The organism is Cytobacillus sp. IB215316, from assembly GCF_033963865.1.
Taxonomy (GTDB): Bacteria; Bacillota; Bacilli; order Bacillales; family SM2101; genus Nanhaiella; species Nanhaiella sioensis.
Window position 1 is genome coordinate 1 of the sequence record NZ_JAXBMC010000009.1, and the last position, 115,343, is coordinate 115,343.

99 protein-coding genes, 5 pseudogenes, 2 riboswitches and 2 other annotated features (1 of these 108 running past the window's edge) are annotated in these 115,343 nt (G+C 34.7%); of the genes and pseudogenes, 27 read left to right on the forward strand and 77 right to left on the reverse strand.

Going from position 1 to position 115,343, the window contains the following annotated elements; genetic code table 11:
• Positions 1–80: 80 nt before the first annotated feature.
• Positions 81–2,264: pseudogene (gene secA2, locus SLH48_RS14320) on the forward strand (accessory Sec system translocase SecA2); the annotation flags it as partial.
• 742 nt (positions 2,265–3,006) lie between these two features.
• Here the strand turns inward: secA2 and SLH48_RS14325 are convergent.
• The 3 genes from SLH48_RS14325 to SLH48_RS14335 form a co-directional block, all read right to left on the reverse strand.
• On the reverse strand, positions 3,007–3,150 hold the full coding sequence (locus SLH48_RS14325; protein ID WP_320258741.1) for a hypothetical protein: 144 nt from the start codon (positions 3,148–3,150) through the stop codon (positions 3,007–3,009).
• 188 nt (positions 3,151–3,338) lie between these two features.
• Positions 3,339–3,527, reverse strand: coding sequence for a hypothetical protein (locus tag SLH48_RS14330; RefSeq protein ID WP_320258742.1), 189 nt, complete (start codon positions 3,525–3,527; stop codon positions 3,339–3,341).
• Positions 3,520–4,815: an AimR family lysis-lysogeny pheromone receptor gene (locus SLH48_RS14335; protein ID WP_320258743.1), complete on the reverse strand. Its 1,296-nt coding sequence runs from the start codon at positions 4,813–4,815 to the stop codon at positions 3,520–3,522. The genes SLH48_RS14330 and SLH48_RS14335 overlap by 8 nt, the downstream gene beginning before the upstream one ends.
• A gap of 1,020 nt (positions 4,816–5,835) precedes the next feature.
• Here SLH48_RS14335 and SLH48_RS14340 point away from each other — a divergent pair.
• The gene (locus tag SLH48_RS14340; protein WP_413785429.1) at positions 5,836–6,342 is read left to right on the forward strand and encodes an undecaprenyl-diphosphatase; all 507 of its coding nucleotides are present in this window, start codon (positions 5,836–5,838) and stop codon (positions 6,340–6,342) included.
• Positions 6,343–6,413: 71 nt separating this feature from the next.
• Here SLH48_RS14340 and SLH48_RS14345 read toward each other — a convergent pair whose 3' ends face one another.
• From SLH48_RS14345 to SLH48_RS14370, 6 genes are all read right to left on the reverse strand, one after another.
• On the reverse strand, positions 6,414–7,334 hold the full coding sequence (locus SLH48_RS14345) for a cation diffusion facilitator family transporter (RefSeq protein WP_320258744.1): 921 nt from the start codon (positions 7,332–7,334) through the stop codon (positions 6,414–6,416).
• A gap of 656 nt (positions 7,335–7,990) precedes the next feature.
• The gene (locus tag SLH48_RS14350; RefSeq protein ID WP_320258745.1) at positions 7,991–8,146 is read right to left on the reverse strand and encodes a YflJ family protein; all 156 of its coding nucleotides are present in this window, start codon (positions 8,144–8,146) and stop codon (positions 7,991–7,993) included.
• A gap of 516 nt (positions 8,147–8,662) precedes the next feature.
• Complete coding sequence (locus tag SLH48_RS14355) at positions 8,663–9,085, reverse strand: universal stress protein (protein WP_320258746.1); 423 nt, start codon at positions 9,083–9,085, stop codon at positions 8,663–8,665.
• A 92-nt stretch (positions 9,086–9,177) separates the two neighbouring features.
• Entirely contained in the window at positions 9,178–9,912 is a 735-nt protein-coding gene (locus SLH48_RS14360) for an amino acid ABC transporter ATP-binding protein (RefSeq protein ID WP_320258747.1), read from the reverse strand.
• A 23-nt stretch (positions 9,913–9,935) separates the two neighbouring features.
• The gene (locus SLH48_RS14365; RefSeq protein WP_214483541.1) at positions 9,936–10,637 is read right to left on the reverse strand and encodes an amino acid ABC transporter permease; all 702 of its coding nucleotides are present in this window, start codon (positions 10,635–10,637) and stop codon (positions 9,936–9,938) included.
• A complete protein-coding gene (locus tag SLH48_RS14370) occupies positions 10,624–11,466 on the reverse strand; it encodes an amino acid ABC transporter substrate-binding protein (RefSeq protein WP_320258748.1) in 843 nt (280 codons plus the stop codon). The genes SLH48_RS14365 and SLH48_RS14370 overlap by 14 nt, the downstream gene beginning before the upstream one ends.
• Before the next feature lie 577 nt (positions 11,467–12,043).
• On the opposite strand from SLH48_RS14370, the gene SLH48_RS14375 reads away from it, so the two are divergent.
• Positions 12,044–12,268, forward strand: a complete 225-nt coding sequence (locus SLH48_RS14375; RefSeq protein WP_214483513.1) for a hypothetical protein — start codon at positions 12,044–12,046, stop codon at positions 12,266–12,268.
• 353 nt (positions 12,269–12,621) lie between these two features.
• On the opposite strand, the gene qoxD is transcribed toward SLH48_RS14375, so the two are convergent.
• From qoxD to qoxA, 4 genes are read right to left on the reverse strand one after another with little or no spacing between them, the layout of a single operon-like run.
• Positions 12,622–12,924, reverse strand: coding sequence for a cytochrome aa3 quinol oxidase subunit IV (gene qoxD, locus SLH48_RS14380; RefSeq protein WP_214483512.1), 303 nt, complete (start codon positions 12,922–12,924; stop codon positions 12,622–12,624).
• Between the two features lie 3 nt (positions 12,925–12,927).
• A complete protein-coding gene (gene qoxC / locus SLH48_RS14385; protein WP_320258749.1) occupies positions 12,928–13,530 on the reverse strand; it encodes a cytochrome aa3 quinol oxidase subunit III in 603 nt (200 codons plus the stop codon).
• The gene (gene qoxB, locus SLH48_RS14390; protein WP_320258750.1) at positions 13,514–15,496 is read right to left on the reverse strand and encodes a cytochrome aa3 quinol oxidase subunit I; all 1,983 of its coding nucleotides are present in this window, start codon (positions 15,494–15,496) and stop codon (positions 13,514–13,516) included. Before qoxB ends, qoxC begins: the two co-directional genes overlap by 17 nt.
• A complete protein-coding gene (qoxA, locus tag SLH48_RS14395) occupies positions 15,486–16,478 on the reverse strand; it encodes a cytochrome aa3 quinol oxidase subunit II (RefSeq protein WP_320258751.1) in 993 nt (330 codons plus the stop codon). Before qoxA ends, qoxB begins: the two co-directional genes overlap by 11 nt.
• Positions 16,479–17,058: 580 nt before the next feature.
• Between qoxA and SLH48_RS14400 the strand changes: the two genes are divergently transcribed.
• On the forward strand, positions 17,059–17,445 hold the full coding sequence (locus SLH48_RS14400) for a globin (RefSeq protein ID WP_214483508.1): 387 nt from the start codon (positions 17,059–17,061) through the stop codon (positions 17,443–17,445).
• A gap of 352 nt (positions 17,446–17,797) precedes the next feature.
• Here SLH48_RS14400 and SLH48_RS14405 read toward each other — a convergent pair whose 3' ends face one another.
• The 22 genes from SLH48_RS14405 to SLH48_RS14510 form a co-directional block, all read right to left on the reverse strand.
• On the reverse strand, positions 17,798–18,934 hold the full coding sequence (locus SLH48_RS14405) for a serine hydrolase (RefSeq protein WP_320258752.1): 1,137 nt from the start codon (positions 18,932–18,934) through the stop codon (positions 17,798–17,800).
• A 168-nt stretch (positions 18,935–19,102) separates the two neighbouring features.
• Positions 19,103–20,044: a phosphotransferase gene (locus SLH48_RS14410; RefSeq protein ID WP_320258753.1), complete on the reverse strand. Its 942-nt coding sequence runs from the start codon at positions 20,042–20,044 to the stop codon at positions 19,103–19,105.
• Positions 20,045–20,059: 15 nt separating this feature from the next.
• Entirely contained in the window at positions 20,060–20,296 is a 237-nt protein-coding gene (locus SLH48_RS14415; RefSeq protein ID WP_320258754.1) for a hypothetical protein, read from the reverse strand.
• A 341-nt stretch (positions 20,297–20,637) separates the two neighbouring features.
• Entirely contained in the window at positions 20,638–22,662 is a 2,025-nt protein-coding gene (locus SLH48_RS14420; RefSeq protein ID WP_320258755.1) for an ABC transporter ATP-binding protein, read from the reverse strand.
• Complete coding sequence (locus SLH48_RS14425) at positions 22,659–24,416, reverse strand: ABC transporter ATP-binding protein (RefSeq protein ID WP_320258756.1); 1,758 nt, start codon at positions 24,414–24,416, stop codon at positions 22,659–22,661. Before SLH48_RS14425 ends, SLH48_RS14420 begins: the two co-directional genes overlap by 4 nt.
• A 574-nt stretch (positions 24,417–24,990) precedes the next feature.
• Positions 24,991–25,647 carry a thiamine phosphate synthase gene (thiE, locus tag SLH48_RS14430; RefSeq protein ID WP_320258757.1) on the reverse strand — a complete coding sequence of 219 codons (657 nt, stop codon included), beginning with the start codon at positions 25,645–25,647 and terminating at the stop codon, positions 24,991–24,993.
• 1 nt (position 25,648) lies between these two features.
• On the reverse strand, positions 25,649–26,452 hold the full coding sequence (gene thiD, locus SLH48_RS14435) for a bifunctional hydroxymethylpyrimidine kinase/phosphomethylpyrimidine kinase (RefSeq protein ID WP_320258758.1): 804 nt from the start codon (positions 26,450–26,452) through the stop codon (positions 25,649–25,651).
• A gap of 262 nt (positions 26,453–26,714) precedes the next feature.
• Entirely contained in the window at positions 26,715–27,734 is a 1,020-nt protein-coding gene (locus SLH48_RS14440) for a thiazole biosynthesis adenylyltransferase ThiF (RefSeq protein WP_320258759.1), read from the reverse strand.
• On the reverse strand, positions 27,731–28,498 hold the full coding sequence (locus SLH48_RS14445; protein WP_214483498.1) for a thiazole synthase: 768 nt from the start codon (positions 28,496–28,498) through the stop codon (positions 27,731–27,733). Before SLH48_RS14445 ends, SLH48_RS14440 begins: the two co-directional genes overlap by 4 nt.
• 1 nt (position 28,499) lies before the next feature.
• Entirely contained in the window at positions 28,500–28,703 is a 204-nt protein-coding gene (thiS, locus tag SLH48_RS14450; RefSeq protein WP_320258760.1) for a sulfur carrier protein ThiS, read from the reverse strand.
• 169 nt (positions 28,704–28,872) lie between these two features.
• Entirely contained in the window at positions 28,873–29,982 is a 1,110-nt protein-coding gene (thiO, locus tag SLH48_RS14455; protein WP_320258761.1) for a glycine oxidase ThiO, read from the reverse strand.
• Positions 29,979–30,596 carry a thiazole tautomerase TenI gene (gene tenI / locus SLH48_RS14460; protein ID WP_320258762.1) on the reverse strand — a complete coding sequence of 206 codons (618 nt, stop codon included), beginning with the start codon at positions 30,594–30,596 and terminating at the stop codon, positions 29,979–29,981. Before tenI ends, thiO begins: the two co-directional genes overlap by 4 nt.
• A 387-nt stretch (positions 30,597–30,983) precedes the next feature.
• Positions 30,984–31,090: riboswitch (TPP riboswitch) on the reverse strand.
• Positions 31,091–31,408: 318 nt separating this feature from the next.
• Entirely contained in the window at positions 31,409–31,723 is a 315-nt protein-coding gene (locus SLH48_RS14465) for a YbjQ family protein (protein ID WP_214483494.1), read from the reverse strand.
• Positions 31,724–32,083: 360 nt separating this feature from the next.
• Positions 32,084–32,410 (reverse strand): helix-turn-helix domain-containing protein, encoded by a 327-nt coding sequence (locus tag SLH48_RS14470; RefSeq protein WP_214483493.1) that lies wholly within the window; start codon positions 32,408–32,410, stop codon positions 32,084–32,086.
• A gap of 206 nt (positions 32,411–32,616) precedes the next feature.
• Positions 32,617–32,736, reverse strand: a complete 120-nt coding sequence (locus tag SLH48_RS14475; RefSeq protein WP_320258763.1) for an anti-repressor SinI family protein — start codon at positions 32,734–32,736, stop codon at positions 32,617–32,619.
• A gap of 179 nt (positions 32,737–32,915) precedes the next feature.
• On the reverse strand, positions 32,916–33,569 hold the full coding sequence (locus SLH48_RS14480) for a class D sortase (protein ID WP_320258764.1): 654 nt from the start codon (positions 33,567–33,569) through the stop codon (positions 32,916–32,918).
• 185 nt (positions 33,570–33,754) lie between these two features.
• Positions 33,755–34,075: a helix-turn-helix transcriptional regulator gene (locus SLH48_RS14485; protein ID WP_320258765.1), complete on the reverse strand. Its 321-nt coding sequence runs from the start codon at positions 34,073–34,075 to the stop codon at positions 33,755–33,757.
• A gap of 55 nt (positions 34,076–34,130) precedes the next feature.
• Complete coding sequence (locus SLH48_RS14490; protein ID WP_320258766.1) at positions 34,131–34,520, reverse strand: hypothetical protein; 390 nt, start codon at positions 34,518–34,520, stop codon at positions 34,131–34,133.
• A 291-nt stretch (positions 34,521–34,811) separates the two neighbouring features.
• Positions 34,812–35,615: a FixH family protein gene (locus tag SLH48_RS14495; protein ID WP_214483488.1), complete on the reverse strand. Its 804-nt coding sequence runs from the start codon at positions 35,613–35,615 to the stop codon at positions 34,812–34,814.
• A 561-nt stretch (positions 35,616–36,176) separates the two neighbouring features.
• A complete protein-coding gene (locus SLH48_RS14500) occupies positions 36,177–37,739 on the reverse strand; it encodes a flotillin family protein (RefSeq protein WP_320258767.1) in 1,563 nt (520 codons plus the stop codon).
• 45 nt (positions 37,740–37,784) lie between these two features.
• Entirely contained in the window at positions 37,785–38,324 is a 540-nt protein-coding gene (locus tag SLH48_RS14505) for an NfeD family protein (protein ID WP_214483486.1), read from the reverse strand.
• 61 nt (positions 38,325–38,385) lie between these two features.
• Positions 38,386–39,198 (reverse strand): class I SAM-dependent methyltransferase, encoded by an 813-nt coding sequence (locus tag SLH48_RS14510; protein WP_320258851.1) that lies wholly within the window; start codon positions 39,196–39,198, stop codon positions 38,386–38,388.
• A gap of 470 nt (positions 39,199–39,668) precedes the next feature.
• On the opposite strand from SLH48_RS14510, the gene SLH48_RS14515 reads away from it, so the two are divergent.
• Complete coding sequence (locus tag SLH48_RS14515) at positions 39,669–40,751, forward strand: AI-2E family transporter (protein ID WP_320208398.1); 1,083 nt, start codon at positions 39,669–39,671, stop codon at positions 40,749–40,751.
• A 114-nt stretch (positions 40,752–40,865) separates the two neighbouring features.
• Here SLH48_RS14515 and SLH48_RS14520 read toward each other — a convergent pair whose 3' ends face one another.
• Complete coding sequence (locus SLH48_RS14520) at positions 40,866–41,795, reverse strand: alpha/beta hydrolase (protein ID WP_320258852.1); 930 nt, start codon at positions 41,793–41,795, stop codon at positions 40,866–40,868.
• Positions 41,796–41,981: 186 nt separating this feature from the next.
• On the opposite strand from SLH48_RS14520, the gene SLH48_RS14525 reads away from it, so the two are divergent.
• Positions 41,982–43,223 carry a PucR family transcriptional regulator gene (locus SLH48_RS14525; protein WP_320258768.1) on the forward strand — a complete coding sequence of 414 codons (1,242 nt, stop codon included), beginning with the start codon at positions 41,982–41,984 and terminating at the stop codon, positions 43,221–43,223.
• A 189-nt stretch (positions 43,224–43,412) separates the two neighbouring features.
• Positions 43,413–44,546 carry an alanine dehydrogenase gene (gene ald / locus SLH48_RS14530; RefSeq protein ID WP_320258769.1) on the forward strand — a complete coding sequence of 378 codons (1,134 nt, stop codon included), beginning with the start codon at positions 43,413–43,415 and terminating at the stop codon, positions 44,544–44,546.
• 370 nt (positions 44,547–44,916) lie between these two features.
• Here the strand turns inward: ald and SLH48_RS14535 are convergent, their stop codons facing one another.
• Positions 44,917–45,804, reverse strand: coding sequence for a LysR family transcriptional regulator (locus SLH48_RS14535; protein WP_320258770.1), 888 nt, complete (start codon positions 45,802–45,804; stop codon positions 44,917–44,919).
• A gap of 120 nt (positions 45,805–45,924) precedes the next feature.
• Between SLH48_RS14535 and aroA the strand changes: the two genes are divergently transcribed.
• Positions 45,925–47,268, forward strand: a complete 1,344-nt coding sequence (gene aroA, locus SLH48_RS14540) for a 3-phosphoshikimate 1-carboxyvinyltransferase (RefSeq protein ID WP_320258771.1) — start codon at positions 45,925–45,927, stop codon at positions 47,266–47,268.
• Between the two features lie 302 nt (positions 47,269–47,570).
• Here aroA and SLH48_RS14545 read toward each other — a convergent pair whose 3' ends face one another.
• Positions 47,571–48,032 (reverse strand): DinB family protein, encoded by a 462-nt coding sequence (locus SLH48_RS14545; protein WP_320258853.1) that lies wholly within the window; start codon positions 48,030–48,032, stop codon positions 47,571–47,573.
• A 129-nt stretch (positions 48,033–48,161) separates the two neighbouring features.
• Here SLH48_RS14545 and SLH48_RS14550 point away from each other — a divergent pair, with 129 nt between their 5' ends.
• A complete protein-coding gene (locus SLH48_RS14550; RefSeq protein ID WP_320258772.1) occupies positions 48,162–48,857 on the forward strand; it encodes a 5'-methylthioadenosine/adenosylhomocysteine nucleosidase in 696 nt (231 codons plus the stop codon).
• A 269-nt stretch (positions 48,858–49,126) separates the two neighbouring features.
• On the opposite strand, the gene SLH48_RS14555 is transcribed toward SLH48_RS14550, so the two are convergent.
• Positions 49,127–50,002, reverse strand: a complete 876-nt coding sequence (locus tag SLH48_RS14555) for an SDR family oxidoreductase (protein ID WP_320258773.1) — start codon at positions 50,000–50,002, stop codon at positions 49,127–49,129.
• Between the two features lie 171 nt (positions 50,003–50,173).
• Here SLH48_RS14555 and SLH48_RS14560 point away from each other — a divergent pair.
• Positions 50,174–50,386, forward strand: a pseudogene (locus SLH48_RS14560) (zinc ribbon domain-containing protein); the annotation flags it as partial.
• 93 nt (positions 50,387–50,479) lie between these two features.
• Here the strand turns inward: SLH48_RS14560 and SLH48_RS14565 are convergent.
• The 8 genes and pseudogenes from SLH48_RS14565 to SLH48_RS14600 form a co-directional block, all read right to left on the reverse strand.
• Positions 50,480–51,388: pseudogene (locus SLH48_RS14565) on the reverse strand (RNA-guided endonuclease TnpB family protein).
• A 699-nt stretch (positions 51,389–52,087) separates the two neighbouring features.
• The gene (gene thiM, locus SLH48_RS14570) at positions 52,088–52,894 is read right to left on the reverse strand and encodes a hydroxyethylthiazole kinase (RefSeq protein ID WP_320258774.1); all 807 of its coding nucleotides are present in this window, start codon (positions 52,892–52,894) and stop codon (positions 52,088–52,090) included.
• Between the two features lie 25 nt (positions 52,895–52,919).
• Positions 52,920–53,720 (reverse strand): energy-coupling factor transporter transmembrane component T, encoded by an 801-nt coding sequence (locus tag SLH48_RS14575; RefSeq protein ID WP_320258775.1) that lies wholly within the window; start codon positions 53,718–53,720, stop codon positions 52,920–52,922.
• An 11-nt stretch (positions 53,721–53,731) separates the two neighbouring features.
• On the reverse strand, positions 53,732–55,201 hold the full coding sequence (locus tag SLH48_RS14580) for an ABC transporter ATP-binding protein (RefSeq protein ID WP_320258776.1): 1,470 nt from the start codon (positions 55,199–55,201) through the stop codon (positions 53,732–53,734).
• 14 nt (positions 55,202–55,215) lie between these two features.
• Complete coding sequence (locus SLH48_RS14585) at positions 55,216–55,797, reverse strand: ECF transporter S component (RefSeq protein WP_214483476.1); 582 nt, start codon at positions 55,795–55,797, stop codon at positions 55,216–55,218.
• A gap of 146 nt (positions 55,798–55,943) precedes the next feature.
• The gene (gene tenA / locus SLH48_RS14590) at positions 55,944–56,627 is read right to left on the reverse strand and encodes a thiaminase II (protein ID WP_214483475.1); all 684 of its coding nucleotides are present in this window, start codon (positions 56,625–56,627) and stop codon (positions 55,944–55,946) included.
• A gap of 252 nt (positions 56,628–56,879) precedes the next feature.
• Positions 56,880–56,986, reverse strand: a riboswitch (TPP riboswitch).
• 107 nt (positions 56,987–57,093) lie between these two features.
• On the reverse strand, positions 57,094–58,380 hold the full coding sequence (locus SLH48_RS14595) for a purine/pyrimidine permease (protein ID WP_320258777.1): 1,287 nt from the start codon (positions 58,378–58,380) through the stop codon (positions 57,094–57,096).
• A 499-nt stretch (positions 58,381–58,879) separates the two neighbouring features.
• On the reverse strand, positions 58,880–59,239 hold the full coding sequence (locus SLH48_RS14600; protein WP_214483473.1) for a hypothetical protein: 360 nt from the start codon (positions 59,237–59,239) through the stop codon (positions 58,880–58,882).
• Positions 59,240–59,496: 257 nt separating this feature from the next.
• Positions 59,497–59,722 (forward strand) — a binding site (T-box leader).
• Between the two features lie 160 nt (positions 59,723–59,882).
• Between SLH48_RS14600 and proS the strand changes: the two genes are divergently transcribed.
• Positions 59,883–61,319, forward strand: coding sequence for a proline--tRNA ligase (gene proS / locus SLH48_RS14605; RefSeq protein ID WP_320258778.1), 1,437 nt, complete (start codon positions 59,883–59,885; stop codon positions 61,317–61,319).
• A 52-nt stretch (positions 61,320–61,371) separates the two neighbouring features.
• Here proS and SLH48_RS14610 read toward each other — a convergent pair whose 3' ends face one another.
• From SLH48_RS14610 to SLH48_RS14625, 4 genes are all read right to left on the reverse strand, one after another.
• On the reverse strand, positions 61,372–61,953 hold the full coding sequence (locus tag SLH48_RS14610; RefSeq protein WP_214483471.1) for a YhcN/YlaJ family sporulation lipoprotein: 582 nt from the start codon (positions 61,951–61,953) through the stop codon (positions 61,372–61,374).
• Positions 61,954–62,052: 99 nt separating this feature from the next.
• Positions 62,053–63,681: a methionine--tRNA ligase gene (gene metG / locus SLH48_RS14615; protein WP_320258779.1), complete on the reverse strand. Its 1,629-nt coding sequence runs from the start codon at positions 63,679–63,681 to the stop codon at positions 62,053–62,055.
• 132 nt (positions 63,682–63,813) lie between these two features.
• Positions 63,814–64,098, reverse strand: a binding site (T-box leader).
• 66 nt (positions 64,099–64,164) lie between these two features.
• Positions 64,165–65,649 carry a methyl-accepting chemotaxis protein gene (locus SLH48_RS14620; RefSeq protein ID WP_320258780.1) on the reverse strand — a complete coding sequence of 495 codons (1,485 nt, stop codon included), beginning with the start codon at positions 65,647–65,649 and terminating at the stop codon, positions 64,165–64,167.
• Between the two features lie 196 nt (positions 65,650–65,845).
• A complete protein-coding gene (locus tag SLH48_RS14625; protein WP_320258781.1) occupies positions 65,846–66,757 on the reverse strand; it encodes a LysR family transcriptional regulator in 912 nt (303 codons plus the stop codon).
• 112 nt (positions 66,758–66,869) lie between these two features.
• On the opposite strand from SLH48_RS14625, the gene SLH48_RS14630 reads away from it, so the two are divergent.
• Positions 66,870–67,964: a citrate synthase/methylcitrate synthase gene (locus tag SLH48_RS14630; protein ID WP_320258782.1), complete on the forward strand. Its 1,095-nt coding sequence runs from the start codon at positions 66,870–66,872 to the stop codon at positions 67,962–67,964.
• A gap of 75 nt (positions 67,965–68,039) precedes the next feature.
• Here SLH48_RS14630 and SLH48_RS14635 read toward each other — a convergent pair whose 3' ends face one another.
• Positions 68,040–69,236 carry a chromate transporter gene (locus tag SLH48_RS14635; RefSeq protein ID WP_320258783.1) on the reverse strand — a complete coding sequence of 399 codons (1,197 nt, stop codon included), beginning with the start codon at positions 69,234–69,236 and terminating at the stop codon, positions 68,040–68,042.
• 691 nt (positions 69,237–69,927) lie between these two features.
• On the opposite strand from SLH48_RS14635, the gene SLH48_RS14640 reads away from it, so the two are divergent.
• Positions 69,928–70,668 (forward strand): hypothetical protein, encoded by a 741-nt coding sequence (locus tag SLH48_RS14640; RefSeq protein WP_320258784.1) that lies wholly within the window; start codon positions 69,928–69,930, stop codon positions 70,666–70,668.
• 73 nt (positions 70,669–70,741) lie between these two features.
• Here SLH48_RS14640 and SLH48_RS14645 read toward each other — a convergent pair whose 3' ends face one another.
• The 5 genes from SLH48_RS14645 to SLH48_RS14665 form a co-directional block, all read right to left on the reverse strand.
• Positions 70,742–73,288: a bifunctional 2',3'-cyclic-nucleotide 2'-phosphodiesterase/3'-nucleotidase gene (locus SLH48_RS14645; protein WP_320258785.1), complete on the reverse strand. Its 2,547-nt coding sequence runs from the start codon at positions 73,286–73,288 to the stop codon at positions 70,742–70,744.
• Between the two features lie 343 nt (positions 73,289–73,631).
• Positions 73,632–73,934, reverse strand: a complete 303-nt coding sequence (locus tag SLH48_RS14650) for a hypothetical protein (protein ID WP_320258786.1) — start codon at positions 73,932–73,934, stop codon at positions 73,632–73,634.
• A 37-nt stretch (positions 73,935–73,971) separates the two neighbouring features.
• Complete coding sequence (locus tag SLH48_RS14655; protein WP_214483546.1) at positions 73,972–74,298, reverse strand: hypothetical protein; 327 nt, start codon at positions 74,296–74,298, stop codon at positions 73,972–73,974.
• 502 nt (positions 74,299–74,800) lie between these two features.
• Positions 74,801–75,031, reverse strand: a complete 231-nt coding sequence (locus tag SLH48_RS14660) for a hypothetical protein (RefSeq protein ID WP_214483548.1) — start codon at positions 75,029–75,031, stop codon at positions 74,801–74,803.
• 40 nt (positions 75,032–75,071) lie between these two features.
• A complete protein-coding gene (locus SLH48_RS14665; RefSeq protein ID WP_214483549.1) occupies positions 75,072–75,308 on the reverse strand; it encodes a hypothetical protein in 237 nt (78 codons plus the stop codon).
• 232 nt (positions 75,309–75,540) lie between these two features.
• Here SLH48_RS14665 and SLH48_RS14670 point away from each other — a divergent pair, with 232 nt between their 5' ends.
• Complete coding sequence (locus tag SLH48_RS14670; protein ID WP_413785430.1) at positions 75,541–78,186, forward strand: calcium-translocating P-type ATPase, PMCA-type; 2,646 nt, start codon at positions 75,541–75,543, stop codon at positions 78,184–78,186.
• A 76-nt stretch (positions 78,187–78,262) separates the two neighbouring features.
• On the opposite strand, the gene SLH48_RS14675 is transcribed toward SLH48_RS14670, so the two are convergent.
• From SLH48_RS14675 to SLH48_RS14695, 5 genes are all read right to left on the reverse strand, one after another.
• Positions 78,263–78,694 carry a hypothetical protein gene (locus SLH48_RS14675; RefSeq protein WP_320258787.1) on the reverse strand — a complete coding sequence of 144 codons (432 nt, stop codon included), beginning with the start codon at positions 78,692–78,694 and terminating at the stop codon, positions 78,263–78,265.
• Positions 78,695–79,000: 306 nt separating this feature from the next.
• The gene (gene narI / locus SLH48_RS14680) at positions 79,001–79,690 is read right to left on the reverse strand and encodes a respiratory nitrate reductase subunit gamma (protein WP_320258788.1); all 690 of its coding nucleotides are present in this window, start codon (positions 79,688–79,690) and stop codon (positions 79,001–79,003) included.
• A 44-nt stretch (positions 79,691–79,734) separates the two neighbouring features.
• Positions 79,735–80,274 (reverse strand): nitrate reductase molybdenum cofactor assembly chaperone, encoded by a 540-nt coding sequence (narJ, locus tag SLH48_RS14685; protein ID WP_320258789.1) that lies wholly within the window; start codon positions 80,272–80,274, stop codon positions 79,735–79,737.
• Positions 80,252–81,796, reverse strand: coding sequence for a nitrate reductase subunit beta (narH, locus tag SLH48_RS14690; RefSeq protein WP_320258790.1), 1,545 nt, complete (start codon positions 81,794–81,796; stop codon positions 80,252–80,254). The genes narJ and narH overlap by 23 nt, the downstream gene beginning before the upstream one ends.
• Positions 81,786–85,469 carry a nitrate reductase subunit alpha gene (locus tag SLH48_RS14695; protein ID WP_320258791.1) on the reverse strand — a complete coding sequence of 1,228 codons (3,684 nt, stop codon included), beginning with the start codon at positions 85,467–85,469 and terminating at the stop codon, positions 81,786–81,788. Before SLH48_RS14695 ends, narH begins: the two co-directional genes overlap by 11 nt.
• Positions 85,470–85,628: 159 nt before the next feature.
• Between SLH48_RS14695 and SLH48_RS14700 the strand changes: the two genes are divergently transcribed.
• From SLH48_RS14700 to SLH48_RS14710, 3 genes are all read left to right on the forward strand, one after another.
• Positions 85,629–86,039 (forward strand): hemerythrin domain-containing protein, encoded by a 411-nt coding sequence (locus SLH48_RS14700; protein ID WP_320258792.1) that lies wholly within the window; start codon positions 85,629–85,631, stop codon positions 86,037–86,039.
• Between the two features lie 423 nt (positions 86,040–86,462).
• Entirely contained in the window at positions 86,463–87,758 is a 1,296-nt protein-coding gene (locus SLH48_RS14705; RefSeq protein ID WP_320258793.1) for an MFS transporter, read from the forward strand.
• Between the two features lie 38 nt (positions 87,759–87,796).
• Entirely contained in the window at positions 87,797–89,245 is a 1,449-nt protein-coding gene (locus SLH48_RS14710; protein ID WP_320258794.1) for an MFS transporter, read from the forward strand.
• 116 nt (positions 89,246–89,361) lie between these two features.
• Here SLH48_RS14710 and SLH48_RS14715 read toward each other — a convergent pair whose 3' ends face one another.
• Positions 89,362–89,589, reverse strand: coding sequence for a hypothetical protein (locus SLH48_RS14715; protein WP_320258795.1), 228 nt, complete (start codon positions 89,587–89,589; stop codon positions 89,362–89,364).
• A gap of 250 nt (positions 89,590–89,839) precedes the next feature.
• Positions 89,840–90,946, reverse strand: a complete 1,107-nt coding sequence (gene msrA, locus SLH48_RS14720; RefSeq protein WP_413785431.1) for a peptide-methionine (S)-S-oxide reductase MsrA — start codon at positions 90,944–90,946, stop codon at positions 89,840–89,842.
• 423 nt (positions 90,947–91,369) lie between these two features.
• Between msrA and SLH48_RS14725 the strand changes: the two genes are divergently transcribed.
• A complete protein-coding gene (locus SLH48_RS14725) occupies positions 91,370–91,825 on the forward strand; it encodes a GNAT family N-acetyltransferase (protein ID WP_320258796.1) in 456 nt (151 codons plus the stop codon).
• Positions 91,826–91,884: 59 nt separating this feature from the next.
• Here the strand turns inward: SLH48_RS14725 and SLH48_RS14730 are convergent, their stop codons facing one another.
• On the reverse strand, positions 91,885–92,583 hold the full coding sequence (locus tag SLH48_RS14730) for an ABC transporter ATP-binding protein (protein WP_320258797.1): 699 nt from the start codon (positions 92,581–92,583) through the stop codon (positions 91,885–91,887).
• Between the two features lie 16 nt (positions 92,584–92,599).
• Complete coding sequence (locus SLH48_RS14735) at positions 92,600–94,039, reverse strand: ABC transporter permease (protein ID WP_320258798.1); 1,440 nt, start codon at positions 94,037–94,039, stop codon at positions 92,600–92,602.
• 372 nt (positions 94,040–94,411) lie between these two features.
• On the opposite strand from SLH48_RS14735, the gene SLH48_RS14740 reads away from it, so the two are divergent.
• Positions 94,412–95,116: a response regulator transcription factor gene (locus SLH48_RS14740; RefSeq protein WP_320258799.1), complete on the forward strand. Its 705-nt coding sequence runs from the start codon at positions 94,412–94,414 to the stop codon at positions 95,114–95,116.
• On the forward strand, positions 95,106–96,551 hold the full coding sequence (locus tag SLH48_RS14745) for a HAMP domain-containing sensor histidine kinase (RefSeq protein ID WP_320258800.1): 1,446 nt from the start codon (positions 95,106–95,108) through the stop codon (positions 96,549–96,551). The genes SLH48_RS14740 and SLH48_RS14745 overlap by 11 nt, the downstream gene beginning before the upstream one ends.
• 100 nt (positions 96,552–96,651) lie before the next feature.
• On the opposite strand, the gene SLH48_RS14750 is transcribed toward SLH48_RS14745, so the two are convergent.
• Positions 96,652–97,125 (reverse strand): DinB family protein, encoded by a 474-nt coding sequence (locus SLH48_RS14750; protein ID WP_320258801.1) that lies wholly within the window; start codon positions 97,123–97,125, stop codon positions 96,652–96,654.
• 699 nt (positions 97,126–97,824) lie between these two features.
• Between SLH48_RS14750 and SLH48_RS14755 the strand changes: the two genes are divergently transcribed.
• Together SLH48_RS14755 and SLH48_RS14760 are read left to right on the forward strand one after the other, a co-directional pair.
• Positions 97,825–99,975, forward strand: coding sequence for a hypothetical protein (locus SLH48_RS14755; RefSeq protein WP_320258802.1), 2,151 nt, complete (start codon positions 97,825–97,827; stop codon positions 99,973–99,975).
• Positions 99,976–100,201: 226 nt separating this feature from the next.
• Positions 100,202–100,423, forward strand: coding sequence for a MazG nucleotide pyrophosphohydrolase domain-containing protein (locus SLH48_RS14760; RefSeq protein ID WP_320258856.1), 222 nt, complete (start codon positions 100,202–100,204; stop codon positions 100,421–100,423).
• Between the two features lie 820 nt (positions 100,424–101,243).
• Here SLH48_RS14760 and SLH48_RS14765 read toward each other — a convergent pair.
• Both SLH48_RS14765 and SLH48_RS14770 read right to left on the reverse strand, forming a co-directional pair.
• A complete protein-coding gene (locus SLH48_RS14765) occupies positions 101,244–102,029 on the reverse strand; it encodes an ABC transporter permease (protein WP_320258857.1) in 786 nt (261 codons plus the stop codon).
• Position 102,030: 1 nt separating this feature from the next.
• Positions 102,031–102,951, reverse strand: a complete 921-nt coding sequence (locus SLH48_RS14770; RefSeq protein ID WP_214483568.1) for an ABC transporter ATP-binding protein — start codon at positions 102,949–102,951, stop codon at positions 102,031–102,033.
• Between the two features lie 132 nt (positions 102,952–103,083).
• Between SLH48_RS14770 and SLH48_RS14775 the strand changes: the two genes are divergently transcribed.
• The gene (locus SLH48_RS14775) at positions 103,084–104,289 is read left to right on the forward strand and encodes a DUF418 domain-containing protein (RefSeq protein ID WP_320258803.1); all 1,206 of its coding nucleotides are present in this window, start codon (positions 103,084–103,086) and stop codon (positions 104,287–104,289) included.
• 146 nt (positions 104,290–104,435) lie between these two features.
• Here SLH48_RS14775 and SLH48_RS14780 read toward each other — a convergent pair.
• Positions 104,436–104,731 (reverse strand): annotated as a pseudogene (locus tag SLH48_RS14780) (ASCH domain-containing protein); the annotation flags it as partial.
• Between the two features lie 157 nt (positions 104,732–104,888).
• Positions 104,889–105,109 (reverse strand): annotated as a pseudogene (locus SLH48_RS14785) (ASCH domain-containing protein); the annotation flags it as partial.
• 343 nt (positions 105,110–105,452) lie between these two features.
• Between SLH48_RS14785 and SLH48_RS14790 the strand changes: the two are divergent.
• The 4 genes from SLH48_RS14790 to SLH48_RS14805 all read left to right on the forward strand — a co-directional run bounded on the left by SLH48_RS14790 (position 105,453) and on the right by SLH48_RS14805 (position 110,391).
• Positions 105,453–106,709, forward strand: a complete 1,257-nt coding sequence (locus SLH48_RS14790) for a hypothetical protein (protein WP_320258804.1) — start codon at positions 105,453–105,455, stop codon at positions 106,707–106,709.
• A gap of 301 nt (positions 106,710–107,010) precedes the next feature.
• Positions 107,011–108,267: a hypothetical protein gene (locus SLH48_RS14795; RefSeq protein WP_320258805.1), complete on the forward strand. Its 1,257-nt coding sequence runs from the start codon at positions 107,011–107,013 to the stop codon at positions 108,265–108,267.
• A 28-nt stretch (positions 108,268–108,295) separates the two neighbouring features.
• The gene (locus tag SLH48_RS14800; protein WP_320258806.1) at positions 108,296–109,000 is read left to right on the forward strand and encodes a response regulator transcription factor; all 705 of its coding nucleotides are present in this window, start codon (positions 108,296–108,298) and stop codon (positions 108,998–109,000) included.
• Entirely contained in the window at positions 108,997–110,391 is a 1,395-nt protein-coding gene (locus SLH48_RS14805; RefSeq protein WP_320258807.1) for a HAMP domain-containing sensor histidine kinase, read from the forward strand. The genes SLH48_RS14800 and SLH48_RS14805 overlap by 4 nt, the downstream gene beginning before the upstream one ends.
• 76 nt (positions 110,392–110,467) lie before the next feature.
• On the opposite strand, the gene napH is transcribed toward SLH48_RS14805, so the two are convergent.
• The 6 genes from napH to napA all read right to left on the reverse strand — a co-directional run.
• Positions 110,468–111,322, reverse strand: coding sequence for a quinol dehydrogenase ferredoxin subunit NapH (gene napH, locus SLH48_RS14810; protein ID WP_320258808.1), 855 nt, complete (start codon positions 111,320–111,322; stop codon positions 110,468–110,470).
• A 180-nt stretch (positions 111,323–111,502) separates the two neighbouring features.
• Positions 111,503–111,718: a twin-arginine translocase TatA/TatE family subunit gene (locus SLH48_RS14815; protein WP_320258809.1), complete on the reverse strand. Its 216-nt coding sequence runs from the start codon at positions 111,716–111,718 to the stop codon at positions 111,503–111,505.
• Between the two features lie 22 nt (positions 111,719–111,740).
• Positions 111,741–112,295, reverse strand: a complete 555-nt coding sequence (locus SLH48_RS14820) for a 4Fe-4S dicluster domain-containing protein (protein WP_214483578.1) — start codon at positions 112,293–112,295, stop codon at positions 111,741–111,743.
• Complete coding sequence (locus SLH48_RS14825; protein WP_214483579.1) at positions 112,292–112,552, reverse strand: chaperone NapD; 261 nt, start codon at positions 112,550–112,552, stop codon at positions 112,292–112,294. The genes SLH48_RS14820 and SLH48_RS14825 overlap by 4 nt, the downstream gene beginning before the upstream one ends.
• Before the next feature lie 250 nt (positions 112,553–112,802).
• The gene (locus SLH48_RS14830; RefSeq protein ID WP_214483580.1) at positions 112,803–113,216 is read right to left on the reverse strand and encodes a nitrate reductase cytochrome c-type subunit; all 414 of its coding nucleotides are present in this window, start codon (positions 113,214–113,216) and stop codon (positions 112,803–112,805) included.
• Between the two features lie 11 nt (positions 113,217–113,227).
• A protein-coding gene (gene napA / locus SLH48_RS14835; RefSeq protein ID WP_320258810.1) for a nitrate reductase catalytic subunit NapA crosses the window boundary here: on the reverse strand, positions 113,228–115,343 show its 3' portion. The gene runs 440 nt beyond the window's last position; the window shows 2,116 of its 2,556 coding nt (coding positions 441–2,556); its start codon lies off the right edge, out of view; it ends in the stop codon at positions 113,228–113,230.

Genomic DNA, 115,343 nt, shown 5'->3' on the forward strand with positions numbered 1-115,343 from the left:
AACCTTTCTAAGTACATTTTAAGTACTTAACGTTTTTGTGTCCATAAAACTATACTAACTCCACATTTCGTTTAGAAACCTGGGATAAAAATCAAATAAAACAACGCTCTTTAACATTAATGCAGCAAGCGAAAAGCGGTACATCTCTTGAAGAATTATTATTTGAAGCCTATGCATTAGTTTACGAAACAGTAAAACGAGAATTGGGGTTCCATCTTTTTGATGAACAGCTTATAGCAGGGATAGCTCTTCATGAAGGAAAAGTTATTGAAATGCAAACTGGAGAGGGTAAAACTGTTGCAGCTGTACTACCTGCTTATTTAAATGCATTGCTGGGAAAAGGCGTGCATATTCTAACCTTTAATGACTATTTAGCAACAAGGGATGCTAAATGGATGGGTGTTATTTATAACTATTTAGGTTTATCAGTTGGTTTTATTAAAGAAGGGATGAATAACAAAGCTAGAAAGGAAGCGTATGATGCTGATGTTACATACTTGACTGCTAAAGAAGCAGGCTTTGATTACTTGAAAGATTCCATTTGTTATGATAACAAATCAATAGTTCATCGCCCTTTTCACTTTGCATTAGTAGATGAAGCAGACTCTATTCTTATTGATGAAGCAAGGGTTCCTCTTGTCATTGCAGACAAGGAATCTAGTTCGCAGGAAGATCCGAAACAGTTCACTGAAATCATAAGAAATTTACAACAAGAGATAGATTATGCAACTGACGAAAATGAACGAAATGTGTATTTAACAGACTTAGGAATAAAAAAAGCAGAGCAATTGTTATCCTGTGATAACTTATATAAGAATGAAAATGCCGATACAATAGCCTCACTCCATTGTGCCCTGCATGCTGAAGTTTTACTAAAAAGAGATGTCCATTACATTATTCGAGATGGTAGGATCGAGTTAATCGATGAACTCACTGGCAGGATTGCAGATAAAAGACATTGGCCGGATGGATTACAAGCTGCTGTAGAAGCTAAGGAAGGTTTGAATATTCAATCAAGTGGAAAAATATTAGGATCAATTACGTTGCACAATTTTATAAATTTATATCCAACTATAAGTGGGATGACTGCAACCGCAAATTCATCCATTAATGAATTTACAGAAATCTATAATTTAGAAGTGATTACGATTCCATCTCATAAAACATGTTTAAGAATGGACTACCCACATAGTGTGTTTACTCACAAGGAAGCGAAACAAAAAGCGTTGGTGGAGAAAATTAAAACAGTTCATTTGACAGGCCGCCCTATTTTAATCGGGACTAGTAGCGTAGAGGAATCTAACAACTTGGCAATTAATTTAAATGCAACGGGTATACAGTGTAATGTGCTCAATGCAAAAAATGATGAGTTGGAAGCGGAAATTATTTCACAAGCAGGAAGGCTAGGGGCAGTTACAGTTTCAACTAATATGGCAGGTCGTGGCGTTGATATTTTGTTAGGTGGAGGCTGTGCTGATGAGTATGAAAAGGTAGTAGGATTAGGTGGGCTATATGTTATTGGAACAAATCTACACGAAAGCAGTCGAATCGACAATCAGCTTCGGGGGAGAGCGGGTAGACAAGGTGATCCTGGTGCTACAAAATTTTTCATTAGTCTAGAAGATGATCTACTTATCCGTTTTGGCATTTCTAAAGTAATACCTCCAAAGTATCGCATATTAAAACAAGATGCACCTTTAACAAGTTCAAAGGTGATTCAAAAAATAGATCATATCCAACGAGTGGTGGATGGGGAAAATTTTGAAATAAGAAAAACATTAAATAAATACTCAGATATTCTTGAACAACAACGTTGTATAATTCTTAAAAAACGTCACGATATTTTATTGGATCGTGCAGGGGGGAATTTATTCTCCTCAAAAGAACCTGATAGATATGAAAGTCTATGTAATCAATTAGGAAAAACGAAAATGCAACAGATTGAAAAACGTATTACGTTGCTCCAAATAGATCTGTGTTGGGCTGAACATTTGGATTTTATTGAATATATTAAGGAGGGAATACATCTCGAAAGTGTAGCTAGAAAAAATCCTTTAGATGAATTTCACACATTGCTCATATCAGCTTTTGATAAGTTGTCCGATAAGATTGAACAGGGCATGATGAACCACTTTCATGCTATTGACCCTAAAAAAGAAATTAATTTGGAGATGAAAATTTTAAAGCACCCTTCGGCAACTTGGACGTATATCGTTAATGATAATTTTGTTACTAGAAAAGACTCTTTATTTAAATTGTTATAAATACAGGAGATACCTCCATTCTATTAGACAATATTAGGTTTAGCTAACACCTTTCCTATGTCGTAAAGTTAAGAAAAAATGTATCTACAACTATAGGGAATGATTTAAGCTTTGTTACTACTGATACCGAACTAGAGCCGCAATAAGCAACCTTATATAGTAATGCTAAGAACTTCAAAAATGATCGATTAAACTAAATTTGTTACAGGTTATAGGAATTTGAAATATCACAGTTAATTCCTTACTAGATAACATAGTCCAGCCGGAGTATTTGATACCAACTAGCAAAATTCTTTATAGAATTACCCACTGTACTTCATTAGCTTAAAATTCTCATAAATTTCTTGCACAAATCTTATTGAAGTCTTATTTGCTCTATACTCGTGATCAGGATCATTAAATTAACAAAGTCTCCTAAATGTTCCTTGAGATACTTTTCAGTTACTTCTCTAATCATTGAGTCTCATTATTTCCATCTCTTTAAATCATCTATAATCTGTTTAATTTGATTCTTTACTTAAAGGTATATAACTCTAATAATTTCTAAGAGTATGTGAATTGATTGAACTCTAACTGACCTGTTTCGGGTAGCTAGGTTGATATTATAATGAAACCTTGTACCTTCATTCTAACTATTTCATTACAGTGAGCCCTGAGTAACTTCATTGCTTGTTCTATAAAATCAGTTTTATTACATGCTCTCTTCAAGTCTAGCTACCTAATTTTAGTCAAAGAATCAATTTTAAATTTTCCATATATCTTTATCCATTATTTCAATCACTTTTTTTGAAATTTCGTCTATTTCACATAAAATTTTTGAATTTTTTTCTTCTTGAACATTATTAATATGAGTGTTTCTTTCTACTTCAGTTTTAGGTTTCTCCATATTATTTATCAACTCCTGTATAGGGTTTGCTCAACATCATGTTAGCTACGCTTATATAAAGTAATTATTAAGATGTAATTTTTTTCTACTCACTTATAGAAAAATGTCCTACTGCCGTTAAAGTACGAAAGACGTTACTCTATAAAGAGTAACGTCTTTCAATCCGAAAATATTAAATTCATAGCTTATCAACCTTCTGGCATTATCTCATCAGCTTTTAATGGTATAACTTTTACCTTTGGTTTATCAATATTGATAATTAGAGAATCTTCTTTAGGTTCATCATTTGTTGCACTTACGTTATGAGTATTTATAGTTAATGCTAAGGAAGCCATTATACAAAAAGTCATCGTAAAAAATAACACTTTCTTAAACATAAAGACTTTTCACCTCCGCGTAGTATAATGCATTAATAGGGTACTTGTCTTGCCCTAGTTCTAGAAGAGCTTCTTTTGGTAACATCCCAAAAAATCTGTCTCCTCCTTGCTTTATATATAACTCTAACGACATCCAGTGATATTTTGCATCGTCAGTAGCAAGACCTCTCAACCAAAGTCGTTGGGCTCTAGTTCCTTCTTTATTGTCAAGTTGATCTAGAATATGTAAAGCTTCTTTTTTCCTAGATTGTTTTATAAGCCAATAAGCCTTGTTTTGTTCGTGTTCTAATTCTTCTATCGTTATGCCCATACTTACATGAATTTTAAGGAATTGAATTTTTTTAATAACTAATAATCCAGCGCTATCCATCCCAATTTGAGTATATAAATCTAATGCTTTTTCAAAATACTCTAATGCTTTTTGAGCATCAATAAATGCCCAAGTCAACCCCAGTGTAACATAGCTATAAGCCCTTGTTTTTAAATTTATAGAGACATCTAAAGGTTTATAAGAAAATTTTCTAGCTTCCTCTAAGTTGCAATTTCTTAAATTTATTGTTTGTTGTAACACATAATACTTAGTTTCTGAGAAAGACTTGTAATGGGAGTCTTCAATACTATTAATTAATTTTTCGACTCCTACTAGCTCTTTCAGCGATTCAGTAAAGTAATGTAAATCATGATATATGTACGCAACAAGTATTCGCTTATAAACTTTACTAACTAAATCACTATCAGGTATCTTATAGTTTGAGGCTTCATTACATAATTCTAGTAGCTTATTTTTTTGTTCTTCATGATTATTTTCAGCGTTTCTAGGATCATTCCAACTTTTCATGCTTTTTTCTAACTCTATTTTTCGCTTGTAATTTATATGAGTTAAGGTGCCATATCGCTTTAAATTCGGATTATTTTGATAGTTTAATGCAATATTTGTTAGTTTCTGAAGTTCCTCAAGGTAGTTGTATTGGTCACAGTACATCATCGCTGACATAATCAATTCTGGTTTTTCATCTATTTCCTTAATAAATTGTAGCATAATCTGTTTTTCATGAAAAGTTCCTGCAAGAGTATCAAAGGCTCGAACACAAGCTAAAACCCAATAAAACTTTGCTACTTTTTTACCATTTAAATACTTATTTAGCCACTTTTCTTCTATTAAATCGTTCTCTTGTTTATCTTTTCCGACTATTTCTCTCATTTTTACTTGTGTTATCTGATGCTTCAACATCAATTCTTTTAATATTTGACCAGACGTTAGTTCACCATTAATCAACGTATTACTCAAAACATTGCACCCTCTCAAGTCAAAAATTTAACAAGCTAACCTTATCCTTTACTGAAAAGATTAGCTTAGCCGTCACTTATATAAGAAATATAAAGCTAACTGTGTTTATAATTAAGTACTTACATTTATTTTAGATCTTCATTCATTAACATATTATTCTTAAGAAAATAATAATTTTGATATATATAATAATTCTAGTACACCATATAATCCATTGAAAATGTCATATTATTCGCTGAGAGACCATTTTATGTCATTAAATGAAGTTATACATGATTTTCCTTTGATTTCCTTAAAGTAGAATTAATATATTTATTTTTCCACTGCAAACCTTACAAACTATGTAAATTCTAGCTTGGATACGATGAAATTTCAGATCGTTTATTACATATTCCACAATTAATTTACCTGCTTCTATAGCATAGCCGGATTTTTTATTTACCTTAATTGGTACATGGGGAATGTTTGAAACTTCCTATTTATTTCAATGTTAAACATTCTATTTTTCCGATGAATTAAAAAACAAACTTTCACAAACCCTTTTTATGCACTATGTTAGCCTAATGATCGTATTCTATAGGGAAGCCGTTTTGTGTATAGTTGGTTGCTTGTTTTAAATTTAAACCACTAGTTGAGTTTCGTTTTGCTGAAATGAGGTACTACAATTGTTAGTTGTAAATTTTTTATACGCAAAAATAAATTACTGAGAAAAAGGTGAATAGTATGTTCAACAGTAACTGGCAGAGTCCAAATTATCAAACATCTCAAAACTATCCATTTAAAAATAATAAATGCTGTGTATATCAAGACAGAAACAACCCTAATGGACCTACATATGGGATTTGTGTTCCCCTATTTGTAAAATGTCATGTAGCTGAAAATGGTTTTGTTAAAGTAGCAGAATATGAGGTGCCATATAATTGTTTTGGCTGTGTAATGTATGGAAGATAAATCTCTTTATTACATGTATATTTCATTAAAGGGAAAAGTAAATATATATGCTTAAAGAGGTGATTTTTTTTGACATACAAATCTTTTAATAGACATCCTTCTTTGCTGGATATACCAATGATTTTCATTTCAAATAACGTGCGTTTTGTATTTATTTTCATACTTGGTGTGCTGTGGTTTCGTGATCATTTCGGCAAAAAAATCGTTATAAATTCAGTTTTATCAGTTGTTATTACTTTAATTACGAACACTTTAATAAAGTTTTTTGTGTATAAGCCTCGACCTTTTATTTATAACCGTGTAGGAATACTCCTACCTTCTAAAAGGGATTCTTCGTTTCCAAGTAAACATACTTTATTAGTATTTACCGTATCAACTTCTATCCTCCTCTATGAACGAGCCCTTGGATGTCTCATGTTAGGTCTTTCAGTGTTAACAGGTATTTCTCGCGTATGGGTTGGTCATCATTATCTTTCTGATGTGATTGGGAGTGCATTTATAGGAAGCCTAACAAGCATGATAGTTGACAAAACTTCTGGAATTTATAAGCGTTTTATGTACAAAAATTGTTATTGAGCCCTATACTTAGCTTATTTTAACAGGAAGATGACTGCTGTAAAAAAGTAATCATCTTCCTTAAGCCATTATTAGTTACAATGTTCTTCTGATGTAGAACACTCTGAATTTAAATGATCAATTTGTATCGTCGTATGGTTAATATGGTACTTATCTTTTAATAATTTTGTTGCTTCATTCAATACTCTCTCATAATAATCACAATCTCCTATTTTAATGTGACAGCTTAAAGACAAAAAGTCGGAGCTTATTGCCCACACATGCAAGTCATGAACATCAATAACATGAGAGATAGACAACAACTGTTCTTTAATATCCCCTACATCAATCCCTGGAGGACTTCCCTCCATTAATATGTGTAAAGAATCTCTCGTTACCCTCCATGCACTTATAATGATGAGAAATGCAACAATAACACTAGCGATCGGATCGGCCAAATTCCAACCAAAGAACATGATAAGTAAGGCAGCTATGATCGCACCAACTGATCCTAACAAATCCCCTAACACATGTAAAAATGCACTTCGAATATTTAGATTGTCACTCGTATCCCCTTTTAAAAGAATAAAGGCTACGATAATATTTACGAGTAATCCAATTGATGAAATTATTAGCATACCTTTACTAATTACATGAGGTGGTGCCAAAAGTCTGTTATATGCCTCCCAAAAAATATAAATAGATATAATAACTAATGTAACTCCGTTTAATAGTGCAGCTAATATTTCAAATCGCCTATATCCAAACGTTTTCTCTAAAGTTGGTTGCTTTTCTCCGAACTTCATTGCCAAAAAGCTTAACCCTAGTGCTGCTGCGTCACTTAACATATGTCCTGCATCTGATAATAGTGCCAAGCTATTTGTTAGCACCCCTCCGATTACTTCAATAATCATATACGTACTAATGATAAAAAAAGATATTTTTAACGTCTTTTTATTTACATTATGAGTGTGACTATGACCGTGATCATGATGAGCATGTGAATGTCCCATGGCGTTACCTCCCAAAAAGTTTGTGTGAGTATTATTCTTTTCTATTAGCTGTTTTATCATTAATTATTGCTTTTCGTACTAAGAGCCAAACACGTACACAACTAGAGTTCGTGGCATCTTTCCTTCTGTACAACATTGACTAACCATGTAAAACCACTTTTTTTGGTACTAATTGGATAAAAATAGCAACAAAGTTTATGAAAAGAGCCTTTCAATTATTACTTCATTACACTTTAGTTTAATATATGATCAATTATTCATATATTAAATATATAATCTTCACTTATAGAAGTCAATGGTTTATTCAACAGCTATAGCGTTTTAAATCATATAGCAAGTATATCTTTTACACACGTATGAGACAAAGTTTCATACCATATATATGAATAAGCTTCTTATTACATTGAAAGGAGTATTCCGTATGCTCGATACGATCGATTGGAAACTTATCTCCTTTGTCTCATATACATTATTCCATGAATACGTCACTTACATTCGAATTCCACAAATCTGTTATTGGGAAAATGCAAAACAAGACGCAATAAGAAAAGAGTAAAAAAAACTCAACCACATCACCAGGTGATGTGGTTTAACATTTTTCACATAACATGTTAATGTTGACAACGTACTGATTACATCTTTACAGATGTGAAATATTATTTATTTTTTGTTTTATTCAATTGATCCAAATACAAGTTACGTAAGGTTGATGTCTTATACAGCTCTAATCTTCTTCTTTCAGTCGGATGGATATTAATCCCCATGTCTTTCAATTGCTTTACGTACCAACCTTTTGAACCAGGATATGCCATACATCATTCCCCTTTCTCCTTATCGCTTGTCCTATATATATGCAACAAGTAACAGGGGCATGACCATCATATTTCTTAATCTAATTTTGTTTCAGTCGTTTTAGACTATCAGTTGTGCAAACTTGCTGCATTGCCTTCTAAGATATAAGTACTTACATCTAACGTTGGTGGCATCTTTTCTCATTTACATTGAAGTCAATTATATAAAATTATTAATAGTTGTTCTAAATTAGTCTCAATAGCTACAGAGTTAACGAAAAGAGCCTTTCAAAAAGATGGAATAAACTCCCGAACTCGCTTAATTGAAAATTATATGTATGAAGGTATTCAAGGTAGATATGCTTAGCTAGTATTCGTTTACACATCACTTGCATGGATTACTTTGTCTTTTTCGCATTGTTTCTTCCTAATAAAATACACGTACACAACTAGAGTATATACCATAACGGTGACTAACTTATGAAAACTGTTCTACTAATTTGGTAACAATAGCAACACAGCTTATAACAAAAACTATTACTTTACAATCATGACTGGACAGTTAGCTCGCTTGGCAACTTTATGGCTCACACTTCCTAATACCATTTCTTGAAATGTATTGAGCCCCCTACTTCCAATAACAACAAGGTCAAACCCACCATTATTCGCATATTTTACAATACTTGGTCCAGGTTCACCGTGAATCATTGTTGTCTTTATTTCCTTATTAATTATTCGATAACATATATCCTTTGTTGCTTGCAATCTTTCATTTCTTGTTGATTCAATATCGTGAGATTCAATGTTTCTTAATGCGTCTGATTTAGCTGTCTCATTGTCAACAATATATAAAATCTCAATTGTTGCTCCAGCAATTTCTTTTGCTAAAAATGCTGCTTTTTCTGCCGCACGTATTGCGTGATCAGAGCCGTCAGAAGCTAGTAGTATTTTTTCAAACAATATATACACAACCCTTCACAAATTGGATATGTTAAGTATATAAGAACAGCTAATAGAATAAAAGAAAATAGAGTAGGTTTTTAGTTCCCACTCTATTGTATAAGGTGTAAAAATTGTTTAGTACGTTCTTCTTTTGGTGTACTGAATATATCTTCAGGTTTGCCAGACTCGATAATCTTGCCGTCATCCATAAAGATGACTTTATCAGCAACCTCTTTTGCAAATCTCATTTCATGAGTAACTACAACCATCGTCATACCTTCGCTAGCTAAATCTTTCATCACCTTAAGGACTTCCTGAACAATTTCTGGGTCCAATGCAGAAGTAGGTTCATCAAAAAGCATAACATTGGGTTCCATCGCAAGTGCTCTCGCAATACCTACTCTTTGTTGCTGCCCGCCAGAGAGTTGAAATGGATAATAATCTATCTTATCAGCTAATCCAACTTTAGTTAGGAGAGATTCGGCTATTTTCCTCACTTTATCCTTCCGAAGCCCTTTTACAATGACAGGACCTTCCATTACATTTTCAAGTGCTGTTTTGTGCGGAAACAAATTATAGTTTTGAAATACCATGCCTGTATTTTTTCTAAAGGAAGCTATTTGCTTTTGCTTCAACTTGTTAGAAAAATCTAAAGTATCCTCAGCTATTGTAATACGACCCTTAGTCGGAGTTTCTAGTACATTTAAACAACGTAAAAGTGTTGTTTTTCCTGATCCTGATGGACCGACGACGACGACAACCTTTCCTTTAGGAATATCTAAATCGATTCCTTTTAACACTTCTAACTGGTCGAATGACTTATATAATCCACTGATTGAAATCATCTATTTTGCCCCTTCTTAATGTTTTATCTCACTACATACCTATCTAGCCTGCGTTCTACTCTGTCTTGAATTAACGAAAGAATAAAACAAATGATCCAATATAATAGTGCAGCTTCAGTGTATAGTAGTAAAAACTCATAGTTTGTTGCAGCAATTTCTTGAGCCTTTCGAAACATTTCGGTTACCAAGATTAACGATGCTAGTGATGTATCTTTTACAAGACTAATAAATGTGTTTGATAATGGTGGAATCGAAACTCTTGTAGCTTGAGGTAAAACAATTCTTGTTAATACTCTAGAGTATGACATACCAATCGAATACCCAGCTTCCCACTGACCTTTAGGAATAGATAATATAGCTGCGCGAATGATTTCTGATGAATATGCACCTACATTCAATGAAAAACCAATAACAGCAGACGGAAATGGGTCAACAATAATTCCAATATTAGGCAAACCGTAAAAGATAATAAATAATTGCACTAAAAGTGGTGTACCTCTTATTATTGAAATGTAAATTCGAGCTACAATTTCCAATACTCTAATATTAGATATCCTCGCTAGAGCAGTAAGGATTGCTAATATAATTCCGAAAAAAAACGACCAAAGTGTTAATGGAATCGTAGAATCCAAAGCTCCCTTCACCAATGGGAGAAGGGAACTTTGAGCGATGTCTACTATTTTTTCTAATCTTTCTGGATTAGTTAAGATATTACTTAAGTACATTTTCACCAAACCATTTCACTGAGATTCTTTCGTATGATCCATCATCAATCATTTCGGCTAAAGCCTCATTTACGGCTTCAACAAGTGTTTCATTACCTTTTCTAAATGTTAGTCCACTTTCGCCAGCGTCTTCAGATGTAGCTACAATTTTGATTGGTGCATCCGGACGTTGCACTTGAAAATCTAGAACTGATAGCTTGTCGTTAATCGTTACATCTACACGTTTAGATGTAATCAGTTCAATTGCTTGGTTAAATCCTTCAACTCCTACAAGTTCTGCCCCATTTTCCTTTGCAATATCAGCATAGTTACTAGTTAAGGATTGAGCTGCTTTCAGCCCAGAAATGTCAGCAAAGCTAGCTACTGCATCGTTATCTTCACTCGTTACTAAAACAGCTGCAGATGTGATATAAGGATCAGAGAAATCATATTTTTCTAAGCGATCCTCTCTAATTCCAACTTGATTTGCAATCATATCAAATCGTTTAGAATTTAAGCCTTCAAACATAGCATCCCATTGTGTTTCTAAAAATTCTGCTTCTACCTCTAATCGCTTAGCAACTTCCTTTGCGATCTCTACATCAAAACCTGTTAATTCACCACTATCATCATGAAAAGTAAATGGAGGGTATGTTCCCTCTGTTCCAATCTTTAATACGCCATCTTCTTTGATTTTTTGTAGAAGATCGGTTGTTTCTTCGTTAGTAGCTTCATTGTTTTCTGTATTTCCACTACCACTCGTTCCTTCATTTTGTTCAGCTGTTCCACATGCAGCTAGAACGAGAGTTAGTCCGAATATGAATGTTAAACCTAATATAAGCTTTTTCATTTTTAATCCCCCAGTAATTTTATCGGATTTTAACAATATGTTAATTAAGTATAGCTAGATTTCACCTTTTGTCAACGGATTTGAATTATACAGACTTTTCGAAACACATATTATTATTTCCATTGTTTAATATTTTTATTTTACAAAGGCTCTTTTCATAAACTTTGTAGCTATTTTTATTAAGAATAGACAGTATGATGAGTTTCATTAGGTCTCATAGGTTTTATATGTAGAAAAGATGCCACGCACGTAAGGTGTAGACGTGCTTATATCTAAGTACGAAAAGCAACAATCGGTGCGAAAACAGCATTTTACAAAAGAACTTTAGACAAAATTTGTTGTTAACTCAAGTGAATTTTGTGGAATTGTTAACGTTAAGTTGCAACGAAAGTAACTAAATGTTTGCAGGTTTTGATTGCCAGCGGAAATACACCATTTATATAACCATACGAGTTGTAAAAATATATAAGTATTATTCCTACCGTTCTTGTTCGTCAATAAACATATGTATTTTATAAAAAAAGTTTGACAATTTTGTGACAAAAGATAGAATATTCTTATAAGGGGATGAAAATATATGAAGAAAAAACCACTTGAGTCACTATTGTTTATGAAAAAAATAACAAGTGTTGGATTAATATTAGGTTGTATTGTTTTTTTATTTAGTTTTTTTGTAAGCGGTATCAAAGGTGATTACGTACTATCAATAGGGCTTAGCATTATGATATCTTCAATGATCCTTTTCGGGTTTGGTCTTAGTTTAAATCTCATGGAAGCAGTAAGTGATCGCAGTACCTCTTAATGATTTTTAATATTCATTTTTAGATAGTAATGAATCGTATAGCCATATACGATGCTCACAAATAATAAAGGGTCAGACCTTACTCTATATCTCGAAAAGCATGCTAGGTAGTAGCAAACCTAGTATACCGATATAGAAAATAAGACAGACCCTTTTCGTTATATTTATAAGGTTAATATTGTTAGAATCTAGTGTCATGAAGACCCGTGCCATTCAGTAATGATGTTGATGAAAGGCTGTTTCTTTTCGTACTAAGAATGATGGATTTCATAGAAAGACCCAACTTACTGTCCATTTCAGTAACAGTAGTAAAAGAGCCTTATGAAAAAGCCTTTAACTAATTTGGCTAGTCATTAATGTGCTGCATGACCTGCTGTCAACACCCAAATAGAGCCTACAACAATAACAACAGCTATAAAAACTCCATAACCAATATTAATAATGTTAGCCTTCCCATCTTCCCCTTCGGTCATATGCATAAACATGAACAATTGTAGCCCTGCTTGAATAACTGCTAAAGAACCGATGATCCACATAATTACATTAAACGATAAGTTCGTTTTAAGAGCTACTCCTGTAGCTATAAAGGTTAGTACGATGGAAGATATGAAACCTAATACGTGCCCAGTAGGAAAACGATTTGTTTTACTTGCCATAAATCACACCATCCCTTTTAAATACACAAATGTGAAAATAAAAATCCAGACGACATCTAAGAAGTGCCAGTACAAGCTAATGATGAATGTTTTTCTAGCAGTAACAGGTGTTAAGCCTCTTCTTAGTAACTGTATAATAATGATCGTTACCCAGCCGATTCCAACCGTTACATGGAGTCCGTGTGTACCTAGGAGCACGAAGAAGCTTGATAAGAAAGCACTCGTTTGCATCGTAGCACCTAAACTAACATAATGGATGAATTCAGTAATCTCCATGTATACGAACCCTACGCCAAGTAATACTGTAATAATAAGCCATGTAAGCAGGCCTTTTAAGTTTTGTCTTCTCATTTCGAAGATGGCCAATCCGCAAGTAAAGCTACTCGTTAATAGCAATAAAGTTTCAATCATGACATCCTTAATTTGAAAAATATCTTCGGGTCCTGGTCCACCTGCTGTACGTCCCCCCAGAACACCGTATACCATAAACAATGTAGCAAACAAAACAATCTCAGCACCTAAGAAAATCCAAAAACCAAAAATATTCATACGGTCTTGCTCTGTTTGATATTCAAGTGGTAAGGAAGTATCAACCTTTGCTGACATGATTGTTCACCTCTTCTGCTTTATTTCTCCAAGATTTTTCATTCTCTTTTATTTCTTTTACAGGTATATGATAACCATCGTTATAATCAAACGAACGAATGATCAGCCCCGCGAAAATACCCACTGCCGCTATTGCTGCAGCAATATGCCATTCAAATACGAGGAAGAATCCTGCTATACCGAAAACAACAGCCATATAAAATGGAAGCCCTGAATTGCTCGGCATATGAATTTCTTCAATCTCATTATCCTTCAGATCTAGTCCTTCTTTGTTCTTCTTCATGTGCCAAAAAACGTCCAATGATTTTACTTCTGGTAGTTTTGCAAAATTATAGTATGGTGCTGGCGAAGCTGTTGCCCATTCTAATGTTCTAGCATCCCACGGATCATTTGAAACATTGCGATCAGCATGGCGTATGCTCCAATAAATGTTATAGCAGAATACAGCAAATCCAATAGCAAGTATGGCTGATCCGATCGCTGAAACTAAGAACAGTGGTGCAAAACCTGATTCTACTGAAAAAGTATATGACCGTCTTACTGCACCATCTAATCCTAATAAAAACATTGGGAAGAAGGTTAAGTTAAAACCAATCACAAATAACCAGAAATGATATTTTCCTAGTCTCTCATTTAGCTTAAAGCCAAAGATTTTAGGCCACCAATAATATAGACCTGCAAATACGGCAAACACGACACCAGGTATTAATACGTAATGGAAATGAGCAACTAAGAACAGGGTATTATGATATTGATAATCTGCTGCTGCCATCGCAAGCATAACGCCAGTTACACCACCGATAACAAAGTTTGGCACAAATGCTAAAGCCCATAACATCGCATTAGTAAATTTAATTCTTCCTTTTCTCATCGTAAATAACCAGTTAAATATCTTTACACCTGTAGGTACAGCAATTAACATCGTGGATATGGAGAAGAACGAATTAACTGCAGCTCCAACACCCATTGTAAAGAAATGATGGACCCATACAAGCATACTTAAAAATGCTATCCCGACAATTGAAAATACCATAGATTTATAGCCAAATAGTGATTTTCTTGAGAAGGTCGCAATTACCTCTGAGAAAATACCAAACGCAGGTAATGCTACAATATACACTTCTGGATGTCCCCATAGCCAGAATAGATTTGCCCATAACATATCTGACCCACCAGCAGACAGTGTAAAGAAGTGAGTACCATACAAACGGTCAAATGTCATTAAGCCAAGCGCGACCGTGAAAATAGGAAATGCAGCAACGATAATGACTGATGTAATGAAAGATGTCCAAGTAAACATTGGCATTTTCATCAATGTCATGCCTTTTGTTCTCATTTTCAGGATCGTGACAATAAAGTTGATACCTGTCATTAATGTACCGATACCCGCAATTTGAAGCGCAATGGCATAATAATTGTTTCCGATACCTGGACTAAACTCCTTACCAGCTAGCGGGAAATACGATGTCCAACCTGCATCAGGTGATCCACCTATGACGAATGATATATTAAATAGCATAGCTCCACTAAAGAATAACCAAAAGCTTAAAGCATTTAATTGTGGAAATGCTACATCTCTCGCACCGATTTGTAGAGGGATGATCACGTTCATTAAACCGATTAAAAACGGCATAGCCATAAACAAAATCATGATCACACCATGAGTTGTAAATATTTCATTATAATGTTGAGCATCTAAAAATTCCATTTCAGGTCTAGATGTTTGGACTTTCATCATAAGACCGTCTATCCCACCACGGAAAAACATTAATACTGCTGATAGGATATACATAATACCTATTTTTTTATGATCGACTGTCGTTAACCATTCAGTCCATAACCAACGCCATTTTTTCAAATAGGTTACAACACCTATAATACCTACCGTTGTGAGTAAAATTGCGATTTGTGACCCTAGAATTAATGGATCACCTGTTATAAAAAACTCATCCCATTTAATGCCCACCGTGATCACCCCCGTTTTCCTCTTCCATGTTCATATCATCATCTTTTTGAGTGTCAGTAGAATCATTTTTATAGTTGTCTTCTTCTGAGAATATCTTTCCTTGATAGCTATGATTCTTATATAATTCAGGATTTGTATACGTTTTAGAGTCTATATCAGCATGGTTAACCCACTCTAAGTGAGTATTAGAATATGTTAATCTACCTAAATGTGTTGGCAAAAGAAGCTCTTCATACTCCTCCTCAGTTAATTTAGGAGCCGTTTCCTGCACTTCCTTTTTCCACTCCTCGTAGTCTTGTGGCGTCTGTGCTAATACTTCAAATTCCATTTTCGCATAACCCCGACCATTGAAGTTCGTATTTCTACCTTCAAAAGAACCAGGATTATCCGCTACAACGAATAAATCTGTTTCCATTTTATTCATTGTGTATATTTGTCCAGCTAAAGCAGGCACCCAAAATGATTGCATCGTTGAAGCTGATGTTAATTTAAAGTGAACTGGTCTATCAGCTGGAATATTTACATAATTAACTGTTTCAATTCCATCTTCTGGATAACTAAAAATCCATTTCCAGTCGGCAGATGTCACATGAATGACAACTGGCTCTTGATCTTCGTAGCCTTCTGGAATTTTTTCAAGGTCATACAGCGTAGTTACCGTAGGAATTGTTAGAGCAACAAGAATAAGGACTGGAATGGCGGTCCAAATAATCTCTAGCAATGTACTACCGTGTTCTTCTGGCGGTTCATAATCCATATTGTCTGGTTTTTCTCGATATTTCCAAACGATATAAGCAAATAAACCGAACACAACAACAACAATTAACAGCATCCATAAAATCGATTGATTAATTAAGTTGGCGATACTTCTTGCTGCAGGTCCCTGTGGATCAAGCACAACCAAATTTGTTTCACAGCCACTTAGAAACAATACTGGGAGAGTTGTTAAAAACAACAAGACAAGTCCCTTGTTAAACTTCATGTTAATTCACCCCAAAAGTTAAGTATACTTACTAAAAATTTCGTGAATATGTTCATTTCTTCACAACCGATTGTTCGGTTTTTCACAAACTTTGCTAATTTATATCAATAAAAAACATTAACACTGTGTAAATAATGATAACATGATTTTATGAACACTTAAGTCTGTAATTGTGACAAAATACGCAAGGAATTTACTGGAGAAACTACATTTAATTTCACCATGATATTTAAAGTCATTTTACCGATTCTAATTTTCCCATCATGCCTATTTTCGCAAATAAAAAATGTACATTTTGGCTTGATATGACTCTTCCTGTAAGAGTGAAATGGATAGTTGCTACTTGATACGAAGCCTTTGTGGCAAAATTCTAACCCTGATTTTTTAGATGAAATTCGTACCGAAAACAACAATCAATGTGAAAACGTTATGATTTATAAAACTCAGCGTTCTTATATAAAATTCATATACTCTGTAGTGATTCATATCACTAAAACACGTATTAACAATTGGTATAGTAATAATGTGAATAAAAAATAACTTACACAATGATGTGTATTGTATAAAGTTGGTGGATTTTATGAACAAAGGTATGCATTCACTATATGAATTAATTGGTGGAGAAAGGGCTGTTCACAGTCTTGTAGATGCATTCTATCCAAAGGTTTATGCAAACAAAGATTTACAACCGCTGTTTAGTGGCGATATAAATGAAATAAAAAGAAAACAACAAATGTTTTTAACACAGTTTTTAGGTGGACCCACTCTATACAGTAATGAATTCGGACCACCTGCTATGCAGCATCGCCATCTCCCATTTGAAATTACTCCTGTCAGAGCTCAAGCTTGGCTGAATTGTATGAAAGAAGCGTTTGAAGAAACTGAGTTAACTGGACATGCTGCTGACATGTTCTACGACCGACTGAAACAAGTGGCTGCAATAATGGTAAATACACATACTGAATAAACTTGAATTTTTGTAAATGAAGTAGCATTTAATCTCCACATGCGAAGAAAAATCTACCTCAAGACACAGACTCAAAGAATGGTGAATAATAAAATTAAGCTGCTACGCAATGTAGCAGCTTAAGAATCCCATATATTAGTCCCAATTAGTAGCCCTAACACCATAAAGCTTGCGATGAATAGTGTCACAGATAATTCTTCCATCATGATCCCCCATTATGTACATTAATCATATTAGTTACGTGCTCATAAAATATTTTACTTCTATTTATAATAAGGTTAGCATGAACTATCATAACAGTTGACAGGGAAATTCAAACGTTTTATGTCAATAATGTGAAAATTATTTGAACCTATTCATGGTTATTTGTTAGTGATTTAATTCTATCTCTAAATTGACTGTCACGTAAAACTGATAATTCGAACTCATTTAAACTACTTGAAAGTTTAATTGATTCATAGGTATTTAATTGATTAAAAAAGATTGCTAGCGCTCTTTGATTCCCATTTTTATCAGTCGCATATAGGGCTTTTGTCAATATGTATAAAGTTGAACCACCTTTTTGCCCTGCATGCTTCAACCATTGTTGATTAGCTGGATTTTCCATTAATCCTTCCATTACAGGATGTAAATGCTCTTGTACTTCAGGTGAAAAATATTCACGACTATTAATCTTCTCCATAATTCGTGCGTAATTATTAGTCGTAGATGTACTAAACCGCTCTGAAAACATTCGATCAAAGTCGCTATCATGCCAAGTTGAAGGATCTGCTTTTTGTTTATAAATGCTCGCATCATCACTTTTAAGTTTTTTATGTATTTGATTAGCTAACTCTTTCCACTCTACTGAAGATAAATCTTTAAGTGTTTCTTTCACTAGTTGGTGCTCTTGTTTGCTTGTTATTTTTCCGTAGTTATTAGCCTTTACTTCGTATGGAATATATAAACTAGATACGAATGGATAGATTTCTTCATGATTATCCAGTCCCAATTTTTTTATTCGCTCATTAATTTGATCTAATCCAAGCCTCATCATTAAAAATTCTGTATTTGCATTTGAACTAAACTGAATCATACCTTTTACAATTTCTTCAAGTCTAACAGTGTCATTTTGTATTAGGTCTAGTTCTTTCATACGCTCTAGCCAAGCGTTGTGAGCACCTCCATCTGTATTGGGAACATAAAATTTTTCTAACACACAAATTTGAACAGTTTCATTTGATGTGACTAAACCTTCAGCTGCTTGTTCCGCATACTCAATTGCGATAATCGTTTTTACTGTACTAGCTAAAGGCATGCTTTGATCAGATCTAATATCCCCTATTACCTCACCATTCTCGATTAAATAAAGTGATGATTTTTCTTTATTTTCCTCCAGGAACTTTAAGACATAATCAGTGCTTGGTGTGTATATCCAGCGCCTTATACCCCAAATAATAACAAGAAATATAATAACTGCTATACCGAGAATTTTAAGAACTAGAGTCATTTCTTCACCACCTTGTAATCTACAAATATTCCATATATATTAAAATAGGAAAAAATAATATATTTCAGTTATGCAATACATGCATCTGCACATAAAAAGGGCTAAACTCAAAGATGCGTTCATAACTACAACGGTTGTAGTCACTCCGCTTTTTGAGTAACCCTCAAATTATAGTGAGTATTTTACTGGATTAAATGCTGTTAAAGAATATATAAACTGCTTTTGTCGCTCTGTTTCATCGTCTTCCATATCAACGATTGCCCACAACGCTTCATCAAAATAAACGAATAACAATACGTCTTGCCATAATATTTTTTCTTCTTCAGTTAATGTAATATATTCAAAATATCCTTTTGTAAATTCAGCCCATTCCTCTTCAGTAAACAACCTGCTAGGTGCGGTTTCTATCTCAGTATGGAATAAAATTAATGCTAATGCTAAGTCTACAATTCTTGGAACAATTCCTCCATTGTCTGGATCAATTAAAACTGGATGATTATCTTTTTCGTAAACTAAATTACTTGCTTTATAATCCCAGCTTGCATTAACCATTGGTAGCGTTTTTTTCTTTAAACGAGAAAAATCACTCGTTAAGAAATCTTCAATACGACCTTTTAATATATTAAACTCTTTTTTCTCTGGACGATTTTTTAATAAGTTAGATGAGATCTCCTGCAAATCATTTGTTACATCATTCGTAAATTCATCATCAAAATTTAGCCAATCAAACCGAGCACATTCAAACGTATCTACTTTATTGTGAATTTGACCTAATAATCTTCCTGCTTCATAGATGTCTTGAAGAGAACCATCATATTTACGACCTTTAATAAAAGGATACATTGTCCAAGTATGGTCTTTATATTGAATGAATGGATTTTCCACCTTGACTGGGGTAACCACTTTTATTCCATTAGAATGTAAGCTCGTAGTCCATTCAACAAGCTTTTGTGCAGTATCCATCGTTCTTCGAGTTCGTTTAATAATAACATCCTGCCCTCGATACTGACATTTATATACAGGAGAATATCTATATATAGAATTAGCAGCTTCCTCTGTCCATTCCACATCCCATAACCTGAACAAGTTTTGTGTTTCTTGAGTATTCACTTATATCACCTTTTCCTAATTTATAGAACGTTCATTACCTCTTTTGAAATTTCCTGTTACCTTAGCAAGAATTAATTGAACTTCATGCTTACTATTGGCTTGTTGAAGTTTAGTAATTATTTTTTCTGCTTCTTTACCTTTTAATGTTTTTACTTGTTTACCCATCCATGTAATAAAAACTGTGTTGTTCTTTGTTACTCGGTAACTAAACATTTCTTCATTTAATCTACCCCGTTTATCAATTTCCGTCATGGTCGTTCACCACCACTTGTCGATTTTGATCTATAAACCTGTTTTGACCGATAAACCTCTCTATTTGACCCATAAATTCATGTTTTTGACCCATAAATGTCTCAGTTTGACCCATAAAACATGTTTTTGAACCATAAATGTCTCAGTTTGACCCATAAAACATGTTTTGACCGATAAACCTCTCTATTTGACCCATAAAACACGTTTTTGAACCATAAATGTCTCAGTTTGACCCATAAATTCACGTTTTTGACCCATAAAACATGTTTTTTAATCGAAAACTCCTCGTACGATGTAAAAAACATGTTTTAGATAGGTCATCCGTTACGTTGAAGTACCGTTTATCCTGCTAAAGACGACTGTTTACCTTGTTGTAACTGGTACATCTGATAGTATTTTCCTCTCATTTGCATGAGATCATCGTGATTACCTTGTTCAACAATTCGTCCTCGATCGAGTACTAAAATTTGATTCGCATTTTTTATCGTCGATAGGCGATGAGCGATAATAAACGTTGTACGTCCTTTTTTCAACACTTCTAACCCGTCCTGAATAATCTTTTCAGTTTCTGTATCAACATTTGCGGTGGCCTCATCAAGAATGAGAACTGCTGGATCAAAAGCAAGTGCACGTGCAAAAGATATTAACTGTCTCTGCCCTGTAGATAACGTACTCCCTTTTTCAATTACCTTCTCGTCATAGCCATTTTGTAAGTTTTTAAGCAATCGATCTGCCCCAACATCTCTTAAAGCTTTTTCTACTTGTTCACGAGTTATCATTGGGTCATTTAAGCTAACGTTAGAAGCTATTGTGCCCGTAAACAAAAATGGATCTTGTAAAACGATTGCCATATGCTGCCTTAACATTTGTACTGGGATAGTATTTATATCTTGACCGTCAATGAGTATTTTGCCTTCTTTCGTATCATAAAAGCGGGACAGAAGATTCATAACTGAACTTTTTCCTGAACCCGTATGACCTACAAGTGCAATCGTATCCCCTTCCTTCGCCTCAAAGGAAATATCATGGAGAACTGTTTCCCCTTCTTTATAGCCGAAAGAAACTTTATCAAATGTAACATTACCTTTATAGCGTGGCATTTTATCCTCACAAACTTCTGTGCCATCTTTGTCAAGAAGCTCAAAAACTCGTTCTGAAGATACTAATGCTTGCTCAAGATTTGCTAATTGGTTTACTAATCCAGTGATCGGTTGGAATAGACGATTCAAATAATCAACAAACGCATATAGCACACCTAGGGATATAGCCGAATTTACTGTTAATGATTGGCCACCAAAATACCAAATCAAAGCAACGAAGGCAATATTACGTAGTACGCCAACTAAATTATGAGATGTTAAAGAATTTAAGCGTAGTAACTTATTTTGATGGTCGAAATAATCTTTATTAATTTCTTCGAATTCTTCTTTTGTTTCAGGTTTTCTTCGGAATGCTTGAATAATAGTCATTCCTTGTATTGATTCATTGATCATTGCATTTATATCACTTAAGCGTGATCGTATGATATGGTTGTATTTTGACGCATACTTTCGATAAAATTTAATCCAAATGACTAGTATTGGAACAAGCACTAAACAAATGAGTGCAAGTTTTACGTCCAATAAAAATAACGCAATATAAATACCAGTAATATAAATAATACTAGTAACGAATGTTGCTAACACGGTTACAAATAGTTCTTTTATCGTTTCAGTATCATTAGTAATCCTTGAAACTATTTTTCCAGCTGGTAAACTGTCGAAATATTTAATTGGCAGTTTTTGAATATGTGTAAATACATCGTTTCTCATTTTCTTAATAATACGATTTGCCGAAGTTTCTAGATAAAATTTTTGCCCATATGTGAATATTGAAGCGACGACAAGCAAAGCAAAGTACACTAAAATTAATTTAAATAAATCGTCTACTTCTGGCATGTAAAAAGATAATAGCTCATCATTTGTTAGTTCGACAGCTGGATAGCTCATCTGTTCATTACTACGGGTAATGATCAATGTGCCGTCATCAAATGTTCTTTCACCCTCAGGAGTCGTAACTGGTTGGTCAACAAACACATAATCTCTACCTACTTGTAAGACGCGAACCTCTTTTCCTTTTACTTCATCGACAGAAAAATGATCCTCCCGTTTGTACCATGTATCTTGATATAATACAGCGTTTTCCCCTTCATCTGTTTCATACCACGGATAACTATCAATTCCTAAAATGTGCTGATCAATCATGCGCTTTGCAATAAATGGACCAGCTAAATCAGCTGCAACAGCAACCATTAGCATGAGTAGTGCAAAGATGATTGTTTTTTTGTATAAAAGAGCATAATTAAATAAGCGTTTTCCTATTGTCATACAACCACCTCCTCTTCAATATGTTCTTCTAGTTGCTGACGGTCATATTGCTCTTTGTACCATCCGTTTTGTTGTAGTAATTCAAAATGGGTACCATCTTCAGTGATTTTTCCATCTTCGAGAACGAGTATTCTGTCAGCATGCTGGACAGCAGACAATCTGTGTGTTGTTATAATTGTAGTTTTGCCAGCTCGTTCTTGCTGGATATTCTCAATAATTTTTGTTTCTGTTTTAGCATCAACTGCTGAAAGAGAATCGTCTAGAATCAGTATTTCTGGATTAACTACGAGCGCTCGAGAGATAGAAATTCGCTGCTTTTGCCCGCCCGACAATGACACTCCTTTTTCTCCTACTAATGTTTCTAGTCCTTCAGGAATAAGAGCTAAATCTTTACGGAAAGCAGCTAAATCAATGGCTTTGTCAATCTCTTTGTCTGTTGCGTCTTTCTTACCAAATATGATATTTTCTTTTACAGTTCTAGAGAACAGCACGTGATCTTGAGGAACGTAACCGAGCCATCCTTGAATTTGCTCTATCGCAATATGCTCAAGTGACACATCAGAAATAGCAATATTTCCAGTACCAAGCGGGTATTCACGTAAAAGTTGTTTTACTAACGTTGTCTTTCCACTTCCTGTTTTACCAACAATCCCTAACGTTTCTCCACGAGATAGATTGAATGATATTCCCTCCAAATTATTAACCTCTGAAGAAGGATATTTAAATGTCACATTGTCAAATGAAATTGCTCCTGGATATTCAAGCGAACGAGGTTGCTTATCGTCCATTACATCTGCTTCATATGAAAGTGTTTCGTTAACACGATCTAGTGACGCATTACCACGTTGCATTACATTCATTAATTCTCCCACTGCAAACATTGGCCATATAAGCATTCCTAAATAAACGTTAAATGAAACGAGCTCACCTAATGTAATAGCCTTATGAAAGACTAGATACGCTCCGTAACCTAGACCTATTAAATAACTCATACCAACTAATACTTTTATCGTTGGCTCAAACAGTGCATCAATGACTGCAACTTTTACATTTTTCTTATAAACATCGTTGGTCTGGGACTCAAATTGTTGTCGGTCTGCTTGTTCCTGTACATATGCACGCACAACTCGAACACCTGATATGGATTCCAACACACGGTCATTCATATCACCAAATGAATCCTGAGCTTCCGTAAACCGTTCATGGATTTTCTTTCCATAAATCTTCATCGCAATCGCCATGATTGGCATTGGTAACACTGCCGCAAGAGTTAACTTCCAACTGATCATAAAACCCATTGTAAATAATATCGTCAACATATATGCAGAAGAATCTATGAGTGTAAGTATTCCAAAACCGGCTGTGATTGATATGGCTTTTAAATCATTCGTAGCCTGTGCCATTAAATCCCCTGTGCGTTTCTTTTCATAAAATGTTGGGGTCATCTTTAATAAATGATTCATAAATCTTGAACGTAACGTTCGCTCCACAACGAACGCTCCACCGAATAAGTTGTACATCCATTTATATGTCATTGCATATGTGACAACCATAATTGCCAATAACACCAATAAATATTGAGTCAGTTTTTGAACAGTCAAACTACCTACAAAAATATCGTCAATTGCCCCACCGATTAGCCATGGCGGAATCACCTCTAATATGTTCACGATAAACAATAATGTAATTGCCACTGCGTAGCGTTTCCATTCTTCCTTAAAAAACCATTTTAATTTTAATAAAACTGAAAACATGTGATCATCCTCCTTTTCTTAGTTGTCTGTACGCTAGCCACCTTCGAGATCTCCAGTATTCATCGTTCTCAATGATTGTTTCGCTTCCATTTCATGTCCTCCTAAAAAATTTGGTTAAGTATGTTGTTTTAGTGTTCAATGAACAGAAATACCTTTGCTCTGTTATGTTGAACAATCGTTATATATAAAAAGGGCATATCCGAATGATTCCAGATATGCCCTAATTATCCAATTATATTGTATAGCAATATAAAAAGGCACAAACCACGGATTAATTCCATGACCTATACCTTGTGAGAACAATTGTTTTCAACTTCTGAGATTTTTTTAAAAATCTCTTAGTTTAAATATAAAAAGCCGTCATTGGATAGGTCACGTTTTTCATTATGAAGTTATTGTTATTGTTCACGTCTACATCTTTGATATCAGTAATGAATACAATTTTCTTCATCATTTCGTAACCCTCCTTGTTAATAGTTAAAGTTAATACTTTGCTAGATTATCATTAATTGGCTTGTTCTGTCAATTCTTATTTTTTAAAAAAATATGTGAATTAACAAATTGTGTTAACGATTTAAATCTTTGCTGAGCTAACTTCTTCAATTAATTTGCGTGTAGCACTCATTTTATCATCTGCATGTGTAATTGCTGTAATGACTGCAACACCCTCTGCTCCAGCTTGTATTATTGGATGAATCTTTCCAGCTTTTATCCCACCAATTGCAACAATCGGTACCGAAATGTCGTTGTCTCTCATTTCTTGAATAATCGAAGGTCCATTTACATTTGTCGCATCTTTTTTTGTATTAGTTGGATAGATTGAGCCTACACCTAAATAATCGGCTCCTTTTGCGGTTGCATCTTTTGCTTGCTCAACTGTATGAGCAGATACGCCTAATACCATTGTGGAGCCTATTTTACTACGCACATTTTCGACTGGCTCATCCTCTTGGCCAATATGTACACCATCTGCTTGAAGCTTAATTGCTAATTCAATATCATCGTTAACGAAAAAAGGGATGTTGTGATCTTTACATATCTTTTGAAGCTCAATTCCTAGATCATATTTTGCTATGCCACTTTTTGCTTCAATACCTTTTTCACGATATTGAAAAGCAGTGATACCACCACGGATCGCTTCGAGTAGAACGACACAAGGATCACCTAAACAATCTTGGCTGCCCATCACGAGATAAAGTGGTAACATTTCTTGAACCTTTTTATTAGACATTTTAAAGAGCTCCTTTCTTGCCAAATGCCCAATGATTCGTAGGTCCATGTCCCAAACCAATGCCTAACTCATGCTGTATCGCTGCTTGGATAAAAGCTTCTGCAGTCTCAATAGCCTCGTAAATAGCTTTTCCTTTAGCAATTTCTGCGGTAATTGCCGCTGCAAAAGTACAACCAGTTCCATGTGTATGTCTCGTTTCTATTCTTTTGTTATGAAACTCATAAAACTCGTCACCATCAAATAATAGGTCTACAACAATATCGTCTTCGTCATGACCACCTTTAATGATTACATTCTGTGCACCTAGTTCATGAATCATTTTTGCAGCTTTTTGTCGATCATCCAAATTATTTATCTTGATGCCTGCAATTATTTCTGCTTCTGGTATATTCGGAGTAATAACATATGCTAACGGGATTAAGTACTTCTTAAGAGTCGTAACCGCTTCTTCTTGAAGCAAGGCAGCACCACCCTTTGCAACCATTACAGGGTCAACAATTATATGTTGCCACCTATATTCAGAAATTTTATTAGCTACCGCTTTGATTAATTCACTCGAAAATAGCATGCCAGTTTTTATGGCGTCTGGAGCTAAATCGGTAGCGATAGAGTCTATTTGTTGAATCGTAGCTTCTACTGTTAATGGGAAGACCCCTTGAACACCGAGAGTATTTTGTGCGGTCACTGCTGTAATAGCAGACATACCAAACACATCAAGCTCTTGAAATGTTTTTAAATCAGCTTGAATCCCTGCTCCACCTCCGCTATCAGATCCAGCAATTGTTAATGCTTTATATACATTCATTTGTACCATCTCCAACTTTACTAGGATGTTCAAATAAGTAAGTGCTTGATAATGGGAAGGATTTTTTGAACATACACTATTTTATTTAGCTCATTTTAAAATGTTGTTATTGCTACTAAATTAGAACAGCTTTTGAAGGTTTATACATCCTCATTTGGATGAAGTAACAATGCTTTGTTTATCGCTAAAAACAACACTCAAAGCAAAACAGTATGTTGTTTGACTGTATTGGCAATGAGTGTCTTCATTTCATTACATGTTTTCACCCTAAATATTTGTGATATAACGACCTTGCCTCTGATATTTCCTTTGTGCCGTGAACGAGGACACGACCATCTTTAAAAATAACGAGCCGATGTTGACCTGTCGAAAATGTAACTAAATATGGATTACGCTCAACCGTACCACCTTGAGATTTCAGTAGATCAGCTACTTTTTCCAAATCCCGATCAATTTTTTTTGGTGGTCGAATTTGTACCGCGTCTCTGCCACAAAGAATGGCTGATTTCGTTTGATTTTCATAAGATAGAAATGGATAGGTTCTATCTTCACCACAAGATGAACATTCAGTCTTCTTTACTTTATCAACACTAATTGCTGAATGTTGATTTTTCCAAAGATCAAAAGATACTAGCTTTTTTCTTAAAGCAGCCCAGTCTTCGACTAATATCTTTAAAGCTTCAGTTGTCTGATAAGCGACCACCATTTGAACTGCTGGACTAATAATTCCAGCAGTATCACATGTCATCCCTCCTAAAGGGACTGTTTCTAGTAAACAATGTAAACATGGTGTGATTCCAGGGACAATTGTATAGCTAATTCCATAGCTTCCAACACAAGCACCATATATCCAAGGAATTTCGTATTTTTGCGAAATATCATTTATTAGCAATCTCGTATCGAAATTATCGGTTGCATCAAGGATGAGATCTACTCCTAAAACCAACTCTTCCATTTCTCGTACAGACACATCTGCAACATGTGCATTGATTTCCACATGTGAATTTATCGCTTGTAATCGGCTTTTTGCTGCAACAGCCTTAGGTATTCTCTCTTGTGCATCTATTTCACTATAAAGTTGTTGTCTTTGTAAATTGCTCCATTCAACATAATCTCTATCAACGATTGTTAATTTTCCAACCCCTGCTCGCACGAGGGCTTCAGCATTGCCTGTTCCTAATGCTCCAGCCCCAATAAGGAGTACATGCTTGTTAGAGATTTTTTGTTGACCTGTTTCACCAATCGGTAAAAATAATTGTTGTCGTGAATAACGTTCACTCAACCAATGCTCATTCCTTCCATCGGACTGCTAGCAGTAGCATATCGTTTTTTTGGTATACGCCCCGCCTCATACCCTAACCGTCCTGCATCAATCCCCAGCTTCATTGCTTGTGCCATCTTAACCGGGTCATTTGCACCAGATACTGCTGTATTCAACAATACACCGTCAGCACCTAACTCCATTGCTAAGCTTGCATCTGTTGGACTACCGATTCCTGCATCTACGATTACTGGAACCGTAGCCTGTTCAATAATAAAGCTTAAATTTAAAGGATTGATAATACCTTGTCCAGAGCCAATCGGTGATGCACCTGGCATAATTGCATGACAGCCTAACTCCTGTAGTTTTCTTGCTAGTACAACATCATCAGACGTATAAGGCAAGACAATAAAGCCTTCATCAAGTAATTGTTCGGATGCTTTGTACGTTTCTATTGGATCTGGTAGCAACGTTTTTGAATCTCCAATTACTTCTACTTTTATCATATCACAAAGACCAGAAGCTTTTGCTAGCTTTGCAATACGAACAGCTTCTTCAGCCGTTGCTGCGCCAGCCGTATTTGGTAATAACTTATATTTACTCACGTCTAACTGTTCTAAAAAATTAGGTTGACTTTTTTCATAAATATTCATTCTTCGAACTGCAAAAGTTAATACTTCTGTATTCGATACATCAACAGCTTCCTTTTGTACCTCAAAACTAGAATATTTACCTGTTCCTAAAAATAAGCGTGATGAAAATTCATATGGTCCAATTTTTAACATATTAACCGCCTCCTACAAAATGTACAATCTCAATTTTGTCATTATCATTTACTTGTGTATCTTTATGATCCTGCTTTTGTAAAATAGTAGAGTTAATTTCAACAATAACAATGTTATCCTCAAGCTCGAAGTGGGCGAGTACATCTGATATATTTTCTAAATTATCAGGTACATCTACCCGATCACCATTAATAAATAACTTCATTCTCACACTCCTTTCACTAACAACATTGTCTAATCATAGATTGTTATTTTCATAGTTTCTAGCTCGATGTTGATTTGCGTACAACATTCAATCTGTTTACGTAAGCTAGCTGTATATCTCATCAACAAAACATACGGAAAAAGAACCTATATTTAAAAACCCAATCATTTTAACGATCAATTCGAAAATGGTGTATTAACTCATGATCAAGATTGATTCCTTCAACTAAATCAGCAGTAACTTTGCCAGTTATAGGGGCTAACAAAATCCCATTACGATAATGCCCTGTAGCTATAATTAAGCCCTCCACATGCGGGTGCTCCCCTAACAAAGGCATACCATCGTGAGTTTGAGGACGAATGCCAGACCATGCTTTTTCAAATTGAGTGTTGATGATTTCTGGTAAAATGATCGAAGCTTTCTCTATTAGACTACAAACGGAACCCGTAGATACTGTCGTATTGAATGTATTTGGGTACATTGTTGCTCCAATAATTATTCTTCCACCCTTTTTTGGAACTAGGTAACAATGATGAGAAAAGATTGTTTGTGTTAACAGAGGTTTGTCAGTTTTGACAGCTAAACATTCCCCTTTTACTGGATAGCTAGGCAATGATAACCCAGTTTGCTTGACAACCATGTCCGTCCAAGCACCGCTAGCTACAATAATCCGTTCGGAATGGAATTCACCCTCGTTTGTCACAACACCTTGGATTCTATTATTTTTTATGATTAATGAATAAACATTCGTTTCCTCTTTGATCGTAGCTCCTAGCACCCTTGCTGCCCTAAAAAATGCAATCGTTAAATCATAAGCGGACACTTGGCCATCTGTAGGTATACTCATAGCTCCTCTTACAATTGGAGACAGTGAAGGTTCATATGCTCTCACTTCTTCAGATGTTAAATATTCAGTTTGTTCCCCAATATTTTTCTGCAATTGAATAATGTGTTTTAATTGCTGCTCCTCTTCTTCACTTATTGCAATCTTGAGCATTCCTTTGTTCACATACCCAATATGGACGTTCGATTTGCTTTCTAATTCCTCGATCGTTGTAGGAAACATGCTCCTGCTTTTTTTAGCTAATTGAAACAGTGGCCCATCCTCAGTTAATTCCGCTTGAGCTGCTAACATCCCTGCAGCAGCACCAGAAGCTTTACTACCTAATTGATCTTTCTCAATGACCAGCACATGGTGCCCTCGCTTTGCTAGATGATAAGCGATTGAACCACCATTTATACCTCCACCAATAACGATGGCATCATACGTTTTCTTCATGTAATCATCTCTTTCGATAACATTTTTGAATATTCCTTTACTGCTTCTATAGGCGTTTGGGCTAATAATACGCCTGACAATACTGCCACTCCATCTACTCCTCTATCTATCAGTTCAGGAATATGAGATGGTTTAATTCCTCCAATGACAATTAAAGGTATAGATAGCTGTTTTTTTAATTCTTCGACGCTATCAACCCCTTTAGCTATCACTCCTTTTTTGGAGGAGGTAGGATAAATATGACCATATATCACATAGTCAGCCCCTTGCAGTTCTGCTTCAACAGCCTCTTCTATTGAATGAACAGACTTCCCTATGCGAAGTTTTGGAAATGCCCTTTTCACATCGCCTACTGATAAGCTATGATATGCTAGCTGAACACCACCAACTTCAGCAATTGTAGCAACATCAATTCGGTCATTTATGACTATTTTATTAAGTGGTACACTTCGTTGAATTAGTTGATTAATCGTTTGGTATAAGTCTCTCGCTGACATTTGTTTTTCACGTAAATGTATAGCAGTTGCAAAAGGATGAATCTCACTAATAATCGAAACAAACGTGTTTATTGATTGTGTCCCAGTTGAAACAATATGTAGCTCTTTGTTTGCCATAAGACCTCCTTGTAAATAAATTTAGTCAAGTATTTGAGCTTAGTTTATTCAGCTCTAGACATTACTCACTAATAAACGGTCTCACATATCAAGATGAGGAATGTACCAACTTAAATATACTTAGCAATCCAAACGGCTCATCGCTATTGAGAATTATCCATATACTATAATTTGTTTCCTAGACGTGATTGGCAAATAGGAAAATAACAATATTGAAATGTACATGTCGCCAGCAACAGTCATAAGCATAAGCAACTAAAAAACCCACTCTTGCGTAAGAGTGGGTTTACATGTATCGAATGCATGAATAGTTGACGTTATTAATCCAATTCATGAATAATATGTCTCACACCTATTTCATAAATTAAGCATGAAGACAAAGTCATTATCACATGTTGTCCACTTCCCTACGCTGGTGTCAGCCAGATCAGGTTCAAAGGGTCTGGAAACAAGCTTCCATCTCAGTCTTTATTCAGACTCCCCTAGTGTTAATATATTTAGTTAGGCTGTCTCATACTTTCCTATGAAAGCCTTTAGCTATTTCTTTTCATAGTATAACACATGTACTAGATTTCTCAATTAATATATATGACAGTTGAGTGAATATCATGACTCACAGCTTTTCACAAGATATAGAATTTTTATAATCTTTAGAGAAGAAGAGATTTCCTGAACTTTAGTTATATTCGTTTTTAAAAAAGCAAAAAGGAATATCATATCAACTTTTCACATTTAAACGATGGGGACCAACAATCCCTCGCGAAACTGTACTAATTTAATAAGAAAGCAACAAATTTCACGAAATAAACTTACTATTCAACTACTACAGCTGTTCCGAATGCAATGATTTCAGAAGCACCTGTCATCACATTAGATGTTTCTAAGCGTAAACATATAATGGCATTCGCCCCTTTACTTTTTGCATCTTCTACCATTCTGCTAATCGCCCGCTGCCTAGCCTCATCCATGACTTCTGTATATTCTTTAATTTCTCCTCCAACAAGTGTCTTAAGCCCTGCCATGATATCTTTACCAATATGCTTCGTTTGCACAGTATTCCCTCTAACAAATCCTATTAATTGTTTGATCTCTTTCCCTGGGACAAAATCAGTAGTTACTAAGATCATCTTGATCTTCCTCCTTTTTTTCTTTTAAACGTTCAAAAATTAACATGACAAGTAACATGATTAAAATAACAAAAGCACTACCAAAAAAATACAAACTTACTTTGAATTTAATTAAGAGAAATACAAACCCAAGTATTTGAAAACATATGATTAAAGTAATTAAACAATATTTAAGCACACTCAATACAAACCACCTCTAAAATATAGTTTTGTGAACAAGTATTAAAAATATGTTAATCATGTATATTACGAATGCCCCTATCAAATAGTTCAAAGAAAAAACAAAAAGCCCCTATGAAGAATAATCCACATAAGAGCTCGATGAGCATGTAAGTTGTTATTAATATTGTTAAAAGAATATTATTGTTTTTTAAGTTTCCATTTGTTAAATTCTAAAAATTCTTTAAAATCATTTTTCGAAACACCAGAGTCCATTGCCTCTCTTACAAGGTTTATCCATTCAGAATCAAGATCCTCATCGGGTATTTCATCTTCATCAAATAATAATGAATTGACTGAAACATCTAAAACCATTGAAATTTTTTCTAAAAACTGAACAGAAGGATTTGACTGGAGATTGCGCTCTAAAGAGCTTAAATATGATTTTGCAACCCCGGCACGATCAGCCAACTCTGTTAGTGATAATTCTTTTTGTAATCGGTATTTTTTCACGCGTTCCCCTATCATTTTCTCACCTACTTATTTCTTTCTATGTTAGAGTTAAAATGTTTTATTGGTTATCTAAATTCATTGGAAATAAAAACTATTCGAATTATTTCTGCGTATATATTCATTTACTAAACATTTTCGCATATATGTTTTAGTATACCATACAGCAGGGGATGATTGTTTCATAAAATCATAACAACTTAAAGCACAGTAGATTTTTTCAATTATGCTTGTTTGACATCTTTAAAGAAATTACGTATTTCCTCTACAGGTAAACCAATTTCTAATGCTGTAAGAATTAAATCAACCCACTCCTCATCGAGCTTTACTTGCTGCTTTGTCATTTTTTCCCCTCCACAATAGTTTTCTTTGTTATATACTTTGTTGCTATATATCCTCTTCCATGAACATCTCAATTCAATAAATTTCATTTTTCCATAGGACTTACCTAATAATAAATTTTCTCTTATGTTCCGCATTTTTTCTTCGTAATAACAACAAGGCTGTAGGCAAAAATCCTCTGTCAGTCATCATTTTTCTTTTGTGCCTGAACAATTAAACGATGAGTAGGATTCTTAATAGGATCGCATGTAATTAACGTAATATATGAATCATCTCCTAGATTAGAAAGAACAGACATATCAGTTGGTAAAACTACTATCTTATTAAAAACAGAATACACATGATTATCAGTAAGGGTTTGAATGACTATCTCATCCCCACTTTCAAGTTCATCTAATCTATTAAAAAATTTTCCGTAAGTATAACTTCGGTGTGCTGCGATAGCAGCGTTACCTTTTTTACCTATAGGAGCCGTTTCAATTAAATGACCAGCAGCATATTTCAAGTCTTTATCTGAAGACCCCTCAACAATCGGTAGAATTAACTCAATTTTATTAATTGAAAGCGTACCTATAACGTCGAGATTTTCACTTTCTAATACTTTATCTGGTTGACTTTTAGTTATCTTTTTAGAATCAATTGTCTCACCTTTGTTTAATACTTGATTTACCGCCTGGTAATTACTTTGTAAGTTATCATCTATCGTCACTGGTGATACTTGTTTGAAGGACTGTAATAACTTTTGTTGATTGTAAGAGTTATAAAAATTATTCACTTTTGGATAAGCAATAATTAAGATACCAAGAAAAACAAAACAAATATAAAATTTTTTCATGAATCTCCTTCTCCACCAACTGTTAAATCATCTTATTTGTTCTTACTGATAAAATACAACATGTTTAATACTTGTCATACAACAGACAAATCATTCATATTCTTAATAAAGAACAATAAATTGATAGCTATTCTTAGTCTCAAATCGAAAGAAGCAAAGACTTATATACAAGCCCCCTATATTGTTTACTTGAGCAATTCGATGAATTCTTTAAATTTTTTTACTTTTTCCTTATCAATATCAACTTGAGAAAACTCTAATGCTAATGCTAAAACCTCATTATCTATTTCTTTATGTTTATACTTTTCATCATTTGGACTGATAAGTTTTTCAACATTCACATTAAGTGCTGCTGCAATTTTACAAATTATTTCTATACTAGGGTTCTTCTGTATGCCTCTTTCAATGATACTTAAATATGATTTAGAAACACCCGATAGTTTAGAAAGTTCTGACAATGAAATCCCTTGCATTATTCTTATCTCTTTTACCTTACAACCATCCATTAATTTTCCTCCTTCGGCATTTTTTCTTTAGTGAGCACCATCTCCCTTTCTCTACTCAATACATCTTATCTTGTTGTTGTATAATCTCTAGATTCTTTTTATACAATGATAATTTCAAATATTTTTTTGTTACCTCTGAAAGGTCTCCAATAACCTCATCACTTACTAAATGGTAAACAATCACATGATCATATCCTTTTATTCCTATTTCACACCTTTCATCGATACTTCCAAATACATTTATTTCTTCTTTAAATATATCTAAGTTAATTTTTAAAATTATTTCTTTACTCACAGGAAATTTCAAATCACAAACAAAAATTAACCCATCATCTTGAAAAGAGATAATTTTAATAGCTGCACTTTTCGTTTGGATAGACTGATTTCTAAATCTCACAATTGATACAACCCCACTAGCAGGTTGTTGTATGCTTATGGGTAACAAAAAATTCACCTCCAAAAAAGGACATTATAATCCTTAAAACTGTTCTCCTTAATGAATTTTAAGTTCTTTATAAAGAATTATATATCTAGTATAAATCGAACCACATAAAAAACGCAACTTAATTTTTGGTGCTAATTACCATAATTCCATTCCAATGATGACAAAAAAACATAAAAAATATTGCCAATTTACTCCAATAAAAAAGAGCGGCTCTAAGTCGAATTATCGACTTAGAGTCGCCCCAATAGCTGTCTAGTTATAGCTTTATCCTTATAAGCTTCCGTTTATAGGTTATTTTACTACATGAATTGTTTTATCAATATGATCATGAAGCTCATCCTTTTTCATATGGACAGTCACTTTATACTCACCGATGGTATCAAAGGTTTTTAGCGCCTTATATTCTCCAGCGTCACCTTCAATAGCGTCAATATAATCATGCTTTTCTTGACCGTCCTGCCAAACTTCAAACTGAACCTCAGCTTTTGATAATGGATTATTATCTAATTGGAGATGTGCCGTTAATGCTACTTCAGTATTTAATTTCACATTATCCATTGACATAAAATGAATTTTGAGTCCTTCACCATGATTTCCTTCTTCATGGTCGCTAGATTCACTTTCCATGTTCTCGTGACTATCTTCATCGCTCATATCCATGCTCTCACTTGAGTCATCATTCATTACGCTTTCGCTCTCTTGCTGAACATCAGCCGAACCGACTGTTATATCTTCCGTAGGCATAGTATGTAATCCTCGTGCTGTAACATGTGCAGTAACAGCATAAACACCTGCTTCTGAAAAAGTTTTGTTAATAAAATAAACTCCGTCTCCTTTGAGCTTTCCCTCTACTTCCTCTGATTCCTCTTCATCCATTTTTTTAATTTCAAAGGTCACACTATCAGCATCATTAACAAAACCTTCTCCCTGTGTTACTGTTGCGGATATTTCAACTTCATCCTGTGGATTAATTACAGCTGGCTTCGTTTGAATTACTACCTCAATCAATTCCAATTGTACATGTGGCTCCTCTGTTTTAGAACAACCAACTAACCCTATGATCAATACTGCAACTAATACAAGTAACTTCTTCATTATTTAATTTATCTCCCCTTCTATCATTGATAAGTCCATTATTACCAATTTTATTATGTAAAAAATATCTAACAGTCATTTTACAATAAAATTGTGTTAGATCTGTGAAATTAACGCAAATGTATTTCTTTTTTCACAAATAGAAATTGTTATCATCTTTGATTGTTATATTTCGCCCATAACAATAAACAAGTTAACAACTAAAGTTAGTCAATGACAACAGTATAAAACTACTTCAAAAGCTTGATTTAGACCTTTCTTAACAAAAATAAAGAGTAATGATGACAAAAATAGTCGATCATATATTTGAGAAAGGTCAATAATAGTTTTCTTTCAACATTACCTTTATTATGAACAAAGCTGTGCATCTGTTTACTTTTTCTACATGTTCATATATTAACTTGGTTGTTATGGAGTGAAAACAACTATTTAAGTTTCTTTATATATGTAACAAACGATTCATGATGTAATCATTCATTAAGACTAATATACACGACAAAAAGGAAATTGACATATCGTTGATGATATGTCAATTTCCTTTTTTTGTCTTACAAATCAATATTATTGTTGTTCATTTGTTACTAGATCTTTCGACTTTCCTTCTACCAAAATAGGCTCTTTTACCATTTCTTCCTTTAATTCGTCTAAACTATTTTTTATATTTCCTTTTCCTGAGAAATTCTCAATTAAGTTTTTGACATCAATACCAGAAGAGGCCTTTAGGGATTCCTGTAGTGTTGACATCAAATCTGTAGCATAGCCTGTTACTTTGTTGGCACCACCATTTTCTCCACTACCTGTGTCAACGACAGTGATTTTATCGATATTTGATAATGGACTTGCAACTTCCTTCGCATATTGTGGAAGCATGCTAATAATCATATCAAGTGTTGCTGCTTGACCGTACATTTCAAATGCTTCAGCAATTTTTTGTTTCGCTTCTGCTTCTGCAAGACCTTTAAGACGTGTAACTTCTGCTTCTGCTTCCCCTTGTGCACGTTCTGCATCTGCTTTTGCAACACCGTCAATTCGTACTTTTTCCGCTTCTGCTTTTGCCATCGCTTCAATACGGTATTTTTGTGCATCTGCTTGTGCAATTTGTTGAGCTTTTTCCGCTTCTGCCGACTGCTCTACAGCATAGCGATCAGCATCTGCTTTCTTTTTCACCTCAGAATCATATTGCTTCTCTCGACGTGTTATTTCTTTTTCTTCAAGCTCAATTTGCTTTTGACGCTCTATAATTCTAATTTGCATTTGTTGTTCTGTAACTTCCTGTCTAGCACGTGCTTCCTCTAAATGATACGCTTGGTCAGCCCGTGCTTTCGCTATATCCTGCTCTCTACGGTAATCAGCAATATTCATTTGATTCTCTTTTTCTGCTTCAGCAATTTCTGTTGCACGTTCTAATTCAGCTTTCTGAGCATCTTTATCCGCTTCTGCACGCTTGATGCGTGTTTCTTTGTCTGCTTCTGCTGTCGCGATGTCAGCATCACGTTTTACTTGTGCAATACGAGGTTTACCTAATGATTCTAAGTAGCCATTTTTATCGCGTACATCTTTAATCGTAAATGATACGATAACTAAACCCATTTTTGCTAAGTCTTGAGATGCTACCCGTTGAACCTCTTGAGAGAATTTTTCCCGATTCTTGTAAATTTCTTCTACAGTCATTGATCCTAGAATAGAACGAAGATGTCCTTCTAATACTTCTCGTGCTTCATTTTGAAGTGCATCCTTTGTTTTCCCAAGAAACTGCTCTGCTGCTGTTGCAATTTCTCCAATTGTGCTTCCAATCTTAATAATCGCTGTACCATCTGCCATAACAGGAACACCTTGTTCCGTATATACTTCAGGTGTTTGTACATCTAGTTTACTAGATAACAAGCTTAGCGGTTCGGATTGTTGGAATACTGGTAATACAAATGTACCTCCACCACGTACTATTTTTATTTTATTGCCACCTTCATCGACATTAACATTTTTGCTCCCTAAGTAGCTTCCAGTAACGATAAGTGCTTCATCTGGACCAACTGTTCTGTATCTGCTAACAAATACAGCAATTAAAGCAAGAATTAATAAAACTACAACTCCTATTACGATAAATATTGTGCTAAGACCACTCATATTATCTCCTCCTCTATTATTTTCTATCTTACAATAAATTTATTTTTAAAACTCATAATTTTCCTCATAAGGTGCTACTTGTAATACACCGGATTTGACATCAATGATAATGACTTGCTGTTCAGAAGCAATCGGCTTTTCATCAAAGCTCTGTGCAGATTTTGCGATATTGCCACTCTTACCTTCTAATATTACCTCTCCATATCCACCTTTTGGAATTGAAATAATAACCTTACCTATTCTCCCCTTTAAATCGTCTTCAGATATAGTAATGGAACTTTCAGCTGACTTTAACGGTACAAAAACAAATAAATGCAAGATGATTGAACAAACAAGAGCCGTAACGAAAGATATAATTGCTGAAACAATACTTGTAAGGGAAGTTAACCTTTCTAATAAGTAACCTGCTGCACTAAAAATAGTGAAAAATGATAACAACAAAGACGGATTTAAATATCCTCCAGGATCAACATCCAATATCCCATCAAGAATATCACCAAATAAAATATAAATAACCGTTAATATGCCTCCACCTATTAAACAATACAAATAAATAGTTTGTAAGGGATATCCCATAACCTCCATCATTTTTTCCTCCTTTCTTTAGGCTGCCTAATTAATAATACGATCTTATGCAAGAATAGTTTCAAAATTCTTTAATATTTTGTTTAGAAGCAACCAAAGTGAATAATCCCGGAATCCTATTTTCAATTCCATCATCTGTATCGTATGGCATCGCCCACTTGATTCCCTTTTCTTCTTCTAAATAGTTTATTATGAAGCCAGCTTGTGAGACAGCCGTAACGACTTCTCCTATATTCCACCTGCGAATCTTCACTTTGTTTACCGTGTTACGATGATATTCAGGTAATAAGACCCGATATGCAACATCTTCTTCTATTACTTCTTCTTGAAAATAATCTCCTGCAGCATTCAGTTCATTTTCTCCTTGGAGCAACTTCGATACGACTGGGTGATAGTCTCTAAGTATCAACTTTCCCCCATATTTGAGTGATTGGAAGACAAGCTTAAATAAAGGTTCTAAATCAATGAAATAGTGCAGCACTCCTAATTCTAGCAAAATGAAATCGTTCTCTGCTAGCTTTTTTTCATCTGGAATTGCTAATACATCTGAAACGATGTACTCGATGTTCACATTAGCTTCGTGTGCCAACTCTACTGCATATTTTTTATTTTCTTCTGAAATATCAACAACGGTTACTTCAGCACCTAATAATGCAAAACACACAGCATTATTACCTTTAGATCCGAATAAATTTGCTAGCTTTTTACCTTTTAAGTCACCCATAAACCTTAAGTAGTGAGATACTTTATTTTCTGGATTTTTCTTTAACCGTAAAGCGTACTCTTTCGGTGTGCCATATCTTGCAAACCAAGCTTCGTAAGCTTTCTCATTCCATGCCATTTGATTATAGAAACTAACTACATCCTGTTTTATTTCGTATCCCCCCATTCTACTAAGTTTAATAATATTCGTCATGTTGCTGTTTTAATCCTTTAACTTTTTTCAAGTCGAAAATATTAGGTTTCTTTAATAACTTTGTTGCAATTTTTTTGCTGTTTAATTCGATTGTCATTTTTATAAAAAACACTGATTGAATTCTAGTGGCATAATAAGTATATTTCTTAGCACGAAAATAGTCTCAATTATTGCCACTGCTTAAATTAGTAAAAGGGTCTTTTCTATTTTACGAAAACGTAAAGTAAGATGGGCTTGGTTCGAGCCTCTTTATTTGATGGTAGAAATGATATCACGAATGCTATACGTAATCGTGTTTATCCTTTAGTAAAAAGTAACAATTTATGCAAAAATAACTTTGTACAATGTCGTTTTGCAGATAAATGGACTATTGCGATAAAACAGTCTAATATAGAAGTACATAAAATAATTGTAGGGAGATTTGTGCATTGAAGGATCGTAAGTGGTATCAATATTTGCTGTTTTTATTCGCAGCATTAGTATTATGGAAATTTGTAGATAATTATGAATTGGTGAAGCTGACGGTCTCTTCATTTTTATCGTTACTCTCTCCATTTTTTGTCGCCTTTGGAATTGCTTATTTATTAAAGGCGCTAGTTGATTATTTTGAAGGAAAGTTCAAAGTAAACCGCATTATAAGTATTACTACTGTTTATTTGTTGTTCTTTTCATTTATAGGCTTAATCTTCACTTTTATAACGCCAATTATTATTGATAATATAGGTAACCTAATTAGCAACCTACCTAAGTATATAGAAGATACAAACAAATGGATAACAAAATATATCGTTGAGAATGAACTGTTAGAAAAATACGGTATTACGTCTAATGTAAATACATATACTAATGATCTATTTTTGAAAATTGGGGAATATACTAGTTTGTTTTTAAATAAGCTTGCTGACTGGTTAATATCCCTTACATCCACAGCTTTCAATATTTTAATAGGAATTATTATTTCGATCTATATGCTAAAAGACAAAGAGGCTTTTGGTGCCGGAGCAAAAAAATTGGTTAAAGCATTACTCTCTGAACGCTATGCGAAATCTGTTCTACAATTTTTCAGTCATTTAGATGAAGTTTTCTCAAAGTTTCTAGTTGGAAAATTGTTAGACTCCCTTATTATAGGAATATTATGTTTTATAGGACTTTTAATATTAAATGTACCGTATGCACTATTAATCAGCTTAATTGTAGGTATTACTAATATGATTCCATATTTTGGTCCATTCATTGGAATGGTACCAGCTGTTATCATTACATTATTTAGTGATCCAATCCAAGCACTATGGGTAGCCATTTTCATCTTTGCACTTCAGCAATTTGATGGTTACTATTTAGGACCAAAAATTTTGGGTGATAAAGTTGGCTTAAGCCCAGTATGGATCATTTTAGCTATTATAATCGGTGGTGGTACATTTGGTGTAATAGGGATGTTCATTGCAGTACCAATTGTAGCCGTCATAAAAACTACGCTTGAAGATTTAGTAGAAGCTAGGTTATCTAAATAAGAACAAATACCTTAACATCAAGTAGTTCAGTTGGATTATAATTAATAATTTCCAATATGAACTACTTTATTTATGTTAACGATTATTTGTTTTAACATCGTTGCATCCTCTAATTCACGTATGCTTTTTAAGCCATGTAATAATATCTTCATACACCTCATCCCGGTTTGTTTCATTCAACATTTCATGCCGTCCATCTTTATATAACTTACAAGTAACGTCTTCAATACCCGCTGCCTTATACGCTTCATATACTTTCGATACACCTTTGGAAAAATTACCCACAGGATCCTTTGCACCCGAAAATAAGTATATCGGTAAATCTTTTCGTATTTTTAAAATATTATCTCTTCTATGAATAACCTCAAGCCCTGTTAATAAATCATAAAAGAAACTAGAAGTAAATACTCCACCACATAAAGCATCGTCAACATATTTATCAACTTCTTGTTGATCCCGGGATAGCCAATCAAAATCAGTTCGTGTCGGTTTAAATGATTTATTATAGCTACCAAAAGAAAGTTTATCTAACCGTTTGCTACGGTGACGCAGTCCTTTCCTAGTCATTTCGCTTTTTGCTAATCTCGCCCCAATTTTCCCCAAGATTCCAGGGTCGCCGCCAGTCCCAGAAAGTATTACACCGGTGATCTCTTCACCATGTAATTGTATAAATCTTCTAGATAAAAACGATCCCATGCTGTGACCAAATAAAAATATTGGAAGTTGTTCATGTTGTTCCTTGATCAGGTTTGTGAGATAAAACATGTCCTCTACAACTAAATCAAAGCCGTTTCTATCTGCAAAATATCCAATGTCCTCTTCATTATTTGCAGTTTGTCCATGACCTCGATGATCATTGCCATAAACAATATATCCCTCATTGACGAGCGCCTGAGCAAATTTATCATACCTCCCAATATGTTCTGCCATACCATGCGCAATTTGGACAATTCCTCTTCGGTACTCGGATAGTTCAGGAATCCATTTTTTAGCATAAATCTGCTCACTATCGGTTGCTGAATAAGTAAAGGTTGCAACGTGCATCATAACATCCCCTCGGCAAAATTTTCACTTTGTTATATTTTATTTTGACTACACATAGAATTAATCCTTCTAATCAATTAAAATATATGCAAATAACATAATATTTCATTAGCTTTAGTTATATTTAAGGCATACTGCTTTTCCTTATGAAATCATATGAGAAATATTATGAATAGGAGCGATTGTATGACAGGTTATTCTTCTAAAAACCATTCATATAAAGGTGTACTAGGTGATATGGAATCGTTCGTTGATCATATAAGTGACGTACTTCAATGCCCTATAACCATTGAGGATGCTAACCACCGTTTAATAGCTTATAGCACACATGATGAACGAACAGACCCAGCAAGAATTAAGACAATCATTGGAAGAAGAGTTCCTGAAAAAATTATTAACAGTCTATGGAAAAACGGTGTAATTCCTGCTTTATTAGCAGGGGACGAACCGCTGCGTGTTAAAAGTATCAGTGAAGTAGGTTTAGGATCACGTGTCGCAATTTCGATTCGCAAAAACAAAGAAGTATTAGGCTTTATTTGGGCATTAGAAGTAGAGAATCCCCTAGCTGAAGATGACTTGGTTTATTTACAACAAATGGCACAATTAGCAAAGAATCATCTGTTACAGCTCCAAATTCGTAAGCAACAAAACAAAGAGGGCTATCAAGAATTTTATTGGAAGTTATTAACTGGTCATATGTTATCAAAGGATGAAATCGACCAAAAGTTCTTTCAATTACAACTTAATCCACCTAAATTATTTTCAATCATCGTATTTCAATTTGAAAGCAGTATTGATCATAATATAGAAAAAAACATTACATATATTTTAACTACGTCACAACGAGTAAAAATTATTTTTTACACTATTGATTATAATAAATTAATATTATTCACATCACCTAAGGAAGAGAACAACGAGCAAAAACATGGACTGACTAACTTTATCGAACTTTTTATAAAACTAATGAAAGAACGCTTCAACGTCACAAATATTATTGGAAGCGCAGGACACATTTATGATAAGTATGAAAAAGTTGAAACCAGCTATAGAGAAGCGTTAAATGTACTTGATCTAAAGGAACGTTATCCTAATGAAATGAATAATATTTTAAGTTACCAGGATATTGGCATCTATCAATACTTTGATATTTTATTAGAAAAGAAACGTAAGGATGGTATTGAGAATCATTCAATAAACAAGCTTGTAGAATATGATCGCCAACAAAATAACCACTTACTTCAGACATTAGAAGCTTATTTAGATTTTGACGGTAATATTAATGAAACAGCAAAACATCTCCATATTCACGTCAACACATTATCTTACCGATTAAAACGTATTTCAGCGATTGGCGATATAAATCTAAAGGATCCCAACCAAAAACTTACCCTCTATATCGAAATGAAATTAAGCCGCTTAATGTAAGGGTCTGCCCCTCACTACCTAAAGTTATTAAAGTAGTGAGGGGCAGACCTCAAACCATTTGTGGAAATCCACAAATGGTCAATTTTACATTTTAGTTTTTACACAAAGAAAAAATATTTTTTTACATTTATACTAACCTTAAATATATGATCATGTTATTTAGTGACATTTATCAAGGGGGATAAAAGGATGATTATAGGGGTACCTAAGGAGATTAAAAACAATGAGAACCGTGTTGCAATCACTCCAGCTGGAGTTGTAGCATTAACGAATGCAGGGCATAGTGTATTAGTTGAAACGAATGCAGGCGTTGGAAGCGGATTCACAAATGAAGATTACAAAACATCTGGCGCACAAATAATTGATTCTGCTCTTAAGGTATGGGACAGCGCAGATATGATTATGAAAGTCAAAGAACCACTTCCTTCTGAATACAATTACTTTCGCGAAGGCTTAATCTTATTCACATACCTTCACCTTGCTGCAGAACCAGAACTTGCACGAGCTCTTGTTGATAAAAAAGTAACAGCGATTGCTTATGAAACAGTTGAAGTAAATCGCACATTACCGTTATTAACACCGATGAGTGAGGTTGCTGGGCGCATGAGCTCACAAATAGGTGCGCAATTCTTAGAAAAACCGAAAGGCGGAAAAGGTATTCTCCTCGGTGGAGTTCCAGGTGTTTCACGCGGAAAAGTTACTGTCATCGGTGGTGGCGTAGTCGGCACAAATGCGGCAAAAATTGCTGCTGGACTTGGTGCTGATGTAACGATAATTGATTTAAGCCCAGAACGTCTTCGCCAATTGGATGACCTGTTCGGAAATAGCATACAAACTTTAATGTCGAATCCGTTAAATATCGCAGAAGCAGTAAGAGAATCCGATCTAGTTATCGGGGCTGTTTTGATTCCTGGTGCGAAAGCTCCCAAACTAGTTACAGAAGACATGGTTGCTACGATGAAACCAGGTTCTGTTATTGTTGATGTTGCAATTGATCAAGGTGGGATTTTTGAAACAGTTGACCATATTACAACACATGATAATCCAACATATACGAAACACGGCGTTGTCCACTATGCAGTTGCAAACATGCCTGGTGCTGTACCGCGTACATCTACGATCGCTTTAACGAATGTAACAGTTCCGTATGCGTTACAAATTGCTAATAAAGGCGTCGGAAAAGCAATCGCAGATAATACGTCTTTAAAGCTTGGTGTGAATGTTGCGAACGGTTCAGTAACATATGAAGCAGTCGCAAAAGACTTAGGATACGAGTACATTTCAGTTGATCAAGCACTCAATAAAGAATTAACAACTATTTAACAAAGATGTAAATATAAAAGACAGAGGACGACTTATTAATAGGTCGTCCTCTAGTAGTAGCCAAGGTAATTGTTCTTTTGTTTGTAATGTATTACATACAATAACAGCAAGCTAAGCCTTCTGTTCATCTGAAGCATATGGATAAAAAAATAACAACCCATAGTATAGATCTCAGTCTCAGGACTTAAGAATGTATGCACATTCTTTTGTAGTTAGCTCCATCAATACATCATTCTTAATGTTACCCGAGCGATAGCTTGTTTAATTGTGAATCGATGAGGTGATATGGTAGTTATAAAAAATCCTCTACTACATGCAAATGTCACTTTTATTGTATGTACATTTCATGATGCTTTTTAACTAGTTCCTTCTACTTCATCGATTTTATAAATTTTTTAGAGCCGACTGAAATAGGCGTATTTTTTAATGTAACGATGCCAAGTTTCCTAACCGGTATATCTTCCTGCAAGTTCACTTCATAAAGTAAGTTTTGTTCTAACTCTTCAGTAACAAACTCCTTTGTCACGAACCCAACCCCTAGACCAATTTTGGAACATTCAATGAGCAAGTCTACACTCCCCAGTTCTATTTCAGGTTCAATAGTTAAGTCATGTTTTTTAAACAAAGCTTCTATAAACTTCCTAGAGCTACTGTTTTTAGAAAATGTAATGAGTGGATAAGTCAAAAGGTCTTTTAATGATACTTCATTTTTTAATAATTTCTTATACTTTGAACTTACGACGAAACAGCTATGAATATTAATGAACTCGGTAACGTCCACTTGATTATCTTCGATTGGCAAGTGGACAATCCCTAGGTCAATTTTCCCTATTTTTAACAACTCAATAATGTTAGGTGTCGTCCCGTGTTTTAATTGAATTTGAACTTGTGGATACTTGTCAGTAAACGTTTTAATATGAGGAAGTAAATAATGTTTACATAAAGAATCACTGCTTCCTATACTTATTTCTCCACTCATTAAATTTTTTAATTCATTAACTTTTTTCTCACCTTTTTCAATAAAATGAAAGGCTTGCTCTACAAAATGAAATAACATTTCCCCTTCTTTTGTTAACCTAACTCCTTTTGATGTTCTTACAAACAGTAAAGTATCTAACTTCTCCTCTAATTGTTTTATTGAATGACTAACGCTAGGTTGTGTTAAAAACATTTTTTTTGCTGCAAGTGAAAAACTTTTTTCTGTTGCAGAAATATAAAAAACACGATACAAATCTAAATTCTCAATAATATAAATCACCTCTATACTTGCTATAAATAACATTAATTATATTTATAGCTAGAAGTTAATTATAATATACAAAACGGGAAGCGACATACGTGTAAGATAAAAAATTATTAGATGAGGTGAGTGCAAAATATGAAGAACTCATTAATAGACATGAAGGCTAGGTCTCCTTGGTCCTCATTAAGAGACAAAAATGTAATAAAGATTTCTCCAAAAATCGGTAACGTAAATGGTATAGTAACGATCCCAGGTAGTAAAAGCTTTACTAATAGAGCATTGATTTTAAGTGCTTTAGCTACTGGGAAATCTGTCATTTCAGGTGTACTAAAAAGTGATGATTCGTATTGGTGCCTAGAAACATTACGTAATTTAGGGGTAGGCATTTCGATTAATGATGATATAGTGTCAATCGAAGGATTAAACGGCATGTGGTCAGAAAGAGGTGAACCTCTATATATCGGTGCTGCTGGCACCATTGCAAGATTTTTACCAGGTGTGTTAGCGATAGCCAATAAGGGATCTTGGGAAATACATGCTAGCAAAAGAATGAGTGAGCGGCCTATAAAGCCATTAATAGATGCGCTATTACAAACGAAGGCTAGCATAAAATACTTGGGACAAGAAGGATACTATCCTCTAATGGTAAAAGGATCAGGCTTTAAAGGAGGAAATATTCCAATTTCGGGTGCATTATCGAGTCAATTTATTAGTGGTTTATTGCTAGCTGCACCTTATGCAAAAGAAACTGTTAACATAGCAATATTAGATCACATTGTTCAAAAGTCCTATGTAAATATTACACTTGATTTAATGGAAAAATTCGGTGCAGAAATTCAATATGATAAAAACCTTAGCTATATAAAAATTGAGCCAAAGAGATATGTAGCTCAACACATTCATATAGAGCCCGACATATCTACAGCAAGTTATTTCTTAGCTTTAGCTGCGATAACTAATGGAAGAATACGTATACCAAATATCAATTATCAAACGAAGCAGCCTGATATTCAATTAACTGATATTTTGGCTCGTATGGGCTGTAAGGTGACAAAAGGAGCTAATTTTATCGAAGTACAAGGACCACCGAGGTTAAAGGGAGGCTTCGAAATTAGCATGAAAGAGATGTCAGATCAAGCATTAACCGTTGCAGTAATTGCACCGTTTGCTGACGGACCAATTACCATTAAAGAAGTAGCTCATATTAGACATCATGAATCAGATCGAATAAATGCCATTTGTACATCTCTTTCAAAACTAAATATTAAAGTGACAGAATTTGAAGATGGTTTGACTGTCTATCCAGGAGAACCAACCCCAACTTTATTACAATCTTACGATGACCATAGAGTCGCCATGGCTCTATCACTGATTGGCTCTCGTGTTGAAGGAATTATGATTGATAATCCGGGATGTGTTTCAAAAACATGTCCAACTTATTTTGATCTATTAAAAGAGCTAGGACTAGGTGTATCTTAGAGCGTATAATGGTATTTACCAAAGACAGTTTCTGCATTAAATGTTGTTTTTCGCTAAAGAAATAAACTCATATGGCATCATCTCTCTTCTAAAAACCATATACATCATATAATACACATCGGTTGTCAAATTTGAGTGAACAAAGCAACAAAAGTTTACGAAAAGAGCCATTAATTAATATATCGTAAGGTTCGGTTAATACCTCAAACAACTGTATTCATTCAGTACGTCTAGGAACAGAAGGTCCTGTCGTTTTTATTAAATGGGGTGAGATTCGATAAAGTAGCCGAGTAGAATCTGGCTTATCTCAACCCCCTTCCAATGTAATGTGCGCCAACAGGTACTAAATTTAGCTCTCTGGCCCAAACAGATAGTTGACCGAGATGATGAATTTCATGAACAATGACATGGTTTAAAATTTCTAGCTTCGTAAATTCCTCGTCATCCCACGACACAGTAACATGTTCATCATCTAACCATTGTGAGTTTTTCTCAATAAAGCCCTCAATGTCAGAGCGACAGGCATATGAAAGTGAAATAATGTTCTCAAGCGTATGATATTTTTTAAATTCTATCACCTTATCCTCTTCACCTTGAATTGCACGAACCCAACTGTACTCAACATCAATAATGTGAAATAACGTATAAAGAATGCTCCCAACGCCTCCAACACGATCTAATAATAAATCTTCAGCAGTTAATTGCTTACACCAACGGAACCATTCATCTCTTACGTGCCAATTGTATTTGAATAAATGATATATGTTACTTGACAACACGTTTATTAGCTCCAATCTATAATTTATAATCTATTAAGTTAAATATTTTTTGCATGCTACGTCAAACTTTAATATATTGTAATTACGTCAAGTATAAACTGAGGTGAATAGTCATTGAAAAAAATAGCTATTATCGGAGCAATGCAGGTTGAGATTGACCTGCTCAAAAAAGAAATGGAAATCCTGGTAGAACACAAAATTGCAGGCTTTTCTTTTTATGAAGGAACTCTTTTTCATCAGCCTGTTATACTTACTCGCTGTGGAGTGGGCAAAGTAAATGCAGCTTCTTGTACACAGATTTTAATAAATAAGTTTGAGATTAATGCGATTATTAATACTGGCGTGGCTGGTAGTTTACGAGATGATATAAAAGTTTGTGACATTGTTGTTTCGTCAGATGTAACTCATCATGATGTGAGAAGTTCTCAAATGAAAAATCTTTTCCCTTACCAAGAAGCATTTTATGCAAATAAACAACTAATAGACTGCGCGATTACAACCTGTGATTCACTAAAATCGACAGCATATCATATAGGTAGAATTGTTAGCGGCGAATGTTTTGTTGAAGACAGTAAAATAAAAGAAACAATCATTGATACATACTCACCTGCTTGTGTAGAAATGGAGGGTTCATCAATTGGTCATGTAGCCTTTTTAAACAATATCCCATTTCTTATCATTAGGTGTATATCCGATAATGCTGATGAACAAGCTTCATTATCATATGATTCCTTTGAAAAAATTGCAGGAGAAAAGTCTTCAACGATAGTAATGAATATGATAAAAAATATATCATCTGTAGTAATGTAACTGGTATGAAGCAGCTATGTCTAAATCGATTTAAACTTACATTTTAACATTAGCTAAAATAATACCATATAAATTGATTATAAGGCCCACCTGTAGAGGTGGGTTTATATAATGATGGCTATTTTTCAAACTATAACAAAAAAATGAGAGCAGGGTTAAAACGTTAAATTTTAGTAAAAATGATCAAAATAGCAGTCATTTAAACAAAACCAAAGTAAGTGTTAATTTTCATCTGAGAGAATGGGTATTATGACACATTGTACATCTTTCTATCTCTCATTCAAATATTGTACAAAAAAATCTTCCAACGACAAGGAACCATATTTAGGAGCGATCATATTTTGAGTCACCCCTTGATAAAAAAATAAAAATATACCGTATTGTTGCTTATTTATCATTTTATAAACTTTTAACATGGGTGGAAATAATACTGCTGGTAAATAGGTTATCTTTTCTTTTCCTCCTATAACTTTAAAAGCTATTTTAGCAATTTGTTGATGGGTTAATATTTCAGGCCCCCCTACATCCAAAACCTCATTAGAATAGAGTTCAAAAGATTCCACACAAAATTTTGCCAAGTCTTCCCCGTGAATAGGATTTAATTTATTCATTCCCTTACCAATTAAAAAAGCTCTACCTTTTAAAGCTAAATTGAGAAATTCAGTCATATCAGAAAAATACCCTGTTGGCCTAATAACTAAATGCGCCAGTTTAGAACTGATTAACTCTTTAGCAAATTTTTCTTTCGCTTCTGTCATAGGTCCTTCAAAAACATCACCACGGAATACGTGAATATACATAAATTTTTTTACATTGCTTTTTTCTGCTTCCCTCAATAAATTGGTATTGCCTTGATAATCAACTTCGTGAAATGTTAAACCATCCCTTTGCCTTGTAATGCCAACTGAAGAAAAAACATAATCTATTCCTTCACAGATCCCTTCAAGCGTAATTGGATTCGTAACCTCAGCGGTTATAACACGATCCACTTCTTTATCAATTGCAGGTTCCATATAATTACCTCGTCGTTTCAGTTTATCTTTATTCCTAACTACGACACTTACATGATAACCTTCTTTTTTTAAAACCTTTACTACATGACGTCCTAAAAAACCAGTTGCTCCAGCAACTAAAACTTTCTCCACCACTTCCACCTCCAAAAATCTCATCAATTTAAGAAGACCTATATTTTAATTTCACAAAAAGCGAATAACGATAAAAACCTATTTATAGTTCTTTAACAACACATTTATAAACTATTCATAAAATATGAGCATACTCATATTTTAATTTTTTGGATATTGTCAAAACATTAAAATGATAATCTAGCAAAAGCAATTAGTGAAGTCTCTTGGGCGAAATTTCGTACAATGCTTGAATACAAAGCGAAATGGTATGTTAAACAAGTCATCGTAGTATCTAAAACATTCGCTTCAAGTCAACTTTGCTCTAGTTGTGGTTTGAAAAACAAAGACGTTAAGAATCTAAACTTACATGTATGGGATTGCCCATCATGCGGAACCCAATATTAAAACTTTGAACTACCCACCACTTATCAGACCTTACGGTCATGATTGAAGTGGGGGATTCCTAAGTACGGAAACCTAACGGCTTCTAATTGATTAGGCTATCCCCGTAGTTCCTACGGTTAAGAGACGAATTGCTTCGTTTCTTAGATTTTTTCCTGCGTTAATATCTCTATCGTGAGGCATATTGCTGACTTGCAAATCTTCAATGCCAATAATGTCGTGGCTTTTGACAAAATCAGTAGATATTTTTTACAAGTAGTCGTTTCTAGCATTTGAAATTTTTTCTTGCAGACGAGCTACTTTAATCCGTTGTTTATTCCAATTAGACCCACCTTTTGTGCGTCTTGAGAAAATACGCTGAGCATTTGCTAACTTCCCTTCTAGAGTTTGAAAGAATTTAGGGTTTGAATATTCTGTTCCGTCTGAAAGAATAGCAAACTGTTTAAGTCCCATATCAACGCCAATGGCTGAGTTTGTTTTTTCTAAAGACTGAGCTTCAACTTCTGCAAGAAGAGAGACAAGGTATTTCCCACTCGGATTACGTCTAATCGTCGCATTGATAATACGACCGTCAATATCTCGATTTTTTGCAAACCTAACAAGTCCAAGTTTAGGTAATTTAATTTTGTTATCGACAATGGCAATGTATCCATTTGTATATTTGGTTGTGTACGATTGGATTTTATTCTTTTTAGATTTGTATCTAGGGATGTCATTTTGCTTTTTGAAAAAACGGTTAAAAGCATCCGAAAGGTTGCGTAGTGAGGATTGTAGTGAAATGCTATCAACTTCTTTAAGCCATTGCAAATCCTTTTTCAACTTTGTTAACTCCGTAGAACAAGCGCCGTATGTTAAACCTTTTCCAGTCTGTTTGTATGTTTCATTCCATGCAGCTAAAAAATGATTGAACACAAAACGACTACAACCAATAGTTTTAGCAATTAATATTTCTTGTTCTTTAGTGGGGTAGATACGAAATTTAAAGGCTTTGTTGACTAGCATTTTCTTCACCTCACTTATCTATTAATTAGGTTAATTATACCATATTAGAAGTGAGTTTTTGGCTTAGGCCAAACGCCATTCATCACCCACTTAACCTTCACTCGCTTCGCATTGTTTTGGTTTGAAGTGGAGGTCTTCTATCTGGGGTAATAAAACGTCTCATTACTCTCATATTTTATGCACACTTGAATTTTCACTATGTGAAAGTGAAAAAATCATTTTTCATCATTTTTACTGTGCTTGCTTTTTTTGTTACTTATTTGAAGTGCGAAGTTGTTGCATAAAATGTGTTTTCACATTGATTGTTGCTTTTTTTACTATGAAATACACACGAAGTTTACGAAAAAAGCATACAAAAAAAACCTCCTTATAAAAGGTCGGTTTTAATTTTTCACAATCATAGAAGTACGTGGTAAATTGATAACTATATGTTTTGTTGTTAATATAAGCGCTTTTTTTAATATGAGCTAAACACATTTTGCACCTTTTTTCCCCTAAAGACGTTACTCAAATATAAGTGAAAAAAATCACCATGTTAGCAAAGTAAATGGCTAGTATTCAAAAACATCTACCATAAAAGATGTTTAAAGTACTTTAAATAATCATCGATACTGTCGATTAAATAACATGTTAAATATAGTAAATGCTAGAAAAAATAATGAGAGAATAACACCCCACCTAATAGTTAACCGTGAATTATTATTTTTTATGAAAGTTTACCTTGTTTACTAATTCTTCTTTATTAACTTTATGTAGTTGATTCAATAATTCAATTTGGAAGCTGCCAACACCATTCATACCTTGTTTCTCATAAGCTACTTCTGCAGCAACACCATAATATGCCACTGCCGATACCGCTGCTTTAACAACATCCTGTTCTACTGCTGCAAAAGCACCAATCACTGAAGTGAGTAAACAGCCTGTTCCTGTAACTTTTGTTAACATTTGATGACCGTTGTTCACTGTATAAGTCGTCTTTCCGTTTGTAATGACATCACTTTGTCCTGTAATGACAACTGTTGTATTCAATTTTAGTGCTGCTTTTTTTGCTAAATCTACTACATCACCAGCACCTTCTCCAGCATCTACACCTTTTATATTCCATTTTTCATCAATGACGTTTGCAACCTCAGCGGCATTACCACGTACGATTGCTACCTGTACTTCGTTTATAATACGCTTAGCTGTTTCTGTTCGATACGCTGTTGCTCCAGCACCAACTGGGTCAAATACGACTGGCACACCATGTTCATTTGCTGATTTTCCTGCTATAATCATTGCTTCAATCTCAGTTTCGTTTAAGGTTCCGATGTTTAAGACGAGTGCACCTGCTATTTTTGCCATATCCGCAACTTCCTGCTTTGCATATGCCATCACTGGCGATGCTCCAACTGCTAACAACCCATTAGCCGTAAAATTAGTAACGACAACATTAGTAATATTATGCACAAGTGGCTGTCGTTCTCTTACTTTATTTAAGGCTGAAACAATACTTGCAATTTCCATACTGTAAATCCTCCTTTAATATCATTTAATTGTACCTCACATCTGTAATTGGAAAATATGGATACTGGTTACTTATGATATAAGCAACAGAAATCATCGTAACAAAGTAAATGACAAATGATATATCAAATTTGGAAAACGATATTTGATAGTAATATGTTCTATTTTCCACTTGTGAAAATCTCTTTGCTTCCATTGCTACTGCAATGCGGTGTGCACGACGAATACTTTGTGACAACATCGGTATAGCATAAGAACGAAGTTTTTCATAAAAACCTTTCATCCCACGCTTTGATTCCACTCCCCTAACTTTCATTGCATAGCGTATTGTTTGAAACTCATCGATCATAATTGGGATAAGGCGCAGGCCAGCCATAAAACTATAAGCGTATTTTGGTGAGAGCTTCAATTGCTGCATCAACGAATAAAAAAGGAAAACCGGTCGAGTCGTCAAAGCAAATGTGATGCCAAGGCAAGCAAAGGTTAATGCTCGAAATCCTATATGAAGCCCACGAAAGAAGCTCTCTTCTGTAATATGAACAAGTCCCCATTTAAACCACGTCGTATCCCCTTTACCGAAGAAAATCATTGACGTTGCTGTTGTAACAAAAATAAATATAAAAGGTATGAAAATAAGCAATACCCTTTTCAATGGATGGCCAGAAAATAGTATAAACAATATTAGTGTAATAATTGTATAATTGATCATAAAGTTAATGTTATGGATTAATAAAACTGACAAAAATAATATCATCATGGTGATCAATTTTAAACTAGGATTAATTTTATGAAGCCAAGTTTCTTTATAGGTAAAATCAAATTGCATGACTTCCCCCCCTATCTGCTGATTGATAATTCTTTCGTTTGTCTTTGGAAAAATTGTTGAGAAGTACCATCAAAAATAAGTTCACCATCATCAACCAGCCAAACCCTAGTCGCAAAGTATTTCGCGATTTCCATGCTATGTGTAACCATTAAAACAATCGTTCCTTGCTTTCGCCAATGCTCGATTAGCTCTAAGATTGCAAATGTATTCTTTGCATCCTGCCCAAAGGTAGGCTCATCTAACAACACAATTTGCTGTTCTTTAACAATTGCAGCAGCTACACTAAGCCTCCTCTTTTGCCCCATTGATAATTGATATGGGTGTTGATCTCTTTGCTCATTCAAACGAAATTCATGTAACAAGGTGGTCACTTTTTCATCTATAGCATGGTCATCCAGCTTATCTAAGTGCAATGAAAAGGCAATTTCATCATATACTGAATTTGTGACAAATTGAAATTCGGGATTTTGAAAAACAAATGTTAAGTAATCCGTTAATTTACCTATTTCCTTTACTTGTCTTCCTTCGATTGTATAATTACCTGTCGTTTTTATCAGTTGCATAAGTGAGTGAAGTAACGTACTTTTGCCAGCACCATTCTCACCAACGATCGTAATCCATTCACCCTCAGAAATATTTGCGTTGTTTATATCAATTTTTACATTTTTTCCACGATACCCTTTGAATTGTGAAACGCTAACAAATGATTCTTCCAAAACAGGTACAGTAGGAATTTGCTTTGTTGTTCTGGCAATATAGTCATGCCAGGCATCAGGATACCATATACCTTGGTCAATTAGCTCTTGTTTATATGTAGACAGCACATACTCTTTAGGGCCATCTGCCACGATTTCTCCATGTTCATTAAACAAAATAATTCGTTCGATAAAATCTAATACATGGTCAATATTATGTTCAACGACGATAACCGTTTTGTCACGGCTCACATCTTTTATCGTATCCCATATTTGTTTCGTCCCTTTTGGGTCAAGCATAGCCGTCGGCTCATCTAAAAATAATACTTCAGGTTGAAGGGCCATCACTGAAGCAATCGCTAAGCGTTGCTTCATTCCTCCTGATAACGTTTGTATTGATGTATGGAGGTCATCTACTTCAAGCTTTACCATATTTACATATTCGCGAATTTTTTCGGGCATATCCTTGCGCTTAACCCTCAAATTTTCCAACACAAATGCAATTTCTTCATCAACGAAGGGCATACAAAATTGCGTGTCTGGATCTTGAAAAACATATCCCCAAGATTCCGGTGTAATAATTTCATCAGCTTTAATAGGTACTTCAATCGAATTTGGAATGATTCCTGATAACACTTGCAAAAGCGTAGATTTACCGCATCCCGAAGGGCCTAGAATTAATACTTTTTCCCCTTCATAAAAAGAAGAGGAGACATCTTTAAATAATAAAGATGCACTCCCAGTAAACTTTAAGCGTAAGTTTTTCACACTTGTGATTTCTTGCATGTATAACACCTCAACTACTTATCCAACGCATCATAGTCTTCTTTTGATGCAGGACGAACTAAATTTGTAACACCAGTTGCTTCCAAAGCCTTAACGAGATAATATGCAAAAACACCAGCTATTATAATCCCACTGATTACTCGGAATCCAATGAATAATGTTAAATTCCAAGCTGCTAGATCACCAATATACCCTTTGTAAAAATCCATCCCTATTGATGCTACTGCTGATGCAGCACCTGCAAGTGAAGCAATTAAGATATCATAGCGTTTATAGCGTGCTGCTGCAAATATTAGTTCTGCAGCTAATCCTTGTAACAACCCATATAGCATTACTTCTAATCCGTATTCAGATCCCATGATAAATTCACCAGATGCAGCTGCCATTTCAGCAATAATTGCCACACCAGCTTTACGAATAACCAAAAAGGCAACAGTTGCTGCTATAAACCACATACCATATGCAAGCTGATCTACTTGTAATCCAAATGCGCCTATCGTTTCATAGAATGTTCCCCATAATTTGTATACGATTCCAAATACGATTGCAATGACTATTGTAACTAAAATATCAGTTAATTTTAAACCTTTGTTCATAGTTATTTCCTCCTATCTTTTATATCAATCAAAAACGCTCTAAGTTGTTTTCCAAAATTACAAGCCAAAAACGAGAATTATGCGATTGTCATCGTTTTATATTAGATAAGAGACCTCACAAAATTTTTCAACCTGACTAGCATGCTTTATTTGGATGTTGACATTGCTGAAATAGGCCAGGTTTCTTGTGTATATGCCATCTCCCAAAACAATAGTTCATATTGACTACTAATGATAAAGTGCTCCTGCATTCTTTCTCTATCAGCTTCTGTTACTTGATCAGCAATATCATCAAGCAAATCGATGACTTCTTCAACTAATTTGCGGAACCAATCACCACCATATGTTTGAATCCATTGTTGGTATATAGGTTCAGTTGGATTTGCATGAACGAGCTGCTCTCCAATCTCATAATATAACCAGTAGCATGGTAACAAAGCAGCGATTGTGTCTCCTATATGCCCAGTATGTGCTGCACGATACATATGAGAAGTGTATGCGTATGCTGTTGGAGCTGGTTTAAAATTAGCTTTTTCCTCTTCGGTGATACCTAGCTGAACCATAAAGTCCTTATGAAGAGATAATTCAGCTTCATTCGTACCCATCGCATGAGATGCCATTTGGCTCACTATTTTTAGATCAGTTGCTTGTGCTGCTGCTAATGTTTGCACTCTTGCAAAATGACTTAAGTAATAAGAATCTTGTAGAACATAATAGCGAAAGCGGTCAAATGATAATGTCCCATCTGCAAGCTCTTTCACAAATGGATGATCAAAGCTCCTCTGCCAAATTTGGTCTGCTTCTTCTCTAATTTTTTTGGAAAACTTCATGATAAATTCCACCCTTCTTTTATAACATTCGCTTCACTAAGAGTAAGGCACCCTAATGATAAAAAGATGAAGTGGAAAATTTCTTGACAGCATATTGCCTATCCTTGTCTTTGTTTTCGATCATAACAAAACATCATTATAATAAATAGTAAAAGTTCATGAATAAATAGCTTTGTTATAAAGGCATTAGAAAACAAAAACCACTCTACAATAGAGTGGAATTAGACGAATTGGAAAATGTGATCCAATATGTTTGTCATCAATCCACTTCCCTACGCTAGCATTAACTAGATCAGGTATAAGGGTTAAGGCAGCAAAGCCCCTCTCAGCAAACGTGATTTGCACCCCTAGTGGTAAGCGATATTTAATTTCACATACAACCTTACTATACTTTTATTATTTCCACAAGCAAAAGATTCCTACATACTCACATCAATATTTTCCCTTTTATCCAATGTGATATAAATTAATATGACACGGAAGTTTGTTTTTTTATCACTTGATCTAAAGTAATACATATAACTGTGCCTACTACTAATCCGTTATTTATTATTGGTCTTAACATGGATGGAAGTTCATTTATTGCTTGTCCAGGGATAAACAATAAACCAATGCCAACCAATAATGAAAGCCCAATAATAAAATATTCTCTATCTCCTAATTGTGTAGATTGGTAATCTTTTAATGCTAAACCAATCATGATAGTAAATGGGTAAAATAAAATTGCATAGCCAACTGGTTCGGGAATCATAGCAGCATATGTAGTAAACATCGGGAAGAAACTAAGTAAAATGATAAATACATTTCCTAAAATAAATGGTAAGCGATTAATAATTTTGGTCATTGCAATAAATCCAGCTGATCCAGAAATCGGTACACTACCAATTGCAGAAAAAATACCACCTAACCACTGGTTTATCCCCATAACAAAGCTTGCTTTATTGTAGTTTACAGCTTCATAATTTTTTGTATGTTCTTGTAGCTCTTTTTCTACAACATAAATCGAGGCAAGCATATTTGTTAATAATAGTAAGCCTATCATAATGGAAGTAATAATCATCCCGCTATTCAATTGAGGCATTCCCCAAGCAAAAATCTGTGGTACTGAAATACCACTTGTGGTCTGCGGAATACTTTTTCCTAGCCGAAGCACAGCAAACAGCAGTGATCCAATGAATAAACTAAGTAAAACAGAATATCTTCGAATAAATGGCACACGACTTTTTGCCAATAATATCGTTATAACTAAAACACAAACCGCAGGAACAGCGACCGAAAAATCTACTGAATCTTGTTTATACCCTACACCAAAAATACCGTTCATAAACGAACCACTTAGTTGTGCAACTAACAATAATAAATAAGTTCCTGTGACAATTGGAGTAAACAGTTTCTTCAAATGATCGATCAATTTAAAAAGAGCTAATAAGATAAATAAAACTCCGCTTAGTATCATCCCCATTTCAAGCTGTTGTAAACCCTCATATGTACCAAGATTTCCAGCTTCAACGATACTCGCATAAACGATAAACACACCCCACCATAACCCTGCGGGACCTTCCATAATCGGTAAACGATGACCTAATACTGCTTGTAATAGACCTGAAAGACCTAAAACGAATAATGTTCTTTGTAGTAATGTAGCGATTTCTGCTTGGGGTAACCCAAAGGAATTTCCAATAACTATAGGAGCCACAACACTTGTTGTAATTATAAAAATCATCCATTGCATTGATGAAAATAATAACCTCATAAAAAACCTCCATCCTATCATATATATTCAATTCAGGAAATTGTTACTATAATTCTTTATATTAACATACATTCAATTTGCCCCAATACATGGAATCACCTAAATGATAAGTGCAATATTTCTAACTTTAAAAAGAAATAATAAAATAGCTAACCAATTGAGGTTAGCGTTATAAACTATGATATGGATTTTTCTATTATCATACATATGGTCATATATTTTAGCATGTTGTAGTTCGTAATAAGAGCAAAATACGAATATACTAACGTTCGGAGACTTCCTTAGACTATAACAAATAAACCCCAGTTCACGTGAATAAAAGCAACAAAGTTTACGAAATGACCCTTTCGTAAACTTTGTTGCTATTTTTACTAACAATGGACAGTATGAAGAGTTCAATAATTATAAAAGTAGAAAAGATACCTCGAACGCTAGATATATATACGTCCTTACATGAACGAAATGCTTACGAAAACAGTCTTACGATAAAAGCCTATATTTAAGGTGTCTTATCTTTATTTACTTTTGCTCCATAGGCTGTTACATATATAAGTGGAATGATTATTTGGGCAAAAGGTTCTGGTTTGCTAAATAAGGCAGAGAGGAATCCGAAATTACTGCTATCGTAGTTCGGCTTTTGTTCATAGTTATTCAGATCATTAGACCTAAACAGTGGAGTAAGTAAATATAGATTTCTCGCATTAGTATTTTCAATTATACCCTCAAAAATTTTTCCATACTTCGTTACAACCTTCACTTGCTCGTTTAATAGTTCATTCGCAAAAACAGCAGCTTCCGTTTTATTTACAGGATGATACCATTTTTCTTCTATGAAGGTTTGGTCTATATTATTTGTCACATTACACCATCACCTTAATTTTTTACAATTATCTTATGCAGCCAAGATCAAAAGTTACTCTTGACATAAGGTGAAAAAGAAAATATAGTATATGTTAATTTATTAAGGCTCTTTTCGAAAATATTGTTGCCATTGTCACCAAGTTAGCATAGTAAGAAGAGATTTAATACGTTTGACATCGTTTTTCAATAGAAAAGATGTCAAAGTGTTTATCACTTAATACAATAACAACAATTAATGCGAAAACAGCTTTTATATTGTAAACGTTGATGAGGACTAGTAAAACATTATGTGCTTTTTTAGAGAGGAAATTATTTGCTGCGAGATTTCTAAAGTACACGTTTGAACCTACCTTTGAGTACTGTATCGAGTGATTATAATCATGAAGGTACAAGCGGATTGTAACCGTTATCAAATACAAGGGTGTTTACTACACGTAGTAAACAAACTAGGGTGGTACCGCCGAAAACCTCGGTCCCTTTTTGGGATTAGAGGTTTTTTATTTTGTTGTTATCATCTCATCGATTGTATTTTATTAATTCGTTACAACTAGCTTTCAAGGCAGCTTGCTATTCTAATTTAATTACAGTATAACAAAATTAATGAAACCAGCTGATAAGGCATTTTAGGAAGGTGGAGAATAATGGGTAAAGAAAAAAAGTTTGTTGAGGAAATAACATCAATGGATGAGGATTTTGCGCAATGGTATACAGATATTGTTAAGAAAGCTGATTTAATCGATTACTCATCTGTCCGAGGTTCAATGATAATTCGTCCATATGGCTATGCTATATGGGAAAATATTCGTCATATTTTAGATTCAAAAATAAAGGAAACAGGTCATGAAAATGTGTACATGCCATTATTTATACCAGAAAAGCTACTGCAAAAGGAAAAAGATCATATTGAAGGGTTTGCACCTGAAGTAGCGTGGGTTACACATGGAGGCTCTGAAGAATTAGCTGAAAAGCTATGTGTCCGACCAACGTCAGAAGTATTGTTCTGTGAGCATTATGCAAATATCATACACTCATATCGCGACCTACCAAAATTATATAATCAGTGGAGTAACGTCGTACGTTGGGAAAAAACTACGAGGCCTTTTCTCAGATCACTTGAGTTCCTTTGGCAAGAAGGTCACACTGCTCATGCAACAGATGAGGAGGCACATGAAGAAACCCGAAAAATGCTGGATGTATATACTGAAGTATGTGAGCAATTCCTAGCTATACCTGTCATTAAAGGTCAAAAAACGGAAAAAGAAAAATTTGCTGGAGCTAAATTCACGTATACAATAGAAAGTCTTATGCATGATGGCAAGGCGTTACAAACTGGAACATCACATCATCTTGGTGACAGCTTTGCAAAAGCATTTGGCATTCAATATACAGATCAAAGTGGAGAATTACAATACGTTCATCAAACTTCATGGGGAATAACTACTCGTTTAATTGGTGCCCTTATCATGGTCCATGGTGATGATAGAGGGCTAGTGTTACCACCTAATATTGCGCCAACACAAGTAATGATTGTACCTATTGCACAGCATAAAGAGGGTGTACTAGATAAGGCTTATGAACTGAAGGAATCACTTTCCTCTGACATTCGAATTGACATCGATGCTAGCGATAAAAAGCCAGGCTGGAAATTTAATGAACATGAAATGAAAGGGATACCTCTACGTCTTGAAATCGGCCCCAAGGATATTGAGAATAAACAAGTTGTTCTTGCAAGAAGAGATACGGGAGAAAAAGAAAAGGTACCAATGGAGAACTTAGCTATTGCTATTTCAGAAAAATTAATACAAATACAAGATCATTTATATCATAAGGCACTTTTAAATCGTCAATCTAAAACAACTACTGTGGAAAACATGGTGCAATTTGAAAACTTTTTTAGTACTAACAATGGATTTGTTAAGGCCATGTGGTGTGGTAAGCAATCCTGTGAAGAAAAAATTAAAGAACAGACTGGTGCAACTTCTAGATGTATCCCATTTGAACAAGACAAGGTTTCAGCAACATGTGTATGTTGTAATAACGAGGCAAAACAAATGGTCTATTGGGCAAAGGCGTATTAACAATTTTAGGTGCTGGAAAATGATCATTCCAGCACCTATTAAGTCTTATTTTTTATCGAGCGGTTGGAAATACTCTTCTAACTGTTTCGTTAAAATCTGTAAAAAATCCTTCTACTGGTTCACCTCTATTTATCCTGTTACCATAATCCGTCATACGATTAATGAAATCAGGATTTGTCGACACATAAACATTATCAATATTTTTATCTTGAGCTCTAACCTTATCAGCTATACGGCTTTCCAGCTTTTTCGTTGTAGTCCCTGTTGTATTGTCATTTAATGTTGCTGCTACATAAGCATTATTGTTAGTAACAATAACATTGGCTCTTCTTACCTCTTTCATTGCAGTGATGCGATCTGCTGCGTCTTGTGCCACTTCCATACGTGTTTCATTTGCAGTATTTGTACGATTGTTTGCATTATTAACACGCATTCTATCGTAGGTCACATTACGATTAGCAAGATTTCCTTCGTATGCTATATTACGCCTAACTGCGCGGTTTTCATTATAAGTGACATTTCGTAAAGTGTTATTATCCCTAACATCTATTGCTTCTTCATTAGGTGCAGTATTACAAGCAAATAATAAAGGAACCGATAGCATCGCTACCGATAATAGCTTCAGCTGTTTCAATAATATCAACTCCTTGAGAGTGAAATAAACTTACACCCTTAGAGTTGGCAAAATCAATTGCTCACATGCCTGACAGTTATTGTTAAACATCTCGTACACTTATCGTTCCTGTAAACTAGCCACTTCTTCATCAATTTGGTTAACATCAATGCGATCAAACAATGCTGTTACTTGATCAAGTTTACCTTGTTGAATTTCCGTATAAGCCCATGAGTTATGGTCTAATTGCAACATTTCTGAAATTTTCTTACATGAAAACGGCAAAAATGGTTGTAATAATACTGATAAGTTTGTGATGATCTGTGTACATGTATATAATGTATGTTCACAATTTTTCTTTTCTTCTTTAATTTGAATCCAAGGCTTTTGTTCGTCAAAATACTTATTGCTTTGCCGGATAAACAGGAATATATCTTCAATTGCTCGTTTAAAATAACCTTGCTCAATACATTGTCCGACATGTTGATATAAATTTTGCAGCTCATTCTTTATCGTTGAGTCAATATTACCTTCAGGCACATTTCCACCAAAGTACTTTTCGATAAACTTAAAGCTTCTATTCACAAAATTTCCAAATGCTCCTAGCAATTCACTATTATGACTATATATAAATTCTCGCCATGAAAAGTCAGTATCTCTATTTTCTGGTGCATTTATGAGTAAATAATATCTGAGTGAATCTGGATCATACCGCGCAAGTAAATCCGGTATCCATACTGCCCAGTTTTTGCTCGTTGAAATTTTTCTTTTTTCAAGCGTCATATACTCACTTGAAAAAATATAATCCGGTAAACTTTTCTCTCCAATACCTAATAATATTGCCGGCCAGATAATTGAATGAAATGGTATGTTGTCCTTACCATGTACATAATATGCGGATGTTCCTTCATTCCAGAACCTTCGCCAATCAACATTATTTTGTTTCCCCCATTGCATACTCGCAGACAAATAGCCAGTTACTGCTTCTATCCAAACGTATATTTTCTTTTCATCAAATTCTTTTAAGGGTACAGGTACACCAATTGGTAAATCTCTAGTTGCTGCACGATCTCTCAGTCCTTCTAATATATATCTCTCGGTTAATTGAACTGCATTTTCTCGCCAATTTCCTTTGTGTTTTATAGACGTAAAAAATTCTTCAATTTGCTGTTGAATTGTTGATAATGCGAAATAGAAATGTTCAGTTGACCTAATTGTGGGTGTGCTACCACAAAGCTTACATTTCTTTGCTCTTAATTCTATCGGTTCAAAAATTGCTGAACAAATCTCACATTGATCTCCTCTAGCATCACTCCCACAATTTGGACATTCCCCTTCAACATACCTATCCGGTAAAAATTGTTCATCTTTTTCACAATATACTTGTTCTTCAGACTTTTTGTACAATAAACCTTCTGCTAAAAGCTTTAAAAAAACTTGTTGAACGACCTTATGATGCTGCTGTTGATCAGTTCTAGTGTACATATTATATGAAAACCCTAGCTTAAAAAAACAATCAACAAATTCCTTATGATACCTATTAGTAATCATAGTCGGAGTAACCTTTTCATGTTTTGCTCTAATTGAGATAGGTGTTCCGTTACAATCACTTCCAGATACATATAATACTTCTTTCCCTCTCAAACGGAAATATCTTGCTAATACATCTCCAGGTAACAAGCCAGCAATATGTCCTACATGTAATGAACCATTAGCATAAGGCCATGCCCCACCAATAAAAATACTCATAAACAAACCTCCTACTATCACGTTATTTTGACATCTAGTTTGTTACCCCTTCGTTCTAAATCGACATCCCCTACGATAAGAGGGCAATGAATTCAGTGAAAAACAAAAAACCTCGCCCTAAAGACAAATTTGTCTAAGGACGAGGGAAAAATCTCGTGGTACCACCTTAATTCACTAATAATAACCTTTTATTATTAGCCTCAAACAGTACGGAGCAACAAACAATACTCTTATACCTTGACATTGATAACAGGTGCCAAATCCCGTCACAGCCTACTAAATGGAAATTTAATGCCACCATTGTTCAGTGTAAAGCTCAGAGACCATTGTTCAAACAATCTTTTCTTACTTCTTTTCAGCTACCGAAGCTCTCTGTTAAGAAAAAAATGCCCTACTTTTTCTCTTCATTGCCTTTAACTTACAACTTTAATCTTCCTTGTATAATATTACAAAAGAGTACTAAAGTAAACACGTTCATTTATATTACTTTATATCAAATTGATTACGTATCATTTGCACTTTGTTATCCGTTTCGGTTAAATAATTCATAATTTTTTTATTATCACCATTTAAATGATCAATCGTTGCAGACATTTGTTGTAAACTAGCTGACGTTTGTTCAAGAAGTGCAGAAAACTCCTCTATTGAATTCTCGTCATTTACTGTTTTTAATTGAACATTTTCTGAAACTCCTGTAAGTTTTTCCATTCTGTTATATAGTTCAACCAATGAGTGATTAATTTCGTTAAAGTAAGAAGTACTACTATTCGTTGTCTCCAAACTCGTCGTTAATTTATCACTACTTTCCATGAGTTTTTCCTGAACTAAGCTGTTGCTGTCATTTATTTGTTTTAAATTATTTTCAATCTGTACGGTTGTTTGCTCAGTAACTTCAGCAAGCTTGCGGATTTCTTCAGCAACAATCGAAAAACCTTTCCCAGCATCTCCAGCTCTTGCAGCCTCTATAGATGCATTTAATGCGAGTAAATTTGTTTGCGAAGTGATTGATTTAATTGTATCAGTCAAACTATTTGAGTCATTAATTTTTTCGGTTAATATTAGAAAAGTGTCATTCATCTCAGATACACTATTATGCAAGTTATTCATTTCATGTGCTAATTCATTCATCTTATAAGTTCCTTCTTGTGCAACTGATTGAGCATTTTCAGAATCATTCTTCACAACTTCTGATGTTTGATGAACTTCTGTGATGAGTGATCTAGTTTGCCTTAAATGATTAGCAATATCGAGAATATGATTTGTCTGTTTTTGACTACTAACAGATACTTCACTAATAGCAGTACTCATGTCATTTTGGGAAATAAGATTTTGATTTAATTGTTCATAAATTCTTTCTATATTATCAATCACTTCCTTTATGCTACCCTGTAAGGCTGTCTTTTGTTTTGTTGATTTTAGCGCTTGAGCTTCGGTTGATTCAATGTGTGCATGCAAATTTAGATACTGCCTTTCACTTAAAGTTGTGAGTACTAACAGTAATACCCCTATTAGTATATACGTCAGGAATAGCGCAGCTGATGAATCTGAATAAAATGTCATGTCGCTAGGCTCAAAATATATTATGCCGATCAAAATAATAAAACCTAGTGTGTACCCAAGTACAAATAGCCTCTTTTGTAATTGTATGGCTGAAAATACAGCTGTGTAAAATGCAATGAGTAGTATAGTAATTGTTGACTTACTAAATGGTAATATAATGATAGGTGGAATAAAACATAAAACAACTGCTATGTACGCATAAATTATTTCATTTTTAAACTTTTTATAGCTGAGAAAAGTAATCGTATTTACCATGATCGTACTAATATATAAAATAACTTTTACATTCCCACCGTCATTAACTAAAGCATTCAATAACCCACCTATGAGAGTAATTGAAAACGTCAAAAACATTAACAAATTTTTCGTTCTTACATCCTTAATTTTTAATGCTTCAACCTTTCCCATATCAATCTCTCTCCCCCTTTTTTATGCTGTTTCTTTTCGACTATTGTTTTTTTCTCTAATCTTCAACAATTGCTCATAGCTTGCAATATAACGTAACTACAACTTTCGCGAAAATTTTACTTACTAGTAAGTAAATTATAAAGAAATAATTTATCGACCAAGTTAATTATACCTGATTCTTTTCTGAAAATTCATTCTAACTTTCATTATTTTTATTTTTTGTATTACCGTGGTAAAAATGTATTAAACTATCTTTAAATAACAAGACTTCATCGCTTTCAGAGTGATTAACGATTAAATATGTTGCTGCTTTTGGTATGGCGAAATTTTGTATTTCGACCTCTAACAATCGACCTTCTAACGTTTCACGAATAATTGTTGACCGAGGCAGAAAAGATATACCTAGCCCCTCCTCAATAAATCTCTTCGTTACATTTACTTGAGTGACTTCCATTCTACGCATTTTAGCATACCTGTCCCTAAGTTGATGAAGAAGCCCCTCCCAATAATCCGGATGATTATGTGTGAAGATTAAATAATTATTTATAATCTCTTCTATATCAAATGGTATACCTGCGTCAAAATCCCATCCATCATGAGGAATAACTAATACAACAGGATCATCAATAATTTTTGTTATTTGTAATGATGAGTCTACAACGTATTTACGAGATAAACCTATGTCAACCTCCCTATTTTTCACAGCAGTAGCAATGTCCTCTGATTCCATGACCTTTACAGCAATTTCTATTTCTCGATGTTTTTTAATAAACACTCTAAGTAAATTAGGGAGAATAGAAGCTGCTATTAATGGCGACGTAGCAATCGTTAACTTGCGGTTATAGCCCTGTCGCCAGCTTTCAAGTTCATCTATACCAATTTCTAAACTTTGTACGACATTTATCGCATATGGTAAAAACTTCATGCCTGTTGAAGTAAGTTCAATATTTCTTCCTTTTTTACTAAAAAGAGTAGCACCTAGAAATCTTTCTAAGTTTTGAATATGGAAAGTTACAGTTGGTTGTGCCATAAATAATTTTTCTGATGTAATACGAAAATTTTGATACTTTGCAGCTACAATAAATGTTTGGAGCCAACGAATATCCATATACTCCTCCTTTAATTAAAATTCCTTATTAATATACTTTATATTATTTAATATTCGTAATTAATGCAACGTTATAAACTATTAATATATTAAGATTACCTAGGAGGAATGTATGTTGACAATGAACAAAGGGTTAGAAGGTGTTATCGTAGCAAATTCTGAAATTAGTTTTATTGACGGACAAAATGGGAAACTGATCTACCGTGGCTATCATGCACAGGAATTGGCAGAAAATCATTCTTATGAAGAAATTGTTTATTTGCTTCTGTATGGAGAACTACCAACAATTGATCAGTTAATACAACTACAAAATCAATTAACTGCATATCGTAACATACCAGAGGATGTTAAGAACATTATCGATAACTTACCAGTTGAAATGGATATGATGAGTGTACTACGTACTGCTATTTCGTGTTTAGGTGGACAATTAACTGATTGGCCTCCAGCTATAAATGATGCAATTAGAGTTATTGCTATGACTCCAACAATTATTACTTACCGCTATCATCGTTTGACAAATACTGATTTCATTGAACCAGATCTAACCTTAGACCATGTATCGAATTATTTATACATGTTAACAGGCGTCATACCAAAGCAGGCACATGTAAAAGCATTATCAGCATACTTTGTCCTTACAGCGGAGCATGGTATGAATGCATCAACCTTTTCTGCACGTACAATCACATCAACACAATCTGACCTTATCTCAGCAATAGTTGGTGCGATAGGAGCAATGAAAGGACCACTACATGGCGGTGCACCTACAGATGTAGTTGACATGCTTAATGAGATTAACTCAAAGCAATATGCCAACAAGTGGATAACTGAGCAACTTGAACAAGGAAAGAAAATTATGGGATTTGGCCATAGAGTGTATAAAACTCATGACCCTCGTGCATTGGCCTTAAGAAACATTGTTCAGCAACTTGTGGAGGACGATGAATGGTTTGACTTGGCGATCCATGTAGAAGAAGAAGCGATTGCTTTGCTTGAAAAACATAAGCCTGGTAGGAAGTTATATACGAATGTAGAATTTTATGCAGCAGCTGTGCTCCGTGCAGTGAAGATGCCTGTAAACCTTTATACACCAACATTTACAGCAAGTAGAATGGCAGGTTGGACGGCACATGTATTAGAACAAGCTGCAAACAATAGAATCATCCGTCCAAAAGCTCAATATATTGGACATATTCCTAGTTAAAAAAGCTATCTGACCAATGTCACCATTCACCACATTCTATGGGTAGCGGTGACATTGTCATCTAGCTCAATCACATTATAAAATTCCTACGATGGCTCCACCTAAGGCTGCTAATATAACGACAAGCCATGCTGGAACTTTCCAATAAACGAGTAATGTAAAAGCTGCTATTGCAAGTGCAAAATCCACGGGTGTAGCTATAGCACTAGTAAAAATTGGATCGTAAAGAGCAGCTAATAAAATTCCTAACACCCCTGCATTTACTCCCATTAATACAGACTGTATATAAGGGTACTTACGAATCATATCCCAGAATGGTAATGTTCCTATAATAAGTAAAAATGATGGCAAAAATATTGCAATTGTAGCTATTGTAGCACCTTTCCATCCGTTAATAATTGCACCTAAATACCCAGAAAAAGTAAATAATGGACCAGGTACTGCCTGCGCAGCTCCATACCCAGCTAAAAATGTTTCCTTAGTAATCCAACCGCTAGGAACAACTTCTCTTTCTAACATTGGTAATACAACATGACCACCACCAAAAACGAGTGATCCTACGCGATAAAACGTATCGAATATGGCAAGCGATTGACTTGCTGATAGTTGTCTAAGGATAGGAAGTCCTATTAATAAACCAAAGAATAATACCCAAGCAAAAACACCAATTTTGCGATTAATCCCAACCTTTAATTCTTTCATAGGAGTGTTTTGTTTATTTTTATAGAGGATTAATCCCACCAAACCAGCAATTAAAATTAATGCTAGTTGACTTATGGCTGTTGGCAAAATAAGTATAAATATAGCGCTCAATATAGCTATAGATATTCTAGGTCGGTCTGGAGCTAGCTTTTTCCCCATGTTCATGATAGCCTGGGCAACAACTGCCACCGCCACAATCTTTAGCCCGTGTATCCAGCCTGCACCACCTAAGTCAAAGCTTTGATATAAATAAGCGAACAGGACGAGGGCAATGACAGATGGGAGTGTAAACCCTAACCATGAAATCACTCCACCTAGCAACCCACCACGAATCATCCCTATCGCAATCCCCACCTGACTACTCGCTGGACCAGGAAGAAACTGACAAAGAGCAACCAAATTAGCATAGCTATGATCATCTAGCCATTTTCTTTTTTTGACATATTCATTTTGGAAAAACCCCAAATGGGCTACAGGTCCTCCAAACGAGGTGAATCCTAATAAAGAGGAGATTTTGAAAATTTCTCGTAACCTCTTCCCTTTAGATGGTTCATTGTTAAGACTATTCATAAATGTGCAACCTCCAAAAAGATATATGTATCAAATAATGTTTCAATGCCAGTTAGAATAAGGTCCTCATGCTTTTAATACTTAAATTGTTGTTTATCGTACAGCACGATACTAGAGTACTCTTTTATACTTTTTTAGAGTAATTTAAAAATTGTTTTCGCATTGGTTGTTATTTTTCGTACTAAGATTTAAACATATACACAACTAGAGTTCATAGCATCTTATCTTTTCTGAAACGATAACAAACGTATAAAACATATGTTACAGACCAAATTTCGTAGCATTAGCAACAAAATTATTCTTATTATGTAATAAACAAGTAAACAACTAGAGTTTACGGTATCTTTTCTTCTATAAAAATGATGACCAACATATAAAGCAACTTCTTTAGGTACCAATTTGTTAATAATAACAACAAATTTGAAGACAAGAACCTTACTAAAAAAAATCTATATAAACATATTATAGACTTACCTATATTAAGCTGTAGTTAAAAAAATGTAAAGATTAAATCTGCTTGTCATATATCATCCTCACTAATTTATAATATAATACATTTCTTTGTTATTGTCTGTTTTCTAGCTAATTGTAGATGCGAGCATTAAAAATATTAATGGAATATTGTGTTAAAATATAAATAAAACATATTTATCAAATAACAAGTATTGATCTTTAAAGGGGAAATTTACATATGAAACAAGTTTTTGCATTTGAAAAAGAGGAAAAAGTTAAAGATATTAAAGATAATGCTCATTATTTATTTTACACTCTAAAGAGTTATAGCAAAATATTAGAAGATAAATACTCGTTATCTCAGCTCCCAAAAGGTGTAGTATGGACGTCTGAAGACCTTGTTACTAGTTTTTTCTCAAATATACCGATACCAGCATTCACCAAGCAAGATGTAATATATATGACTCCAGATGTAGACGAATGGAAGAAATTATTTATACGGCAGTTAGAAGAAAAAGATCTACCAGACATTCGTAGGTTCTATAACAATCTTTCACTAGAACATATATTGGTAATTTTAGCACACGAACTTACACATCACTCTGATTTATTTCTTGGAGATTTTGATGATGGTCGTGAAGACGATTTTTGGTTTGAAGAGGGAATGTGTTTCTACATACCAAGAAAGCACTTATTAAGCGAAGAAGACTTTCAAGAAATATATCAAGTTGAAAGTGATTTAGTCAACGCATTTAGTGAGAAGTACGGCGGACATTCTATCGAAGATTTTGGATATAATTCATATGAAGGCAGTTTGGCAAGTATAATGTTTGATTATTGGAGAAGCAATATGCTAGTAAAAAATTTAGTGGAAGAGAGAGCGCATGGAGATATACAACATATCTTCACCATGTATCACAATTGGGATTTTGAAGGTAGAAAAATACCTTTAAGAGAATATTTCCTTAAGCAATTATAATCTGATGTTTTGAACATATTATTAGTTAGACGGAAAAAAGGATGACACTGGTCATCCTTTTTTCTATCATTTGTTATTGTTGTAATAACATATAAATAACTTTCGCTGCTTGTGCACGTGAAGCAGTATTGTTTGGACCAAAAGAACCATCTAGGTAACCCGTCATCATGCCTAGCTCATTTGCTGAGGCAACATAATCTTTTGCCCAATCCCCAATGCTGCTTGCATCACTATATGATAATTCTGTAGATGGCATGTGTGTTGTATCCATCTTCACATTATAAGCACGTATTAACATAGCTGCAGCTTGTTCACGAGTAATTGATGAACTTGGATCAAATATTGTTGCTGTTTTTCCTGTTACAATGCCTGCTTCAAACGCTGCAGTAATTTCTTCTGCTTGTTCAGCTGAAACATCTGTAAATGGTGATTCATTTGTAGCAGTTAAACCAAGAGAGCGTACAATTAATGATGCAAATTGAGCACGAGTGACATTTGCATTCGGGTCAAATATTGTTGCAGATTTTCCCTTGATAATTTCCATAGCTGTCAATTCATCAATGTACTGTTTCGCCCAATGATTTTCAGGTACATCAGTAAATTGTTTGCTTTCAGTATCACTGTCGTTATTGTCGTTGTTACCTTCTTGATCTCCAACTAAATCAATTGAGAATTTCGCAAAACCACTTTCAAGCGTTTCAATATGAGCGATTTTTTCTCCCTCTATATATTTTGTAGCTTCAGGAGAAGTTTCAAATGTTACATTTACTTCAGAATTAATTGGTGCAAATGACCAATTCATATCAGCTGAAGGGTTAATTGTTTGTTTATCTAAAATATAATTGATTATCGCTTGGCGGTTTTCATCCGGTGATTCAATGATAACTTTGTCAGCACTAATCCCAGGGAAATTACCACCACCAGTAGCTCGATAGTTATTTGTTACAACAATAAATTTCTGTTCACTTGAAACTTCTTTGCCTTCAAATTGTAAATTTACGATACGGCTTGCATCTGGATTAACGATATTTCCTTTATCATCATACTTTGCAGGTTGTGTTACATCGACTTGATAAGAAACACCATCAATTACGTCAAAGTTATAAGTCGGGAATGCAACATTAATTAACTCTTGCTCTTCAGTAGAAGATGCATCAATTTGATTAAATTGTCCAGCTGACATTTCTAGCCATTCTTTCACATCCGCACCATTAATAAGAAGGGCTTGTAGCGTATTAGGATATAAATACATATCTGCTACATTTTTAATCGCAATTTCTCCTGCTGGAACATCAGTGTAATAAGTCGCTCCTCCACGTCCACCAGCTTTGAAAGGTGCACCTGCTGAAAGAATTGGTAAACCCTCATATTCAGTACCTTGAACATAGTTTTCAACATACCATTTTTGTGCATTCGTTACGATTTGAATTGAAGGATCATCTTGAACGAGTGCAAAGTAGCTATTAATTGGTGCTGTTGTCGTTCCTACTGGGCTGTTAACCCAATCAATAGTTCCTTCGTGTTCCTCGTGCACTGCGTCAACAATTGATTGATCTGCATCAACTAATGGCGTATTTGATTCTTTATCATAGATAGCTTGTACAGAAGATTGTGAATCTACAACAGTCCAACTACCATCTTTCTTTTCAAGTGTGAAATCGATCAATCCCAAATGATTTCCCCAGTAACCAGGCATAACAGATGCTACACCGTTAATTTTACCAGTTTCAGCATCAACACCCTCTATGTCAGCATATGTTTCACTCGGGAAGACGGAATGAGAATGTCCAAATAGAATTGCATCAATACCTTCTACTTTACTTAATTCAAATGTTGCGTTTTCTTGCATTCCTTCATCGGTTGCTTTCCCTATGCCTGAGTGAGGAATGGCAACGATGATATCAGCACCCTTTTCTTTCATTTCTGGGACAAACTTTTCAGCAGTTTCAATGATATCCTTTGCGATGACTTTTCCTTCAAGATTTTTCTTATCCCAGTTCATAATTTGAGGAGGTGTAAATCCAATGACACCTACTTTAAGCGTATGTGTTTCGCCATCTTCATCGACTACTTCACGGTCTAAAATAAGGTATGGTGTGAAATAATTCTCATCATTTGTTGCATCACCATCTTGATCGTCAATGTATACGTTCGCATTTACATACGGAAAATTTGAACCTTTTAAGCTTGTCTCTAAAAAGTCTAAACCGTAATTAAATTCATGATTTCCAATATTACCAGCATCATAATCTAATAAGTTCATCGCTTTATATACAGGATGTGTTTCACCATCTTCAAGCACATCGACTTTTGCGACATAATCACCTAAAGGATTTCCTTGAATAAGATCCCCATTATCGAATAATAAACTGTTTTTCGCTTCCTCACGTGCTTGCTTAATCAGTGTTGCTGTTTTTGCAAGCCCAAAGTCTTGAACCTTTGCATCTTTATAATAATCGTAGTTTACTAGATTTACGTGTATATCTGTTGTTTCCATTACTCTTAGCTTAACGATATCTTCATTTTCAGCTGCATGAGTTACAGCTGGTGCCATTTGTGGCAAAGTCATACTAAGTGCTAAAGCGGTACTAAGTGCTAGTTTTTTCTTAGATTTTTTCATCTAACGTACCTTCCCTTCTCATAATACAAATTAAATGCATATGTATTATAACAAAAAAAATAAAAAACTTGATAATAATTTTTCTTTTTACGAAAAATTAACAAGTTAGACGCAATTCACCATATGTAAAGGAGTATTAAATAACGTACTTAAATCACTCCTCATATATTTTTACTAAAAGCTGTTTTCGTATTCATTGTTGCTTTTCGTAATAAGAGCTAAAAGCTGCGGCATCTTTTCACCTTTAAGGACTAATAATCATCTAAAATACACATCAGATGCTCTAATTTAAGTAAAAAAAGCAACATAGAAAAAGAAAGACCCTAACAAAATCAGGACAAAATTAATATTTAATAATGGAATTTCCATTTTCCGACCTTATGCTAATTCGCTTTGAAAAAGTATGAGTTGGTTGCTCATAAGATTTTGTTATCGGTAAATGTGTTTCATAACTTTCAGCAGTATAGGGTGTAAGAGTATTGTTAGAGCTGGTTGGTATCATTAATTGATTTTCAGTCTTGCTTACACATAGCTCAACTTCTGTACTATCCATAGGTTGAGCTTGTTCGACAACCCGTATTTTTCCATCATTATTAAGCTTTAATGAGGAAAGATTTCTTTTATTCATGTAAACTCTCTTTTTCATCATTTTATCACCTCTATTCCTGCTTCTACATGTAAACCTACTCTTCTTTAAATGACTGTACTAAATTTTCAAGCTCTTCACGATTATGTGTAATCATGCCTTCTAAGCGGTCTACTAAACCCTGGATATCTTTATTATTAGTCGTTCCGTTAGATGAAACATGCTGGAATAATAGCACAATTGCATATGCCACAGCTGAATTATCAACATATACAAATGAATTTCCACTCTTTATAATTTTTGAGTTTCCATTTTCATTTCTAAGGTCTGCTGTTAAAAGACTTTCAATTTGCTTCGAAAATTCACTCATATATTTTGCTACAGTTTTATCAATAAGCTGCTCAACTTCTCTTTGGTTTATCACCCTTAAATCCCCCCTTTGTTTATATGTATACGAAAAGGTTTGGCTTCTTGTATAGACAGCCTCCTATTTTGCCACGAAAATATTCATGTTTTTTCATATTCAATAGAATTTCATTATTTATTTTTTTCACACACTTGTTAGCAATAACAATTAAATATATTAACTATGGCTTGAATCGTAACTTTATTGATTTTAACTAAATTGATACAGCTAGCTGGAAATGTTAGTTAATGGAGATAGGTTTAAGAAGAAAAGTATCACGATCTCGCTGAATTCGAGTTTATGTCGAATACGAAAAATATAAATTGCTGTGCAGGAAGTCTTAACTGTTAATGAATCAGGTGGTGACGATCCTCTACCTGATTCATTAACTTTCTAATAGAAATGAGGTCTTTCAACTATTTCAATTCAGTTTGATGAGATGAGACTTTAGCATTTAAGCTAGTTTAAATGACCAAAGTAATATAATTACAACTATCAAACCGATCCATACATTTTCAGCTTAATCCTTGTCATCTTTTTTACCTTTTTTGCAAAACTCGATACTAGAAGCTCCGTTTTTAATCTCAATTTCATCTTTATCTAGCTGTGCTTGTGCCTGAGCTTGTAATTGCGCCTGAGCCTGAAGCTGTGCTTGTAATTGCGCTTGAAACTGTGCTTGTGCTTCTAATTGAGCTTGGAGTTGTGCCTGTAACTCAATAATCTTATTAAACACATCATCTCTACTTCCCATGCCTTCTCCCCTCCTTTATTTCTATATAAAGAACTATCAATTAAGCGTCTCCTTTGTCGCACCACCAGTCAGGTAATTCAATAGATGCAGTTCCATTTTTAACCCAAATTTTGTCTTTATCGACTTGCGCTTGTGCCTGCGCCTGAGCTTGAGCTTGGAGCTGCGCTTGAAGTTGTGCTTGAATCTCTGCTTGTAATTGTAATTGTGCCTGGAATTGCGCTTGGAGCTGAGCTAAAATCGCAAGCAACTTGTCGTAATCTTTATCTGTATATTCCATTTCTTCCCCTCCTTCTATAGCGGATTTACTTACACTACCAAGGTATGTCTATATTGAAATATAGCAACGGCATCTGTTCTATATAAAATAAAATGGTCAAAATCATTATTTTTAATAGACATTATAGTTTTTAATTTTTACATTTTATTGAATTTTGTTATTTTTAGCATGAATAGTTTATGCTATCGGAGAATATGTACTTATGTATTTTCTATTCGAGAGGATGGTTTGCGTGTGGTATGCAAAAGAAGTGAATGACATCACTACTGAGTTAGACACAAATCTCGATTCAGGGCTATCTAGTATTGAAGCTAAACAACGACTAGAGCGTAATGGGCCAAATGAATTTAAAGAGCAACAAGAATCAACTTTGTTGCAGTTGTTATGGGGACAAATTAATAGTGCTTTAATCTATATTCTACTAGCTGCAGCTATCGTTTCATTTATCGTCGGGGAGATTAGTGATGCAATCGTCATTTTTATTGTCATTGGTATCAATGCAGTAATTGGAATTATTCAAGAATCTAAGGCAGAAAAAGCATTGGAAGAATTAAAAAAAATGTCAACACCTCAAGCGATTGTGAAACGTGACGGCATCATTCAAGAAATCCCTTCCAAAAACATTGTTACAGGAGACATTGTCGTTATAGATACAGGACGTTACATTCCTGCAGATGTTAGGTTTTTCGAAACTGTAAACTTAAAGGTTGAAGAGTCTGCTCTAACAGGAGAGTCCCTTCCAGTTGAAAAAAACTCAGCGTGTTTAAGTACTAATAATATTCCTCTTTCAATTCAACAAAATATGGGATTTATGTCTACTCTTTCTACTTACGGAAGGGGATTAGGTATCGTAATAGGTACTGGCATGGATACAGAGATAGGCAAAATTGCTAGCTTATTAAGAGAGCAAAAAAAGTCGTTAACCCCCTTGCAGAAAAAATTAGATGAGCTTGGAAAACTACTAGGTTTTGCAGCAATTATCATTTCTATGCTCGTTTTTCTTATTGGTTTTTTTCAAGAAAGAAATGTAACAGAGATCTTTCTAATAGCTGTAAGCTTAGCCGTGGCAGCTATACCAGAAGGCTTACCTGCAATTGTAACGATTGTTCTAGCTCTTGGCGTTCAAAGACTAATTAAAAAGAATGCGATTGTAAGAAAACTTCCTGCTGTAGAAACATTAGGATCTGTTAGTGTCATATGTTCAGATAAAACTGGCACATTAACTCAAAATAATATGACGGTTACTAAAACTTTTATTAGTGGGAAATACATAGACTGGTCGGACTTGAATGTTCAATCAAAGTCCTCAGATATGTTAATAAAAGTCATGCTATTATGTAACGATGCATCATTATCTGAGAAAGAACAAACAGGTGACCCTACTGAAGTAGCACTCCTTGCAGCAGGAAGAAATTTCAAGTATTCAAAAGCTGATTTTGATCATCGTTTTAAACGATTATACGAAATACCATTTGACTCTGACCGAAAATTGATGACAACAGTGCATCATGTTAATGAAGATGTTCTTATGTTGACAAAAGGGGCTCTTGAGAGCATCCTTCCGAAATCAACTAACATCTTAATTGATGATCAGATTTGTACTATGTCAAATGATAACCGAGACAATATTCTTGAACAAGCTAAAGAAATGGCGAACGCTTCTCTACGCGTATTAGCCTTTGCTTATAAAATGATAACGAATGAGAAGAAATATGATGAAATTCAAGAAGATCAATTTATATTTATTGGACTCGTGGGTATGATTGATCCTCCGCGTTTAGATGTCAAAGAATCAATTGAGCTTTGTAAAAAAGCAGGCATAAAGCTAGTGATGATAACTGGAGATAACCATAAGACTGCGTTAGCTATATCAAAACAATTAGGAATAGCTGAACATGAACACGAAACAATGACAGGTCAGGAGCTCGATAAGTTAACAGCGTTGCAATTAAAATCGCGCATATTAGACACTAAAGTGTTTGCTCGTGTTTCGCCTGAACATAAAGTGCGTATCGTTGATGCACTTAGATCTAATGGTAATATTGTAGCAATGACTGGAGATGGAGTTAACGATGCACCTTCACTCAAAAAAGCTGATGTAGGTGTAGCGATGGGGATAACGGGTACAGATGTAGCAAAAGGAGCATCGGATATTATTTTAACTGACGATCGCTTTTCAACAATTGTATCAGCAGTTAAAGAAGGTAGGAATATATATTTAAATATTAAAAAGTCGATCCTTTATTTGCTGTCGTGTAATTTAGGGGAAATTGTGGCGCTCGTTTTTGGTATTCTAATGGGTTGGCCAGCCCCTTTAACTGCCATCCATATTCTATGGGTAAACTTAATTACCGACACTCTTCCAGCAATTGCTCTTGGCTTTGAAAAAGGTAATGCTGATGTTATGAATCACAAACCTAGAGATCCGAAACAACGAATCATAACAAATAAGGAAATTAGATACACATTACTTAATGGATTGGTTATAGGTATTGCTACATTAGTTGCCTTTTCAATAGGATTAAACGGTGAAGTAAGTTTTCTTACAGAGCAATCACAATCATCAGCTGAATCAATTATTCGCGCACAAACGATGGCATTTCTGACATTAAGCTTTGCTCAGCTTTTCCATTCTTTTAATTTAAAACATGAGAAAGAAACGATCTTTCAAAAAGGATTTTTCTTAAATAAATATTTAATAGGAGCTTTTATCATCGGGTTCGGAATACAAGTTCTATTAGTCAATATACCTTTTTTCCATACATTCATTAACCTTACTTACCTATCACTAGAGCAATGGTTTATCGTTATTGTCATTTCTATCATACCAATTATTGTTAACGAAATTAGCAAGTTATTAATAAATAAGTATCTTTAGACTCCCTTAGGAAATAATGAAAAAGCTCCCTGATGGTGATGTCAGGGAGTTTTGATTGATTATTTTATTCTAATATTTACGTATTAATAAGCTTCTTTAACCATTCATCAAATTCTTCTCTCGTTTTCTTTTCACCATCTACATACATATCGATCGTTTCCTCTTTATAGAAAAAGTAAATTTTATAATGCTTATCATTATGTTTCCCTTGAAACAGCATTACATTATAATCATCGCTCTCAAATGTCCATGCTGGACCTTCAAATTTGTTCGTAAACAAATCATATAAGCCCTCGTCATTTGGAGCTTTAAATTTTGCCATTTGCATCTTCATTTTTTCTTCTAAATTTTCCATATCCTTACTCGGCTGTTCTTCAGCTTTCTTGGTACCTTTTGATTCAGCTATAATGACTTCATCAGTCATTTTCGCAAAAGTCCCTTCATGAAATAAAAAGCCACCACCTAGTAAAGACATTACAAACATACTAACAACGACCATGTTTATCATGCTGGCTACCCTCCTAATTGTATACATTAGTTTAAATTCCCGTTGTTATTATTCACAATTACCATCATAGTATTCACTTAGACAAATATAAGATTAGCTGACTAGTAGATAGCTTTTTAACCTTCTTGAAGAATTGGCTTATTACCTCGTGCCGTTAGCATGAGTGAGTTAGAAGCTCAAACGCGCTGCTGTCGCACTAATGAAGGCACTATTCGCCTTCGAGTGTGTCGATGAGACTTGATAATAGGAGTTCTTTTCCAGAGCATACACATGAAAATGCCTTAAACAATGCCGCAACTGCACCGTTTATCCCTTCTTAGTCATACTACGATATACAATATATTTGCGATTTAAATATGTAAGTGGAACACTCCACACGTGTACAAGCCTCGTAAATGGCCAAATCGCAAAAAGTGCTACTGCACTGATGATATGTATTTTAAAGCCGAACGGTGCGCCTATCATCAGCTCAGGAGTTGGTCGAAACATTAAAATCCCTCTTATCCACGGTCCTATATATTCTCGATAATCGAATTCTCCTCCTGTTGCCGTATAACCAACTGTATTTGTAAAACCTGTAAGAACAACCGCCCCTAAGACAACTAACACGACCAAATCGCTTTTTGAACTGTTAACTAAAATTCTACGTACTGTGATCCTTCTCAAAAATAATAAAAACCCACCAACTACCGTAGCTACACCAGCTGCACCGCCAAACCACACTGCCCCGAAGTGATACATTTCCTCTGAAATTCCAACATAATCATAAAATCCCTTTGGAACAAGCAACCCTGCAACATGGCCAAAGAAAACGATAATAATTCCCCAGTGAAAAAGTAAACTTCCCCATTTTAATTTCTTCTTTTCCAAAAACTCACTAGATTTCGCTGACCACCCAAACTGATCGGTGTTGTACCGATAAATATGGCCCAACACAAATATGGCTATTACAATATAAGGGTATATTAACCACCAAAATTGATCCCAAAATGACATTTCCATCCCTCCATGGCCTTAGTGAGAGTTCCTTTATATTCAAGCTACCCTGCCTGTTTTTGTTCTATTAATGAATCAATAGCTAGTATACAACCGTTTAATACATGTTCATAAGGACTTGCTAGACTTGTTAATTCCTTTTGTAAACGATCTATCGACTTCCGATGAATATTAAACATTTTCATAGCACTCTCTTCAGAAGCTTCCGATGCGAATTCTAAAATTAAAGGAAAAAAGTCGGGTAATTCATCATTTTTGATATAAAAGTCCTCTTTCGCAAATTCAAACCTAAGTTTAACGAATGCTTGACCTCTTTCACGGTTATCACCAAACACGTCATACGTTAAATACAGTGTTGTTTTGTCATTAAAATCAAAAGTGTTGACATATGTTTCACACAACTCAGTCAAACAATGGTTGGCAGTATATTGAACAAAATCACTATAGGCTTGCTGTACTTTGTTATCGCCGATGCTATGAATTGCTTTAATAATCTCTTCATCACCCACCCATTCTTTTGAAGGGTAATGTAAAAAAATTGACGCAAGTTTAAATATAGTCTTACTGTCTTCCATCTTGAGCATGCTGTATATCACTCCAATATTTTTCTCCATACAAATATAAATCCTCGTTATTCTCGCTCACACTACAATCATTGCACCCTTCCATATAGTCATAACCAGTTGACCCTTGACCAAAATACATATCTCCAACCTTTTCTTTATGAGATGAGGGTATAACGTATCGATCGGAATATTTCGCTATAGCAGCCAGCTCATACATGTCGCGAGCTGACTGTTCGGTTAAGCCAGCTGACTCTAAAATATTTGAGTCAAATGATTTTTGGATATTTACACTTCTCATATAACTTCTCATCGCCACTAATTTTTTTAATACACCCTCTATAACCTTTGTATCTCCAGCACTTAATAGATTAGCCAAATATTCGATTGGAATGCGAAATTGTTTAATTGTCGGAAACACAATTCTTGGATCAATTGAGTCAACTTGACCACCGAGTGCATCCATCATCGGACTTAGTGGCGGAACGTACCAAACCATCGGTAACGTACGATATTCAGGATGAAGTGGGAGTGCAATCTTTTGCTCAATAGCTAACTTATACACAGGTGATCTTTGAGCAGCTTCAATCCAATCTTCTGGAATTCCCTCATTTATGGCATTGCGTATCACTTCCGGATCATGTGGGTCTAAGAAAATATCCAACTGAGATTCATATAACTTTTTCTCATCACTTACGGATGCAGCTTCTTTCACACGTTCTGCATCATAAAAGACTAGGCCTATATATCGAAGTCTTCCAACACACGTTTCAGAGCAAATTGTTGGTAACCCACTTTCTATTCTCGGAAAGCAAAATGTACATTTTTCTGCCTTCTTCGTTTTCCAATTAAAATATACTTTCTTATAAGGACAACCTGTCATACAAAATCGCCAGCTCCGACACGAGTCTTGATCAACTAAGACAATGCCATCTTCATCTCTTTTATAAATTGATCCAGAAGGACATGATGATACACAAGGTGGGTTAAGACAATGTTCGCAAATGCGTGGTAAATACATCATGAACGATTGTTCATATTCAAACTTAATCTTGTCCTCGATCCCTTGTATATTAGGATCATTTTCACCTGTAATATGAACACCTGCTAAATCATCTTCCCAGTTCGGTCCCCACTGTATATCCATATAGTCACCTGTTAGCTGTGATTTCGGTCGTGCCACAGGCTGATGCTCACGCTCTGGACTATTAATCAATGTTTCATAATCGTAAGTCCAAGGTTCATAATAGTCATCAATTTGTGTCAAATCCTTGTTGTAAAAAATGTTGAGAAGCTTACTCGCTCGGCCACCAGCCTTCAGCTCCAATTTTCCGTTCTTTACTTCCCACCCCCCTTTGTGAGTTTCCTGATTTTCCCACTCCTTAGGGTAACCAATGCCAGGTTTTGTTTCGACATTGTTCCACCACATATATTCAGCACCAGGCCGATTTGTCCATGTATTATTACAAGTAACACTACATGTATGACATCCAATACACTTATCTAAATTCATAACCATTCCAAATTGTGCTTTAACTTTCAAGCCAGTTCACCTCACCCTTCTCTAGCCTGCGGATCATGACCATTTCATCTCGCTGATTACCTGTTGGGCCGTAATAATTAAAGCCATAGCTTAGCTGAGCATATCCACCAATCATTTGTGTAGGTTTAATATGGATTCTCGTTGGACTGTTAAATGTTCCTCCTCGAAACTTCGTAGTTGGTGAACCTGGCACATTAATCGTTCTGTCCTGGACGTGATACATATAAGCTACCCCTCTAGGCAAACGGTGACTCGTAACTGCTCGGGCAACTACGACACCATTTCTGTTATACATCTCTAGCCAATCGTTGTCGTTAATCCCTGCATGATTGGCATCTTCATGATTAAGCCAGACGTGTGGACCACCTCTAAATAACGTAAGCATCGGTAACGTATCACCATAAGTACTGTGATATGACCATTTGAAATGCGGTGTTAAATAACGCAACTCAATTTCATTACCGTGATTCGGCCGGTGATCTTGATCTAAAAATGCTAATTTACGAAGAGGTGCTTTAAATGTAGGTAGTTCTTCACCAAATTCTATTATGGTTTCATGGTCTAAATAGAAATGTTGTCTACCTGTTAATGTTCTCCATGGTATGAGACGTTCTACATTTGTCGTAAAAGGTGAATAACGTCTATTTCCAGTCTCTGTGCCGCTAAATACTGGTGATGAAATGACTTTTTGAGGCTGAGCAGTAATTTCATCAAAGGAAATGTGCTCTTCTGCTCGTTCAATTGCCAAATCTTTTAACTGCTGCCCAGTTTTCTTCTCCATGACATCCCATGCTTTCATTGCAAGAGAGCCGTTCGTTGTACTAGACAACGTTAGTATCGTTTCAGCTACATTTCGATCCGTATACAGACTCGGACAATCTTTGTAATCCTTTGTTTGTCTTGCTACACCGTTTATTGCTTTTAACTTTTCATATTCTTCCTTTGCATCCCAACCAATACCTTTAGCACCAATGCTGTTCTTAATTACACCACCTAATGCAATATATTTCTCATATACCTTTGTGTACTCCCGTTCTACAACATGTATACGAGGTAAATTTACCCCAGGCTCTGGTTCTACATCATCATGCTTCCAATCAGGTATTTGCCCAAACAATTGTGAAATTTCATCTTTCGTATCATGTAATAAAGGTGTTGCAACAATATCTTTCGTTGGCTCTGGAAAAATCTCTTTTGCTAATTCAGAAAATTTTTCCGCCAAATTTTTGAATGTATCCCAATCAGATTTACTTTCCCAAGGGGGTGCTATTGCTGGATTAAATGGGTGTACGAATGGATGCATGTCTGTGCTACTAATATCATATTTCTCATACCAAGTAGCAGCAGGCAGGACAATATCCGAATACAACCCCGTTCCAGTCATGCGAAAATCTATATTAATTAACAAATCGAGTTTCCCTTCAGCTGAAACTTCTTGACTATCGACTTCAGCAGTATGTAATTTATCATTTGCAACACTTAAAGAGCCATGATGTGTTCCTAACAGGTGTTTCAAAAAATACTCATGACCTTTAGCAGAACTGCCTAATAAATTAGCGCGCCATACAATTAATGACCTAGGAAAGTTAGCAGGATTACTCGGATTTTCAATAGCAAACTTAAGTTTGCCGTTCTTTAAATTTTCTACAACATACTTCACAGCTTCATCATTTGTCTTTGCGTTTGCTTTTTTATAAAGATGTATAGTATTTTCCTGAAATTGTGGATAGGAGGGAAGCCACCCTAATCTAGCCGCTAACGCATTATAATCTGCTAAATGTTCATATCTTGGTTTATCAATCGTTGGAGAGATATGGTCAGCAACTGATTGATCCTCATACCTCCACTGCTCCGTTGCAAAGTAAAAAAATGATGTGCCGTTTTGTAAGCGTGGTGGTCCACCCCAATCACGTGCAGTTGCAACGGTTTGCCAGCCTTCTAATGGCCTCACCTTCTCTTGCCCTACATAATGAGCCCATCCCCCACCATTCACGCCTTGAGACCCAGTGAGCAATACAAGATTTAGCACCGCTCGATAAATGACATCTGAATGATACCAATGGTTAATTCCAGAACCCATAATAATCATGGATCGACCATTTGAATCAATTGCATTTTGCGCAAACTCTCTTGCAATTTGTGCAACAACCTCTTTGTTAATCCCCGTTTTATCTTCCTGCCAAGCTGGCGTATATGGCTTTGGATCATCATAATTTGTTGGATAATCTCCTGGTAAATTACGACTTACGCCTGTTTTTGCTAGTAATAGATCAAATACAGTTGTCACATATTGAACTTGGCCATCTCCATCACTAACTATTCTTACAGGTATAGTCCGTTCAAGCGTGGCTTTCTCATTTTCATCAAAATAAGGAATTGATATCGAAAGCAGTTCATCTTCTTTATTAAGAAGCGTTAATAATGGTGAAATGGACTGTCCATCTTCTGATGGCTGTTGTAAGTTAAGATTCCAGTTACCTTTATCCTCCCAACGATGTCCTATTGTTCCATTAGGTATAAGAAGTTGGTTAGTTTCACTATCTATAACGACCGGCTTCCATTCAGCATGAGTTACATTCTTTCCAATATCACTAGCCCTTAAGAAACGAGTAGCTACATAGGATTCTCCTTTTTTTTCAAGCTTGATTAAGAAAGGGAGATCAGTATACATTTTTGCGTAGTTATCGAAATAAGGCGTATTTTTGTCGACGTAGAATTCCTTAAGTATGACATGAGTCATTGCCATTGCTAAGGCAGCATCCATGCCTGGGTTAACAGCCAACCAATGGTCTGCAAATTTAACGTATTCAGCGTAATCAGGACTAATTGAGACGACTTTCGTTCCTCTATATCTCGCTTCTACCATAAAATGTGAGTCAGGGGTTCTAGTTTGTGGTACATTAGAGCCCCATATTAGTAAATAACTAGAATTGTACCAATCTGAACTTTCCGGTACGTCTGTTTGTTCACCCCATACTTGTGGTGATGCTGGAGGAAGGTCAGCATACCAATCATAAAAACTAAGTATGGCACCACCTATTAATGATAAAAATCGTGCACCGCCTGCGTGACTAACCATTGACATAGCTGGAATCGGAGAAAAACCAAAAATTCTATCTGGTCCATACTTGTTAATCGTATATAATAACTGTGCAGCGATAAGTGTATTTACTTCGTCCCATGAGGTACGAACAAACCCACCCTTTCCTCTTGTAGATTTATATCGCCTTTCCTTGTCAGGATCTTCGATAATACTCGCCCAAGCATCAATAGCATTGGAATTCTCCTTCATTGCTTGCCGCCATAATTTAATAAGACTACTCCTTACATATGGGTACCTCACTCTTAAAGGACTATATATATACCATGAAAAACTAGCCCCTCTAGGACAGCCTCTTGGTTCATATTCAGGCATATCAGGGCCTGTTGAAGGATAATCAGTTTGTTGAGTTTCCCACGTGATAATCCCGTCTTTCACATGTATTTTCCAGCTACAAGAGCCAGTACAATTCACACCATGTGTGGACCGAACTACTTTGTCATGCTGCCACCTTCTACGATAGTATTTCTCCGTTTCCCTATCATACGGTGATAGTTCACTGTGGTCTGTAAGCTCAGTTGTTTTCCCGAAATATGTAAGTTTCTTTAGAAGTGGGAGCTTCTTTTTACTCATTTTCCGCATCCTTCCTTATTTAGAAATCATCGCTATGGGATTCTTTTGCCCAAATCATTTAGTAAATATTCTTAAATGATTAGATGATTAGATGTTTAAAAGTTAATAAGGTGTTTATACTGTTAACCATTAACAACACCAATAATGAGGTGAATGAAGATGTCAGGACCATCATTAAGAAAATTGGACGCCCATCAATCAATTCATGAAGGAGCAGTCACTGAGGGGAAAGAGTTACTTGATATGCTAGTGAAGTTATATAAAGACGACCAACACCAATACGCACAAACTGTTGCAAAAGTGTTAGTTGAACATTGGGAAACTAGAACGATCGCTCACGCAGATTCTGAAGAGGAAGGATTTTATGTTGATCTTCTTAATAAGAATCCAAATTTAAAAGACTCATTAACTATGTTAAAGCGAGACCATGACTTGTTACGAATATTAGTAACGGACGTAAAAGACATGCTAAAAAACGAAGGGTTAACTGAAGAAGTGATTGACCATTTTAAAGCTATATTAATTGTTTTGGATATACATAATCATGATGAGGAGATACTTTTGTCTTAATTACCTAGACTCCTTCGATAAATGTTACTGCTTTCATTACTAATAATGGCAATAAGGTGAAATCTATCGATAATTAAAAATTAACCAAAATACCATAAAACCTAGATTTAGTGCAAAAATCAACAAATGCGAAAACTGCCATTTTTAAAAGAGCAATCTTTAAGATTATCTAAAGGTTGCTCTTTTATTATGAATTTATTGGAACGTACGGGTCTTATATCCGTAAGAAAAGGACATAAATTCAAGTTGCGGACGTTGTTGTTGCTTAGGGTAAAAAACAGTATATGTACTCTTATTGACATGCTTTTTATAGCATTTCGGTTCATAAAAATGAATGTTCTTCCTTATAAAGAATATAAACGTATACAAATATTAACCAAAAGGAATGATAACATAGATTAATATTTAGGACGGAGGATTTGCATGGCTAGAATTTCGAATTGGGATCCAGAAAATAAAGATTTTTGGGAGCGCGAAGGTCGAAGACATGCTCGAAGGAATTTATGGATATCCATCCCTGCCTTACTATTAGCCTTTGTTGTTTGGCAAATATGGTCAGTCGTTGCTGTCAGATTAAATGATGTAGGCTTTTCTTTTACCCAATCTGAATTATTTACGTTGGCAGCCCTTCCTGGATTAACAGGAGCTACGTTTCGTATTTTTTTTACTTTTATGCCTGGGATTGTTGGAGGGAAAAATTGGACAGTCATTAGCACAGCGCTTTTGCTTTTACCAACTGTAGGAATTGGCATTGCAGTCAACAATCCAGAAACGTCCTTTACAATGATGGCAACTTTAGCCGCATTATGTGGTATCGGTGGAGGGAATTTTTCTTCATCCATGGCAAATATTAATCCATTTTATCCTAAAAAAGAGCGAGGGGCGGCGTTAGGATTAAATGCTGGTATTGGTAACTTAGGTGTTAGTGTCGTGCAATTTCTCACTCCAATCGTCATAACAGCAAGCATTATTGGGACTTTTACTGGGACATCGCAAACATTAGATAATGGTGATACCATTTGGATTCAAAATGCAGCGTTCGTCTGGGTAATTCCGATTATTATCATTACACTAGCTGCGGTAGTCGGCATGGACAACTTACCGGGAACAAAACAATCTTTTAAGGAACAAGCTATTATATTCAAAAGAAAGCACACTTGGATTATGACTTGGTTGTATACGATGTGTTTTGGATCATTTATTGGATATGCCGCAGCTTTTCCATTGTTAATTCAAAATGAATTTGCCGAACAAAATGCAGTCGGATTAGCATTTTTAGGGCCATTAATCGGAGCAGCAGTCCGTCCAGTAGGAGGGTGGATATCAGACAAAGTAGGCAGTGGTGCACTTATTACATTTTGGGACATTATTATTATGATCATTGCTACGATAGGTGTAATTTACTTCTTACAAATTCATCATTTTACCGGATTTTTAATCATGTTTCTTATACTATTCTTTACTACGGGAATAGCAAATGGCTCTACTTTCCGTATGGTTCCTTTTATTTTCCCAGCAAAAGAGTCCTCACCAGTGTTAGGTTTTATTGCAGCAATCGCAGCTTACGGTGCATTTTTAATCCCAAAAATATTTGGCTGGTCGATTGACACAACGGGCTCTGCCAATTTTGCTTTATATATATTTCTTGTATATTACGCGATCAGCTTAATAATTTGCTGGTATTATTATTCTCGAAAAAATGCTGAAATTAAATGTTAATCAACTTTTATTTGTAATTATTTGGGGGAGAATTCCGCATGAAACCTAGTGAATTAATGAAGTTTCAAAACAAACAAATTCGAGTATTACATTTTACGTGGATAGCTTTTTTCATTTCTTTTTTTACGTGGTTTAATATGGCACCTCTAGCCACAACGATGGTCCAATCTGTAGGATGGTTGACAGATGATCACCTCGCGGCATTAGCTATTATAAACGTTGCTCTAACTGTCCCAGCAAGAATAGTTGTTGGGATGTTACTTGACAAATATGGACCTAGAATCGTTTTTTCTGCCTTACTCATTATCATGGCTTTTCCTACCTTTGTTTTTGCATTCGGAAATTCATGGATGCAGCTTTTCGTATCTCGACTAGTTTTAAGTGGTATTGGTGCAAGCTTTGTCATTGGAATTCGAATCATTTCCGAATGGTTCCCTCCAAAAAAAGTTGGCTTTGCAGAAGGCTTTTACGCTGGATTTGGCAATTTTGGTTCGGCTGCAGCTGCTGTTCTGTTGCCTTGGATAGCTATACAAATTATCGGCGGTGACAACGGCTGGAGATATGCAATTGCTTATACAGGCGTTATTTGCCTCATCTATGGTATCATTTATTTCTTTATCGTAACTGACACACCTGAAGGCAAAAAATTTCTTCGATCAGAAAAAATAGCAGCAATGCAAGTAAGCTCTTGGGGTGATTTAATTCAATTAATTATTTGGACAATTCCATTAGTCGGTGTTTTAGGATTACTCGCATGGCGATTAAAAAATTTAAACTTCATTCCGCAAAATACCTTATATGTTATTTATGTTATTCTGCTCATTGTACTCACTTATCAAATCATTCAAATATTAAGAGTAAATATACCTTTGCTAAAATCAAAGGAAACAACATCAGGAGGCTATCGCTTTAAAAATGTCGCTGCTCTTAACACAACTTATTTTGCAAACTTCGGTGCTGAATTAGCAATCGTCTCGATGTTGCCAACTTTTTTCTTAACAACATTCTCTTTAACCCCGACAACAGCAGGATTAATAGCCTCATCTTTTGCATTTGTTAATTTATTTGCACGGCCGTTAGGTGGATGGATATCTGATCATGTTAGAAGTAGAAAGCTAATTATGCTAGCTTATATGTTTGGAATATCCATAGGGTTACTTGGGATGGCATTTATCAACTCAAGTTGGCCTATTGTTCTGGCTGTTACCATTACTGTTTTAACCTCTATGTTTATCCAAGGAGCAGAAGGAGCTACTTTTGCCGTAATCCCTTTTATTAAACGTAAAATGACTGGCCAAATTTCCGGCATGGCAGGTGCTTATGGAAATGTAGGAGCCGTTGTCTACTTAACATTACTCACTTTCGTTACACCTAGACAATTTTTTATTATTCTGTCTATAGGTGCATTACTAAGTTTTATATATTGCATGTTTGCTTTAGAAGAGCCAAAAGATTCCCATGGTGATGAATATACCGCTGAAACATAGAATCAATAGGGGTTTTTTTCTATTGAAGTGAAACCCCTGAGATCCTCGCATAACTCACTAGGTTATTCATCATACTAACCAGATTCTTATCCACTAGCCTAGATTTACTAGCCAATTCACTTATTACTGTTTAAAATTGTTGATTTACTATCCAAATTCGCTGCTTTTCTATCCAAAATCGCTTTTTTACTATCCAAATTCGTTGATTTACTATCCAAACTCTCTATTTTACTATCCAAACTCGCTGCTTTTCTATCCAAACTCTTTGATTTACTATCCAAATTCTCTGCTTTTCTATCCAAAATCGCTTTTTTACTATCCAAACTCGCTGCTTTTCTATCCAAACCTCGGTTTACTATCCAAAATCGCTTTTTTACTATCCAAAATCTCTGCTTTTCTATCCAAACTCTCTATTTTACTATCCAAACTCGCTGCTTTTCTATCCAAACCTCGGTTTACTATCCAAATTCGTTGATTTACTATCCAAACTCTCTATTTTACTATCCAAACTCTCTGCTTTACTATCCAAATTCGCTGCTTTTCTATCCAAACCTCGGTTTACTATCCAAACCCCTCATCTTACTCTCTATATCTTTACTTAAATAAACTCATATATTCACCGTACCCTTCTTCTTGCAAATCATCTGCTGATATAAATCGTAGGGCAGCTGAATTTATACAATATCTTAAGCCTGTCGGTTTCGGTCCATCAGTAAACACATGACCAAGGTGGGAATCTGCATTTTTGCTCCTTACTTCTGTACGTGTAATAAACAAGCTGCGATCTTCATGTTCAACAATATTATTTGGTTCAAGAGGTTGTGTAAAGCTTGGCCACCCAGTTTCTGAATCATATTTGTCTAATGAACTAAACAATGGTTCTCCAGATATAATATCAACATAAATACCTTCTTCTTTATGATCCCAGAATTCATTATCATATGCCTTTTCTGTACCATCCTCTTGGGTTACTTTATATTGTATAGGTGTTAAGCTCTCCTTTAACTCTTCTTGAGAAGGCTTGATAAATGCTTTAGGAATGTCAAATACTCTGTCATCACCCCAAGTCTCATCTAAATATTGATCTCTTCCCGAGTTATGTCGATAAAATTTATACTTTAAGCTATTCTTTTTGTAGTAATCTTGATGATACTCCTCTGCTTTATAAAATGTTGCAGCTGGTAGAATCTCTGTTACAATTGGATCGTTATATCGTCCAGATTCATTCAAGCTGCTTTTTGACTGTTCTGCTAGCTCTTTTTGTTCTTCATTTTGATAAAAGATTGCTGTTCGATACTGTTCTCCACGATCAACAAACTGTCCACCTGAATCTGTTGGGTTGACCTGTCTCCAAAACACCTCTAATAAAGTTTCATAGGTTACTTTCTCAGGGTCGTAAATAATCTCAACTGCCTCAATGTGACCTGTTGCTCCAGCAGACACTTCTTTGTATGTTGGATTTTCTTCCTGACCGCCAGTATATCCTGAAACGGCATCTATCACACCATCAAGCTTTTCAAACGGTGGCTCCATACACCAAAAGCAACCACCTGCAAACGTAGCTTTCGCATACATTGATTCATTATAACTTTGTTTCACAGTAGCTGCCTGCTGATTAGATCCAAATAAAAAATACATGCCAACAATGATAACTAGGCTCACCGATAGGATCATCGTTATTTTCCATTTGTTTTTTTGCACTTTTATACCCCTCTCTATAAATGTAGTTCATCATTGTTCATAGCGTATAGAAAGAACCTTATAAAAGGATAACGAAAAGATTAACAAAGTATTACATATGTAGATACTAATGAGTGCTTTTTTCTTATGACTCTTTTCAAAACATTGAGTAACTGATGTGTATGATATGATTGTTATCGTCTTTAGAGTTTATAGCTCTTATTACAAAAAGCAACAATGAACTCGAAATCAGCCTTTCTTATTTAGACAAATGAAGAGGATCAGATATCAATAAAGTATTAATTACTTTAAAAATTCCACATTTAAGAAATGGAGTAACAAAAATTGCATAATTTTTTTAAAATTCTAGTTATTATATTAATTAGATAAAGAATATAATATATACATCTAAACTACTAATTTAAAAAGGGAGTGAAATGTGAGATGGATATGATGAATCAAACTATTATCCGACCAATGCATGTAGAGGACAATGAACAAATAAAAGCTTTAATGCTTGAGTATATTTGTGATTTTTATCATAAGGAGCAGCCACCAGCAAGTAAGATCGACAACCTAATAAATATGCTCACTCAACAAAAAGAAGGAATTCAATTTGTCGCGGAGCATCATGGAGAATTAATTGGTTTTGCGACATTATACTTTTCATACAGTACATTAAGTGCACAAAAGGTTGTCGTACTAAATGATTTATATGTAAGAAATAACTATCGAGGAACTGGGGTTGCAGAGAAGCTTTTTCAAAAGTGTGTAGATTATAAGGATACAAATAACTTTGCTTTTATGTCTTGGGAGACAGCACCTGATAATACCCGTGCTCAAAACTTCTATAAAAAAATGGGTGGAGTTAAGGGCGAGTGGCTAACTTATTCAATTTAAGAGAAATTACATAGAAAAAAAGTTGCTCCTCTAAAGATTAGTGGGGAGCAACTTGCTACTTACTTAATTGAAGAAGTTTGATTGTTATATATGACTCTAAAGTTACCTTTTGAAATTCTCACTGTAACATCTGAAACATTTGCAATATTGTTATCATGTGTAACAACGATGACGCATTTTTCCTCTTCATGTGCTAAATCTTGAAAAAGTTTAACGATATCTTTAGCAGTCTTTTCATCCAAATTTCCAGTCGGCTCATCAGCGACTATTAAATCTGATTTACAACTCAGTGCCCGTGCAATAGAAACACGCTGTTGCTGTCCCCCACTTAACGTAAGCACCTTTTGTCCAGCTTGTTTCTCAGTAATACCTACCTTTTTAAGCATACTCAATGCAAAATCTCTTTTATTTGCTTCATCTGATCCAGTAATCTCCATTGCGGTTATAACATTTTGAATAGCTGTCATATACGGTAGTAAATTATATGACTGAAAGACGATCGACACATATTTGTTTCTAAAGTTAGATAAACCAATTTTTTTTATATCTTTTCCTTCATATAGTATTTTCCCATTTTTCGGCATATCTAGTGCGCTCGCCATAGCTAAAAAGGTTGTTTTACCTGAGCCAGAAGGTCCAACTATCGAATAAAAATTCCCCTTGTCAAAACTTACATTAACATTATTTAAGATTGACTGTTTTTCATTTTCATGTTCATACCAATAATTTACGTCTATAAATTCCAATAGGGCACCCATTTTATTTCCTCCTCAGTTAATCTTGCCTTGATAAAATTGTTTTTGGCTGAAGGCTTAATATTGACATAGATGGAATTAACGTTGATAATATTGCAATTAATAAGCCAATCATCCCTAGCATACTTAAATCTCCGGCTGTCACATCAATTTGTAACTCATTAACTGGCTCAACATCTATTTGTTGTTGTACTTGCCTTGGCATTCTCTGTCCGAAAGAAGCAGGGTTTGAGGCTGTTTCTTCAGATTGTTGTATTTCTTGTGATAACAGCTGGTCACCTATTTGTCCTGCAACGACATTTCCACTTACAGCAGATATACCGAGTGCTATAACTGCTACAACTAAAATTTCTACTAGGAATTGTCCCATTAGCTTCCATTTTTTCTCACCTATTGCTAATAAAACACCCATTTCATATTTTCGTTCACGAATTGACATCATGACAATTAACCCTAAAATAATTGCACCGGCAATCGTTACTAAATAAACAACATTGGTTGAGAATGATGCAACATTTTCGATAGGACCAATCATCTGTTCATATAATTGATCGTTAGCATCTAGCTTAAAAACATCAAAATCGATAGTACTTTCAAGAGATGCTTCATCAATAAAGCTTTGAATATTTGCAGGGTCGTCCATAAAATATACTGCGTAATCTATAGCGTCTTCATAGTCTTCACTCTTCAAGCTAGAAGCAGTAGTATAAGGTGTGTATACTCTGTTATATGGGTTCAAAAAATCGAAACTTGCTGCTTGATCATCTACTAGTTCTGTTGTTTCATAGATTCCGACAATCTCGAGCATTACCGAGCTAGTTTCATCTGTTCTTTGAATCGTTAACCTGTCACCAATAGCTAAATCATTTGCTATAGCTAAATTTTGTTCTATTACTGCAACGTCCTCACCTATGTCCTCTTCCGTCAAATGGCGACCTTCAACAATCGATGCTTCATCATTTAAAAAGGTCTCCACCGAATCTGTAAATAATACCCCTTGAACACTTATATCTGCCTGGACTCCACGCATATTTCCAGGGTTATTAAAGCCCCCTTGTCCTGTATTCGTTTCCTCTTCATCAATCGTTTCACTTACAATCGGTTCAAAATCCTCAGCCAACCCAGATGCAGAAGAATAATAGTTATATCCTTTTATGTTATCTAATGATAACAATGCTGTAGCAGATTCTACTGGAACTGGGACAGATTGCATACGCCCTTGCTGTCTACCTTCACTTTGTTGTTGTCCTCCTTCTGCCATAAGCTTTTCTCTATCGACTTGTAAGGTGACCTCTCCACCTAATTGTTGTCTTGCTAATTCGCTAGATTTTTGGGCTGCAGTTTGAATGGATAGACCGGCCAGTACTAAAACACAAATCACTGAAAAAACAAATACTAGTAACATACTTTTTCCTTTACGAGCAGTTACACTCAAGAAAGCACGTTTTAAGAAATTCATTCTTACTCCTCCTAATCATTTGCAATTATTTATATCTAATTAATATGTCTGTTTTTTTTTTAGGGATGTTTTCGTATTACTTTTACAACGCACAAAACTAGCGTTCATAGTAAAAACGAGGATAATCCCATACCTTTTCTAGTTATTCTAGTTTGTAAAAGTAACAAAAAAAGCAATTATTAATAATTGATAATCTCCTCCAATCTTTGGACTTTTTTATGTGGATGTATAAATCTTAACGCCTATATATGTCCAAACTATGAATGAACTATTTCGTAACCTTTAACGAAAACGAAATATTTTACATAGAGGTTGAAAATAGTCATGATTCAATTTAACTTTAAATAAAGTAATTTTTAGTGGAGGTGTAAGATGAAGATTCTAGTCATCGAGGATAATGAAAGTGTTTGCTCTATGCTAGAAATGTTTTTTTCAAAAGAAGGGTTGTCTGGAAAATTTGTAAATGATGGACTAGAAGGCTATCACCAGTTCAAAAAAGAAAATTGGGACTTGCTGATTATCGATTGGATGCTTCCACATATGGACGGTGTAAGTATTTGTCGCAAAATAAGAGAAGAGCAAAGTACCGTTCCTATCATTATGTTAACAGCTAAAGATAGTGAGTCAGATCAAGTACTAGGTTTGGATATGGGAGCTGATGACTATGTAACGAAACCATTTAGTCCACTTACACTCATGGCACGCATAAAAGCAGTTACCCGCAGATATCATCAAGGACAACCTCAAAGTATTGAAACGGATGAGATTCAAACTGACTTTGTAAAAATAAATAAAAATACACGTGAAGTATTTTTAGATGATACATTAATTTCAAATTTAACACCAAAAGAATTTGATCTTTTGTACTTCTTTATTCAACATCCAAGACAAGTGTTTTCAAGAGAGCATTTATTAGAAAAAGTTTGGGGCTATCAATATTATGGTGACGAAAGAACTGTTGATGTACATATTAAAAGATTACGCAAAAAACTAGGTACCAACTCGCGCCCTTTTTTCCACACAGTATGGGGTGTAGGTTATAAATTTGATGAATTGGTTGAAAGTAATGAGAATTAAATATATATATCAACTTATTGGAAGTCACATTAGTATTTTAATTATTGCATTGTTAATTTTAAGTTTGTTATTTACTCACTTTGTCGAAAACTTAATATTCCAAAACAAAGTTGATGAATTACTGTCATTTGGTGATGAAATTTTAAGTGTTATAGACCAAAGCAGCATTGAGACTGAGAAACCTTTAAAGCAATATAACGAAGTATTAAGGGCAAGAAACATTCGATTAATCATGTTTGATAATAAAGGATCCATTCTATCACCCTTTGTTGATCGTTTTAAACAAATACAGTTAGACGAAAAAGAATTACAGCAAATATCCAACGGCGAAACAGTAGTTATAAAGCATGATATACAACGCTTTGATCAAGAAGCATCATTGGTTGCTATTCCTTATGTTATTGATCAAAAAGTGCAAGGAGGCATCTTATTAATTGCACCTATTAGTAATACACAGGATATGATTAGTTCTTTAAATAGAGCTTTACTGTACACAGTTATTATCTCATTATCCATTTCTTTATTATTAAGCTGGTTATTATCAAAATTGCATGTTAGACAAATCCAACACATTCGTGAGGCTACTTCCATGATTGCAGATGGAAACTATAATGTTAATGTGCCAGATAGAACCCTAGATGAACTAGGAGAATTAGCAGCAGACTTTAACCAAATGGCTTCAAAGTTAAGAGAGTCAAATGACGAAATTAATCGACTAGAAAAGCGACGTAGACAATTTATTGCAGATGTATCACACGAACTGCGAACACCATTAACGACAATAAGTGGCATAATTGAAGGTTTAAAAAATAACATGATTCCAGAGCAAGAAAAAGATAAAGGCCTGAATTTAATTAGTACAGAGTCAAAGAGGCTTATTCGACTTGTAAATGAAAACTTGGATTATGAAAATATTCGTTCACTTCAAATTCCACTACATAAAGTCGACATACAGTTGTTAGATATATTCGAAATCATTAAAGAGCATTTAATTACTCAAGCAGAGCAAAAAAATAACCGAGTAATAATACATGTTGATGAGGACATTTATATCCATGCTGATTATGACAGGTTAATGCAAATTTTAATAAACATTACGAAAAACAGCATTCAGTTCACGTCTGATGGTACGATCTGGCTAAGAGGCAAGAAGGGATATAACGAGGTGATCATTGAAATCGAGGACACAGGGATCGGCATAGATTCTAAAGAAATTGAAATGATCTGGCACCGTTTTTACAAAGCGGATATTTCACGTAGAAATAATCCTTACGGAGAGTTTGGATTAGGTTTAGCTATCGTTAAACAACTCGTAAATTTACATGGTGGTGAAATTTCCGTTGACAGTAAAAAACAACATGGTACTAAATTCGTCATTGCCTTTCCTATAAGTAAACCTGAGACTGTAAATCGCATAGATAAGTCTGTCGATTAAACGATATTAGATTTTGAATAAGCAAATCAGGTGGAGGGTTCCTCCACCTGATTTAAAAAATATACTCACATATAGCGAAAGGCAGATACTGCTACCTGATCTAATCCCAAATATCAGGTCGATCAATTTGCAGCATTCTCATATATTGAAGTAACTGTCCAGTATGTACTGCGTCATGATATGTTTTTCTTTCTAGTGTATCTCCCAATGACCTTTCAATATCTTTATGCGGCCATTTAATCATCTTTGAACTATATGTTGAAGAAGGTATTTCATTAACATACGATAGTAACTTATCATGATATATATTACTGCCAGCTATTTCACCTTCAATAGTAACGAATGGTTTTCCCCACAATTGTTTCCTTTCTTCTTCAGAAGGTAATCTATGCTCACGTAAGATGGTAAGCCATGAGAAATCATGCAAAAGTACATGCCTAATGGTTTCCCCAACTGTTAATGCTTCGACATCAGGCTTCCAACATAATAAATCATCTGAAAATCCTCTAGCAACTGTGAGGAATCTACGCCTACATTCTTTTAGATCAAGAAGGATTAAAGCTTTTGCATCCATAATAACATCTCCCTATGATTCTTTTATATAGGCTGTTTTCGCATTCATTGTTGTTTTTCGTCTTACGAAGTAAACACGTACACAACTAGATTTCAGGTCCTTTTCTTCTCTAACAACTTAAAAAATCATATCATACACATCAGTTACTCAAATGTAAGTGAAAAAGCCTCAAAGTTTACGAAAAGAGCTTATATATACAACATCATTGTAAAGTGCATTTTATTCCATAGTCATCGAAATATCATTGTAATGATATGATCTTGCAGCTTTGTGTTTTATTTTGATTGTACTAAAACATACACGTATAAAAATTTGAGCTAGAAGCACCCTTTCTTCGTTAGATGAAATGCAATCAGAATTCTTCTAGAAGTGCTAAGTTCGTGACAGTAGCAACAAAGTTTTTGAGGTTAGCTATACTTTTTTATAAAGCTCTTTTTGCGTTAATTGTTATTTCTCGTACTTTAGTATTTAGCATTCTTGGCACTTTTTCTTATCGGTTGAAAGAGCCTCTTACAAAAGACAATATTTCATTAGATTATGTGTTAAATAGAAGCACGATAATAATATTTGAAAACTCAAAATAATCATTTTATCAAATCATAGCTTAATATATAATTAACAATGAATTTACTATAATTTGTAAAGAGGACCTATATTTATTTGTCCGAATGCTTACATTTACATAAGGAGGAGCAAAAGATGCTTACAAAAAGAGTACTACTTAACTGTGTTATATTATTAGTCATCTTTTTGAGCACAGCATGTAATCGTCCCATTCAACAAGATCAAGCTACTAATCAAAATCAAGAGGAATCAATTTCTATTGACTCCACTCAAGGAGATCAAGTAAAGGAAGACAATAGTATTGTTGAAGAAACTTTCGATGAAGAACCAAAGGCTCAATTTACAACTACACCTTGCATTGCTGACATGTTTTTAAAGCAAGATAACAGCAACACATCGTTACTTCTTTCGGAGCCATTCATTGAAGGAGAATTATTAGCGGATATAAAAGCAATATCAACTAAAACAATTATCGATAAAGCAAGTTATGGATCACATTATGGAACATCTTATGCATTACATGAAAATGGCAACGTATATGCTTGGGGCTCTAGAAATGAGTATCCTAGAGATAGGAACCCGGCCTTCCCTCAACTTATAAACGATATTCCACAAGCCACTTCAATATCAGGTGAATTTATTTTAACCGAATCAGGTGAAGTATGGTATTTAAATGAAGGTGGCAAACCATTTATGTTATCTTCATTAACAAATATTGTAGGTATTAATGAAGTAAGACCAGATACGCTTTTTGCTTTAACAGAGGATGGTACAATTATTCATGTCAGCTTTCAATATAATACAAACACTTTCTCAGCAACTCCTTTATCAAATATAACAAATGTGAGTAAACTCTTTAATTTTGGCAATACTCTTTTTGCAATAAAAACGGATGGTACTTTATGGACTGAAGAATATAATAATAATTTATTTAGTAATGCGAAGGAGCCAATTGCTAATCAAGTAAATATTGCTGATACTGTAATTGACGTCGCTGAAGGATTTAACATCAAGAGTACCTTTATAAAATTACAATCAGGAAAATGGCTAATCTACCAAAAAGAACATGAGTCACCACCTAAGTTAACACCATTTGAAAAACTGGACGATGTAAAAAAGATAGCTCATAATACTCATGCTAATTTTGCATTAAAGAACGATGGAACGGTTTGGGGGTGGGGGGATCAAAATGGACATATAATTCATTCTAATTCTTTTGAACTGGACACTCCAATACAGATTGAAGGCTTGACTGACATTATTGACATACAAGTAGGTACAGATCACGTATTAGCATTGAGTCGTAATGGAAATGTTTATTCTTGGGGAAATAATATGACCGGACAGCTTGGAACTTCCCCGACTATCTTTCAACACCTTACTGCAATCGGAACTATGTCAGACATTGACCAAATTCTTCCCACTAATAAGACAATATATATACTCCGCAAAGGACAGGTTTGGACTGTAACCGAGGATGTCGAGCTAAAACAATTAGACATCTCTGAAGATGTACAAACGATGATAAGCAATATGAGACAACCGATTATTTTAACTTCTAATGGAAAAATAATCTATGATTTAAGTGAAGAAGGTTGTGACACTTTGGAAACTGATTTCCCAATTAAAAACATATATGCATATGGATCAGACATAGCAATTCAAAGTGAGGATGATAAATTATATCATTGGACCTTTAACAATAACCACTATAAAACAATTACCTTTGAAAAAGACCAACATACAGTAATCAAAAATATTTACAGCTTTAATAAAACGTTTATTTTAACAACCGACGGAACGGTTTATTACGAAGATCAAATATTAGATGACACAATTATTATGAAACCGATTGAGAATTTGCACAATATCGTTGACTTAAGCTATGATTATGCTCCAGATAGCGGATACAATAAAACTGTTCTAGCAGGTTCAGTACGTGCGTTAGATTCAGAGGGAAACTTATATGGAATAAATCTAGATGAAGACAGTAACTTCACACATGAGAAAGTACTTGAGAATATTCATTTAATTACAGGAAATGTTACAATCGATAATTCCGGTGAGATGAAAGACCATAATATTGTGGGAACCCCGTTAATAACCCACATTAATAATTTAGATGATATACATTTTACCGAATCACTTTATGCATACGGAATAGAAGGACCAGGTCTTCATTATCATGTATTTGTTATGAAGGACGGCAGCATTAATCTCTTTGGTGCGAATCCCTTTTTGTACTTCAATTATACAAAACAAGTTAAACCAGTTATTTTGAATTAAATAGCAACAAACAAAAGATGTTAAATAAAATATGAAACAGCCTATTTACGACATAATGCCCATAATCCTCTATGAAATATGCATACATTTTCAAAGGCTGTTCTCATATAGGATGTTGTATGTTGTTTCTTTGACAAAAATCAACTAGGTTTCGGGTATCTTTTCTTCTATAAACGATGACTGTTGAGAAAGCGACGTTTTCATCTTCAATTTTAAGATCTATAGCATTAAAGTTTACGAAAAGAGCCTTCTTAAGCTAGTTGAAGAAGTTGGAGAATTGTCTGAGGTTATTCTTAAAGTTCAAAGCTTACAACAATCAGGGACGATTGAAGAGGAATTATATGATGTTCTTTATTACGTAATAGCTACAGCAAATATTTATGACATTGATTTAACTGCAAGCTTTCATTTACAAGTGAAAATAAATATAACGAAGTATACCACTTAAATCTACCCTACTGCACCGTTGCACACTCTTGGGGTAACGGTGTAGGTGTAGTGTCGTCATGCTAACTCTTTTTGAATGGCGTCAGTACCTACACATTTCAACATGTGCAAGAGTCTTGGTCACCCTGTTAAACACTTAATAATTACACATGCGTTTTTAATAAAGAGCCTTTTTAAGGTAATATCTAACATATTTAGCTACTAGAATAAAATCAATGGCCTAATGCATCTCTTTTCTTGACTAATATCATAAAAAGAAAACTAATTAAATAAGTAATACTCGTCACTCCAAATAAAGCAAAAATCCCAGGGGTACCCATTGTATATAAACTGATTGGAAGTGACCACAAAAATGCGATTAACATTAAATGTTTTTTAAGTTTTATAGAAGCTACAATTGCTAAACAAGCAGGAAGGAACAACATTACAAATGTAATTATCATCGGTTCAGTATCTTTTAGGTTTGAATAAGGATTATAATAGTTAAATATAATCCATAAAAATATGCTGGAGAAACCTCCTACTATGCCTAACAATTTTGAAGTATTTCTAATTTTAATCACTCCTTAATTCTAAATGACCCTGCTCTTTAACTTAATAAGTATCATCTCAAAATTCCATAATTCCTAGTTGTTACACAACCTGTTCATTGTGTGGAATACGGTTACTATCATTTTTATGTAACTATGATGTTTGTAACAACTTTATTATTTTTCAAACGATATTACTTACACACTAGCTTCTCTATCATCGAAGAAGCATCCAAAGGTCAATTTTCCTTTGGATGCTTTACATATAACAACATATTGGACAGACAAGTACTATGCAGCTACATCTCTTTTGTTAAAGACAATCCAAGATAGCCCAACAAAGATAGCAAAATATACAATGAGGACACTGATTGAAAATCTCATTGTCGTCCCTTCTACTAATGGACGATTGTTAATATGTTGGGTAAGGTCTGTATTGGCAAATAATAGATACTTTGCCCATTCTTCATATCCAATACCTATTAAAAGCATGACAGCTGTAGAACCAGCAAACATTAAGAATATAGCCAATCCTATTGATAATGAGCTACTTCTAAACACAGTAGATATCATAAACGCAAATGTTGACATCATCAAAACGTCCACGAAATTTAAACCGTATAAGCTTAATACATGCGCGAGCATAGATTTTTCTACTGTACTATCAGGGGCAATATATGGATCTGTAAAGCTTTCAAATCCAAATAATAATCCACCTAACAAAAAGGAGGTAACAAATAATAGCATGAGCGTCGTTAAAGCAAAAAGCATCGTCGATAAATATTTTGAGAGCAGTATTTTTGTTCTACTAACAGGACGAATGAGGAGTAGCTTAATCGTACCTTGTGTAAATTCTGTAGCAACAATTCCACCAGCAATTATAACAGTAAACAATGTAATGATTATTGTTAAACCACTTGATTCTTCTATGAATGTCCACATAGTAATTGCTTCAGGGGCATTTACTTTTAAGGCTACTCCAAAAATGGTTACAAATGTAATTAATATGCCCAGCAGTATCCATGTAGATATGCGACGATATATTTTCATATTCTCATTTCTAATAAGTGAGAGCATATTAGTCAATGACATTCCCTCCAGTCACTTCTAAAAATCTATCTTCAAGAGATTTTGATTTTTGTTCAATTTCATATATTTTCACTTGCTTATGTACAAGACTTGTAACAAGCTCAGGTATACTTTCTCTTTCAATTTCAACTTCTACTCTATCGTGTTGAATATGAGATGTAATAGTCGGAAATTCTGCGTCAATCGTTGCTTGTGCTTGATCGACAGAGTCGACTGAAAACGACACTCTCAGTTTTTCCCCCTCGTTCACAAATTCATTCACCTGCTGAACTCCGATCAACTTACCATGCTGTATGATCGCAATTCGATCACACATCAGCTCCATTTCGGATAGCAGATGACTTGAGACAATCACCGCTAATCCTTCTTCTCTCGCTAATTTACGTAAATAATCTCTTACCTCTCGAATCCCTGCAGGGTCAAGCCCATTTGTAGGTTCATCTAGTATTAGCAATGATGGTTTATGTAACAATGCTTGTGCTAATCCTAGACGTTGGCGCATGCCGAGAGAATAGGTTTTCACTTTATTTTTTATTCTGTTTTCGAGTCCAACTAACCGAACAACCTCGTCAATTCGTTCCTTTGTTATACCCTTGATCATTCGTGAGTAATGAACTAAATTTTGATAACCTGATAAATACTTATACATTTCAGGATTTTCAACTATTCCACCTACATGACTAAGAGCTTCTTCAAAGTTCTTTTTTAGGTTTACTCCTTTAATATGAACCTCACCTGAGGTGATAGACATCAAGCCGACAAGCATCCGTATAGTCGTAGTTTTTCCTGCACCATTCGGACCAAGAAAACCAAATACTTCACCTTGATAAACCTCAAATGTCAAATCATCTATAATTCTCTTATTACCTATGTCCTTCGTAAGGTGTTTAATTTGTAAAGAAACTTCCATCATATCCCCTCCTATTTGATATAGGTCTATTATTATACGTTTATAACTAGCTTTAGTTTCATTATTTGTAACATTTTCCTAATTAATACTATATAATTGTAATACATTATGTCTACATAAGGAGGAAATAACATGAATAGCGTATCCACTTTAGGAAAAGATAGGATCATATCATTAGACATTATTAGGGGTTTTGCACTTTTTGGTATATTCTTAGTAAATATGCCTTCTTTTTCTGGAAGTGAATTTATGACATATACAGGAATCGATAAAACAATAAGGCTATTATTTGATTTATTCGTTCAAACAAAATTTTATACTATTTTTTCGTTTCTATTTGGGCTAGGATTTTATATTTTTATGACTCGTGCAGAAGCGAGGGGTGCAAACGTTAATTGGTTGTTTTCAAAAAGATTATTAGCACTTTTACTATTTGGAGTACTTCACATCCTCCTTTTTTGGCATGGAGATATACTACATACATATGCGATAGCAGGCTTTTTTCTACTACTATTCTATCGTAGAAAAGCAAAAACAATATTGATTTGGGCTTTCGTCCTTCTTCTTTCATTTCAGTTGCTCATGGGTGTCTCAGCGTTATTTGCCCAACTATCTGAATCATTCACAGATGTAGATTTAAATGAACAAATTGTTCAAGAGACAATGGCAGAGGGGATTGAAAAAAAGTATGCCTTTCAAACATTTTCTTATGTTCAATTAATGAACTGGAGAATATCCAACGAGGTACCAATGCTATTAGTTAATCTTCCACTAATCTTACCAGACATATTAGGGACTTTTTTACTCGGCTTGTTCGCTGGTAAAATCGATTTATTCCGAAGAGTATCAACATTAAAAAAACAGCTTAAAAGAACTCAGCTCATCACCTTGCTGCTTAGTATTCCATCATTAGCTATGATCATTTATCTGTACAGCCAGCATGAATCAGTAAATTTTATGTTTAGTGCGCAGAACTACTTTTTTGTAAGTTTTAGCGGAATGCTACTCTCTATTTTTTATATTGTGACAATTATATTGTTGCTAGAAAGTGAATTATGGCAAAAGTTATTACAGCCGCTGCGTTATGCAGGTCAAATGGCGCTGACCAACTACCTTGGTCAAACAATAATTTGTTTTATTCTATTCTTTGGCTTTGGATTATACTCCAAAATCACTTTATGGCAAGGTCTTATCATAACCATTATTATCTTTCCGGTTCAAATCATTTTTAGCTACATTTGGCTTCGTCGATTTCAATTCGGACCGTTTGAATGGATATGGAGAACGATAACTTATGGAAAAGTTCAAAGGTTAACTAAAATCCGTTCTTCGAACTAACTATATTTGAATAGGGTGTTGCTTCTCATTCTTAGATATGAACACGTAAATACCTAACGTTAAGGTCATCTTTTCTATTATTGAGTTCTAAAAATTTTGTAGTACAAATAGCAACAAAGTTTACGAAGAGAACCTTATTTAAAAAACTAAATAACGTATAACAAATCTGAAATATACAATAACGCTTGGAATAAATTCCAAGCGTTAAAACAATTGTTTTTTACATCGATTAATTTAACACGTTCACATACAACGATCATATCCTCTGAAAATTCAATCCCTAAATTACTTAACTCATTAGAGAAGAATTTCACGTGAGCATCTTTCCAATATTCGTAAGTTCTAACCCCTTCGCCTTCTGCAACAGCAAAATCCTCAGAAACCTCATTCATTGGCATAATTTCACTTCTACTGTTTTATTAATTGCTACAGGTTCGTCTTTACTATGTGCTGTTTTCGCATGAATTGTTGTTGTTCGTAACAAAAGCTAAGCACGATTATAACTAACGTTCGTGGCATCTTTTCATCGCTAAAGAATATAAGACATCAACTACTCAAATATAAGTAAAAGAAGGAACAAAGTTTACGAAAAGAGCCTTACTATATAATACAATACTATAATCTTCAACAGCAGGTAGTGGCTCGTTTTCAATTTCATAAAATATTAATCCAGAGCATGTCGCTGTTTTTATACCATCTATCACCAATTGAGCTAGATGGTCTGAGTTAGCTCCAAATTGCCATGCACTTACTGATTTTTGCTCATCATGACCTTGGGACTTGCAAAATCATCCCAATACATTTGTGATGCTTTATTCATCTTCCTCTCTCCTTAGACAAAATAATTGTCAAACTACATAATATACATCATATCATTCAAGCTTTCTTGTCGAGTCTAGGAAGCTTAATAAACATCCATAAACTCATATCTACGACTTTCCATAATCACATTAAACAATTTGTTACTATTTTGTTACCCTTCATTCGCTGTTTTTCGATATAATACCGATGGAATAGTTCTGTAATTGTTTCCTAATTGTTTTTCTCTATATTAGTAGTGATTATTTAGCATAAAAAACAACTACCCAAGCAAAAGCGGAAGTCTTTAAAAATAATACGTAGAACTTTTGGGAAACTATTTATATATTCAGGAGGATTCCTTCATGAGAAAGTTTTTTCTATTGTTCTTGTTTGGTGCTATTTTGCTAACTGGCTGTGATATTATTAAGCCAAATGTCGAATTAATGAAGCCACCTCAATTAGATAGTAAAAAGGCAAGTTTAAAAAGCTATGTTGATTCATTATTAAGTGAAGATGATACATTGATTAGTACGACAGAAAGTGGCGATTTTAATACGATCACACTCGTAGATTTAGATAAAGATGGCAATGATGAAGCTGTGATCATTTATCAAAAAGAACAAGATAAACAACACTTAATAAGCTTAATATTTAAGGAGACGGATGAGGGTTGGGAAGTTTTAGATAAAATCCAATTAAATGGTGTTTATTTAACTAATTTAGATTTTGCAGATATTACTAACGATGGATTTCCGGAGATAATTATAGGCTCTTCTGTTGAATACCCACGTTTCTCCCGAGAAAAGGAATATAACCTTTTCAAATTAAACAATGGAAAAATGATGAATATATATACAGACAAGCTAGCTAATATTGTCATTGATGATTTAGATCAAGATGGTATCGCAGACTTCGTTACGATCTATCACGATGAAGACATTTCATCAGTACTCACTTTGTATCATTATGAAGGTGAAAACTTTGTCTCTATTGACAGTATTTCACTTCCTTTTGAAGGATCGTACTATAATGTCGTCAGTGGTCTTGTTACACCTACCCTAAAAGGAATTTTACTTGATGTTGGGCTTGGAAGCCGCTCTGCTTCTACAAATATCATTACTGTTGAAAACCAATCGTTACGTAACAATTTACAAAGAAGTTATACAGAGCCTGATCCCTTGTGGAAAGATTATCACGTCGAGAGTGGGGATATAAATAATGACGGCATAATAGAAATAGGAACACTTCGAATACCATTCGGATATGAGAATAACTCATATGCAACGATTCCTTATATTACTAGGTTCTATCAGTGGGATGGAAAAACAGGCTTAATATTCATTAATGAAAGGTTTTATAGCTATAGTAATGGCTTCTACTTTGACATCCCAACAGACTGGGAACAAAATTATACATTGCATCTATCAGACGACGATAGTCAAATTACTTTTATTACTATCAATGGAAACGAACCTTTGTTCGATATTTTCATATCTCCAATATCCGATGCAGAAGAACTACCAAACAAAATAGAAATTGCAAGAACAAATACTAGAGTTTATTATACTAACTTTGATGATGAATCGCTTCTACAACACTTTAATTTACTATCCAGGTAATGGAGTGCTAAAGAAGTAAGAACTGACCTCAATTTAGGGATATTAATTCAATAGCTTCTTTAAACGTTTTCATTAATTTAGGCTCTTTTCAAAAACTTTGTTGCTATTGTTAAATAGAACCGCAAGAAGTGATTTTTATTCGGTTGTCCTTGTTTTATAGGGAAAGCTGCCACGAGTTCTCGTTATGTACGTGACCATTACTTAGGAAGTAAAACAACAAACTATGCGACAAAAAGGTCTTAACTTAAAATAACAAAGTTTATTTAGAATATATTAACAATTATTTAAGGAGGATTCCTTAATGAAAAAGTTTTATTATGCTTCGTTCTTATTTAGTGTTTTTCTTCTAGCTGGCTGTAATATTATTCAATCAAACGTCGAACTAATGAAACCACCTCAACTAGATAAGAAAAGAGCTAGTTTAAAAAGCACGATCGATGCGCTATTACCTATCGATGCAACATTAATTACTCCATTGCAGACTCAAAGTAATAATACAATCACCTTAATAGACCTTGACGACGATAAATATGACGAAGGTGTAGTTTTTTATACAGAGAAAGAACAGTCTGAAACATTAATTGGCTTAATACTTAAACAGAATAACAACGATTGGGCAGTAGTTGATCAAATTGAACTTAACGGTCAATATATTGAAGAATTAACATTTTTCGACTTAACAAATAATGGACACCCTGAAGTAATTATCAGTTCTACAAGTGAAAATGGCTACAGTGAAAAACAAATGTCCATATTTCAATATAACGAGGGTATGCTAAAAGAAATTCTTAATACACCTCTATACACATATGTTATTGATGATCTAGACCAAGATAACCAATTAGATTTTATAGTAGTAAAATATGAACTAGAATCTACCAATCCTTATGTAGTCCCAATATTGTCCCTATATAACTTTCAGGATAACCAACCTATAGTGCTTGATGAATTAAGGTTAAACTCCACACTTGGATTTTACAATGTCATTAATGGCTTTGTGACTGAATCAAAAAAAGGCGTGTTACTTGATTATTCGCTTGGTCCTAATAGTTACAGTACTGAGATCATTACAGTAGAAAACAACACTCTTCAACAAGCATTTAATGATCAATTTAGATTCTACAAATTTAATATGATAAATAGTGAGGACACTAATCATGACGGCATATTGGAAATAGCCGAGGAGCGAGTTCCAGCTTTTTACGAGGACATACATTATCGGATGATTCCTTATATCACCACATATTATGAATGGGATGGCCTTACCTCCCTATCCCTCGTTAATGAAAGGTATTATAACTATGAAAATGGGTTTTATTTTGAAATACCTTCAGAATGGGATAGTGACTTTACATTATTACAAGGTGATATAAGCTCTCGCATCACCTTTATTAAAGCAAGCAATGGAGAAAAGTTATTTGATATCACTATTTCTCCTATATCTGAGGCACAACAAGCCAAAGAAGAATTCATGCTCGCTCGAACAAAAACGAGAGTTTTTTATACGTCATTTTTTGATAAAACACTTCAGAAGCATTTTAAGCTAATTCACTATTAACTTCAGAAAGAGATTGGAGGGTGGACACATGTATACAATATTAGTAATAGAAGATGAAGAAAGTATTAGGAGCTTTATAACAATTAATTTAAAACGAGAAGGATATCACGTCCTTGAAGCAGATAACGGTGAAGAAGGCCTTTCAATCGCTCGTGAACATCCAGAAATTTCTATTATTTTATTAGATATTATGTTACCTGGGATGGACGGGTTTGAGGTTTGTAAACATATTAGAGCGCAGAATGAAAGTGTTGGTATCATTATGCTAACAGCAAAAGTTCAAGAAGTTGACCGTGTACAAGGTTTAATTACTGGAGCTGATGATTATGTCAATAAACCATTCAGTCCGAAAGAACTATTAGCTCGAATTAAATCGTTAATTAGAAGGGTTAACATGTTAACTAAGAAAATTTCGCAACCTAACAATGTTAATAATAATTTATTTATGGAACTTTTCCCTCAGAAAAAGCAAGTTAAAAAAGGAGATCAACTTATAGACTTAACACCGACCGAATTTGCTTTATTAAAACTACTTATCGAGAACAAAGAACAGCCTTTTAATCGCAATGATTTACTTGATGAAGTATGGGGGCTTGATTATCCAGGTGATACAAAAATAGTTGATGTAAATATTCGTAGACTGCGACAAAAAATCGAAAAAGACCCTTCTCACCCTACTCTTATATCCACAGTTTGGGGTTACGGATACCAGTGGAGCGATAAAGAAATATGATTACTGGAATTAAAAGACGCATTGTTATACATTATACGCTTGTTATTTTATTAACAGTAGCGCTATTTGAAGGTATTTTTATCGGTATCATTCACTTTTATTATTATGATGGGATAGAAAAATCATTAATTAACCATGCAGAAATTTCAGCTTCCTTAGCTAATCGACAAATGAATATTACAAAACAGAATTTGGATCAGAACTTGTCCATTATTCGAGATAACCTTATACATGAAGGAGCAGATTTACAAGTCATAAACGAAGAAGGAAGAGTTTTAACTACATCGAGTGGCTTTGGAATTGAATCGCTTATTAAAACAAAAGATGTACAAGAGGCATTAAGGGGAAAAACAATTTCTTGGTATATGAATAACGATGTAGCAAATGAAAGACTGCTCGCTGTTTCTACTCCCCTCATAGATGAGGGTGAACCTTATGCTGTGATTCGCTATATTACTTCCTTAGAAGAAGTAGATCGGACAGTTCAAAATATCTATTGGATATCAATCAGTATAGGTGCTGTCGTTATGATTGCAACCTTTCTTATTAGTTATACTTTAGCCAACTCCATTGCTAAGCCAATCTATGAATTAACAGGCGCAACAAAAAAAATTGCGAAAGGTAATTTTGAAAGTAGAATAGAAGAATCTTACATTGATGAAATTGGTACACTAGCAAAGACCTTTAATTATATGGCTGAAGAATTAACGAAAAATGATAAAATGAAAAACGAATTTATATCTTCAGTATCCCACGAAATTCGTACACCCCTTACAAGTATTAAAGGGTGGAGTGAAACAATGCTCTCTGGGGACTTAGCAAATAAAGAAGAGACAACTCTTGGACTATCAATAATTCAAAAGGAAACAGATCGATTAATAGGCTTAGTAGAAGACTTGTTAGATTTCTCAGCATATAACAGAGATTCGATTAGATTAAATTTATCAACTACAGACCTTTCAAGCCTAATTAATGATGTAACTTCTCAAATGAAAGCAAAGGCATCAAACAAACATATTTCAATAATCTTCGATACCTCAGATACCCAAGTATTAAGTGAGATCGATCCGAATCGTATGAAGCAAGTGCTCATTAATTTACTGGATAATGCGATTAAATATTCTCCACAAAACAGTAGCATTACTATTACATGTACTGAAACGAATGATACTGTAATCGTTACTGTAATGGACGAAGGCAACGGTATTGAGGAAGAAGAAATATCTAACATTACGAAAATGTTTTATCAAACAAATGCCCACAAAGAAGGAACAGGCCTTGGACTTGCAATATCTCAAAAAATAATTGATCTTCATCACGGCACGCTTAACATTCAAAGTAAAATTAATGAGGGAACTACCATTACTGTTACCATCCCGAAAAAGAAGTGAAAAAACTGCTGAAGAATTGTTGCAATGATAAGAAAAATACTATGTTGTTGGAAGGTATCCATCAACATAGTATTTTTTATGCTTTTATCCGCTCATCGTTCCAATACTCATTTTTGAGATTATCGTTTTTTCGCATCGCTATTATTAAGGCGTTTGTTGGACAGTGATCAACACACATGCCACAAAGACTACAATCGCCTGCTGATACATATTGCTCTTCACGATTAATTGCAGGTTCTAAGATATCTGGATCAGCGAAGCAAACTTGTCGACAACGATCACAGCCCGTACATAAATCATGGTCAAATTTCACACGAAACATTCCAACTCTACCAATGGCTTGATAGAAGCCACCAAGAGGACAAATATATCGACACCAGCCTCTTTTAGAAATGAATAGGTCAAATAAGACGATAAAGAGCAATAGCCAAAAACCAACCCCACCAGTGAATAACATGTTTCGCATCGTAAATCCGATTGGTGAGAAAACCTCAAATACTGGTACACTAATTACGAATGATAATAGTAGAACAAGTCCAGCAAAGTATACTTTTAAATGCCTATCCATGTGTTTATCAGGCAACTGGATTATTCCCCTAATTTTATCAATGAAATCTAACATCGTATTGACTGGACATACCCAACTACAAAATACTCTCCCACGGATCAGTACATAAAACAGCAAAATAATTAACGCACTACCGATAAAAGTTAAATGAAAGGTTTTTGAAGCAAGCATAACTTGTAGTGTAGCAAAAGGATCTGATAGAACAATTCCAAATAAACTAGAGGATGATAATGAACCGAAAAAGAAGTTATCACCCTCAACTTCTACGAAAAACAATGGAGAAAGAAACAACAATAAAATTGAAAACTGCACGAACCTTCGTACAACTGTCCATTTATGATATGATTTTCTTTTCGATCTCATCCATCTCATCCTCACATGAGGTTCCTTGTTCTCATTATATATATTTAAGGTTTTATACGGTTGACATTACTTTAAAGATGAGAAGACATCTGAACTCTAGTTGAAATTAAATTATTGTTTACTTAGAAAACACCCATTTTTTTAGAAAATTAACAGACCTTCCTTAAGTACTTGAAAGCGTTATTGTTTTACTGACTCTGTGCTTTCCTCAATAACCTGCTCTGCTTCTATCACTTCTTTGCCTGTATCATCAACTAATTCTTTTGTTGCTTTTTTAAATTCTTTTAATGTTGACCCAACTGCTCTCCCCAATTCTGGAAGCTTGTTAGGTCCAAATATGACAAGAGCAAGGATGAGAATAAGGATAAGACCTGGTACACCAATATTCGATAACATACGTGATCCCTCCAAAGTAAGCTTATATAGTATTTACAAATATCCCTTTGTACTGTTGAATACAGCTAGAAACACACAGTCCGCATCCATTACAAAGCTTATCATCAACTGTAGGTTTCCCATTTATTATCTTTAATGCCCCATCAATAGGACATGACCTCACACAGTAATCACACATCACTTCACGAAAAGCCAAACAATTTTGTTGTTTGATTTCAGCTTTGCCTATGGCAGGGTTTTGCATCAAACCATCTTTACTTAACGCGCTTGTAGGGCAATGATCAATACACTTTTCACAAAAAGTACATGCAATATCATTAGGATCAAGATAGGGAGTGTTGGTAAGCTTTGCTCCGTGTTTCATTGAAAAAAGAGATATCGTATTTTCTGGACATACATCTTTACAGATACCACAACGAGTACACGAAGTTAAAAAGGCTAATTCACTTTCTGCACCTGGAGGTCGAATAAAATCTCTCTCTTGTTCTATTTGTGGTGCGATAAAATTCCCTATAAAGCCGATTGTAGAACTGATGTTAAGTGAAAAGAAACTGCGCCTAGTCATTTTCTCTTTCATTGTAAAACATCTACCTCAGAGATTTGTTGCCCCTCAAAATTTGTATACACAAGACATACCGTAAGTACACCCTCAATTCCCTCAAATAACTTCGATGTTTCGTAGCTATCATTAATCGTATCTGCCTCTAGAGTAATGATTACCTTTGATTCAGCTTCAATATGATGTACCTCTACTCCAGAAATTTTTTCAAGTTCGGTTGCAGCTTCCCTTGCTTTTCCTATAATCGTCTCAATAAGGATGCCAGAAATCACCATAAAATCTCCCCCTTTACACATACATCTTGTGAAAAATAAATAAAACTGACCTCACATTAGATAAAATCTATATGCTGATTAATTTTTACTCTTGTACAGCATATTGAAATTGTGAGGCCTGTTGTACTACTTATGACATATTTTTCATGATATATTTTGTCTGTATTGTTGTTTTTTCGTAGACAGCAAAGTTTTTCTTTAGAAACTTACAACCACCTTTACCTCGTTGTATTGATATAATATTTTTCATTTATGGTTGGTTAAAAGCAGGTTTTGTATCGTTTTGTGTAGCATGGCACTGAATACAGTTATCTCTATAGATTGGATTGCCTATTTTGTCATCTACATAATGGTCGGCAGGCGGTGTAGGCGCACCTGTTGCTTCATTTCCATGACATGCAGTACAGCTTTCATATCGTAACTCAGGGTTCCATCTGTCAATATGGTCATCTGGTTGCATTGGTGGTGCTCCTTGTAATACCATCGATGCAGCATCTTCTCTGTCATCAGATGATAATTGTGGTAATGTGACCGTCTCAACAGCAGGCTCTTCAGTTACTTCTGGTTCTGTTTGTTGCACCGGATCTGCAGTATCATTAGAACAACCAATAAGACTAAAGACTAATACAGTAATTACAAATAATAACAAATTTCTTTTTTTCATGTGCTCACCCCCTAAGCCTTTTCAATCTTAACTGCACATTTTTTATAGTCGGGTTGTTTAGAAATCGGACAATATGTGTCTAGTGTTGCTAAATTAATTAATGTTTCTTCCGCAAAGAATGGTACGTAGATAAGACCTTTAGGTGGATTTCCACGCCCTTTTGTCGTAGCTTTCACTTTCACTTCACCACGACGTGTAATAACCTTGACCATATCACCTGTTTTTATGCCCAATGCTTCTGCATCCTCAGGGTGAATTTCACAAAATGCCTCAGGTACTGCTCGGTGTAATTCTGGAACACGTCTTGTCATCGAACCGCTATGCCAATGCTCCAACACGCGACCAGTGCATAACCAAAACGGATACTCTTTATCTGGAATCTCAGATGCATCCTCAAATGGACGGAAGAAAATCGTAGGTCTATGATCAGTAGATTTATAAAAATCAATGTCTTTATATCTTCCTGGTTGACCGAATTCCTCAATATTGTATTGGTCAAAACCGTCCTCTTGTTTTCCATACGAATAACGCCAATTTGTTTCGAGCCATTCGCCATTCACTTCACGAACAGGCCAGCATATACCGTGTTGCTTAAAGTACTCTTCATATGGTGCTAACTGTTTTGCTTTAGTCTTTAATTGCTTGCCGAGCTCCTGTACTTCAGGATTTTCATGCGTATGTGGATTAGAGAACATTCGGTACTCTTCCCAAAGTATTTTGTTTACTTCATGCTGGTCCTCAAGTAAATCATTTTTGTCATAATCCCAAATATTGCCGAATATAACATCAAAGGCATCTTTATCACCTATTTTTTTACCTTCAAGCACACGTTTTGCTACTTGAACAATTGCCCATAAATCCCATTTTGCCTCCCCTGGCGGTTCAGTACATTTTTCAAAAACATTACTACGTCTTTCAGCATTACCAAATTGTCCTTCTCTCTCCACCCACATGGATGCTGGAAAAACAACATCTGCCATCTCAGTTGAACGAGTCGGATAAACTTCAGATACGACGATAAATCCATCCTTCACACCTTTTCCGTCAGGGTCATTCCCTCTGAAGCGGTTGAGCTTAGGCATCGTTTGTCCCCAGTTGTTTGACATACTCCACATAAACTTAACATTTCCGTTACCCAATTCTCGGAACATTTTGACCGTATGATATCCTGGTGTTTCAATCGGATCTAAGTATCCTTTTGGAAGATTCCAAATCAATTCACTAAATTGTCTATGTTCCGGTTTTTTCACCTCTAAGTCAGCTGGTAGACGATGTGCAAATACACCAACCTCTCGAGCTGTCCCACACGCACTTGGTTGGCCCGTTAATGAAAATGGGCCGTTACCAGGTTTACTTATTTTACCAGTCATAAGGTGAAGGTTGTATACTAAATTGTTAATCCAAGTCCCTCTTGTATGCTGGTTCATTCCCATCGTCCAAAGTGACATGATTTTTTTATTCGGATCAGCGAACTCTTTTGCTAATTCTTCAATCTGTTCAGCTGGAACACCAGATAATTCTGCGGCCTTTTCAAGCGTGTATTCACTCACCATTTGTTTATATTCTTCAAATGTTATATTCCAGTCTTTCCCTGCAACCTTTCCAACCTCTGTAGCTTCATAATTGTCATCGAATGTATGACCAAGGTTTTCGGTACCTGCTTTGAACTGACAATGTTCTTCAACAAACTTCTTGTCATACGCATCATTGACTATGAGATAGTTGGCGATAGCATTCGCAATAGCTAAATCCGTTTGCGGTCTAAAGACAAGTACGGATTCCGCAGTTTCAGAAGTACGGGATGGTCTCGTTGTTAAGTCATAATGTTTGACATTCGTACCACTTAATTTTCTTGCAGTTAGACGTGAATATAGAACTGGGTGCATCTCTGCCATATTTGCTCCCCATGTGACAAAAACATCAGCTTCATCTAAATCACGATAAGATCCCATTGGTTCATCTGATTGGAATGTCTTCATAAATCCAGCAACTGCACTTGCCATACAAAGACGTGCATTTGGATCAATATTATTATTTAACAATCCTATTTTCCATAACTTCACTGATGCATACCCTTCAGTGATCGTCTGTTGACCTGATCCCCAAAAGGCAATAGATTTAGGGTCT

Bases quoted from the DNA above. Each gene is read 5' to 3' on its own strand.
- SLH48_RS14325 (WP_320258741.1), bottom strand. From the start codon at position 3,150: ATGGAGAAACCTAAAACTGAAGTAGAAAGAAACACTCATATTAATAAT.
- SLH48_RS14330 (WP_320258742.1), bottom strand. From the start codon at position 3,527: ATGTTTAAGAAAGTGTTATTTTTTACGATGACTTTTTGTATAATGGCT.
- SLH48_RS14345 (WP_320258744.1), bottom strand. From the start codon at position 7,334: ATGGGACATTCACATGCTCATCATGATCACGGTCATAGTCACACTCAT.
- SLH48_RS14350 (WP_320258745.1), bottom strand. From the start codon at position 8,146: ATGGCATATCCTGGTTCAAAAGGTTGGTACGTAAAGCAATTGAAAGAC.
- SLH48_RS14360 (WP_320258747.1), bottom strand. From the start codon at position 9,912: ATGATTTCAATCAGTGGATTATATAAGTCATTCGACCAGTTAGAAGTG.
- SLH48_RS14365 (WP_214483541.1), bottom strand. From the start codon at position 10,637: ATGTACTTAAGTAATATCTTAACTAATCCAGAAAGATTAGAAAAAATA.
- SLH48_RS14370 (WP_320258748.1), bottom strand. From the start codon at position 11,466: ATGAAAAAGCTTATATTAGGTTTAACATTCATATTCGGACTAACTCTC.
- SLH48_RS14375 (WP_214483513.1), top strand. From the start codon at position 12,044: ATGAAGAAAAAACCACTTGAGTCACTATTGTTTATGAAAAAAATAACA.
- qoxD (WP_214483512.1), bottom strand. From the start codon at position 12,924: ATGGCAAGTAAAACAAATCGTTTTCCTACTGGGCACGTATTAGGTTTC.
- qoxC (WP_320258749.1), bottom strand. From the start codon at position 13,530: ATGTCAGCAAAGGTTGATACTTCCTTACCACTTGAATATCAAACAGAG.
- qoxA (WP_320258751.1), bottom strand. From the start codon at position 16,478: ATGAAGTTTAACAAGGGACTTGTCTTGTTGTTTTTAACAACTCTCCCA.
- SLH48_RS14400 (WP_214483508.1), top strand. From the start codon at position 17,059: ATGAACAAAGGTATGCATTCACTATATGAATTAATTGGTGGAGAAAGG.
- SLH48_RS14405 (WP_320258752.1), bottom strand. From the start codon at position 18,934: ATGACTCTAGTTCTTAAAATTCTCGGTATAGCAGTTATTATATTTCTT.
- SLH48_RS14415 (WP_320258754.1), bottom strand. From the start codon at position 20,296: ATGACGGAAATTGATAAACGGGGTAGATTAAATGAAGAAATGTTTAGT.
- SLH48_RS14420 (WP_320258755.1), bottom strand. From the start codon at position 22,662: ATGACAATAGGAAAACGCTTATTTAATTATGCTCTTTTATACAAAAAA.
- SLH48_RS14425 (WP_320258756.1), bottom strand. From the start codon at position 24,416: ATGTTTTCAGTTTTATTAAAATTAAAATGGTTTTTTAAGGAAGAATGG.
- thiE (WP_320258757.1), bottom strand. From the start codon at position 25,647: ATGTCTAATAAAAAGGTTCAAGAAATGTTACCACTTTATCTCGTGATG.
- thiD (WP_320258758.1), bottom strand. From the start codon at position 26,452: ATGAATGTATATAAAGCATTAACAATTGCTGGATCTGATAGCGGAGGT.
- SLH48_RS14445 (WP_214483498.1), bottom strand. From the start codon at position 28,498: ATGTTAAAAATTGGACCATATGAATTTTCATCACGCTTATTTTTAGGA.
- thiS (WP_320258760.1), bottom strand. From the start codon at position 28,703: ATGAAGTTATTTATTAATGGTGATCGGGTAGATGTACCTGATAATTTA.
- thiO (WP_320258761.1), bottom strand. From the start codon at position 29,982: ATGAAGAAAACGTATGATGCCATCGTTATTGGTGGAGGTATAAATGGT.
- tenI (WP_320258762.1), bottom strand. From the start codon at position 30,596: ATGGCAAACAAAGAGCTACATATTGTTTCAACTGGGACACAATCAATA.
- SLH48_RS14465 (WP_214483494.1), bottom strand. From the start codon at position 31,723: ATGATCTTAGTAACTACTGATTTTGTCCCAGGGAAAGAGATCAAACAA.
- SLH48_RS14470 (WP_214483493.1), bottom strand. From the start codon at position 32,410: ATGATAGGGGAACGCGTGAAAAAATACCGATTACAAAAAGAATTATCA.
- SLH48_RS14475 (WP_320258763.1), bottom strand. From the start codon at position 32,736: ATGACAAAGCAGCAAGTAAAGCTCGATGAGGAGTGGGTTGATTTAATT.
- SLH48_RS14480 (WP_320258764.1), bottom strand. From the start codon at position 33,569: ATGAAAAAATTTTATATTTGTTTTGTTTTTCTTGGTATCTTAATTATT.
- SLH48_RS14485 (WP_320258765.1), bottom strand. From the start codon at position 34,075: ATGGATGGTTGTAAGGTAAAAGAGATAAGAATAATGCAAGGGATTTCA.
- SLH48_RS14495 (WP_214483488.1), bottom strand. From the start codon at position 35,615: ATGAAGAAGTTACTTGTATTAGTTGCAGTATTGATCATAGGGTTAGTT.
- SLH48_RS14500 (WP_320258767.1), bottom strand. From the start codon at position 37,739: ATGAGTGGTCTTAGCACAATATTTATCGTAATAGGAGTTGTAGTTTTA.
- SLH48_RS14505 (WP_214483486.1), bottom strand. From the start codon at position 38,324: ATGGAGGTTATGGGATATCCCTTACAAACTATTTATTTGTATTGTTTA.
- SLH48_RS14520 (WP_320258852.1), bottom strand. From the start codon at position 41,795: ATGCACGTTGCAACCTTTACTTATTCAGCAACCGATAGTGAGCAGATT.
- SLH48_RS14525 (WP_320258768.1), top strand. From the start codon at position 41,982: ATGACAGGTTATTCTTCTAAAAACCATTCATATAAAGGTGTACTAGGT.
- ald (WP_320258769.1), top strand. From the start codon at position 43,413: ATGATTATAGGGGTACCTAAGGAGATTAAAAACAATGAGAACCGTGTT.
- aroA (WP_320258771.1), top strand. From the start codon at position 45,925: ATGAAGAACTCATTAATAGACATGAAGGCTAGGTCTCCTTGGTCCTCA.
- thiM (WP_320258774.1), bottom strand. From the start codon at position 52,894: ATGGAAATTGCAAGTATTGTTTCAGCCTTAAATAAAGTAAGAGAACGA.
- SLH48_RS14575 (WP_320258775.1), bottom strand. From the start codon at position 53,720: ATGCAATTTGATTTTACCTATAAAGAAACTTGGCTTCATAAAATTAAT.
- SLH48_RS14580 (WP_320258776.1), bottom strand. From the start codon at position 55,201: ATGCAAGAAATCACAAGTGTGAAAAACTTACGCTTAAAGTTTACTGGG.
- SLH48_RS14585 (WP_214483476.1), bottom strand. From the start codon at position 55,797: ATGAACAAAGGTTTAAAATTAACTGATATTTTAGTTACAATAGTCATT.
- tenA (WP_214483475.1), bottom strand. From the start codon at position 56,627: ATGAAGTTTTCCAAAAAAATTAGAGAAGAAGCAGACCAAATTTGGCAG.
- SLH48_RS14595 (WP_320258777.1), bottom strand. From the start codon at position 58,380: ATGAGGTTATTATTTTCATCAATGCAATGGATGATTTTTATAATTACA.
- proS (WP_320258778.1), top strand. From the start codon at position 59,883: ATGGGTAAAGAAAAAAAGTTTGTTGAGGAAATAACATCAATGGATGAG.
- metG (WP_320258779.1), bottom strand. From the start codon at position 63,681: ATGAGTATTTTTATTGGTGGGGCATGGCCTTATGCTAATGGTTCATTA.
- SLH48_RS14620 (WP_320258780.1), bottom strand. From the start codon at position 65,649: ATGGGAAAGGTTGAAGCATTAAAAATTAAGGATGTAAGAACGAAAAAT.
- SLH48_RS14625 (WP_320258781.1), bottom strand. From the start codon at position 66,757: ATGGATATTCGTTGGCTCCAAACATTTATTGTAGCTGCAAAGTATCAA.
- SLH48_RS14630 (WP_320258782.1), top strand. From the start codon at position 66,870: ATGTTGACAATGAACAAAGGGTTAGAAGGTGTTATCGTAGCAAATTCT.
- SLH48_RS14635 (WP_320258783.1), bottom strand. From the start codon at position 69,236: ATGAATAGTCTTAACAATGAACCATCTAAAGGGAAGAGGTTACGAGAA.
- SLH48_RS14640 (WP_320258784.1), top strand. From the start codon at position 69,928: ATGAAACAAGTTTTTGCATTTGAAAAAGAGGAAAAAGTTAAAGATATT.
- SLH48_RS14645 (WP_320258785.1), bottom strand. From the start codon at position 73,288: ATGAAAAAATCTAAGAAAAAACTAGCACTTAGTACCGCTTTAGCACTT.
- SLH48_RS14650 (WP_320258786.1), bottom strand. From the start codon at position 73,934: ATGAAAAAGAGAGTTTACATGAATAAAAGAAATCTTTCCTCATTAAAG.
- SLH48_RS14660 (WP_214483548.1), bottom strand. From the start codon at position 75,031: ATGGGAAGTAGAGATGATGTGTTTAATAAGATTATTGAGTTACAGGCA.
- SLH48_RS14665 (WP_214483549.1), bottom strand. From the start codon at position 75,308: ATGGAATATACAGATAAAGATTACGACAAGTTGCTTGCGATTTTAGCT.
- SLH48_RS14675 (WP_320258787.1), bottom strand. From the start codon at position 78,694: ATGATAAACATGGTCGTTGTTAGTATGTTTGTAATGTCTTTACTAGGT.
- narI (WP_320258788.1), bottom strand. From the start codon at position 79,690: ATGTCATTTTGGGATCAATTTTGGTGGTTAATATACCCTTATATTGTA.
- narJ (WP_320258789.1), bottom strand. From the start codon at position 80,274: ATGCTCAAGATGGAAGACAGTAAGACTATATTTAAACTTGCGTCAATT.
- SLH48_RS14695 (WP_320258791.1), bottom strand. From the start codon at position 85,469: ATGAGTAAAAAGAAGCTCCCACTTCTAAAGAAACTTACATATTTCGGG.
- SLH48_RS14700 (WP_320258792.1), top strand. From the start codon at position 85,629: ATGTCAGGACCATCATTAAGAAAATTGGACGCCCATCAATCAATTCAT.
- SLH48_RS14705 (WP_320258793.1), top strand. From the start codon at position 86,463: ATGGCTAGAATTTCGAATTGGGATCCAGAAAATAAAGATTTTTGGGAG.
- SLH48_RS14710 (WP_320258794.1), top strand. From the start codon at position 87,797: ATGAAACCTAGTGAATTAATGAAGTTTCAAAACAAACAAATTCGAGTA.
- SLH48_RS14725 (WP_320258796.1), top strand. From the start codon at position 91,370: ATGGATATGATGAATCAAACTATTATCCGACCAATGCATGTAGAGGAC.
- SLH48_RS14730 (WP_320258797.1), bottom strand. From the start codon at position 92,583: ATGGGTGCCCTATTGGAATTTATAGACGTAAATTATTGGTATGAACAT.
- SLH48_RS14735 (WP_320258798.1), bottom strand. From the start codon at position 94,039: ATGAATTTCTTAAAACGTGCTTTCTTGAGTGTAACTGCTCGTAAAGGA.
- SLH48_RS14740 (WP_320258799.1), top strand. From the start codon at position 94,412: ATGAAGATTCTAGTCATCGAGGATAATGAAAGTGTTTGCTCTATGCTA.
- SLH48_RS14745 (WP_320258800.1), top strand. From the start codon at position 95,106: ATGAGAATTAAATATATATATCAACTTATTGGAAGTCACATTAGTATT.
- SLH48_RS14750 (WP_320258801.1), bottom strand. From the start codon at position 97,125: ATGGATGCAAAAGCTTTAATCCTTCTTGATCTAAAAGAATGTAGGCGT.
- SLH48_RS14755 (WP_320258802.1), top strand. From the start codon at position 97,825: ATGCTTACAAAAAGAGTACTACTTAACTGTGTTATATTATTAGTCATC.
- SLH48_RS14765 (WP_320258857.1), bottom strand. From the start codon at position 102,029: ATGCTCTCACTTATTAGAAATGAGAATATGAAAATATATCGTCGCATA.
- SLH48_RS14770 (WP_214483568.1), bottom strand. From the start codon at position 102,951: ATGGAAGTTTCTTTACAAATTAAACACCTTACGAAGGACATAGGTAAT.
- SLH48_RS14775 (WP_320258803.1), top strand. From the start codon at position 103,084: ATGAATAGCGTATCCACTTTAGGAAAAGATAGGATCATATCATTAGAC.
- SLH48_RS14790 (WP_320258804.1), top strand. From the start codon at position 105,453: ATGAGAAAGTTTTTTCTATTGTTCTTGTTTGGTGCTATTTTGCTAACT.
- SLH48_RS14795 (WP_320258805.1), top strand. From the start codon at position 107,011: ATGAAAAAGTTTTATTATGCTTCGTTCTTATTTAGTGTTTTTCTTCTA.
- SLH48_RS14800 (WP_320258806.1), top strand. From the start codon at position 108,296: ATGTATACAATATTAGTAATAGAAGATGAAGAAAGTATTAGGAGCTTT.
- SLH48_RS14805 (WP_320258807.1), top strand. From the start codon at position 108,997: ATGATTACTGGAATTAAAAGACGCATTGTTATACATTATACGCTTGTT.
- napH (WP_320258808.1), bottom strand. From the start codon at position 111,322: ATGAGATCGAAAAGAAAATCATATCATAAATGGACAGTTGTACGAAGG.
- SLH48_RS14815 (WP_320258809.1), bottom strand. From the start codon at position 111,718: ATGTTATCGAATATTGGTGTACCAGGTCTTATCCTTATTCTCATCCTT.
- SLH48_RS14820 (WP_214483578.1), bottom strand. From the start codon at position 112,295: ATGAAAGAGAAAATGACTAGGCGCAGTTTCTTTTCACTTAACATCAGT.
- SLH48_RS14825 (WP_214483579.1), bottom strand. From the start codon at position 112,552: ATGGTGATTTCTGGCATCCTTATTGAGACGATTATAGGAAAAGCAAGG.
- SLH48_RS14830 (WP_214483580.1), bottom strand. From the start codon at position 113,216: ATGAAAAAAAGAAATTTGTTATTATTTGTAATTACTGTATTAGTCTTT.